The organism is Streptomyces sp. NPDC104367 (assembly GCF_055583825.1).
In genome coordinates, this window is the sequence record NZ_JBVJND010000025.1 from 1 (window position 1) to 113,873 (window position 113,873).

Consider the following 113,873-nt stretch of genomic DNA (forward strand, 5'->3'; position numbering starts at 1 on the left):
GCGTTGACTTTTGGCACGCTGTTGAGTTCTCAAGGAACGGTCGCTTCCTTTGTACTCACCCTCTCGGGCTTTCCTCCGGGCTTCCCTTCGGTGTTCCAAACTCTATCAGTGTTTTTCCGGCCCCCTGACCACCGTCCCGCAGGCATGCGGAAGATGATCCCGAGTTAGGATCTGACAAGTTTGGGTGCTGCCGGGATAAGGACGCTTTACCGCGCCGCTCGGCCCCGAGCAGGAGTACGACTGTACACGGACCCTCGGAGGCCGTGCAAATCGATTACGCTGGTGGTCTAGACCATTAGCTGGTACCTTCCATGCGGAACCGCCACTTCATATGACATACGCTGCTGCTCAGTGCGCCGTCCGGGACAGGTAGTGACGGCCTGTAAGCAGCTCCACCCCTGGGAGGCTTCCCATGACCACCGTGACGTCCCCTATCGCAGGACGTGCCATCGGACTGGCCGGCGTGCCGGATCCGGTCTTCTCCGGGGCCATGGTCGGCCCGGGTACCGCGATCGATCCCGCGCGTGAGCCCTCCGAGGTCGTCGCGCCCGTGGACGGGGTCATCGTCTCTCTGCACCCGCACGCGTTCGTGGTGGTCGACGAGAGCGGCCACGGCGTGCTCACCCACCTCGGCATCGACACGGTGCAGCTCAACGGCCAGGGCTTCGAGTTGCTCGTCAACAAGGGCGACACCGTGACCCGTGGCCAGGGCATCGTGCGCTGGAACCCGGCCGAGGTCGAGGCCGCCGGCAAGTCCCCGGTGTGCCCGGTCGTGGCCCTGGAGGCCACCGCGGACTCCCTCTCCGACCTTCGTGACGACGGCGACGTGAAGGCCGGCGACAGTCTCTTCCTCTGGAAGTGACGAACCCGCCGGAGTGCCGTCGTACGACGGACAGGACGGCGGCCACGACAAACCATCGCGGCGGCGGGACCCGCCGCACTATCGGAGACGGGTGAGATGGAGACAACGCTGCGAGGCGTCGGCGTGAGCCACGGTGTGGCGATCGGCGAGGTTCGGCACATGGGGACGGCGGTGCTGGAGCCGCCTGCCAAGCAGATCCCGGCGGAAGAGGCGGAGCGCGAGCAGGGGCGTGCCCGGCAGGCCGTGGAGGCCGTCGCGGCCGACCTCATGGCACGCGGCAACCTGGCCGGCGGCGAGGCCCAGGCAGTGCTCGAAGCGCAGGCCATGATGGCCCAGGACCCCGAGCTGATGGCTGACGTGGAGCGACGGATCGCCGTCGGCAGCACCGCCGAGCGGGCCGTGTACGACGCGTTCGCCGCGTACCGGGAGCTGCTGGCGGGCGCCGGTGAGTACCTCGCCGGCCGGGTGGCCGACCTCGACGATGTGCGGAATCGAATCGTCGCCCGTCTGCTGGGCGTTCCGATGCCGGGTGTCCCGGACAGCGACGAGCCCTACGTGCTGGTGGCGCGGGACCTGGCACCGGCGGACACGGCGCTGCTGGACCCGACCCTGGTGCTCGGTTTCGTGACCGAGGAGGGTGGCCCGACCAGTCACAGCGCGATCCTGGCGCGGGCGCTCGGGGTGCCGGCCGTGGTGGCGCTGCCGGGTGCCGGTGAGCTCGCGGAGGGCACGGTGATCGCCGTCGACGGCAGCACCGGCGACATCTTCGTGAACCCGAGCGCGGAGAAGAAGGCGGAACTGGAGTCGGCCGCCGCCGCGCGCAAGGCCGCGCTGGCCGCGTCGACGGGTCCGGGTGTCACGGCGGACGGGCACAAGGTGCCGCTGCTGGCCAACGTGGGCGGACCTGCGGACGTGCCGGCGGCCGTGGCGGCCGGTGCCGAGGGCGTCGGTCTGTTCCGTACCGAGTTCCTGTTCCTCGACGACAGCAAGAACGCTCCTTCCGAGGAGAAGCAGGTCGAGGCCTACCGTCAGGTGCTGGAGGCGTTCCCGGAGGGCCGGGTCGTCGTACGGGTGCTGGACGCGGGCGCGGACAAGCCGCTGGACTTCCTGACCCCGGCGGACGAGCCGAACCCGGCGTTGGGTGTGCGCGGTCTGCGGACGCTGCTGGACCACCCCGATGTACTGCGCACCCAGCTGACGGCGCTGGCGAAGGCTGCCGAGGGGCTTCCCGTCCACCTTGAGGTCATGGCGCCCATGGTGGCCGACCGCGCGGATGCCAAGGCGTTCGCCGATGCCTGCCGTGAGGCGGGGCTGCGGGCGAAGTTCGGGGCGATGGTGGAAATCCCGTCCGCCGCGCTGCGGGCGCGCTCGATCCTCCAGGAGGTCGAGTTCCTGTCGCTGGGCACGAACGATCTGGCGCAGTACACGTTCGCCGCGGACCGTCAGGTCGGTGCGGTGTCCCGGCTCCAGGACCCGTGGCAGCCCGCGCTGCTCGACCTGGTCGCGCTGTCCGCCGAGGCGGCCCGGGCCGAGGGCAGGAGCTGCGGTGTGTGCGGCGAGGCGGCGTCGGATCCGCTGCTGGCCTGTGTGCTGGCGGGTCTGGGTGTCACCTCCCTGTCCATGGGCGCGGCGTCGATTCCTTATGTGCGGGCGACGCTGGCGAAGTACACGCTGGCTCAGTGCGAGCGGGCCGCGTCGGCCGCGCGTGCGGCCGACAGCGCGGACGAGGCGCGTGCGGCGGTTCAGGCGGTGCTGTCCGGCGAGTAGCCGGGGCGGCCGCGGCCGTCGGTTCGTCCAGGGGCGCTCCACCTGCGGGTGGGGCGCCCCTGGTGTGTTCAGTGGTGGTGGCCGGGTGCCGTGTCCTGGTCGTCGAGGTCGGGTGGTGCGCAGTAGTCGACGTCGGATTCCGGGGAGATGAGGTCGCCGGTCTCGACGTCGGTGCAGTAGGCGTCGAAGACCTCGCCCGCGGTGAGGGGTGTGAGGCCGCCCGCGCGCAGCCGCCAGCCGTAGACGCGGTCGGGGGCTCCGGGGCTGCTGCTGCGGATGACGAGTCCGCCGGGGCTGCGGGTGGCGAGGCCGAGGGCCAGGACGCTGGTGAATTCGAGGGCCTCTGCCTCGTCGAGGTGGGTGGTGCCCTCGCCGTCCTCGTCGGCGTGGAGGACGGTGACGAGTGTTTCGGGTGGTCCGGAGACGCTGCACACGAGGTGCCGGTCGCCGGGTGGGGCGGTGTCGAGGATGCGGGTGAGGAGGCGGGAGGCGCGGGTGAAGGCGGCGCGTCCGATGTCCTCGCCGCAGGTGGGGCAGGGGCCGAGGCGGGCGAGGAGGGTGCCGGCGTACTCCCGGGTGGCCTGGCGTACGGCCTCGTCGACGAGGGCGGGGACGAGGTCGGTGAGGGGGCGGCCGTCGTAGGGGACGGTGGGGCCGGTGGCCGCGAGTTCGGCGGTGAAGCGGGTGCGGCTCGCGGGTTCGTCGGGTTCGAGTCCGGTGTCGGTGCAGAAGTCGGCGTATTCCTCGGGGTCGAAGAGGGCGAGTGTGGTGTGGGTGCCTTCCGCGGCGCGGGTCCTGAGGAGGGCTTCGACCTGTCGGAGGTAGGTGGGGTGGTCGTCGAAGGTGAAGGTGCGGTAGCGCCGCATGGCGCGGAAGTCGTGTTCGTCGGTGAGCAGGCCGATGGTGCCGGCGATTTCGCGGCGCAGGACGCGTCGCATGATCCGGTGGTCGGTGTGCGCCATGTTTCTTTCCCCCTGTGCGCGGTCGATCAATGCTCACTCACAGTAACCGGCGCCACTGACAGTGGGGGGTGGAAGGTCAGCCGCGTTCGCGGGCCAGGTTCTCGTAGAAGCCCAGCAGGTCGAGGTTGTCGATGGAGCCGGGGTTGACGGCCTTCTCCAGGGGTGCGCCCTGGAGAAGGCGCTTGACCGGGACCTCGATGCGCTTTCCGGTGAGGGTGTGCGGGACGCCGGGCACCTCGATGATCTCGTCGGGGACGTGCCGTGGCGAGAGCTGTTCGCGGATGGTCCGTTTGATGCGGTCCAGCAGGGTCTCGTCGAGCACGGCGCCCGGGGCCAGGTGGACGAAGAGGGGCATCCAGTAGCCGCCGTCGGGCTGTTCGATGCCGATGACGAGGGACTCCCTGATCTCGGGGAGGCGTTCGACGACCTCGTAGATGTCGGCGGAGCCCATCCGCACGCCCTGGCGGTTGAGCGTGGAGTCGGAGCGGCCGTGGATGACCACCGTGCCGCGTGAGGTGAGGGTGATCCAGTCGCCGTGCCGCCAGACGCCGGGGTACACGTCGAAGTAGCTGTCGTGGTAGCGGCTGCCGTCGGGGTCGTTCCAGAAGTGGATCGGCATGGAGGGCATGGGGTTGGTGACGACCAGTTCGCCGACCTCGTCGACCAGGGGTCTGCCGCTGGGGTCCCAGGACTGGAGGTCGGTGCCGAGTCCGGCCGCCTGCAGTTCGCCCGTGTACACGGGGAGGGTGGGTACGGCGCCCGCGAAGCAGGAGCACACGTCGGTGCCGCCGCTGACGGAGGCGATCCAGAGGTCGTCGCGGACCTCGTCGTGCAGCCAGCGGAAGCCGTCGGGGGGCAGCGGCGAGCCGGTGGTGGCGACGCACTGCACCTTGGCGAGGTCGAAGTCGCGGGAGGGGTGTGCGCCGGCCTTGCGGCAGGCCATGACGTAGGCGGCCGAGGTGCCGTAGAGGGTGGCTCCGGTGCGTTCGGCGACGCGCCACTGGGCGCTGATGTCGGGGTAGCCGGGGCTGCCGTCGTACAGGACGATCGTGGTGCCGGTGAGGAGGCCGGAGACGAGGAAGTTCCACATCATCCAGCCGGTCGAGGTGTACCAGAAGAAGCGGTCCTCGGGGCCCAGGTCGCAGTGCAGGCCGAGCTGTTTGAGGTGTTCGACGAGGATGCCGCCCTGGGACTGGACGATGGCCTTGGGCAGGCCGGTGGTGCCGGAGGAGTACAGCACCCAGAGCGGGTGGCCGAACGGCACCTGTTCGAATACGGGCTCGGTGTCGGCGGAGGTCAGTGCCGACCACTCCAGGGCGCCTTCGGGCGCGGGGGTGCCGAGCAGCGGGATGTGGACGACGGCGCGCAGGGTGGGGAGTTCGCCGCGGAGTTCGGCGACGGTCTCGCGGCGGTCGTGCTCCTTGCCGCCGTAGCGGTAGCCGTCGACGGTGAACAGGACGACGGGTTCGACCTGCTGGAAGCGGTCCAGGACGCCGCGGGCGCCGAAGTCGGGGGCGCAGGAGGTCCAGACGGCTCCGACGGCGGCCGTGGCGAGGAGTGCGACCACGGCCTGCGGGACGTTCGGGAGGTAGCCGCTGACGCGGTCGCCGGGGCGCACGCCGAGCGCGCGGAGTTCGGCGGCCAGTGAGCCCACCTGGCGGCGCAGTTCGGACCAGGTGACCGGGCGCGGTTCGTGGGTCTCGTCGACATACAGGAGCGCGGGTTCGTCCGCCCGGGTGTCCGCGGCGCGCAGGGCGTGCTCCGCGTAGTTCAGCCGTGCGCCGGGGAACCAGTCGGCGCCGGGCATGGCGCGGTCGCCGAGCACGCGCGCGTAGGGCGTCGAGAAGCGCACGTCGAACCACTCGGTGACGGCCTGCCAGAAGGTGTCCGGATGGTCGACGGACCAGCGGTGCAGGGCCGGGTACCCGCCCTCGGCGGGGGCTCCGTGGTGTTCCGCCGCCCAGGACTGGAACCTGGTGATGCGTGCCTGGGCGATCCGTTCCGGATCGGGCTGCCAGAGCGGCTGGGGGTTCGCGGTCGGCATGGGGCGGCTCCCGGGCTTCTGCGCTGGTGTGCGTCGGTCGCGCACGGGCTGGGGTGTGCGCGTGACGCGGCTGACAGGGACGATGCCATGTGATCGACTTCTGCACCAGGGCGCGCTCCGCACGGTCCGTGTCGTGAAGATGTGGTCCCGGCACGGGTGAACGGCAGTTGAACGGCACGCGCGTGTGGAGCGCTGAGTGGCAGGGTGAGCAGCATGGACGGTCGTGACCTGGTGCGTTCGGTGAGAGTGGTCGGTTCGATGAAGGCGGCTCAGGGGTTGCGTACTGTGCGGGCGGCGTGGCGCAGGCGGCGGATCGACGCCGTCGGGCTGCCCGCGCGGGGGGCGGAGCGTGCCCGGGTGCCGGGGCCGGTGCAGGGTGTGGAGCCGGGGCCCGGGGGTGGTGTGATCCGCTTCGCCCGGTCCGAGCTGAGGATCACGGTGGCCGTGAACGGGGCCGTCTTCTGGGGCTGGGACGGGGCCGGTCCCGAGCCGTCGTACGCGCTCGTGGGCAGTTGTCCGGAGCCGGATCCGCGTGCGGTGCTGGAGCCGGACACGGACGGCGGCTGGCGGGTCGTGGCGGAGCGGGTGACGGTCGGTGTCTCGCGGCACGGCGCGGTGGAGGTGTGCACGCCCGGTGGCGTGATGCTGCGGCGGGACCAGCCGCCCCGGTGGTGGGAGCCGGTGGGCGGGGGTACGGCGCGCTGGGTGCAGCGCTCGGAGGTGGCGGCGGACGCGCGGTTCTTCGGGCTCGGGGGGCGTGCCTCGGGGCCGCGGCTGAGGGACGGCACGTACCGGCTGTGGAACACCGATCCGGGGCGTGGGTTCGGGCCCGGTGACGATCCGCTGTACGTGACGATGCCCGTGCAGCTGGTGGTGGCGGACGCGGCCGCGCATCTGGTGTTCCACGACACCTCGTGGGACGGGACGGTGACGCTGCGGGAGGGCGAGGAGGGCGCCGGTTCGGGCCATGACCGGACCGGGCGGTGCGAGCTGCGGATGGACGGGGGGCCGTTGCGCTGCTGGGTGATGGTGGGCGCCCCCGCGCGCGTGCTGCACACCTGGGCCTCGCTGACCGGGGCGCCCGCGCTGCCGCCGGCGTGGGCGCTGGGCCATCACCACGCGCGCTGGGGTTTCGGCAGCGAGCAGGAGGTACGGCGGATCGTCGCGGGTTACCAGGAGCGCGGTCTGCCGCTGGACGCCGTCCACCTGGACATCGACCACTACGACGCCCATCAGGTGTTCACGGTGGACCATGAGCGCTTCCCGAAGCTGCCGACGCTGGCGGAGGAGCTGCGGCGGGACGGGATCCGGCTGGTGTCGATCGTGGACCCGGCGGTGCGGGCCGAGCCGGGCAACGCGGTCTACGACGCCGGGACGGCCGTCGACGCCTTCGTGCGGGATCCGTCGGGGCGTGCGGTGGAGGGTGTGGTGTGGGCGGGTGAGTCCGTCTACCCGGACTTCACGCACGCGCGCGTGCGTGAGTGGTGGGGCGGCCTGTACGGGGAGCGGCTGGACGAGGGGTTCGCGGGCTTCTGGCACGACATGAACGAGCCGACGTCCTTCACCGCGTTCGGTGAGTCGACGCTGCCGCGTTCGGCGCGGCATGCCCTGGAGGGGCGTGGCGGCGACCACCGGGAGGCGCACAACGTCTACGCGCTGTGCATGGCCCGGGCGGCTTACGAGGGGCTGCGGGAACTGGCGCCCAAGGAGCGGCCGTTCCTGTTCTCGCGCGCGGGGTGGGCCGGTATGCAGCGTTACGGCGGTACGTGGTCGGGTGACGTCGCCACGGGCTGGCCGGGGCTGCGGGCGTCGTTGTCGCTGGTGCTGGGGCTCGGTCTGTGCGGGGTCCCGTACTCGGGTCCGGACGTGGGCGGTTTCGACGGGAGTCCGTCGCCCGAGCTGTTCCTGCGCTGGTTCCAGCTGGGTGCGTACCTGCCGTTGTTCCGGACGCACGCGAGCATGCGGGCGGGGCGTCGGGAGCCGTGGGAGTTCGGGTCCGAGGTGCTGGAGCACGCGCGCGTGGCGCTGCTCGAACGGCGGCGTCTGCTGCCGTACTTCGTGACGCTGGCGCATCTGGCCCGGCGGACCGGGGCGCCCTATGTGCGGCCGTTGTGGTGGGGCGCGCCGGAGGACCGGGCGCTGCGCGACTGCGAGGACGCGTTCCTGCTGGGCGACGGGCTGCTGGTGGCGCCGGTGCTCGGTCCGGGTGCCGATCGGCGGGCGGTCCAGCTGCCCCGGGGGCGTTGGTACGACACGGCGACGGAGCGGGTGTACGAGGGGCCCGGGCAGGTGCTGGTGGACGCCCCGTTGTCGCGGATCCCGGTGCTCGCGCGCGCGGGTGCGGTGCTTCCGGTGCGGGGCGAGGACGGCGGGACGCTGCTGGAGGTGTGGGCCCCCGTCCGTGGGCGGACCGGGGGCGGGCTGTTCGTGCCGGACGCGGGCGACGGCTGGGACGAGCCGGAGGTCGAGCGTTACGTCGCCCGTTGGGAGGGCCGGCGCGTGGTGGTCGGGCGGGTGGGCGAGAGCGGGGTGAGCGCGCCCGCCCACCCCGTGCGGGTCAGGGGGCTGGGGTGAGCCGGGCGGCTCAGTAGCGGCCCTCGAACCAGGCGCGGACGGCCACGCTGTGCAGCGGGAAGGCGAGTTCCTCGGGCCTGCGCAGCAGGTGCCAGCCCTCCGTCTCGTCCGTCGCGCCGGAGGGCGGGAGTCCTTCGGCCGGGCGTTCCGGGAGGAGTCCGAACAGCAGCAGGTGCCCGTCGGGTGAGCTCATGGCGTCGACGAGGCGTACCTCGCGGCCGACGGCGTCGATGCCCGTCTCCTCCTTGAGTTCCCGGACGACGGCCTGCTTCCAGTCCTCGCGGTCGTCGACGTAGCCGCCGGGGAGCGCGACGCCGCCGCGCGCGGGGGCGACGGTTCGGGTGATGACGACCAGGGCGGTGCCCTTCGTGTCGTACACGGGCTGGAGGGCGATCGCCACCGGAAGCGGGTTGCGGTAGGCGATGTGGCCGCAGGCCGGGCAGGTGCGGGGCCAGTCGGAGATTCCCTCTCCGTAGGCCGCTCCGCAGCTCGAACAGTGCGAGCCCGGAGCGGAGTTGGCAATTGGGTGCTGATTTTCGGACACGCGCGGACTTTATCCGATCACGGGAACGCCGTCTCGCGGTCGGAGGAGCGTCTCCTTCCGGAAGTGAACCGACCGCTTCGTCACCGAAGCGAACCGCCGCCGGACCGGACGGGATCCGGCCGATGCGTTCCGGCCCGCGGGCGCGCCCTGCCCAACGGCGGCGGTACGTGGCACACTTCTGACGTTCCGTCAGATCCGCTGCCCTGGAGGAGCTTTGTCGCGTACACGCACACCCGCGGTCGACGGCTGGTTCACTGGCGAGGGGCAGGACTTCCGGCTGCTGGGCACCCGCTGCGCGGCCTGCGCCTCGGTCTTCTTCCCGCGCGAGGACGTCCACTGCCGCAACCCCGGGTGCGCGGGCGGTGATCTGGAGGAGGTCCCGCTGTCCCGGCACGGGCGGATCTGGTCGTACACCGACGGCAGGTACCGACCGCCGTCACCCTATGTGAGCGATCCGGAACTTCCGTGGGAGCCGTACGCGTTGATCGCTGTGGAGCTGGCGTCCGAGCGGATCGTGGTGCTGGGGCAGGCGGTTCCCGGGATCACCGCCGCCGATCTGGCGGTGGGCATGGAGGTCGAGATCGTCCCCGGAGTGCTCAGCGAGGACGCGCAGACGACCTGGACGACCTGGCACTGGCGGCCGACGGGGGTGACGGCATGACGGCGGACGTGGCGGTGCTCGGTGTGGGCATGCACCCCTGGGGCAAGTGGGGGCGCGGCTTCGTCGAGTACGGGACGGCGGCGGCCCGCGCGGCCCTCGCGGACGCCGGGCTGCAGTGGCGGGACGTCGGCTCGATCGTGGGCGCGGACACGGTGCGTGGCGGGTACCCCGGATACGTCTCCGGCGCGACCTTCGCCAAGGCGCTGGGCTGGCAGGGAGCCCGGGTCGCGAGCGTGTACGCGGCGTGCGCGTCCGGGGCACAGGCGGTCGCCGCGGCACGGGCGCAGATCCTCGCGGGGCTCGCGGACGTGGTGCTCGTGGTGGGCGCGGACGCGGCGCCCAAGGGCTTCTTCCGGCCCGCCGGCGGCGACCGCCCCGACGATCCCGACTGGCTGCGCTTCCGGCTGCTCGGGGCGACGAACCCGACGTACTTCGGGCTGTACGCGCGCCGGCGGATGGCGCTGTTCGGTGACACCCCGGAGGACTTCGCGCTGGTCAAGGTGAAGAACGCGGCACTGGGCGCGCTGAACCCGTACGCCCGCTACCGCAAGCGGGTGACCGCGGAGGAGGTGGCCGCCTCCGCGGTGGTCGCCGATCCGCTGCGGCTGCTCGACATCTGCGCGACCTCGGACGGCGGGGCGGCGCTGGTCCTCTCCAGCCTGGAGTTCGCCCGCCGGCACGGCGCGGCCCGGCCGGTGCGGATCCGCGCGGTGTCCACGGTCACACCGCGCTATCCGAGCACGGTGCTGGACCTGCCGGACATCGCCACGGACTCCGCGGCGGCGGTGGAGCCGTCCGGGGAGACCTTCCGGGCGTCCATCGCGCGGGCCGCCTACGAGGAGGCGGGCATCGGCCCCGAGGAGCTGTCCCTCGCGGAGGTGTACGACCTGTCCACCGCGCTGGAGCTGCAGTGGTACGAGGACCTGGGGCTGTGCGCCGAGGGCGGGGCGGCGAAGCTGCTGCGCGAGGGCGCGACGGCCCCCGGCGGCCGGATACCCGTCAACGCCAGCGGTGGGCTCGCCTCGTTCGGTGAGGCGGTGCCGGCCCAGGCGATCGCCCAGGTCTGCGAGCTGACCTGGCAGTTGAGGGAGGCGGCGGGCGACCGTCAGGTGGCGGACGCGCGCGTGGGGATCACGGCCAACCAGGGGCTGTTCGGGCACGGCTCGTCCGTGATCGCGGTGCGCTAGCGGGACGCGGTCGGCAGCGAGGGGCGCACACCGCGCGTGATCACCCCGGAATGGTGTGCGTGTACGTCTCGTGAACCCGCCTCGCTCCTGCCAGCCGGTGGTGCGGCGGTCCCGAACTCGACGGCAGGCTGGCCGTGGTGGCCTTCCGCGAGGCGCCCGTCATAGTTGCCGTCGGCGACCTTGACGCTCCCAGGGCGCCGGTGAAAACTTCCGGTGTCGGTCGACATCGCCGTACATTCTCGGCGTAATCAGGCACTGTGCCATGGGCCGCTCCTGTCTCGAGTCCCGGTCCCCCATGGGCGATTCGGCCGCCACTGCACGCTCGTCACTGACGCCGGGCGGGGCGCGGGGCCTTCCCTGCCTTCGGCTGACGTCGGCAAGGGAACCGTTCCTGCTCGGAGCGCCGGGTTCGATCCCCGGCCAGCGTCCTGGGAGCCGCCATGAGCAACGGAGACATATTCGTCGGCGAAGTCATCGGCACGGCCGTCCTGATCCTGTTCGGTGCCGGTGTCTGCGCCGCGGTCACCCTCAGACACTCCAAGGCCCGGGCCTCGGGGTGGGTGGTGATCGCGTTCGGCTGGGGGTTCGGCGTCCTCGCCGGCGCCTACACCGCCGCGCCGCTGTCGGGAGGCCAGCTCAACCCCGCCGTCACCATCGGGATCGCCGTGGACACCGGAGAGTGGGGCAAGGTCTGGGTCTATCTGCTCGGCCAGTCCGTCGGCGCGATGCTGGGCGCCGTCCTGACGTATCTGGTCTACCTCGCCCAGTTCCGGGCCAACGTGCGCGACGAGGAGTCGGCGGAGGAGCCGGTCCCGACCCTCGGCATCTTCTCGACCATCCCGGAGATCCGGAACCCGGTCGCCAACCTGATCACCGAGATCATCGCGACGATCGCGCTGGTCCTGCCCGTCCTCGCGTTCGGACTGACCAAGGGGCTCGGCGAGTCCGGCACCACCGTGCTGATCGTCTCGCTGCTCGTCGTCGGCATCGGACTGTCGCTCGGCGGGCCCACGGGCTACGCCATCAACCCCACGCGCGACCTCGGCCCCCGGATCGTGCACACCTTCCTGCCGATCCCCAACAAGGGCACCTCCGACTGGGGCTACGCCTGGATCCCGGTCGTCGGCCCGCTGATCGGCGGGGCGCTCGCGGGTCTCCTCTACCACGCGGCCTTCTGACCCGCCGCGGCCCCGGGACGCACCGCGGCCGCTCATCCACGCAGCCTTCCGACCCAGCGACCTAGGGGTAGCCATGACGGACACCGCCGAGAAGTACGTCGCCGCAATCGACCAGGGCACCACGTCGAGCCGCTGCATCATCTTCGACCACGGCGGCGCGATCGTCGCCGTCGACCAGCGCGAGCACCGGCAGATCTTCCCCAAGCCGGGCTGGGTGGAGCACGACGCCACCGAGATCTGGTCCAAGGTGCAGGCCGTGGTCGCCGGGGCGCTCGCCAACGCCGGGCTGCGCGCGGACCAGCTGAGCGCGCTCGGCATCACCAACCAGCGCGAGACGACGGTCCTGTGGGACCGGGCCACGGGCAAGCCCGTGCACAACGCGATCGTCTGGCAGGACACCCGCACCGCGGCCCTGTGCAACGAACTCGGCGGCAGCGACGGCCAGGACCGCTTCCGCGACCGGACCGGGCTGCCCCTGGCGAGCTACTTCTCCGGGCCCAAGGCGGCCTGGCTGCTGGACAGCGTACCCGGGCTGCGGGACCGGGCCGAGCGCGGCGAGATCGCCTTCGGGACCATCGACTCCTGGCTGATCTGGAACCTCACCGGCGGCACCGAGGGCGGCCGGCACGTCACCGACGTCACCAACGCCGGGCGCACCATGCTGATGAACCTGGAGACCCTCCAGTGGGACACCTCCATCCTGGCCGCGATGAACGTCCCCGCGGCGGTCCTGCCCGAGATCAGGTCCTCCGCCGAGGTGTACGGAACCGCCGTCGGCCAGCTCGCCGGCGTACCGGTGGCGTCCGCCCTCGGCGACCAGCAGGCGGCGGTGTTCGGGCAGGCCTGCTACGACGTCGGGACGGCCAAGAACACCTACGGCACGGGCAGTTTCCTGCTGCTCAACACCGGCGACCGGCCGGTGCCGTCCAAAAACGGGCTGCTGACGACGATGGGCTACAAGATCGGCGGGGAGGCGCCGGTGTACTGCCTGGAGGGTTCCATCGCCATAACGGGCGCGCTCGTCCAGTGGTTCCGGGACCAGCTCGGCGTCATCCGGACAGCCGACGAGATCGAGACGCTGGCGGCGAGCGTGGACGACAACGGGGGCGCCTACATCGTGCCCGCCTTCTCCGGCCTCTTCGCGCCCTACTGGCGCTCGGACGCGCGCGGGGTCGTCACCGGTCTCACCCGCTACGTCACGAAGGCACACCTGGCCCGCGCGGTGCTGGAGGCGACGAGCTGGCAGACGCGCGAGGTCGTGGACGCCATGCGCCAGGACTCCGGGGTGCAGATCACGACCCTGAAGGTGGACGGCGGCATGACGAAGAACAATCTCCTGATGCAGCACCAGGCCGACGTCCTCGGGGTGCCGGTCGTCCGGCCCCGGGTCTCCGAGACGACCTGCCTGGGCGCCGCCTACGCGGCCGGTCTGGCGACCGGCGTCTGGAACGACCTCGACGAACTCAAGTCGCACTGGCAGCGGGACGCCGAGTGGACGCCCGCCATGGCGGCCCCGGTGCGCGACCGGGAGTACGCGAACTGGCGCAGGGCGGTGGAGAAGAGCCTCGGCTGGCTGGAGGACGGCGAGTAACCCCCTGGGACCACGGCCCGTACCCCGGTCGGCGGGGGTACGGGCCGTGCCGGGGCGTCAGGTGGTGACGGCGGCGCGGTGGTTCGCGGCGTACGCCATCGCGTGCTGCACGACGCCGATGAGGACCTCCTTGACCGACTCGCGGTCCCTGGCGTCGCAGAGCACGACCGGTACGTCCGGATCGAGGTCGAGGGCCTGCCTGACGTCGTCCACCGGGTACCGGTCCGAGCCCTCGAAGCAGTTGACGCCCATGACGAACGGAATCGACCGCCGTTCGAAGTAGTCGACGGCCGCGAAGCAGTCCTCCAGGCGGCGGGTGTCGGCGAGCACCACCGCGCCCAGCGAGCCCTCGGACAGCTCGTCCCACATGAACCAGAACCGCTCCTGCCCGGGCGTGCCGAACAGGTACAGCACCAGGTCCTCGCGCAGGGTGATACGCCCGAAGTCCATGGCCACGGTGGTGGTGTGCTTGCCCTCGACACCGGCGGTGTCGTCGATCGGCCGCCCGGCCTCGGTGAGCAGCTCCTCGGTGCGCAGCGGCCTGATCTCGCTGACCGCGCCGACGAGGGTCGTCTTGCCCACGCCGAAGCCGCCGGCCACGAGGATCTTGAGCGTGACGGGCTCGACCGGTGGCTTGCCACGCTCAGATCGCCCGAAGATCATCGATCTCTTCTCCTGCCAGATGGGTGTCGGATGACGGGCGTCCGTAGCCGCCGCCACCCGGGGTTTCGATGACGAGTACATCGTCGGGGCCGACGTCGGCGGCATCGCTGCCGCCGAGCCGGGTGATCGTGCCGTCGGCCCGCTCGACCCGGTTCGCGCCGAGCGCGCCGGGTTCGCCCCCGGCCATACCGTACGGCGGGACACGGCGGTGCTGGGAGAGGGTGGAGACGGTCATGGGTTCCAGGAAGCGGATACGGCGGACCGCGCCGTCCCCGCCCGGCCAGCGGCCCGCGCCGCCGCTGCCCCGCCGGACGGCGAACTCGTCGAGCCGGACGGGCAGCCGCCACTCCAGGACCTCCGGGTCGGTGAGCCTGGAGTTGGTCATGTGGGTCTGTACGACGCTCGCGCCGGGGAAGCCGTCGCCCGCTCCGGATCCGGAGGCCACCGTCTCGTAGTACTGGTGGCGTTCGTTGCCGAAGGTGACGTTGTTCATGGTCCCGGAGCCCTCGGCCTGGACGCCGAGCGCCGCGTAGAGGGCGCCGGTGATGGCCTGGGAGGTCTCCACGTTGCCCGCGACCACGGCGGCCGGCGGCTCGGGGGCGAGCATCGAGCCGGGCGGTACAACGATGTCGAGCGGGCGCAGACAGCCGTCGTTGAGCGGGATGTCGTCGGCGACCAGGGTGCGGAAGACGTACAGGACGGCCGCGTTGACGACCGAGAACGGGGCGTTGAAGTTGGAGGCGAGCTGTGCCGAGGTGCCGGTGAAGTCGATGGTGGCGCGCCGGTTTCCGCGGTCCACGCGCACGCGTACCCGGATGACGGCGCCGGAGTCGGTCTCGTAGGCGTACTCACCGTCGTCGAGGGCGTCGACGACCCGGCGGACGGCCTCTTCGGCGTTGTCCTGGACGTGCCGCATGTAGGCCTGGACGACGTCGAGGCCGAACTCCTCGATCATGCGGCCGACCTCGTCGACGCCCTTGCGGTTGGCGGCGATCTGGGCGCGCAGGTCGGCGAGGTTGGTCGGGATGTTGCGGGAGGGATGGGTGGCCTCGGCGAGCAGCCGGTGGGTCTCGGACTCGCGGAACCGGCCGTTCTCGGCGAGCAGCCAGTTGTCGAAGAGGACGCCCTCCTCCTCGATGGTGCGGCTGTCGGCGGGCATGGAGCCGGGCGCGATGCCGCCGATCTCGGCGTGGTGGCCGCGGGAGGCGACGTAGAAGAGGATCTCCGGAGCCGGGGAGGCGTTACTCTCCGTGTCGGCGGTGCGGTCGGTGTCGAAGACCGGGGTGATCACGGTGACGTCGGGCAGGTGGGTGCCGCCGTGGTAGGGGTCGTTGACGGCGTAGGTGTCGCCCGGGCGCATCGAGGTGCCCCGGCGGCGGATGACCTCTTTGACGCTGGTGCCCATGGAGCCCAGGTGGACGGGGATGTGGGGGGCGTTGGCCACCAGGTTGCCGTCCGGGTCGAACAGGGCGCAGGAGAAGTCGAGGCGTTCCTTGATGTTGACGGACTGGGCGGTCGACTCCAGCCGGGCGCCCATCTGTTCGGCGATGGACATGAACAGGTTGTTGAAGACCTCCAGCAGGACCGGATCGACTTCCGTGCCGAGATCGGAACTCTCCGTGACCGCCGCCCGTTCCATGACCAGATGCCCGTCGTCGGTCGCCGCGGCCCGCCAGCCGTCGTCGACGACGGTCGTGGCGCCGGCCTCGGTGATGATCGCGGGGCCGGTGACGGATTCGCCGGGGGGCAGATTCTCGCGGCGGTGCAGGGGGACGTCGCGCCAGGCGCCGCCGGTGTGGAGGCGGACGGTCTCCGGTGCGGCGGGGCGGCCCTCGTACGGGGCGAGGGCGGAGAGATCGGGGGGACGGGTGATGCCGGTGGCTTCCACGGAGAGGGCTTCGACGACGACCGGGCGGTCGAGCGTGAAGGAGTACGTGGCGCGATGACGTTCTTCGAAGGCGTGTCTCATCGCGTCGGGCTCGGTCAGTTCGACGGTGAGGGTGGTGTCGGTGCCGTCGTAGCGGAGCTGGGCGCGCCGGGTGACCTCGACGCTGTCCCGGGGGACGTCCTCGGCGAGGAGTTCGGCGCGGGCCGCGGCCTCCAGGTCGTCGGCGGTCCGGCGGACACCGGGCATGGCGGCGGGCTCCAGCGGGGCCTCGACGGACTGTTCGCGCATGGCGGTGGTGTCGGCGAGGCCGATGCCGAGCGCGGACAGGAGACCGGCCATGGGCGGGACCAGGACGGTGCGGATGCCGAGCGAGTCGGCGACCCTGCACGCGTGCTGCCCGCCGGCCCCGCCGAAGGTGGTGAGGGCGTAGCGGGTGACGTCGTGGCCCTTCTGGACGGAGATCCGCTTCACGGCGCCCGCGATGTTGGCCACGGCGATGCTCAGGTAGCCCTCGGCGACCTGTTCGGGGCTGCGGTCGTCGCCGGTGCGTTCGCGGATCTCGTGTGCGAGGGCGGTGAAGCGGTCGCGGACGAGGCCGGCGTCCAGCGGCTGGTTCCCGTCGGGTCCGAACACCTGGGGGAAGTGGGCGGGCTGGATCCGGCCGAGCATCACGTTGGCGTCGGTGACGGCGAGCGGGCCGCCGCCCCGGTAGCAGGCAGGGCCGGGGTCGGCGCCGGCCGAGTCGGGTCCGACGCGGTAGCGGGAGCCGTCGAAGTGCAGCACCGAGCCGCCGCCCGCGGCGACGGTGTGGATGTCCAGCATGGGGGCGCGCAGCCGGACGCCCGCGATCCGGGTGGTGAAGACCCGTTCGTACGCGCCGGCGAAGTGGGAGACGTCGGTGGAGGTGCCGCCCATGTCGAAGCCGATGACGCGGTCGAAGCCGGCGAGCCGCGACATCCGGGCCATGCCGACGATCCCGCCGGCCGGTCCGGAGAGGACGGCGTCCTTGCCGCGGAACCGCCCGGCCTCGGTGAGCCCGCCGTTGGACTGCATGAACAGCAGCCGCACGTCTTCGAGCTGGTCGGCCACGCGCCGTACGTAGCGGCGCAGCACGGGCGACAGGTAGGCGTCGACGACGGCGGTGTCCCCGCGCGGGACGAGCTTCATCAGCGGGCTGACCTCGCTGGACAGCGAGATCTGCGGGAAGCCGGTGCGGGCGGCCAGCTCGCCGATGGCCTGCTCGTGGGCGGGGTACAGGTGGCTGTGCATGCAGACGACGGCGACGGCGCGGATCCCGTCGTCGTACGCCTCCTGGAGCGGGCCCGCGAGCGCGGCCAGGTCGGGTGCGCGCAGCACGGTGCCGTCGGCGGCCACGCGCTCGTCGGCCTCGACGACCCGTTCGTGGAGCAGTTCGGGGAGTTCGATGCGGCGGGCGAAGATGGCGGGGCGGTTCTGGTAGGCGATGCGCAGGGCGTCGCGGAAGCCGCGGGTGACGACCAGGAGGGTGCGCTCGCCCTTGCGTTCCAGGAGCGCGTTGGTGGCGACCGTGGTGCCCATGCGGACGGTGTCGACGGGGTCACCGGAGCCGTCGAGGAGTTCGCGCACGCCGGCCACGGCCGCGTCGGCGTACCGCGCGGGGTTGTCGGAGAGCAGTTTGTGGGTGAGCAGCCGGCCGTCCGGGCGCCGCGCGACGACGTCGGTGAACGTACCGCCACGGTCGACCCAGAACTGCCAGCCTGTCACGTCGTTACTCCGCTTCCGCGCCGGTCACAGGGCCCGGAGGCCGTTGATCACGTCGCGCAGAATACTCTCGTCCACCAGCTCGGCCGGGGGAACCGGACGGTTGACGTGGACGAGTTCACCGTCGACGAGGTCGCCGATCAGGACCCGGACCACTCCGATCGGCAGATCGAGTTCCGAGGCCAGCTCGGCGACCGACTGCGGGGTGTCCCGGCACAGCTCGACGATGTCCACGTGTTCCGGGGACAGCATCCGGTCGTCCTCGGGGTCGTCCGCGTGGGGCTCCGTGACGACCACCGCGATCAGGTCGAGGCGGTGCTGGGCCGCACTGGTGGTGCGGCCGCGCGTCATGGCGTAGGGACGGACGACCGGTCCGGCCTCGTCGTCGAACCAGTGACTTCTTCCCTGACCGTCTGCGCTCATGTCACTCCACTACCCGCCCGCGGACAGATCGGTGCGCGGAGCGGACCCCAGATGTACGCCGACCCGCTTGACCAGGAGGGTCATCTCGTACGCGACCTGGCCGACGTCGGAGTCGGCGTCGGAGAGGACGGCGAGGCAGCTGCCGTCACCGGCGGCCGTGACGAACAGGAAGGCGTCGTCGAGTTCGACGACGGTCTGCCGGACGCTGCCCGCCTCGAAGTGCCGGCCCACGCCCTTGGCCAGGCTGTGGAAGCCGGAGGCCACGGCCGCCAGGTGCTCGCCGTCCTCCCTGGTGAGGTCCTTGGAGACACCGGTGGCCAGGCCGTCGCCGGAGAGGACGACGGCCTTGCGGATGCTGGCGACCCGGTCCACGAGGTCGTCCAGGAGCCAGTTCAGCTCGCCCTTGATGGTCGCCGTGCGGTCGGTCGCCTTCGGATCGGTCATCGGCCGTCCCCCTTAGTCGTTCCTTGTGCTGTGCCGTTCCGGGACCCGTCGCCCGCGGCGTTCTCCTCACGGCCGCGCTGCCAGCCGCGCTGGAGCGAGGCCATACGGCTGCGGACCTCGTCGGCGTCGCGCTCGACGGGCTCCGTCGGGTGCGCGGCACGTCGTGCGGTGTCCTGTCGCAGCTGTGGGGCCAGATTGGCCTGCCGTACCCGCTTGGGCAGCGGCCGGGTGCCGGGCTCGGCCTCCGGTGCTATGCCGCCCAGGGACGGGACGGAGTCTTGGGTGCCGCCGCCGGAGGGGTTCTCGGAGCGGCGGGTGCGCCGCGGCAGGGCGGCGGGCCCGGCGGGTTCGCCGGAGCCGCCCGTCCGGGGCGTCGTGCGGACCTCGGCTCGGTCGGCCGGACCGATGGTCCGCTGCGCGGACGGTTCGGTGCGACGGCGCGAGGGCAGCGGGGCGAGTCCGCCCGGTTCGGGGCGGGCCGGGCCGGCCGGGTCCCGGTCGTCGGGCTCGGGGCGGCGCGAGCGCTGCTCGGTGACGGGCTTGCCGTGCGAGCTGACCAGCTTGGGCGTCCGCCGTCTGGGCAGCGCGGCGGGGCCGCCGGGACGGTCGTCGACGTGGCCGTCGGACGGCGCGGGGGTCTGCTGCTGCGGCTCGCTCGTGCCGGAGGCGGTGTCGTCGGCGCGGGCGAGGGAGCGGCGGTGGCGGAACAGGCCGCCGCGCTCGCTGTCCTCGTCGGCGAGGGCGCCGGGGAAGCCGTCCAGCGCGTCCAGACCGACGGGCGCCTCCAGTTCGACCGCTCCGCCGAGCAGCGCGGCAGACGGCCCGGACCGCTGCGCCGCCACCGGGGAGAGGGCGCCGGCCCGGCCCTCCTCGGGCCGGCCCTTCGCGGGGCGGTCCCGGTCGAGGCGGAAGCCGAGGCCGTTGGTGTCCGGGACGTCGTCGGTCAGCAGTACGTCGGGGATGAAGACGACGGCGGTGGTGCCGCCGTAGGGCGACGGCTGGAGCGAGACGCGGACGTTCTGGCGCTGGGCGAGGCGGCTGACCACGAACAGGCCCAGCCGGTCGGTGTCGGAGAGTTCGAACTCGGGCGTCTCGGCGAGCCGCAGGTTGGCGTCCAGCAGCGCTTCGGCTGCCATGCCCAGGCCCCGGTCGTGGATCTCCAGGGTGAATCCGTTGGCGACGCGATCGCCGAGGACCTGGACGGCGGTGTGCGGGGGCGAGAACACCGTGGCGTTCTCCAGGAGTTCGGCCACGAGGTGGGTGAGGTCGGCGACGGCGGGGCCGGTGACGGCGACTCGGGGCAGCCGGCGGACCTCGATGCGCTCGTAGTCCTCGACCTCGGCCACGGCGGCCCGTACCACGTCCATCAGCTGGACGGGCCGGCGCCACTGCCGCGAGGGGGCGGCGCCGGAGAGGATCACCAGGCCCTCGGCGTGCCGGCGCATGCGGGTGGTGAGGTGGTCGAGGCGGAACAGGTCGGCGAGTTCGTCGGTGTCCTCGGTCCGGCGTTCCATGGTGTCGAGCAGGGTGAGCTGCTTGTGCAGCAGGACCTGGCTGCGGCGGGCGAGGTTGACGAAGACCTCGGAGACGCCGGCGCGCAGTTCGGCCTGCTTCACGGCGGCCTCGACGGCGGCGCGCTGGAGGGTGTTGAGGGCGTGGCCGACCTCGCCCATCTCGTTCTTGTCGTACTCCAGGAGCGGGACCTCGGTCTCCACGTCGACCTGTTCGCCCGCGGACAGCCGGCGCATCACGCTCGGCAGCCGGACGTCGGAGGCCTCGTGCGCCTCCTGGCGCAGCAGCCGCAGGTCGCGGATGAGGGAGCGGCCCACCCGGACCGACAGGACGAGCGAGACCAGTACGGCGGCCAGGCCGAGGACGCCGACGACGGCGGCCTGGGCGATCACGGTGATCGCCACGGGCCGGATGCGGTCCTGATAGCGGTCGCCGACCTGGTCGTCGAGGGTGCGCAGGCCGTCGAGGACGTGCGCGGCGGCCGTGTCCCAGCTCTTCGCGGTGACGTCGTCGGGCACTCCGGAGCCGGCGGCGACGACGGACTTCTCGGCGGCCCGCAGCGGTGCGGTGTCGGCGTTCTGCCAGAAGCGGTCGAAGCGGTCGCGTTCGGCGGACGGCAGCAGCGGGAGGCTGATGTCGTACAGCAGGGTGCGCTGGGCGGCGAGGTCGGAGATCTGGCGGGTCTCCGTGCGGGAGATCTCGCCGACCACCAGGGCGGAGCCCAGCAGGGCGTCCTCGCGGGCGAGGTACTCCCGGGCGCGGGTGATGTTGACGAGGGCGCGGGCCTGCTTGTCCATCTCCACGTCGTCGACGCCGTCGAGGACGGCCAGCAGCGCGTAGCAGGGGTCGACGACGTCGTTGTAGAGGCCGAGGGCCTGGGCGCGGTCCACGGTGCCGTCCTCGACGCTGCGGCGCAGGGAGCCGATGCCGCCGAGGGCGTCGAGTTCGGCGGTGAGACGCTCGCTGTCGTCGTCGTCCATGCCGTTGCGTACGTGGTCTTGCCCGGCGTTCTTCCGCAGTCCGGCCACGATCTCGTCGGTGGCGGCGCGGGTGCGGTTCAGCGCGGTGAGCGCGTCGGCGGCCCGCGGGTCGGCGAGGTAGACCAGGGTCTGCCGGCGTTCCTGCTGGAGCGCGCGGACCACGTCCTCGGTGGGGTAGCCGATGTCCTCGACGACGGAGGACACGTGGAACAGCGCGGTCACCTCGCGTCCGGTGAGCACGGTCGCGAAGCCCCAGACGGCCGTCAGGGACACCAGCGGCACAAGAAGGAGCGCCACGATCTTCCGGCGGATGGACTTCCCGCGAAAGCGCATGGCCTCCCCCAGCTTGTCCCCCGACGATCGGGGGTACACATGTGCGTCAACAAACGGCGCGAGCCTACTACCGTCACATGGATAACTCGAAGACGCGTCCGGAGGATGAACTTCCGTGCCGGTGTCGACACATGACGGACGGGCAGGGAGAGTTGTCCGGGCATTGCGGGAGATTGCCACCGCGATCGCACCGTCTTTGCGCGAGTGGGGCGGGAACGGCACGAAGGATCAGTTGGCCGAAATTTTTCGCCGGTCGGGAATCTTCGGGCGACTTCGTTCGTCCTTATGCTTGGGCATTGGGTGCGGAATCGGCCACAGGAGCCGCAAGCCGCATCCTGGCGGCGTAAAACAGCGCAAGCCGGGCAGCCACTGGGGAGCCGGGGTCATGGGACTCCGGTGCGAGGGGTCTGCCGGCGGTGGGGAGTGACACGTTGATGGGGACGGCTCAGCGGCGCCTGGCGCACGACGACGGCGCGGCGACGCGCCCGGCGGTGCGGCAGGAGCCGATGCGCACACAACAGCAGGCGCGGTACCGGCCGTTGTGGGTCGAGGAACCGGCCAAGCGGTACCGGATGCCGGACCCGGTGCGTACGTCGGTGGTGCGGGCGGTGATCATCATCGCCGTCACGCTGATCCAGGCCATGGTGGCCTTCCTGTGCACGCTCGCGGACTCCTGGCTGGCGTTCCCCATGGTGATCAGCAGCGTGGTGAGCACCGTGGTGGCGACCTGGAGCACGGTCGACGTCCTGGTGACCCGCCAGGTGTGGAACCAGCGCAACGGCGTGGTCTCGCAGCCCAGCAGCACGGCCCGCGCGCTCCGTCGCGAACGGCGTGCGGCCCGGCGGCTGGAGCGGGCCGCCGAGCGTGAGCAGGAGCGGATACGGCGCTCCTCGGGTGCCGTCAGGCCGAGGGCTTCCTGAACATCCGGGTGGCGGTGATCTCGCTGTGCACGGCCTCCTCGGCCTGCGGCTGCTGCGGCAGCCCGGGCCGGAGGTGCTCCTCCACGCTGATGTACTTGAGACCGGCCCGTAGGTCGGCGTCGTTGCGCAAGCGAATGACCAGGGGGAACTCCGCCAGGGCGGTCGTGTCGAACAGCCCGGTCGTGTAGAGCAGTTGCACGCCCAGCGCGTCCGACACGGCCCGCTGGAGTTCCAGCAGGTAGGTCGCGTTGGCGCGCCCGATGGGGTTGTCGAGGAACAGCGTCCCGGCGTGCCGGTGCTTGTCCCGTCCGCGGTCGTTGCTGCGCAGCGCGGCCATGGTGCAGTAGAGCGCGATGGCGGCCGTGAGCAGCTGGCCGCCGGAGAACACGTCGCCCATCTGCCCCACCGGTACCCGCTCCGCGCGCAGCACCGCGTCGGGCTTGAGGATCTCGACGGCGATCCCCTTCGGCTGGAGGGCCGCCCCGACTCCCCTCAGCAGCAGGGACATTCCGTCCCGTCGCAGGTCGGAGTTCTTCTTGACGGCCGCCCGGGTCGCTTCGTCGACGACCTCGCCGAGCCGCTCGGTGAGCGTGGCCTGGTCGGGTTCCTCGAAGCGGATGCGGAGGAACTCCTGGCCCGACCACTCCCCGAGTCCCTCGGGCAGCCGGGACAGCCGCTGGGCGGAGCGCAGGGTGGCGAGCGCGGACTCGACCAGGCCCCGCAGCCGGTCCACGATCGAGTCCCGGTTCCGCTCCAGCTGGGCCAGCTCGTCGGTCAGCACCCGCAGGCGGGGGGCGAAGGCGTCGGCCCACTTCTGGGCGTGCTCGGGCAGGGCGGAGGCCGGCAGCTCACGGATCTGCTGCCGCGCGGGGGTCCGTACCGCCTCGTACCGCGTGGAGTTGGCGTGCCGCACGAGGATGTCGCTCGCCTCGCGCACGGCGGACTCGGCGGCGGAGAGGTCGCCGGCGCAGCCGCGCAGCGACCGGCGGGCCTCGGCGGCGGACTGCCGGGCCTCCTCCGGGCTGCCGGGATAGGGCTCGGGCTCCTCCTGGTCCTCCTCGGAGGTGTGTTCGCGCAGCAGGTCGCGGAGCATGGCGGCGATCTCGTCGAAGCCGCTCGCCGCGTCCTCGGCCGCGCGGTGCGCGTCCAGCAGTTCGGTGTGGGCCTCGCGGGCCTGGGCCAGTGCCTCGGTGCGGGAGGCGAGTTCGGCGGTGGCGGTGCGCAGGAGGGCCTGCGCGTGCTCGGCGTCGCGCGGCTGGAGTTCCTCGGGCAGTTCGGTGTGGGCCTCGCGGTCCTCGGGGGCGTGCCGTTCGGCCTCGCCGCGCAGCCGTCCGAGCTGCTCGCTCGCGGTGGACATGCGGGTCTCCAGGAGCTGCACCAGCTCCTCCGCGCGGGCGGCGGCGGCCTGCCGGGAGGGGCCGTCCGAGCCGTCGGGTGACTGGAGCAGCTGCTCGGCGCGGGTGCGGACCTTGTTGCTGAGCCGGTCCAGCTCCGCGAGCGCGGCGCTCTCGTCGCTCTCCGAACGGGCCTGTTCGGCACGGAGGTCGGCGCCGACCCCGACCTTCTCGTAGACCTGGGAGGCGGCCCGGTAGGCCTCGCGCAGGGCGGGCAGCGAGGACCTGGGGGCGTCCTCGTCCGCCTCGGGCACGTCGTCGGGGGCGCCGGCGATCTCGGAGCGCTCGGCGCGCAGCGCGCGGGCGGTGCGGCGGGCGTCGTCGGCGGCGCGCTGGGCGCCGCGCCGGTCCTCGTCGGCGGCGCGGGCCCGCTCCAGGCAGGACTGTGCGCGGGCCTCCGACTCGGTCGCGTCGTCGGCGAGTTCGCGCAGCTTCACCTGCCATCCGGCCCGCTCGCGCAGCCGGAACGCGAGCCCGGCCAGGGCGTCGGCGGCGCGCCGGGCCTTCTGCGCGGCCTCCTGCCGTTCGTCGCGCGCCTGCGCGGCCTCGGCGGCGGCCTCCTCGGCCTCGGCCCGCAGGGTCCGGGCCTCGGCCAGCTCGGCCTCGGCCTCCTCGGCGAAGGCGCGTGCGTCCCCGGCGGCCCGTGCCAGTTCCACGAGCCGGCCGGCGGGGCAGCCGGTGCGCCAGGAGGCGAGCCGCGCGGCCAGTTCGCGGTCCTTGCCGAGCCGGGCGGCGAGGGTCCGGATCTCCTCGTCGCGCTCGGTGGCCCGCGCGCGCAGGGTCTGCCGTTCCTCGTCGGCGGCGTGTTCGTCGTGCATGGCCGGGTTCGGCGGCACGAGGAACACGTCGCCCGGGGTGTCGTCGGCCGGTGGGGTGGGAGCCAGCAGGGCGGCGGCCGTGCCGACGGCGACGGCGGAGCGCGGCAGCAGCGCGGCCTCGCCCAGCACCTCGCGGGCCCGTGCGTGGGTGTCGGGGTCGGTGATGACGACGCCGTCGACGAGTTCGGGGCGGGCGGCGAGCACGCGCGCGTGGTCGGCGGGGTCGACGGCCTGCGCGAGGTAGCGCCAGCCGGGCAGCGCGGGGATGCCGTGCTCGCCGAGGTACTCGACCGTGGCCAGCACGTCGGGGCCGGGCGGCAGCAGTCCGCCGTCGCCCAGGGCGCCCAGGATCCGGGAGTCGTCGGCGGCGGCCGTACGCAGTTCGAACAGGTGGCGCTCGGCGGAGCCGACGGCGTCGTCGAGGAGTTCGCGCAGTTCGTCGGCGAACCGGTCGAGTTCCTCGGCGGTGAGACCGCCGTCGCTCTCCTCGCCCCGGGGCCGCGGAATGGCCGGGCGGGAGCCGGTGAGGCCCAGCAGTTCGGTGAGCCGCTCCTCCGCCGCGAGGGCCTCGGCGAGCCGCTTCTCGGCGTCGTGGGTGCGCTCGGCGGCCGTCGCCGCGTCGGCCGCGCGGGCGGCCGTGAGTTCGGCGCGGGATTCGGCGGAGGCCACCTCGCGCGCGTGCTCGGCCGTCTTGCGGGAGGCCTCGCGGGCGGTGTCCCAGGCGGCCACGGCGGTCTTCTCGGCGTCGCTGGCCGCGAGGGCGGCCCGGGCCGGGTCGGCGTCCGGCGCGCTGTCGTCGAGCCAGCCCGCGCGGACGGCCTCGGCGGTCTCCTGCTCGACCTCGGTGAGGCGCTGGCGCAGGTGCCCGGCCTCGCTGCGGGCGCGCTGTGCCTCGGTGGCGGCGGAGGTGGAGTCCCGGTACGCGGCGTCGCTGACCTCCTGGAGCGCGGCGGACCGCTCCTCCTCCTCGTTGGCGAGGTGCTCGGCGCTCTCGGCGGCCGCGTGCAGGGCGCGTACGAGGTCGACGGCGGCCCTGGCCCGGGCGGCGAGGGCGGGGGCCGCGTCCCGCTCGGCCTCCTGGATGACGGCGGCCACGCGCGCGACGCGGTCGGCGGCGGCGCGGTGGCGCAGCACGGACTCGGCGGCCTGCCAGGCGGAGTGCAGGGTGCGGGCGTCGGCCAGTTCGCGTTTCTGCGCGGCGGCGGACTTCTCGCCGACGGCCAGTGCCAGCGAGGCGTGCCGGTAGGCGAGTTCGCTGGCGATCAGGGCGCTGCGCTCGCGGGCGCCCTCGGAGTGGGTGACGGCGTAGGCGGCGGCCGTGACGCGCTGCGCGAGGTCGGCGGCGCGCACCCGTTCCCGCACGCCCCGCGCGGACAACCGGCGCGCCAGCGTGCGGGTGCGGCGCTCGGCGCCCGCGTGGACGTCCCGCGCGCGGGACCGGCTCTCGGCGGCGTCGACGATGCGCCCGAGCAGGTCCACCGACCCGGCGGTGAAGTCCCGCTCGGCGATCAGTTCGGCGCGCCGGCCCAGCTTGTTGCCGAACCCGCCGACCAGGTCGGCGAGCCCGTCGGTGTCCCGGGTGTCGGTGACGGCGCGCAGCAGCAGGTCGGTGAAGTCGGAGTCCTTCTTGACCGCGAAGAGGCCGGCGGCCTCGCCCTCGTCGGCGTTCATCTCGCGCTGGTAGCGGAAGAGCTCGGGGTCCAGGCCGAGTTCTCCGAGGTGCTCGATCCAGCGGTCGTGGATCTCCTCCCAGTGCACCTCCAGATGCGGGTAGAACTTGCCCGCCTCGGTGATGGCGTCCCGGAAGCCCTTCATGGTGCGCCGCCGCCCCTGCGCGCCGGAGGCGCCCTCCACGGGCGGCCGTACGGCGGTGGCCTCGGCGACCGGCAGGCTGTCCAGGGAGAGCCCCGGGCCGGGCCGGAACGAGTACCAGGCCTCGGCGAACTTCCGCGGGTCGCTGGAGACCTGCCGCCCCCGCCACTCGCTGACCTTGCCGACGACCACGCACTCGCCGGTGAGGGTGTGCTGCCACTCCAGGGCGACGTGCCCGCAGTCGTCGGCCAGCAGGAACTTGCGCAGCACGCCGGAGCTGGCGCCGCCCAGGGTGTTGCGGTGTCCCGGCAGCATCACCGAGAAGATCAGCTTGAGCAGGACCGACTTGCCGCCGCCGTTCTCCAGGAAGAGCACGCCCGCGGGCGCGGGCCGGCGGGGCGGGCCGACCGGTTCCTCCTCGAAGAACTCCGCCTGGGTGGGCGCGGGGTCGGGCACGGGCTCGCCGACACCCCGCAGGTCCAGCACGGTGTCGGCGTAGCGCGCACCGGCCGGCCCGATGGAGTAGAGGCGGATCCGGGACAGCTCGTACATGGCGGACTCTCGTAAGTCTGGGGAAGAAGAGGGTGGTTCTGGCGGCTCAGGAGTGGAACGGCAGCCCGGCGTCGGCGACCAGGTCCAGGTCCTCGGTGTCGTCGGCGGGCATCAGGCTGGCGGTGCCGTCGGTGACCGGGACGACGCCGAGTTCCAGCAGTTCGGCCATGGCGGCGCTGCCGGCCGTGTCGCGTACCTGGAGCTGGTAGCGGGCGGTCGTGCGGTAGGTGCCGCCCTGCTCGTCCCCCGTGCGCTGGAGGAACCCTGAGTCGGTCAGGAAGGCGACCGCCTTGCCGATGATGCCGGTGGTGGAACCGGCCAGCCGGCGGGCGTCCTTGGTGGCGCCGGTCGCGCTGCGTCTGGCCCAGATCCGCCAGGCGGCCTCCAGGCCGGGCGCGTCGGTGGCCGGGTCGGTGTTCTCCCCCAGCTCCTCGGCCCGCTCCTCCAGGCGGCGGCAGGCCTGCCGTACGAAGGCGTCGACGCCGTTGACCGTGATGCGCCCGATGTACCCGTCGTCGGCCAGGTCCTCGGGACGCGGGAACGCCAGTGCGGCGACGGCGAGATGGGCGAGCCCGTGCAGGAAGCGGTCGCTGCCGTCCGCCGACGTACGACGCGCGTAGTCGCCCATGCGAACGGCGAACACCGAGTCCTCGGCGGCGGTGACGGCCATGCCCGCGCGGGGCGACACCTCCAGCACCACCAGTCCGAGCCCGGCGGCCACGGCGTCGGCGAGCCGCGCGAACGCCGGGTCCTCCCGGTAACGCCGCAGCAGCTCGGTGTACTCCTGATCACGCGCGGGCTGCAGCTTGGGCTGCAGTCCGAAGGCGACGAGCCGCGCGGCATCGGCGGCGTCCGCGGGCGTGACGGCGGCCTGCGCCGCCACCCCGGCGGGCGCCTCGGCCTCGGCGTACTCGCTCACGACGACAACTCCTCGAACTCAGGAACAGGGATGTGCTGGCGCGCCCTGCGGGGGACGCGGGACCGTGGTGCGTCCGCGGCTGCCGCCGCGTGGACGCGGCCGGCCGGGGCGGACGCGCACCGGGCACCGGGCACACGGCGTGCGGACGCGCACCGGGCACACGGCATCACGCGGCCTCGGTCCGGTCCGCGGCCATCCCCGCCGCGTCGAGCAGAGCGGTCCCCACGATCAGATCCGCCCCGCCGAACTCGGGATCGTCCAGCTCGATCCCGTCGTCCACGGCGAACAGCAGCTTCTCCTCGCCCTGGCGGTACGCCGTGCCGACGGCCGGGCTGGCCGCGTGCACCGCCAGCAGGGCGACGAGATAGGGCAGGTCGGGATCGGACCGCCGGGCCTGGGCCAGCAGTCCGGACAGGCGCCGCGGCGCGTCGGCCGGAAGGTCCAGCAGTTCCTTCGCCGCCGCCAGCTGCTCCTCGCTGAACCGGCTGTCGTCGGGCGTGGCGATGAGGTCCGGCTCCGGCATCTCCGCGCCCAGGTGCTCCCGCTCCACGGGGGGCGTCAGCAGGATGTCGACGAGGTCGTTCAGGCGCACGGACACCGGCGTCCGCAGCCCGGTGCCGTGGGCGAAGAACGCGCTCGTGACCCGGCTCGCCTCGGCGAGCGGCAGGGGCAGCACCGGTGCGAAGAGGTGTCCGTACAGGTCCGTCCCCGACGTGGTCATCGGCGTGGCGAACGCCTGCCGGTCCTGTTCCGCGCGGAACAGCGGTCCGGCCTCCAGCAGTCGCGACTGCAACTGGGTGTGCCGTCGGATGCAGTCCTTGACGATGTCGACGAGCTCGGCGGCGCGCCGCTTGTTCTCGGCGTCCTCGGTCTCGTCGCGGGCCTTGCGGATGTTGGTGAGGATCGCGTTCTCGTGCCGGTAGCGGTCGGCGACGTGGTCCAGCGCCTCGGCGATCATGTCGGGCACGGCGTTGAGCCAGTCGACCGCGCGGACGTTGCGCCGGGTGGCGTCCAGGGCGCGGCGCAGGCTCTCCGAGTACTGCACGGTGCGGTAGCGGGCCTGCTCGGCGGCGAGCTGGGCGTCGGCGAGCCGACCGCGGTTGATCAGCACCTCCAGCTTCACCTCGGCGGCGATCTGGGCGCTGGTGACGTCCGTGTCGAGGGCGCCCACCAGGACGTTGACGGCCTCGTCGGTGGTGCGCAGGTACACCGTGCCGCCGGGGCCCGGGACCTCTTCGAGCAGCTTGAAGTCGTAGTCGCGGCGGACGTAGGAGCCGTCGGACGCGAAAGTGCCGTACACCGCGCGGAAGCCGCGGTCGACGCTGCCGACGTTGATCAGGTTCTCCAGGACCCAGCGGGCCACGCGCTCGTGCTCGGCGACGGGACGGTGCGGGGTCTGCGCGGAGATGCGCGGGATCAGCCGGGCGACGATCTGCTCGTGGTCGGCGCCGGTGTCGAAGTCCATGTTCAGCGTGACCAGGTCGATGGCGGAGAGGGCCACCTCCGCCATGCCGTAGACCGAGTACTCGCCGGCCAGGTTCGCCTTGCGCGCGTCGAGGTCGTGCAGCGGCGCGGTGCACGCGAGCGCGCGCAGCCGCCGCGCCAGCCCCTCGTCGGCGGCCGGGCCCGGTGCCGGGCGCGGCCCCGCGCCGAGCTGGGGCGGAACGCTGTCCGTCGATGCAGGCGAAGTCACGGTGCACAGACTAGGTCCTAGGTCTGACATCGGCCCAAACGGCGCGGATGGCTCCGGCGGCGGGCGGCGCCCCTCAGGGCGCGCCGTCCACGCGGCGCCGGTAGACCTCGACCACCCTCTCCAGGGAGTCCGTGAGATAGGTCTCCAGCAGGCGTTCGGCCGTCCGTCCGTCGCCGTTCTCGAGGGTCCGCAGGATCTCCCGGTTGCGGGCCAGGTACGGCTCGTGGAGGGCGTGCGGGTCGTCGACGACGTGGAACGCGAGGCGGAGTTCGGCGAAGACACTGCGCATCAGTTCGTCGGTGCGCTCGCTGCCGGCCAGGGCGACGAGTTCCCGGTGGAAGTGGATATTGGCCGTACCCACCACTTTCCAGTCATTCGCGGCGGCGGCCCGCTGCCCTTCGGCGACCGCCGCGGACAGCGCGTGGAGGGCGTACGGCGGCTCGCCGAGGCCGCGTACGACGGCGCACTCGACGAGGGTCCGGGTGCGGTAGATGTCCTCGACGTCCTCCACGGTCAGGACCCGGACGAAGACGCCCCGGTTGAGCTCGTGGACGAGCAGGCGCTCGTGGGTGAGCAGCCGGAACGCCTCACGCAGGGTGTTGCGGGAGACCCCGAGCGCGCCGCCGATGCCGTCCTCCGACAGGCGGGTGCCTGGCGGGAAGTAACCGTCGGCGATACGGCTCCTGAGGATGTCGGAGACCCGTTCGGCGGTGCTGGTGCGCCCGAGGAGCGCGCGGTCGTCGGCCAGTCCCGTCAGCTGCTCTGCCATGCCCGGAATTCAACCGCAGACGCAAGGACGAAACAACGTGGGTATTGAAGGATCGTTGAACGATCCTCTACGGTGCTCAGCACGCTCCCTCGGCACGCCTCCTCGGGAGCGGCCTCAGGAACAGCCTCAGGAACGGCACCGCACTGCTCAGTCCCGCACCCTCCGTCCCCTCATCTGTGAGGTGCACATGAGCACGACTCCTCCACCGCAGGCCCGGTCCGACACCCGCCCCGACACGGGCGAACACCCCGCCGAGGACGGCGCGTTCGGCTGGCTGCGCGCCCTCGGTCCGCGCGGCAGGCGCGCGTTCGCCGGAGCTTTCGGCGGCTATGCCCTGGATTCGTACGACTACTTCACCCTGCCGCTGAGCATGGTCGCGCTGGCGGCCTACTTCGGTCTGGACAGCGGCCAGACGGGCCTGTTCACCACCGTCACCCTGGTGGTCTCGGCGATCGGCGGCGCCGTGGCGGGCGTGGTCGCGGACCGGGTCGGCCGGGTCCGCGCCCTGATGATCACGGTGAGCACCTACGCGGTCTTCACCGTGGCGTGCGGCTTCGCGCCGAACTACGAGACGCTGCTGCTGTTCCGCGCCCTCCAGGGCCTCGGTTTCGGCGGTGAGTGGGCGGTCGGCGCGATCCTGGTCGCCGAGTACGCGAGCGCCCGGCACCGGGGCCGCACGCTCGGTGCGGTCCAGAGCTCCTGGGCCGTGGGCTGGGCGCTCGCGGCGGTCGTCTACACGCTGGTCTTCTCGTTCGTCGGCGCCGACCTGGCCTGGCGGGTGATGTTCTGGACCGGCGCGCTGCCCGCGCTGCTCGTGGTGTGGCTGCGGCGCCGGGTGCACGACGCCCCGCAGGCGGTCGCGGCGCGTGAACGGAGCCCGCGGCGCGGCTCGTTCGCCGAGATCTTCCGGCCGGGCTCGGCCGACGCGCCCGGTCTGCTGCGGATCACGCTCTTCGCCGGCCTGCTGTCCACCGGTGTGCAGGGCGGCTACTACACGCTGGCGACCTGGATCCCGACGTACCTGAAGACCGAGCGCGGTCTGTCGGTCGTCGGCACCGGCGGCTATCTGACCTTCCTGATCTCCGGCGCCTTCCTCGGCTACCTGACCGGCGGCCACCTCACCGACCGGCTGGGACGGCGCCGCAACATCTGGCTGTTCGCCCTGCTGTCGGCGGTCTGCGTGCTGGCGTACGCGAACATCCCGAACGGCGCCGACACGCTGCTCCTGGTGCTCGGTTTCCCGCTCGGGTTCTGCATGTCGGCGATCTTCAGCGGCTTCGGTTCGTACCTGAGCGAGCTGTACCCGACGGCGGTGCGCGGCACCGGGCAGGGCTTCACCTACAACACGGGCCGCGCGGTGGGCGCCGTCTTCCCGACCCTGGTCGGCTTCCTGGCCGACAGCTGGGGCGTGGGCGGCGCGCTGGTCTTCGGCGCGGCCGGATACGCGCTGGCCGCGGTGGCGCTGCTCGGGCTGCCGGAGACGCGCGGGAAGGAACTGGCGTGAACCGTACGGAGGACTGCGCCCTCACCGCCGTCGCGGACGACCGTCCCGTCGCCCTCGTCGAGAAGCACGCGCACGCGTGGAGCCCGAAAACCGCCCGGGACCGCTTCCGGCACGGCCTCACGGGCGCCACGGCCGGGGTCGCGGCCGGTCACACCCAGGCCAACCTGATCTCGGTGCCCGCCGACTGGGCGTACGACATGCTGCTGTTCTGCCAGCGCAACCCCAAGCCCTGTCCGGTGCTCGACGTCACCGACGCCGGCGCCACCGGCACCGTCCTCGCGGACGGCGCGGACCTGCGCACCGACCTGCCGCGCTACCGGGTCTGGCGGGACGGGGAGCTGGCCGACGAGCCGACGGACGTGCGCGCCTACTGGCGGGACGACCTGGTGTCGTTCCTGCTCGGGTGCAGCTTCACGTTCGAGTGGGCGCTGGCCGCGGCGGGCGTGCCGATCCGCCATGTCGAACAGGGCCGGAACGTGCCGATGTTCGTGACCGGACGGCAGTGCCGTCCGGCGGGGCGGCTGCGCGGGCCGATGGTGGTCTCGATGCGCCCGGTGCCGCCGCGGCACCTGTCGGCGGCGATCCGGGAGAGCAGCCTGCTCCCGGCGGTGCACGGCGGCCCCGTACACTGCGGCGATCCCGCGGCGCTCGGCATCGGCGACCTCGGCCGGCCCGACTACGGCGACCCCGTCGACCTCGGTCCGGACGACATCCCGGTGTTCTGGGCGTGCGGGGTGACCCCGCAGGCGGCGGTGACGGCCTCGCGGCCGCCGTTCGCCATCACCCACGCGCCGGGCCAGATGTTCATCAGCGACGCCCGCGACGAGCAGTTCCGCGTGGCCTGAGACGAGAGACAGCAGATGACCTCGATCGACCTGAACGCCGACCTCGGCGAGGGCTTCGGCCGCTGGCGGCTCACCGACGACGAGCAGCTGCTGTCCGTCGTCACGAGCGCCAACGTGGCCTGCGGCTTCCACGCCGGGGACGCGGCCACCATGCGGCGGGTGTGCGAGCTGGCGGCCGAGCGCGGGGTGACGATCGGCGCCCAGGTGTCCTACCGGGACCTGGCCGGGTTCGGGCGGCGCGCGATGGACGTGCCGCCCGCCGAGCTGGCGGCCGAGGTGGCCTACCAGATCGGCGCCCTGGAGGTCTTCGCACGCGCGGCCGGCGCGCGCGTGGCGTACGTGAAACCGCACGGCGCGCTCTACAACCGGGTCGTGCACGACGAGGAGCAGGCCGCCGCGGTGGTCGACGGCGTGCTCCTCGCGGACGCCTCGCTGCCGGTCCTGGGGCTGCCCGGTTCCCGGGTGCTGGAGCTGGCGGCCGAGTCGGGGCTGCCGGCCGTCCCGGAGGCGTTCGCGGACCGCGCCTACACGGACGAGGGCACACTCGTCCCGCGCGGGCGCGAGGGCGCGGTGGTGAGCGACCCGGAGGCGGTCGTGGAGCGCTCTGTGGAACTGGCGCGCTCCGGCGCGGTCACCGCGCACTCCGGCGCGCGCATCGCCGTGCGCGCCCGCTCACTCTGTCTGCACGGCGACACCCCGGGCGCCGTGGAGCTGGCCCGCAGGGTGCGTGCGCGGCTCGTGGCGGCGGGCGTGACCGTGGCGGCCTTCGCGTGAGCGGTCACCTGCCGGACGGAACCACCATGCCTATGACAACCCACCTGGTCGGTGACGACGCCCTGCTCGTCGAGGTGGGCTCCGGCGCCGAGGCGCAGGCCCTGCACGCCGAGTTGCTGCGGCGCCGCGCGGAGGGTTCGCTGACGGTCCGCGACATCGTGCCGGCCGCCCGCACGGTCCTCCTCGACGGCCTGGACGACCCGGCGCGCGAGGCAGCCGAACTGGCCGCCGCCCGGATCCCGGCCACTCCCCCGCGCGCGCGTGCCGCGATCGAGCTGCCGGTGCGCTACGACGGACCCGACCTCGCCGAGGTCGCCGCGCACTGGGGGGTGTCGGAGCGGGAGGTCGCCCGTGTCCACGCGGGGACCGAGTTCACCGTCGCCTTCTGCGGCTTCGCGCCGGGCTTCGGCTACCTGACCGGTCTCCCCGCGCGGTACGACGTGCCGCGCCGGGCCACCCCGCGCACGGCCGTGCCCGTGGGCGCGGTGGCACTGGCCGGTCCGTACACCGGGGTGTACCCGCGCTCCTCGCCGGGCGGCTGGCAGCTGATCGGGACGACGGAGGCGGTGCTGTGGGACCACGCGCGCGTACCGGCCGCACTGCTCACACCGGGGACGCGCGTACGGTTCGTGCCGACGGAACCGGTGCGACCGACGGAGCCAGTGCGACCGACGGGACCGGTAGGGCCGACGAAAGCGGTGGGACCGGTGGGGCCGACGGGACCGGTGGCGCCGGTCGGGCCGGTGGGGGGCGTATGACGGACCGGGCGCTCGTCGTCGTACGGGCCGGGGCGCTGACCACGGTGCAGGACCGGGGGCGGCCCGGTCACGCGCATCTCGGGGTGCCCCGCTCCGGGGCGCTGGACGGACCCGCCGCGGCGCTCGTCAACCGGCTGGTGGGCAACCCGCCCGACGCGGCGGTCCTGGAGACGACGCTGAACGGCTGTGCCGTACGGCCGCGTTCGACGGTGGTCGTCGCGGTCGGGGGCGCGCCGTGTCCGGTCACGGTCGGCGGGCGTCCGGCCGCGTGGGGGGCGCCCGTCGTGGTGCCGGCCGGGGAACTGCTCGACGTGGGGGCGGCGCTGTCAGGCGTACGGAGCTATGTCGCCGTCCGCGGCGGTGTCGCCGTCGAGCCGGTGCTGGGCAGCCGGGCCACGGATCTCCTCTCCGGGCTCGGTCCCGCTCCGCTGGCGGACGGCGCGGTGCTGCCGCTGGGCGCTCCGGCGGGGCCGCCCGCGCGCGTGGACGTCGTACCGCAGCCCGCTCCGCCTGCCGAACTGGTGCTGCGGGTGACGCCCGGCCCGCGCGCCGACTGGTTCACCCCACAGGCGGTGCGGACGCTCACCTCGCGCGCGTACCGCGTGTCGTCGGCGAGCAACCGCATCGGGCTGCGTACGGAGGGGCCCGCACTGGAGCGGGTCCGTGCCGGTGAACTGCCCAGCGAGGGCATGGTCCTCGGCGCCGTCCAGGTGCCCCCGGACGGGCGCCCGGTGGTGTTCCTGGCGGACCATCCGACCACCGGCGGCTATCCGGTGATCGCCGTGGTCCGCGCGGCCGACCTCCCGGCGGCGGCCCAGGCGGTCCCGGGCACCCCGCTCCGCTTCGTGGCCGTACGCCGACGCTGACCCACGAGCGCCGACCCGCGGGCCCTGACCCATGAGCACCGGCCCGCGGGCCCTGACCCACGAGCGCTGAACCGCCGACGCGGAACCTCCGCCGGCAAACCGCAGGCACCGAATCCCGGACACCGAACCCCAGGCGCCACGCTCCCGCAGCCACCGTCCGTAAACGCCACCGTCCGCCGCCGTCCGCACCGTTCACAGCCACCGCCGTCCGCAGATGGCGCGCCCCCTGGGCGCCGCCCGCAGACGCGCCGTCGTCGGCTCAGGCCGCGTCCGCGGGGCGTTCGGGTGGCTGGAGGGCGGCCAGCGCGGCGGAGACGGCGGCGGACGCGCTCAGGTCCAGGCGGGCGCTGGTGCCCTTGCGGCGGTGCCGCATCTCGTCGACGGCCAGGCTCAGCAGTTGCGGCAGGAGGTCGCGGCAGCGCCTGATCACCCACGCGGTGCCGGCCGTGGCCAGCCAGAACAGGCTCGCCTTCCTGGTCGGCGGCGGGAACTCGGGGTCGGGCGACGGCGCCCTGCCCGTCGCCTTGCCCAGCGGGGCGAGCAGGGCGTGGAAGCGGACGGCGAGCTGCCGGTGGCCGCGCTCGCCGGGGTGCAGCCGGTCCGCGCTCCACATCGCGCGGTCGGTGAGCCAGGCGCCCTCCGCCGCGTGCAGGTGGACGGCCCCGTACCGCTCGGACAGGGCGTGCACCACCATGTTGACCGCCCGCTGCCGGCGGGCCAGCGGGCGGGCCAGGGCGCCGGGGAGGCCGAGCATCGAGCCCGGGTCGGGCAGGCAGGCCGTGAGCAGGGTGGCGCCCGAGGCGGTGAAGGCCGCGTAGACCCTGTCGAGCCGTTCGGCCACCGCGTGGATGTCGAAGGTGCAGCGCAGGGTGTCGTTGACGCCTATGACGACGGCGACGATGTCGGGGCGCAGCGCCAGCGCGGCCGGAGTCTGGCGTTCCAGCACGTCCCGGGTCTGCGCCCCGCTGACCGCGAGGTTGGTGAAGTCCACCTCCCGCGCGGCGAGTCCGCCGGCCAGCAGCGCGGCCCAGCCGCGCCACCCCTCGCCGGCGGGATCGCCCACGCCCTCGGTCAGCGAGTCCCCGAGCGCCACGAACCGGACGGCTCTCATGCCACGCCCTCCGGCACGACACGACGGATCGGTGCCGTCGCTCCGCCCTCGTCGCGACGACACGGCAGCGGCGCGTCGTGCGCGGCGAGGAAGGCCTCCACGGCCGTCCCCCAGCCGAAGCACTCCGCACGCGCGCGTGCCGCCGCCCGGCGCTCGGCGCCCGGCCGCTCCAGGAGCGTCTCCACGGCGTCGGCGAACGCCTCCCCGCGGTCGGCCGCGGTGGCTCCCGCGGACCCGATGACCTCGGGCAGCGCGGAGGAGGCGCTGGCGACCACGGGCGTCCCGCAGGCCATGGCCTCCAGGGCGGCGAGCCCGAAGGTCTCGGCGGGCCCGGGCGCCAGGGCGACGTCGGCGGACGCCTGGAGCGCGCCCAGGGTGTCCCGGTCGGAGACGTGACCCAGGAAGGTCACCGGCAGCCGGCGTTCCCGCGCGCGTTGTTCCAGCCGCGCCCGCAGCGGCCCGTCACCGGCGACGACGAGGATCACGCGCCGTCCGCGCCGCACCATCGCCTCCACGGCGTCGAGGGCGGTGCCGGGCCGCTTCTCGACGGACAGCCGCGAGCACATGACGAGCAGCGTCTCGTCCGCGCGCGCGTGGCGTGCCCGCAGGCCGAGGTCGCGCAGGGCGGGGTGGCGGCCCGTCAGGTCGACGCCCAGGGGGGCGCGTACGACGTTGCGCGCGCCGATGCGGATGAACTCGCGCTCGGCGAACTCGGTGGTGCACACCACGCGCGCGTAGGTGTGCGCGGTGCGGATGTTGAGGGCGTCGGCGGTGCGCCGGGAGAGGTTCTCGGACATGCCCCAGGTGCGCAGGACGCCGTCGGCGGTCTCGTGGGAGACCATCACGGCGGGGACCCGGGCGCGCCGGGCCCAGCGGCCGGTCCAGCGCAGGGTGGTGCGGTCGGAGACCTCCAGGCGGTCCGGGGCGAGGTCCTCCAGGAGGGTCTGGACCCGGCGTCTGTCGGTGAGGACGCGGTAGCCGCCGGTGCCGGGCAGCAGCGGGCCGGGCAGGGTGACGACCCGGCCCTGCTCCTCGCACCGGTCCGAGAAGCGCTCGCCCGGCACGATCAGCACCGCCTCGTGTCCGGCCGCCACGAAGCCCTTGCCGAGTTCGCGCAGGGCGGTGCGCAGACCGCCGGAGGACGGGGCGACGAAGTTGGCCAGCCGGACGATGCGCAGCGGCGCGGGCGGGGCGGACGCGGGGGTGTTCATGCCGCCATCACCGGCCGGCGTGCCGCGAGCACGTCCTCGTAGTGGCCGATCAGCTGGTCGCCGACCGCGGCCCAGGTGCGGCCCTCGACGGTGGCCCGCGCGGTGGCGCCGAACCGGGCCCGCAGACCGGCGTCGGCGACGAGGGAGGCGACGGCCTCCCGGACCGCGCCGGCGTCGCGCGGCGGGACCAGGAAGCCGGTGCGGCCGTGGTCGACCAGGTCGATCGGGCCGCCGGCGGCGGGCGCGACGACCGGGACGCCGCTGGCCATGGCCTCCTGGACGGTCTGGCAGAACGTCTCGAAGGGGCCGGTGTGGGCGAAGACGTCGAACGAGGCGAAGACGCGGGCGAGGTCGTGGCCGGTGCGGCGGCCGAGGAAGACCGCGCCGGGCAGGGCCTCGGTGAGGTGGGCCTGGCTGGGCCCGTCCCCCACGATCACGACCTTGACGCCCTCCAGCCCGCAGGCTCCGGCGAGGAGTTCGACCTGCTTCTCGGGGGCGAGGCGGCCGACGTAGCCGACGATGACCTCGCCGTTCGGGGCGAGTTCGCGGCGCAGGGCCTCGTCGCGGAACCCGGGGCAAAAGCGGACGGTGTCCACGCCGCGCTGCCACAGCTGGATCCGGGGCACCCCGTGCGCCTCCAGGTCGCCGATCGAGGCGGTGGACGGGGCGAGGGTGCGGTCGGCGGCGCCGTGCACGGACCGGATCCGCCGCCAGGCGGCCGCCTCCCCGGCGCCCACGTAGGTGCGGGCGTATCCGGCCAGGTCGGTCTGGTAGACGGCGACGGCCGGGATGCCGAGCCGGGCGGCGGCTGCCATGCCGCGGACGCCGAGGATGAAGGGGCTGGCCAGGTGGACCACGTCGGGACGGTGGTCGATCAGCGCGGCGGCGAGTTTGCGGCTGGGGAGAGCCACGCGGACCTGGGGATAGCCCGGGAGCGGGAGGGAGGGGACGTGGACGACAGGGCAGGGCGCGGCGGCCGCGGCGAGCCTGTTTCCGGGGGCGGGGGCGGGAGCGACGACCAGGGGAGCGTGACCGCGGTCGACGAGGTGTCGGGCGGTCTGGAGCGCGCAGTGGGCCACGCCGTTCACATCGGGGGGAAAGGATTCGGTCACGATGACGACACGCATACCGGTGTTGTCGCCGCGCCGGACGTGGCCGCGTCAAAGTGGATCTTTCCGAAGGTTAAACGTCCCATGAGCGTTGGCCCGCGCACCCGAGCGGGCCAGACGCCGTCCATGCCCGGCCGCCCCGCCGGTCACCGGCCGTTCACCTGACGGGCGGTCTTCCGCTCACGCAACGTGCGGGGGATCCCCCGTGGTTCCCGTGTCCCTGACGGTGGTGCCGTGTGCGCGCGGTGGTGCCGTGTTCCCCCGTGGTGATGTGTCACACGGCGGGTGTGTCCGGTCCGATGCGGCTGCGTACGGCCGTCTGGACCTCGGCCTCCTCGGCGGGGTCGGCGGCGAGCCGGCGGAGCTGTTCGACGACCCGGGCGTCACCGGTCTCGGCGTGCCGGGCGGCGATCTCGCGGGTGGTCTCCTCGCAGTCCCACAGGCATTCGACGGCGAATCCGGCGGCGAAGGAGGGGTCGGTGGCGGCCAGGGCGCGGGCGGCGCGGCCGCGGAGATGGGACGAGGCGGTCTCGCGGTAGACATGGCGCAGGACGGGGGCGGCGCAGACGATGCCGAGCCGTCCGGTGCCGTCGACGAGGGTCCAGAGCGTGGGCGCGTCGGGGCCTTCGCCGCGGACGGCTTCCCGCAGGGCCGCGAGGACCAGTTCGCTGTCGGCGGTTCCGCCGCGGCAGGCGAGCATCCGTCCGGCGGCGGCGCCCAGGGCGTCGGGCCGGCGGGCCCAGCCGCGGGCGCGGTCGACGGCGGCGATGCTGCGCATGCGTTCGAAGGCGTCGACGGCGGCCTCCACGACGGCGGACGTGCCGTCGGCCACCGCGGCCTCGATGAGGTTCAGCGCGTCGGGGTCGTTGCTGTCGGCCAGGTAGCGCAGGGCCGTGCAGCGGGCGCCGTCGGTGCCGTCCTTGGCGGCCTGGAGGATCTCCGGCCGGTCCTCGGGTCCGGCGACGGCGGCCAGGCAGCGGGCGGCCGGCACATGGAGGGCCGCGCCCCGCTCGACGCCCTGCTGGGCCCAGTCGAAGACGGCCTGCACGCTCCACCCGGGGCGGGGCCCGGTGGGCCGCATCTGCCGCTGCCAGCGGTCGAAGCAGCCGGCCTCCTGAGCGGCACGCACGCGCGTGGCGATCGGTTCGCGGGGGTCCTCGGCCCACAGCCGCCAGGGCCGCGGCTCGAAGGCGTCCCGTACGGCGGTGGCCAGTTCGGCCTCGCCCTCGGCGTCCGTGGCGAAGCGTGCGAGCACCGGGGCGGCGAGGGCGCGCAGGCCCGCGTCGTCGTCGCGCAGCGCGAGCTCGTCCAGGGCCCAGGCCCAGTTGGAGCCGGCGGCGGCGTACCTGCGCAGCAGTGCGAGCGCGTCCCGCCTGCCGTAGGAGGCGAGGTGCCCGAGCACGGCCAGCGCGAGGCCGGTGCGGGACTCCTCGGTGTCGAGGATGTCCTCGGTGTCGAAGAGGTGTGCCTCGATGGCGTCCAGCTCGCCGCTCAGGTCGAGGTAGAGGCGTGCGTAGTAGAGGGAGCGGTTCTCCACCTGCCAGTCGTGGCGTGGGTCGCGCAGCACACAGTGGTTCAGCGCCGCGAGCGCTTCGGCGCGCGGGGCGGTGAGCGCGTGCAGCGTGCCGTCGCCGCGGCCCCGCTGAAGCAGGCCGAGCAACGTACCGCTGGGCGCTATGACCGGATCGAACATGGGAAACAGCCTCACATCAAGCGTCGACGCAACCGGAGAACACGCACTACCTGGCCGCGTGACACAACGTCGGGGCGCCCGCCGTCTCTTGCTTGCTGTAGACCATCTCTCTCTGCCTCTCGTCCGTGGCCCATGCGGGCCGCATCACGGCCCGCGCGGTGCGGCAACACCTGCCCAGCCATCGCGTCCGTGAATCACGACGTCATGATGACCCGGCACTTCGACCTGCCGCGACCGAAATTTCGGCGGCCCTGTACCGCCTCCCCCGTTTTGTGTGTTTTAGCTGGTCAGAACAGATGGTTCAGTTGGTGCCGAACAGTTCCAGAAGTTCCGTCTTGCCGAACATCCGCGCGGTGTCGACGGCCGACGGGGTGCCCGCGGCCGGGTCGGCCCCGGCATCCACGAGCGCTTTGATCACGTCCGTCTCGCCCTTGAAGACCGCCCCGGCGAGCGGGGTCTGGCCCCGGTCGTTGACGCGGTCGGCCTCGGCGCCCCGGGCGAGCAGCTCGCGCACCGCCTCGGCGTGGCCGTGGTAGGCGGCGAGCATCACCAGGGAGTCGCCGCGGTCGTTGGTGAGGTTGGCCGGAACGCCCGCGTCGAGGTACGCCACGAGTGCCTCGGTCCGCCCCTGCCGGGCCAGATCGAAGATCTTGGTCGCCAGCTCCACGACCTCGGGGTCGGGGGCTTCGCTCATCGTCCGGACCGCCTCTCTGTGTGCCGCGGGGACTTCCGTGGACTCGGGGAGCGTACGGCAACGGGCGGGCCGCGGGACCGTACGAGTGAATCGTCAGCGTACTGGCTCGGGGGTGCACATGACCGGATCCGCCCGAGGTAAAGATCACCGCAGTCCCGATCGAAGATCACCCCGACCCTGCCGAACGGCCGCCGACCTGGCCGTACGGGGTCCGGAATGATCCACCAACCGAGTGAAATCTTCCGAATTTCACTCAGTTGCACCTTTTATCGTATGGATACATGCTGTGATGCTGGAACCACTCATGGTGACTGTCCCCCTTCGACACCAGGAGACCTCAAATGATTCTCTCCATGTCAGGCGTCGTCCTGCTCGGCATCATCGTCTTCCTCTTCTTCCGCAAGGACGGGCTGAAGGCGTCCCACGCCACCGTCTCGGCGCTCTTCGGCTTCTACCTCGCCAGTACGGCCATCGCGCCGAGCATCAAGGCGGGCGGCGAGAGCCTCGCCAGCCTGCTCGGCGGCATCAAGTTCTGACGCCCCTCCCGCCCGTACGCACCGTCAGGAGACAGCAGTGGCCCGGCGCCCTCTCCCTCTCATTCTGAGCAACGGCAGCGCGCAGCTCGCCCGGAGCCGGGAGCTGGCCCGGACGGCTGCCGACAGCGCCACCGACGTCCTGCATCCGCTCATCACCGTCTCGCGCGGGCTGCGCCTGCTGGCCTCGGCCGGCCGGCGCAGATGGGCGGAGACCCCCAAGGACAAACGTGGGCCGCTGTTGTTCCTGGTGGCCTCGATCGTCCTGGTCGTGGCCCTGGTGCCGTACGGGCCGCTGCTCGCCGTCATCACCCTGATGGCGGCGGCGGCCTGGCACGGCCGCGAGCACACCCCACCCCCGCCGGAGGGCCCCGACGAGTCGCAGACCCAGCGGCTCCAGTCCCTGTACGAGGCCCTGGTGCCGTACTTCTCGGCCGCCGAGGACCCGGCGCCGCTGTACGCACACGGCGGGGAGTGGGACAAGGTGTTCCTCGCCCACGAGTTCGACGACGCGGGCCGCGTCGGACAGCTCGCGCTCCGCTACCCCGCCTACTTCCCGGACGGCGAGCCCGAGGCCCGGGCCCGCATCGAGCAGCTGCTCACCGCGAAGTCGGGCCGGGGCCGCGAGTACCACTTCGCCTGGGACGAGGAGGGGAACCAGCTCACGGTGACCGTCCTCGCCCCGCTCCCCACCGACATCGCCGCCCAGCGCTTCGTCACCGCGCCGGGCGAGACGGTCCTCGGCTTCACCGATCCCACCGAGGTCCAGCGCACGCTCCCCCTCGCGTACGGCGAGGAGCGGCGTGACGTACCGCCGGTCGTCTGGCGCACCGGCATCCGCTCCACCGAGCCGCACCTGCTGGTCATGGGCCGCCCGGGCAGCGGCACCTCGACCCTGCTGCGCTCCGTCGCCCTCCAGTCCCTCCAGTACGGCGACGTCCTGGTCGTCGAGGGCGGCGGCACCGGCGAGTACGCGTGCCTCTCCGGCCGGGACGGGGTCCTGGCCGTGGAGTGCGGGCTCACCGGGGCGCTGGCCAGCCTGGAGTGGGCGGCCCACGAGACGGAACGGCGGCTCGTCGCCCTCAGCCGGGCCCGGCAGGCGGGCCACCCGCCGCCGGACGACACCAGGCGCCCGCTGTGGATCCTGCTGGACCGCCCGAGCGCCCTCGCCCACCTGGCCGCGGCCGACGGCCACCGGGACCCGCAGTCCCACCTCCAGATCCCCCTGCGGCACGGCCGCGCGGCGAACGTCACCGTGGTGGTCGCCGAACACCTCGACAGCGCGGACGCGCTGAGCGAGGCCGTGCTCCAGCACACCCGCGCGCGGGTCGTGCTCGGGCCGGCGCTGCCGCAGGAGCTGGAGGCCGTGCTGGGGGCCCCGCCGCACACGAGTCCGCCGGGCCTGCTGCCGCCCGGGCGCGGGTACGCCCGGCTCGGTCACGGGCCGGTCCTGCGGCTCCAGGTCCCGGCCACGCCGGATCCCTACGACGAGGCGGCGAGCGACGCGGACCGACAGGCGGTGCTGGAACTGCTGCCGCCGAGCAGCCGACCGGTGGAGGCGGTACCGGTCGAGGCCGCCGTGGCGGAGGGCTGAGCGGAGGGCCGAGACGACGGGCGGGCGCCACCACTCCCGCCCACGGCCGTAGGACCGCGGCCATAGGACCGCGGCCGGACGATCGCGGCCGGACGGCCGCGGTCCTACGCCACGAAGGTCCGCGGTGACTCGCCGCCCCCTGCGGACGCCCCCGACTCCACCAGCCGCGCCGCCGCGGCCAGCCGCACCGCGGCCTCCTGCGCCACCGCTCCCCCCACGGTGAACGGCAGCCGTACGTACCCCTCGAAGGCTCCGTCGACGCCGAACCGCGGACCGGACGGGACCCGGACCCCCACCCGCTCCCCCACCTCCGCCAGCCGCGACCCGGACAGGCCCCCGGCGCGCACCCACAGCGTCAGGCCGCCCTTCGGCACCTCGAACTCCCACTCCGGCAGCTCCCGCCGTACCGCCGCCAGCAGGTCGTCACGGTTCTCGCGGGCCTGCGCCCGGCGCAGTTCGACGGCCTGTTCCCAGCCGCCGGTGCTGAACAGCCAGTTCACCGCGAGCTGCTCCAGCACCGGCGTCCCCAGGTCCGCGTAGGCCCGCGCGGCGACCAGGCTGCGGATCACGTCGGGAGCCGCCCGCACCCAGCCGATGCGCATGCCCGCCCAGAAGGCCTTGCTGGCCGAGCCGACGGTGACGACGGTCGAGCCCGCCGGGTCGAAGCCGCACACCGGGCGCGGCATCTCCACGTCGTCGTCCAGCCACAGCTCGCTCATCGTCTCGTCGGCGACCAGCACCGTGCCGGCCGAGCGGGCCGCGTCCACCAGCCGGCGCCGCTGGTCCTCGTCGGCGAGCGCCCCGGTGGGGTTGTGGAAGTCGGCGACGACGTAGGCGATCCGGGGAGCGGCCTCCCGCAGGACCTGGCGCCAGCGGTCCATGTCCCAGCCCGACAGCCCCTCGGCCATCGCGACGGGCACGAGCCGGGCGCCGGCCTCCCGCATCAGCTGGAGGATGTTGGCGTACGAGGGCGACTCGACGGCGATGCGCTCGCCGCGTCCGCCGAACAGGTGGCAGATCGCGTCGATCGCGCCCATCGCCCCCGTGGTGACCATGATCTGCTCGGGCATGGTGGGGATCCCGCGCGCGGTGTAGCGCTCCGCGATCATCGTGCGCAGCACCGGGAGACCGGCCGGGTAGTCCCCGTGGGTGTGGGCGTACGGCGCCAGTTCCTCCAGGGCGCCCTGCACCGCGCGGGTCAGCCACGGCTCGGGGGCGGGCAGGGCCGCGCAGCCCAGGTCGATCAGCGAGCCGAGGGCCTCGGGCGGCAGCGGTTCGAGTCCGCGGGCGGGGAGCGGGTTGCCCGCCGGGACGGCCGTCCAGGAGCCGGCGCCCCGCCGGGACTCCAGGAACCCCTCCGCGCGCAGCGCCTCGTACGCCGCCGCCACGGTCGTACGGCTGACGGACAGGGCGAGCGCCAGTTCGCGTTCGGCGGGCAGCCGGGCGGCGACCGGGACGCGGCCCTCCAGGACCAGCAGCCGGACGCCGTCGGCGAGGGCACGGTAGGCGGGCGGACGCCGGGTGCCGGGGCCGGCCGGGCGGTCCTGCTGCGAGCTGAGCAGCCGGGCGAGCTGTGCGGCACCCACTGCCGAGGTCCACTGCGCCATGAGAATCAGTCCACCTTCCCCGAATTGGCCATGGATGGCTTTTCCTCTCAAGCCACAGAGTGGCACGAGTCAGGCCACTTTCTCCACCAGGGGGGTACCTCTTGTCCACGCAAGGCCGTCTCGGGCGACGGTTGGTCCAGCTCTACGCGGGGCTCGCGCTGTACGGCGCGAGTTCCGGTCTGCTCATCGGGGCGGGCCTCGGCCTGGAGCCCTGGAACGTGCTGAACCAGGGCCTCGCCGAGCTCACCGGGTTCAGCATCGGCACGGTGTCGATCGTCGTCGGCGCCGCCGTACTGCTGTTCTGGATCCCGCTGCGCCAGCGTCCGGGCCTCGGGACGGTGTCCAACGTCTTCGCCGTCGGCCTCGCCATGGACGGCACGCTCGCCCTGCTGCCCGAGACGGACGCGCTCGCCGTCCGGATCCCGCTGATGGTGGCGGGCGTCGTGCTCAACGGGGCGGCGACCGGCCTGTACATAGCGGCGAGCTTCGGGCCGGGGCCCCGGGACGGGCTGATGACGGGGCTGCACCGCCGTACCGGCCGGTCGATCCGGCTGATCCGGACGGCGATCGAGGTCGCGGTGGTCGTCACCGGATGCGCGCTCGGCGGCACCATCGGCGTCGGCACCCTGCTCTACGCGGTGGCCATCGGGCCGCTCGCGCAGCTGTTCCTCCGGGTGTTCGCCGTCCCGTCGGCATCCGACGGCAGCACGGTCGTTGCCAAGGGGTCATCGGCGCGGGCCATACTGCGTTCGTGAGCACGCCGACACGCCACCCGTACCTGGACCACCCCGGCCCCATCGCCTTCGCCCACCGCGGCGGGGCCGCGGACGGCCTGGAGAACACCGTGGCGCAGTTCCGCCGCGCGGTCGCACTCGGCTACCGGTACATCGAGACCGATGTGCACGCGACGGCGGACGGCCGGCTCGTCGCCTTCCACGACGACACCCTGGACCGGGTCACCGACGGCGCTGGCCGGATCGGCGACCTGCCGTGGGACGACATACGGCACGCGCGCGTGGCGGGCCGGGAGCCGCTGCCCCTCTTCGAGGAGCTGCTGGAGGAGTTCCCGGACGTCCGCTGGAACGTGGACGCCAAGGCGGAACCGGCACTGCGGCCGCTGCTGGACCTGATCGACCGGACGGACTCCTACGACCGGGTGTGCGTGGGGTCGTTCTCGGAGGCCCGGGTGCTGCGGGCGCAGCGCATCGCGGGGCCGCGCCTGGCGACCTCGTTCGGCACCCGCGGGGTGGTCGGGCTGCGGCTGCGCTCCTGGGGGCTGCCCGCCTCGGTGCGCCGGTCGGCGGTCGCCGCCCAGGTGCCCGAGTCCCAGTCGGGGGTCCCGGTGGTGGACCGGCGCTTCGTGCGCGCCGCCCACGCGCGCGGGCTGCACGTGCACGTGTGGACCGTCAACGAACCGGATCGGATGCACCGGCTCCTGGACCTGGGTGTCGATGGCATCATGACCGATCACATCGACACGTTGCGCGAGGTCATGACGGACCGGGGCGTCTGGGTCTGAGACCTCCACGGCCGCGCCCGCGCGCACGGCACTTCTGCGGGAAGGCGAGGGCACGGGGTGGGCACCGAGACCGTGCGGACGGAGGCCTTGGACGAGGCCGCCGGGCTGCGGCGCGAACAGCGCGGCTGGTACTTCTACGACTGGGCGTGCTCGGTCTACTCGACGAGCGTCCTCACCGTGTTCCTGGGGCCCTATCTGACCTCGGTCGCCGACAACGCGGCCGACGCGGGCGGCTATGTGCACCCGCTCGGCATACCGGTCCGCGCGGGCTCCTTCTTCGCCTACTCGGTCTCCCTGTCGGTGATCGTGGCGGTCGTGCTGATGCCCCTGGTGGGCAGCGCGGCCGACCGCACCGGGCGCAAGAAGCCCCTGCTCGCGGTGGCCGCGTACGTCGGGGCCCTGGCGACCACGGGCATGTTCTTCCTGGACGGCGACCGCTATCTGCTCGGCGGGCTGCTGCTGATCGTGGCGAACGCCGCGCAGTCGGTCGGCATGATGCTCTACAACTCCTACCTCCCGCAGATCGCCCCGCCCGAGGAGCGCGACGCGGTCTCCTCCCGGGGCTGGGCCTTCGGCTACGCGGCCGGCTCCACGGTGCTGGTGGCGAACCTGGTCCTCTACTCGGCCCACGACTCCTTCGGCCTCTCGGAGACGGAGGCGATCCGCGTCTGCCTGGCCGCGGCGGGGCTGTGGTGGGGCGCATTCACCCTCGTACCGCTGCGGCGGCTGCGCGACCGGGGCGGCCGGACCGGCGAGGCGACGGCACCGGGGCTGCGTCAGCTCATGGCGACCGTGCGGGACATGCGCCGGCATCCGCTGACGCTCTCGTTCCTGCTGGCGTACCTGATCTACAACGACGGCATCCAGACCGTGATCTCCCAGGCCTCCGTCTACGGCTCCGAGGAGCTCGGGCTCGGCCAGTCGACGCTCATCGGGGCGGTCCTGCTGGTGCAGGTGCTGGCCGTGGCGGGCGCCCTGGGGATGGGGCGGCTGGCGAGGACGTACGGGGCGAAGCGGACGATCCTGGGGTCGCTGGTGGCGTGGACGGTGACGCTGGCGGCGGGGTACTTCCTGCCGGCCGGGGCGCCGGTGTGGTTCTTCGTGCTCGCCTCCGGTATCGGTCTCGTCCTCGGCGGCAGCCAGGCGCTGTCCCGCTCCCTGTTCTCGCACCTGGTGCCGCCGGGGAAAGAAGCCGAGTACTTCTCCGCGTACGAGATGAGCGATCGGGGGATGAGCTGGCTGGGACCGTTGCTGTTCGGCGTGACCTACCAGCTGACCGGAAGTTATCGATCCGCGATCATCTCGCTGGTGGTGTTCTTCGTCATCGGGTTCGTGCTGCTCGCACGGGTACCGGTGCGGCGGGCGATCGACGCGGCGGGCAACCCGGTCCCGCGGAAGATCTAGCCAGAAGATTTAGCGTTCAACGCGAAAGGGCGGTAGTGTACGCGTTTGGCCTGCCAGGCGTACCGTTACTGCGCGTCAAAGATGCCGAAACGCTGGGTGACATCTGCTAGCAGATGTGACAAACCGGGCGCCGGTGGGTACAACAAGGGGCGGCTACGACGGCGACGCATGACCCGGAACGGGAATCTTTACCGCCGACCGGACGTTGACCGGATGACGACGACAGCGACACCTGTCCTGTGGGCGACAAGCCCGGGAGGCACGATTCATGAGTGAGCGAGCTCTTCGCGGTACGCGCCTCGTGGTGACCAGCTACGAGACGGACCGCGGTATCGACCTGGCTCCGCGCCAGGCCGTGGAGTACGCATGCGAGAAGGGGCATCGCTTTGAGATGCCCTTCTCGGTCGAGGCGGAGATCCCGCCGGAGTGGGAGTGCAAGGTCTGCGGGGCCCAGGCACTCCTCGTGGACGGCGACGGCCCTGAAGAGAAGAAGGCCAAGCCCGCGCGTACGCACTGGGACATGCTGATGGAACGACGCACCCGCGAGGAGCTCGAAGAGGTCCTCGAGGAGCGTCTGGCGGTTCTGCGATCCGGAGCGATGAACATCGCGATTCATCCCCGGGACAGCCGTAAGTCCGCGTAGTTCCGCACCGCGGGAAGTCGGCACAAATAACCGAGGGCGCCGTACGTCTCCACGTACGGCGCCCTCGGTTCTGCGCTGTCCGCTCGCGCGGTCGGCGTGCGGCGGTCACCGCGTGAGCGGCGGCCGCTCCCCGGTCGGCTCCTCGCCCGGTCGCGGGCCCTCGTCCCGGATCACCTGGCCCTGGACCACCTTGCCGTCGGGCCGGTGCATGCGGGCCTGCTGGAAGGCGTTGCCCAGGGTGCCGGGGGCGGCGGTGCGGAGCTTGCGGTCGAGGGTGCGCTCGGCGAGCCGGGAGACCGCCTTCTGGACCGGCGGCAGCAGGAGCAGCAGTCCCAGGGCGTCGGAGACCAGCCCGGGGATCATCAGGAGCAGGCCGCCCAGCATCATCAGGCCGTTGCCGCCGCCGCTCTCCGGGGAGCCGCCGCGCTGGATCGCCTCGTTGAGGCTCCTGAAGGCACGGCGCCCGGCCCGCTTGATGACCACGGCACCGGCGACGAAGCCCGCCACCAGCAGCAGGAACACGGTCACGCCCCCGGCCGCACCCGCGACCACCGTCAGCAGCCAGATCTCCAGCACCAGCCAGAGGGCGACGCCCAGCGGCAGGTATCTGGCGAGCCGGGAGCGCCGGGGCCGGGTGGTGTACGGAGGGGTCTGCGCGCCAGTCGTCATGCACCCAGTGTGCCTGGGCCCGGCTCAGTGCGGGATAAGGGGATGATCAACCGGATCTGTGGGTTCTCCGGGCGCCGCCTGTGACGGCTGTGCGCGCCGTGAGCCCGGCTCCGCTAGGACGACGGCCTGTCCTTGCCGGTGATCTTGCCCACCCGCTCGGTGACGCCCCACGAGGCGACCCGCCAGAACGCCTCCACCACGATGCCACGGTTCATCTTGGACTCACCGAACTCACGCTCCACGAACGTGATGGGCACCTCGACGACATGGAAGCCGGCCTTGATCGCGCGGCGGGCCAGGTCGACCTGGAAGCAGTAGCCCTGCGAGGCGACCTCGTCGAGGCCGAGGCCCTCCAGGGTCTCGCGGCGGAAGGCGCGGTAGCCGCCGGTGATGTCGCGGAGCGGGAGGTCCAGGGCGAGCCGGGAGTACAGGGAACCGCCGCGGGAGATGAACTCACGGGACTTCGGCCAGTTGACGACCCGGCCGCCGGGCACCCAGCGGGAGCCGAGCACCAGGTCGGCGCCCTTGAGCGCGGTCAGCAGGCGGGGCAGTTCCTCGGGCTGGTGGGAGCCGTCGGCGTCCATCTCGATGAGCACGCCGTAGCCGTTGTCGATGCCCCAGCGGAAGCCTGCGAGGTAGGCGGCCCCGAGGCCCTCCTTGCCCTTGCGGTGCAGCACCTGGACGTGGTCGTCCTCGACGGCCAGTTCGTCGGCGAGCTTGCCCGTGCCGTCGGGGCTGTTGTCGTCCGCCACCAGAACGTGCGCCTCGGGGACGGCCTGGCGCACCCGGCCGACGATGGACTTGATGTTCTCCGCCTCGTTGTAGGTCGGAATGATCACCAAGGCCGTGCCGAGCGGGCCGAACCGCCTCCCCTGGGCTTTTGCCGCGAGGGTACCGTCGCCGTCGTTCACTGCTGCCCCTTCATGTCGTACGCAGGGGACCACCATAGTGGCCGCGGCCTGCGCTGACGTGACAGCTCATTCGTATGGTGGTGTCGATTCCGCAAGAACGGGGTAAGGATGCCCGTTTCGGGTGGCCGCCATCCGTGCTTTCGCCACCGTGTTCCCCCGATCCGCTCCCCCGTTCTACGGATGGGGGCCCGGCGCCCTTCGGGCCGACCTGGGACCCGCCGGCTGCGGGTCGACCGAAAGGCCGTTGTCTACTGAGCGTCCGGGCCCCACCCGGGTCACACCTCCCGACCGGCCGGAACGTTCCCTCGTCGGCGCGGGCGCTGAGCCTGGCTCCCAGTGGCGGTGCCCCGGTGCGGCACACCGTCCCTGACCCAGCGGCGCTGCGACGAGTGCGCGAACTGCTCCCCGGTCGGGCGTCCGGTGGTGGACTCCGCCGAACCTACCGGCCCGCTGCCGCTGGCTGTCAACAGCCGTTTGACCTGCGGAAACAGACTCTAACCGCTGGTCAGCCCGGAGGATGCGCAGGTCGCGCGACGGAACGGCGGCCGACGATCACGGCCGCGCCACCCCCGGAGATCACTCGCCCGGCCGTACGAATCAGGTCCGGTCACTCGCCCGGCCGTACGAAGACCGTTCGGCCGCCCACCACCGTGCGCAGACAGACCGGCAGGTCGCGGCCGGGGGTCAGGTCGGGCAGGCCCGGGGTGCCGGAGCGGGGGTCGGTGGACCAGCGGGCCACCCGGTCGTCGGGGGCCTGCACGACGAGTTCCTCGGTGCGCCAGACGGCGTAGTCGGCGGGCGCGCCGGGCACCAGGACACCGGCGTCGTCCCGGCCGATCGCCCGCCAGCCGCCGCGGGTGTGCGCGGTGAAGGCGGCGCGGACCGAGATCCGGTGCCCGGGCGTGCGGTGGAAGGCGGCGGCGCGCACGGTCCCCCAGGGGTCGAGCGGGGTGACCGGGCTGTCCGAGCCGAAGGCGAGCGGGACGCCTGCCTTGAGGAGGGCCGCGTAGGGGTTGAGGGTGCGGGCCCGCGCGGCGCCGAGCCGCTGGGCGTACATGCCGTCCTCGCCGCCCCACAGCGCGTCGAAGGCGGGCTGCACGGAGGCGATCAGGCCGAGTTCGGCGAAGGCGGCGATGTGCTCGGGGGTGAGCATCTCGGCGTGCTCGACGCGGTGCCGGGCGGCGCGGACGCGGGCGAGTCCGACCTTCTCGGCGGCGGTGCGCACGCCCTCGACCACGGCGGTCACGGCCGCGTCGCCGATGGCGTGGAAGCCCGCCTGGATCCCGGCCTCGGTGCAGGAGGTGACATGGGCGGCGACGGCGTCCGCGTCCAGGTAGGCGGCGCCGGTGTGGACCGCGTCGGCGTAGGGCTCGTGCAGGCAGGCGGTGTGGGAGCCGAGGGCGCCGTCCACGAAGAGGTCGCCGGCGGCGCCGAGCGCGCCCAGCTCACGTGCCTTGCCGGCGTCCTCCTGCGCCCAGTAGCCGACCACCCGGGGGCCCGTGGCGTCGGCCGCGAGCCGCAGCAGTGCGGTGAAGTCGTCCTCGGAGGAGATCTTCGGGCCGCCGCACTCGTGCACGGTGCCGATGCCGAGGGAGGCCGCGTGCGCGAGGGCGGTGCGCTGGGCCTCGGTGCGCTGGGCCGGCGTCACGGCCGCGAACGCGGCGGCGCGCACGGCGTGGTGCGCGTCGCCGGTGAGCGGCGCGTCCGGCGCGTCCGGCTTGTCCGTCCGGGGCACCGCGCCCGGGGCCAGGTCCAGCAGGGCCGTGGTGACCACCGCCGAGTGGACGTCGATGCGGGAGAGGTAGAGGGGGCGGCCGCCGGTGGCCGCGTCCAGCTCGGCCCGGTTCGGCGGGCGGTCGCCGGGCCAGCGGGAGGCGTCCCAGCCGTGCCCGAGCAGGACCCGGTCCCCGGGCCGGGCGGCGGCGAAGTCCCGGACCAGCGCGAGGGCCGCGTCCAGCGAGGTCGCCGCCGACAGGTCGAGGCCGGTCAGCGCGAGCCCGGTGGACGTGGTGTGGACATGGGCGTCCGTGAACGCGGGGGTGACCAGGGCGCCGTCCAGGTCGACGACCTCGTCGACGCCGTCCGCGAACGCGTCGGCGGCACCCTCGGACCCGACCCAGGCGACCTGGCCCCGCTCCACGACCATCGCGGTCGCGAACGGGTCGGCGGGGCTGTGCACCTCCCCGCGGCGGAGGAGGACGGTCCTGGGCTGGTCGGTGCGCTCACTCATGGGCACCAGTCTGGCGCCTCGCGCCCCTCGCTCCGCACGAGGGGCACCCCGAACGCGCCCCCGAGGGGCGCGGCGGTCAGATCCTCGGCGGCCGGGCCTCGTACGGCGTGGACAGCACCACCGTGGTCCGCGTCGAGACCCCCGCCAGCGTGCGCAGCCGCGCCAGCAGCTCCTCCAGCTCGTGCGGGGTCGCCACCCGCACCTTGAGGATGTAGTTCTCGTCACCGGCCACGCTGTGACAGGCCTCGATCTCGGGGACGCCGGCCAGGCGGTCCGCGATGTCGTCGGGGGCGCTGGGGTCGAACGGTTTCACCGAGATGAACGCCGTCATGGGCAGCCCGACTGCCTCGGGGTCGACGACCGCGGCATAGCCGCGGATGACACCACGCTGTTCCAGCCGGCGCACCCGCTGGTGCACGGCCGACGTGGAAAGACCCGTGGCCTTGCCCAGGTCCGTGTAGCTCATCCGCCCGTCCTTGACGAGCAGCTGCACGATTTGACGGTCCAGCTCCTCCATGGCGCAAAAACTACAGTGCGCTTGATCTCCTGGGATACCTCGGCGGCGCAGGTCATGGCCGGTTCGTGATGTGGCGCCGGGCGAGCCGTGCGCCACCTGGGGGACAAATCGACCGCACCGGGCACCTGCGGGCGGCATGTGACGAACGCCACACCCTCCGGACAGGGTCCGTGATGCGCTCGTGATTACCGCCGAGACCGGACGGGAAGTGCTTGCTGTGGTCGAGGCCGCAGCGCCTTACGGCCCAGCCCGAGGGGGAGTTACCCATGCAGAGTCTCAAGCGCCCTGGTCGTACCGTGCCCAAGCGCCCGCAGCTGGTCGTCGAGCCCGAGCCGGAGGGCGTCGAACCCGACCTCTACGAGGCCGAGGAACTGGACGCGTACGACACCTTCGAGATGTTCCGGGTGAACTGCCCGGACTGCTCCCAGTCCATCGCCCTGCTGGCGGACGAGGAGTTCCTGCCGGAGCACGCGCTGTGCGCCTCGCCGTGGAACCCGTTCGGCCTCACGGTCTGCGCGGGCACCGGCCTCGCGGCGGCCGACATCCGCGCCGCGGAGGAGGCGGAGGAGCCGCAGGAGCAGGAGATCGCCGTCGTGCTCACCCTGCCGCAGAGCCTGGACTGGCGGACCCAGCCCTTCTCGCACGTCGGCGGCCCGGGCTCACGCCCGATGCGCGTACCGGCGATGCGCCGCGGCGGCTATACCGCCGACCGCCAGGCCGCCTGAGTCACCGCACCGCGTCCCGGTAACCGCCCTGCACCATGGCGCGCAGACTGCCGTGGTGCAGGATCAGCGTGTCCGGGTCCGCCGGGACGGCGGCCTCACCGAAGTAGACCTGCCGGTAGGCGACGCGCAGCATGACGATCGCCTGCCGCAGGGCGGCGTACAGGATGTAGAAGTCCATGTCCCGCGGGGTGTGGCCGGTGAGGCGGGCGTAGCGTGCCTCGACGCGGTCGCGGCGCAGGAAGCCGGGCAGCCCCGGCTGTCCGCCGGCGGCCGTCAGGTCCTGGAAGAAGCGGTGCAGGTAGACGGTCCAGCCGAGGTCCACCTCGCGCGGGGCCGGTGCGGCCATCTCCCAGTCGAGGACGGCGACGGGGTCGAACCCGTCGTAGACGACGTTCCCGATGCGCGCGTCGCCCCAGTTGAGGACCGGGGCGCCGGGTTCACTGGGCCACAGTTGTCCGAGCCGGTCGAACGCGGCCTCGATGAGGGGCGAGCGGGCGAGTCCGTCCACCACCCATGCGTAGTAGGCGCGTTGGGACTCGACGTGCCGGCTCAGGGCGTCCCCGTTCCCGGGCAGCGCGAGGAACCCGGCTTCGGCCAGGGGGGCTTGGTCGTGCAGCCGGGCCAACAGGCCTACCGAGGCGGCTTCGAGGTGCTCGCGCTCGGCGTCGCCGGCCGCGTGCAGCCAGTTCCCCTCGTAGGTGTAGGGCATGACGTCGGGCGGGACGCGTCCCGCGACGCGCTCCATGACGAAGAAGGGCGCGCCGAGCGGTCCGGGGTCCTCCTCCAGCCACACCGCGCGGGGCACCGGCAGGTCCGTGTGCTCGGCGACGAGCCGCATGGTGCGGTACTGGCGGGTGAGGTCGTACGACGGGAAGACCGTGTACGCCGACGGGTCCGCCGCCAGTCTCAACACGCACTCCCGCAAAGGCGGTTCGGGATGCTCGATGTCGAACAGCAGGGTCTCGCTGGACATGCCGTTGGAGGCGGGGACCGTGACGTTCACGGCTCTCGCGCCGGGCAGCCGGGCGTCCAGCCAGGCGGTCAGCCGGCGGGTGAGGTCCTCCGGGTCGCGGGTGGTGGTGCGCGGGCGCGGTTTCGTGGTCATCCCGGTCTCCTTCAGGGCGCCACCGAGCCGAAGCCGGTGAAGCCGCTCGGATCGTGCCTGCCGAACGAGCCGTGCTCGAAGACGCCGTGCCCGACCTGCCCGCCGAGCCGGAACCGGGCCGCGTGGTCGGTGACTCCGTAGGCCGCCCGGGGGTGCGGCTCGCTCATGTCGTAGGTACGGCGGTCCACCCAGCCCCGGCCCTGCCAGGTGCCGTGCTGCCAGTCGTCCGCGGGCGGATAGCCGGCGCCGACCGCGAGGGGCGAGGAGGCGAGGATCTCCACCTCCAGCTCCTGGGGTTCGCGCGGGTCGCCCAGGTGGACGACGGCGCGGTCGGGGTGGCGGGTGCCGGAGCGGTAGCTGATCTCGGTCCGCGGCCAGCCGAGCTGGCGGTCGCGCCGGCCGGGGCGGACCAGGGTGGCGTCGTTCAGGGTGCGGTGGCCGTCGGCGTCCTCCTGGACGACGACCATCAGGAAGCGGTCCTCGAAGCGGACCGGGGACCAGATCCAGTGGAAGCCCTCCGTCGGGTGCGCCTCGGCGAGCCGTCCGCCCTCCTCCCCCGGGATCGGCCGCACACCCCAGCTGCGGTCCCGGGTGCCGGTCCAGCCGGCGGGGTCGACGCGGAACTCCTCGCCGCCGGCCCGGATCACCCCGGACACCCCGCCGGCCTGCACGAACCTGCGGCCCTCCAGGGTGAGCCGGTCGCCCCGGCGCTGGAGGTGGTGCGGCTCCCACAGGGCGGGGAAGCAGGCGGTCCAGGTCAGGTCGTAGGAGACCGAGTCGTCGCAGGTCAGGCGGAAGCGGCGGAGGGGTTCCTGGACCTCGATGCGCAGCGGGCCGACCGCGAGCCGCATCCGGTCCTCGCCCAGGGCGTCCGAGGCCCGGACCGCGTGCAGGGTGTCCCCGGTGCGCAGGGTGGCGTACGCGTCGATCACACCGGCGTTCGGGTAGACGCCGAGGCCGAGGATGAGCAGCGCGCGTCCGCCGTGGTCGAGGACGTGGAAGATGCAGCGGTCGTAGGCGTTGCGGTCCCCGGTGGCGACGTGCCGCATGGAGAGCGGGACCTGGTGCACGGGGTACTCGTCGAGCGGTACGGGACGGTCGTCGGCCACGGCAGGCCTCCCCGGAGGCTGGAGACGGTCCGGGTGACGGTACGTCAGATGGCGGGGAGAGGCCAGATCCCGGACCGGACGTCCACGAACTCACGCGCGATTGCGGCGATCGGTGACCAGGGCGGCCGCGCTCGCGTTGGCCAGGCATGACGACCACGTACACGACCCTCGGCCGTCAGCGCCGGATCTTCGTCCCCCTGCCCGCGGAACCGGTTCCGCCGCCCGTGCCGCACGATCCGCCCATCTACCGCGACCTGATGCGGGCCTGGGCCGACCGGGGCCGCACCCTGCCGGGCCGCCACGACCCGGAGTGGGTCAGGCTGGCGGCGCCGACGGTCTCCCGGGGGCAGTTCAGCGGCTTTCAGGCCCCGCCACATGACGGGCGATGACCATGCGCTGGATCTGGTTGGTGCCCTCGACGATCTGCAGGACCTTGGCCTCGCGCATGTAGCGCTCGGCCGGGAAGTCGGCGGTGTAGCCGTAGCCGCCGAGGATCTGGACGGCGTCGGTGGTCACCTTCATCGCGGTGTCGGTGCAGTGCAGCTTGGCCATGGCGGCCTGCTTGGCGAACGGCCGCCCGGCGTCCCGCAGCCGGGCCGCCGCCAGGTACAGGGCACGGCCGGCCTCGATCTGGGTGGCCATGTCGGCGATCATGAAGCGCAGGCCCTGGAAGTCGGAGACGGGGTGCCCGAACTGCCGGCGCCCGGCGGCGTAGGCGACGGCCTCGTCCAGGGCCGCCTGGGCGAGGCCGACCGCGCAGGCGGCGATGCCGAGCCGGCCGGAGTCCAGCGCGGACAGGGCGATGGCGAAGCCCTGGCCCTCCTCGCCGAGGCGCCGCCCGTCGGGGACCCGCACGCCGTCGAAGTGGACCTGCGCGGTGGGCGAGCCCTTCATCCCCATCTTCTTCTCGGGCACCGCGCCGCTCAGTCCGGCCGCGTCGCCCGGGACCAGGAAGGCGGTGATGCCGTGCGAGCCCTGGGCGCCGGTGCGGGCCATGACCGTGTAGAAGTCGGCGATGCCGCCGTGGGTGATCCACGCCTTGGTGCCGTCGATCACCCAGTCGTCGCCGTCGCGGACGGCCTTCGTGCGGAGCGAGGCCGCGTCGGAGCCGGAGGACGGCTCGGAGAGGCAGTAGGCGCCGAGCAGACCGCCGCCGAGCATCGCGGGCAGGTACTCGACCTGCTGTTCCTTGGTGCCGTAGGCGGCGAGCGCGTAGCTGGCGAGGGTGTGCACGCTGACGCCGAGGCCGACGGTGAGGCGGGCCGCGGCCAGTTCCTCCAGGACCTGGAGGTAGACCTCGTAGGGCTGGTCGCCACCGCCGTACTCGGCGTCGTAGGGCAGGCCGAGCAGGCCTGACGCGGACAGCAGCCTGAAGACCTCGCGCGGGAAGTGCCCGGCGTCCTCCTCCTCGGCCGCTTTCGGCGCGATCTCGCGCTGGGCGATGTCCCGGACGAGCGAGAGCAGCTCCCTCGCCTCGTCCGTGGGCAGTTGACGCTCCACCGGCTGCGGGGCGCGGTCGGACATGGCGTCGGTCTCCTCCCTGTCGGGCACCGGCGGTCGCGGCCCGTCGGGTGGGGGCGGCTCCGCCTTCGTTCGAGTGCGGCCGAGGTGGGCGACTCCGGGTCTCGGAAGCGGCTGACCTGCGGCTGCGCAGTGAGTATGCCCGATCAGGGACCTTCCGTCACCAGTTAACGACCGCTTACTTCGCTAATTCCAGGACAACATTCCGGCAGCGCGGAATCGGCCCGATCCGTTGACCCGACCGGCCCAGCCCTTTCAGGGCGCATGACCAACGCTTTACCGCGCCCATGCCGACCAGGGCCGTCGGACAGCCCCGGCGGGGGGCCTGGGGCGGGGTGCCACCAGACCGCCGCCCCTCGCGCGTCAGGTGTCGCGGCGGGCCGGGGCCGGGGCCGGATAGGAGGGGTCGAGTTCCTCGATGGCACGCATCGTGCCGCCGAGCGTCTTGACCAGCAGTTCGCGCATGACGTCGCGGGAGAGCCCGGGGCGGTCGATCCAGTCGAGGGTCGCGCCCTCGACGCTGCACAGCCAGGAGAGCAGCCCCATCCTGGCGAGCGGGGCGATGTCGGTACGGCCGTAGGCGCCCTCGGCGATGGTCGCGACGATCGCCTCGCGCACCCCGTCCCGGATGGCGTGCACCTCGGTGTCGAAGCCGACGCCGCCGCTGACGATGGTGCGGTAGGCGGCCTGGTGGTGCTCGGCGTAGCGCAGATAGCTGTCGATGGTGCGGTGGACCCGGTCGACCTGGGGCAGCTCCAGACCGCTCGCCGCGAAGGTGACCAGGTCGGCGACGGAGTCCTGGATGATCGCCAGGTAGTAGCCGCGCTTCGACTGGAAGTAGTAGTAGATCAGCCCTTTGGCGACATGCGCCTGCCTGGCGATGTCGTCCATGGAGAGCGCGTCGTACGAGGTGTCGGCGAACAACTTCCGCCCGATGGCGATGAGTTCGGCACGACGGGCCACGGAGCGCTCGGTGCCGCGCGCCCGGGGACGGGCAGCGGCACCTTGTTGACTACTATTCAAATCGGACCCTGGTCTCAACGGGCTGCGGGACATCCGCAGTATGTCAGCTCGGGTCGTGGGTCAGGTCACAGCAGCCCGAGTTGGGTGACCAGCATGGCGACGACCACGACAAGGGTCCAGCCCATGACGTGCTCCAGGACCTTCGGGCCGTCTTCCCGGGGGCCGCCGGTGCGGGCGCGGGCGGCGGTGGCGGAGTGTGCGGTCATGACGTCCACCATGCCATCGATTGCGGCTTTTGCGGCGGAGAGCTTGGTCACAGGACGGCGGCCCCGGGAGCGCCCCGGGGCCGCCGTCGTGCCCGGTCAGCGGATGCCGACCGCCGCGAGCGCCTTGGTCTGGCCCGGCGTCGGACCCGCCGGGAAGTACAGGTAGCAGACCCCGCCGGTGCCGGAGACGACCTTGCCGCTGGCGTTGTACCGCTTGGTGCGCAGCCAGATGTTCTCGAACTCCCGCCGCAGGTACACCCGCCGGACCGCGTCGTCGCTCGCCGAGAACGGGTCGTTGGCGATCACGTCGCCGTCCGCGGTGAAGCCGATGACGGTCATCAGGTGTCCGGAGGTGCCGTATCCGGCGCCGGTCAGCTCCGAGGCCAGGAACGACTGTGACGTTATGGCCGGGATGCCGGCCGCGATCAGGGTCTCCAGGTCGGTGAGCGAGGACAGCCGCGTCACCACGCCCTGCAGGTCCTTGTAGGTGGCCGCGTAGGCGGCGTTGAACGGCCAGTTGCCGCAGCCCGCGTACTGGTTGTCGTAGGTGTACCGGGCCGCGTGGCAGACCTGGGGGTCGGCGTACGTCGGGTCGACCCAGGCCAGCTGCGCGGGGGTGAGCCGGCCGCCCCAGTACTCGATGATCATCTGCGAGGAGGTGGGGCTGCACCAGGCCTCGCCGCCGTTGTCGTACTCGGGGTACTGGCCCTTGTGGATCTCCTGGGAGTAGCGCGGGACCTTCAGCTCCTGCGCCAGGCCCGGGGTGGAGGCGGGCACGGTGAAGCGGTCCGGGACGTCCGAGCCCATGGCGCCGAGCCGCCAGACGGTGGGGGTGAGCTTGGTGCCGGGCTTGCGGTAGAGGGTCAGCCGCAGCCGGTACGAGGCGAGGCGCAGGCCGGTGGAGGCGTCGTCGACGGCGAAGGTGTCCGTCCAGATGCTGCTCCTGCCGTCCGCCTGGCCGTCCACCGAGGTCCGCCTGATGTCCTGGTCGCCGGCCGCCCAGCGGCCCATCACGTACCAGGGGGTGTCGGTGCCGTCGGAGTAGGTGCCGAGCAGTTCGACCTGGATCCAGGTGCCGGCCGGGGTGTCCGCGTTCCAGGAGGCGACGAGTTCGGTGGCGGGGACGGCGGGCCGGTGCACCGGGCCGGTCCAGGTCGCGTACTCCCACTTGGCGGTGGTGCCGGTGCGGGGGTCGGTGTAGGAGGTGGTGCCGGCCGGGGTGCCGATCACCACACCGGGGCGGTCACCGGCGACGGCACCGGCCCCCTTGACGGTGCCGGTCCGCCAGTCGCTGTACGTGGTCCAGGAGCGGTAGTCGACCGGGCGGGCCTCCGCCCGGCCGGTCTCCTCGGCGGCGCTCTCCGGCGCCGCGGCCGCGGGCGCCGCGGGGACCACTCCCCCGGCGACGGCTGCGGCCGCGACGGAGGCGGCGGCGGCCAGAACGGTTCTGCGGGACGGCTGTTCGGCTCTGCTCATCGGCGGGGAACCCCCAGGGGTACGAGTCGGAGCTGGTCCGGTGCGAGGCTGTGCGCCAACTATGGATCAGGGGCCATGCCCCTGCCAGCACTTCCGCCCATGCCACGCCCGGCAATATCGGCCTCGTCCGCTGAAAGGACCCCGGCCCGGCGGCCGGGCCGCCGGCGGGTCCGCCGGGAGCCCCGCGGCACCGGGCGGGAACCGGGACGTCCGGGCCGGGAACTAGGATGTCCGGGGAGAACACGCCCACCTCGTCGCATTCGAGCACACCCCGGGAACAGCCATTCACGAACTCGCCGCCGGGCTGCGCGGTCTGCCGCCCTCCTGCGGCCCGGTCCGTCTCGTCGGGGTCGACGGACACGCCGGCTCCGGGAAGAGCACGTTCGCCGGACGGCTGGCCGCCGCGCTGGGCGGGGCGCCCGTGCTCCACCTCGACGACATCGCCAGCCACGAGGAGCTCTTCGGCTGGACCGGCCGCCTGATGGACCAGGTGATCGAGCCGCTCGGCCGCGGCCGGACCGCGCACTACGCGCCCTACGACTGGCGCACCCGCGCCTTCGGCCCGCCCCGCCCGCTGCCGCCCGCCCCCGTGGTCCTCGTCGAGGGCGTCGGCGCCGGCCGCCGGGCCCTGCGCCCGTTCCTGGCGCGGCTGCTGTGGATGGAGATGCCGCGCGAGGAGTCCTGGGCCCGCGGCCGGCTGCGGGACGGCGCGGGACAACGGGACTTCTGGGACGAATGGGTAAGAGCCGAACGCGAACATTTCTCCGAGGACCCGTCGAGACCGTTCGCCGACCTCCTGGTGACGCAGTCACAAATGGGGTACGAGGTGCACAAGGGGCCCGTGACGGCCACTGGACCGGACCAGACGGTCACCCACCGTGAGGGACCGTCGGCAGTGTGCTGAACTCGTGAAGAGCGGCTCCGGACAAGTTGCCCGAGTACCTCAACTCGGCTTGACCCGGGGGCCGTACAGGTCCTACGTTCTGAATGTGCGGCCGTTCGAGCCGCCCCGCAGACGCGAAGCCCCCGGTTGTTCCCCCGTGATCGGGGGCTTCGTTCTGCCCTTTACCCCTTTTGTGTGCGGCGCGTACGCTCCCCCGCTCACCCACGGTCACCGGCCGGTGTGCGCCCCGTCTGCTCCCACCTCGCCAAACGGCCTGTGCGGCACCCTTCGAAGGGTGGTGGAAGCGCAGGTACGATGCCCTCGGTGCGACCTTCGAACGGCTGCTTCGCGCACCTGCAACTCCGGTCCGCGGCACAGCGGTTCGACCAACGGCGGCCATCGGGGGGAGCCCGGGGGCCAACCACGGGGGCACGGTTTGTGGGGGACGTGATGGATTTCGGCACGCAGGGCTTCGAGGCCCCGGCCGACCTCGCCTGGCTGCGAGGCGTGGACGCCTACACGATGGGCGCCTATCCGCAGGCGGAGGAGGAGTTCCGCACCGCGGTGCGGATGGATCCCGGGATGGCCGACGGCTGGCTCGGGCTGCACGCGCTGCGCGTGGACACGACGACGGCGCTGCTGCGGATGTTCCGGCACCGGGACCGCTTCGGCGAACAGCGCGCCCGGCACCGGCGCTCGCTCAACTCCTGGTACTGGCTCGGCTGGTGGGTGCAGCCGGTGCTGGAGAGCCCGCGCGATCTGCTGCTCGCCCACGCCTCGCACTGGCTGGACGGCCGGCACGTCCCGGAGCTGGACCGGGCGCTCGCCGGGCTGCCGCCCGTGGACGCCGACCCGCAGGTCCGCTTCCTGCACGCCTGCCGGTCCTACCTGGTCAAGGACTGGGAGCAGCTGGTGCGGCACACCGACCCGCTGATCGACGACGCCGTGCTCGGCATCGAGGCGGGCCTGTTCGGCGGGATGGCCCGGGTCCGCCTGGAGATGTACGGCCAGGGGGAACCGCTGCTCGCCGCCGCGCTGATGCGCTGCCGCAGCGAGCAGCCGCAGCGCAAGGAGCTGCGCTACTGGCTGGCGCGGGCGCACGAGGGCACCGGCCGCAGCGCCGCGGCGCTCCCCCTGTACCGGGCCGTGCACCGGGTCGACCCCGCCTTCATGGACACCTCCGCACGGCTCGCCGCGATCGCCGAGGGCGACGGGTACGACGACGCGGCCGACCTCGCGGCGATCACGCTCACCGGTGCCGGGCAGGACGTCGTCGACGGACCCGACATGCTCGACCCTCTCTACGGTACGGAGGGCCGTGACCTGCGGTTCGGCGATCCGGAGCCGCCGGCCGGGGCGATGCCCTCGGTGATCGATCCGGCGGTGCGCGAGAAGGTCGTGCCCTCGCCCCCGCTGCCGGCCGGGCCGACCGATCCCGCGTTACTGGAGGAGGCACTCGCCGAACTGGAGCGCATGGTCGGCCTGGAGCCGGTGAAGCGGCAGGTCAAGGCGTTGTCCGCGCAGTTGAACATGGCCCGGCTGCGGGCCGGGCAGGGGCTGCCGGTGCAGCCGCCCAAGCGCCACTTCGTCTTCTCCGGGCCGTCCGGCACCGGGAAGACCACGGTCGCCCGCATCCTCGGCCGGGTGTTCTACGCCCTGGGGCTGCTCGGCGGCGACCACCTGGTGGAGGCGCAGCGGGCCGATCTCGTCGGCGAGTACCTCGGCCAGACCGCCGTGAAGGCGAACGAGCTGATCGACTCCGCGATCGGCGGGGTGCTCTTCGTCGACGAGGCCTACTCGCTCTCCAACACCGGCTACGGCAAGGGCGACGCGTACGGCGACGAGGCGCTTCAGGTGCTGCTCAAGCGGGCCGAGGACAACCGGGACCATCTGGTGGTGATCCTGGCCGGCTACCCGGAGGGCATGGACCGACTGCTGGCCGCCAACCCTGGCCTGTCCTCGCGCTTCACGACCCGCGTGGACTTCCCCTCCTACCGCCCCCTCGAACTGACCTCGATCGGCGAGGTGCTGGCCGCCGAGAACGGTGACGTGTGGGACGAGGAGGCGCTGGAGGAGCTGCGGTCCATCGCCGGGCACGTGGTCGACCAGGGGTGGATCGACGAGCTGGGCAACGGACGGTTCCTGCGGACGCTGTACGAGAAGAGCTGCGCGTACCGGGATCTGCGGCTGTCCTCGTACCCCGGGGCGCTGTCGAGGAACGACCTGGCGACGCTGCGGCTGCCGGATCTGATGCAGGCGTACGGAGAGGTGCTCTCGGGCCGGGGCCCGCAGGACCCGTCGGCGATGTAGGCGGGGGCGGGCGAACCCCGGAGGGAGCGCGGGGAACTGCGCGGCCGGCCTCCGCCGGCCGGCAGCTCCCCCACGGCCTCAGCCCACGGTCACTTCCTCCGGCTCCCCGCTGGAGCGCGGCTCCGGAGTCCTCGGCGACGTCGGCCTCTCCCGGTGCGCCGGGTCCGTGACCTCGCCGACCAGCAGCTCCAGTACGTCCTCCAGCGCGGCCAGGCCGAGCACCTTGCCCTTCCCGTCGGCCACCTGGGCCAGGTGGGTGGCGGCCCGGCGCATCACCGTCAGCGCGTCGTCCAGCGGAAGCTCCGCGCGCAGGGTGGTCATCGGGCGCCACACCTGCTGCGGGACCGCCCGGTCGGAGTCCTCCAGATCGAGCACGTCCTTCACGTGGACGTACCCCATGAAGGCGCCCGACTCGGTGGCGACCGGGAAGCGGGAGTAGCCGGTACGGGCCGTGAGTTCGACGATCTGGCCGGGCGTGACCGACGGCGGGACCGTGATCAGCGACTCGCGGCGCAGCAGGACGTCCGTCACCGGGCGGGAGCCCAGTTCCAGCGCGTCCTCCAGGCGCTCCTGCTCCTCGGGGCCGAGGAGACCGGCCTGGCCGGAGTCCTCCAGCAGGCGGTTGAGCTGCTCGCTGGTGACGACCGCCTCGACCTCGTCCTTCGGCTCCACCCGGAAGAGCTTCAGGATGCCCTGGGCGCAGGCGCCGAGGGCGACCGTGATCGGCCGGCACACGCGGGCGAAGGCGACCAGGCCGGGGCTCAGCCACAGCGCCGCCTTCTCCGGCGCCGCCATCGCCAGGTTCTTCGGCACCATCTCGCCGATGACCAGGTGGAAGAAGACCACGGCGGCCAGCGCGATGACATAGCCCAGGGGGTGGATCATGCCCTCGGGCAGGTGCACCGCCTCGAACAGCGGTTCCAGCAGGTGCGCCACCGTCGGTTCGGCCACCGCGCCCAGGGTGAGGGAGCACACGGTGATGCCGAACTGGGCCGCGGCCATCATCTGCGGAAGGCGTTCCAGGCCGTGCAGGACCTGGCGGGCCCGGGCCGTGCCCAGCGGTTCGATCTGGCTGCGGCGGACCGAGACGAGGGCGAACTCCGCGCCCACGAAGAAGCCGTTGGCGAGCACCAGGAGCCCCGCGAAGACCAGTTGGAGGAGGCTCATCGGACGGCCTCCGTCACGGCCGGGGCGGTGCGGACGAGGCGGACGCGCTCGGCGCGGTAGTGGCCGACCCGGCGGACCGAGAGCCGCCAGCCGGGCAGTTCCGCGCGGTCGCCCGGCGCCGGGATGCGGCCGAGCAGGTCGGCGACCAGGCCGGCGACGGTCTCGTACGGGCCCTCGGGCACGTCGAGGCCTATCCGCTGGAGGATGTCGACGCGGACACTGCCGTCGACGTCCCAGGCGGGCTTGCCGTCCTGTGCCGGAGCGGCCGCGAGTTCCGGCGCGTCCGGGCTGTCGTGCTCGTCGCGGACCTCGCCGACGAGTTCCTCGACGATGTCCTCCAGGGTGACCACGCCCGCCGTGCCGCCGTACTCGTCGACGACGACGGCGATGGGCTGCTCGGAGCGCAGCCTGGCCAGCAGGGGCTGGACCGGGAGGGTCTCGGGGACGAGGAGGGCCTGGCGGGCGATGCGGCCGACGGGGGTGTGCAGCCGGTCGTGCGCCGGCACCGCGAGGGCGTCCTTGAGGTGGGCCATGCCGACGATCTCGTCGATCTTCTCCCGGTAGACCGGGAAGCGGGACAGGCCGGTGGCCCGAGTGAGGTTGACGACGTCCTCGGCGGTCGCCGAGTCCTGGAGCGCGCTGACCTTCACCCGTGGGGTCATCACGTGCTGTGCGGTCAGCTCGCCCAGGGACAGGGTGCGCACGAACAGGTCGGCCGTGTCCTGCTCCAGCGCGCCGGCCTGGGCGGAGTGCCGGGCCAGCGAGACGAGTTCGCCGGGGGTGCGGGCGGAGGCCAGCTCCTCGGCGGGTTCGACGCCGAGGGCCCGGACGAGCCGGTTGGCGACGGTGTTCAGCGCGGCGATGACCGGGCGGAACAGGCGGGAGAAGCGGGCCTGCGGGCCGGCGACGAAGCGCGCGACCTGGAGGGGCTTGGAGACGGCCCAGTTCTTGGGCACGAGCTCGCCGATCACCATCTGGATCGCCGAGGCGAGCAGCATGCCGACGACGACGGCGACACCGGAGACCGCGCCCTCGGGGAGGCCGGTCGCGGTGAGCGGGCCGCGCAGCAGATCGGCCAGTGCCGGTTCGGCGAGCATGCCGACGACGAGCGAGGTGATGGTGATGCCGAGCTGGGTGCCGGAGAGCTGGAAGGACAGCTCCTTGAGGGATTCGACGACCGTACGGGCGCGCTTGTCGCCCTCGGCGGCGGCCTTCTCGGCCTCCGGTCGCTCCACGGTCACCAGGCCGAACTCGGCGGCCACGAAGAAGCCGTTGGCCAGGATGAGCACGAGCGCGGCCGCCAGGAGCAGCAGGGGGGTGGTCATGATGCCGCCGCCTCCGAAGCCTCGCGGACTTCGACCAGGCGGTCCGCGGTATGTCGGGAGGGGGCGGCGCAGGTACTACAGGACGATCCGTCCATCGCCGGAGGGGGTCACTCCTCGGGTAGCAGGAACCCCTGTGCGCGGGGCGCGCGACAGGGGTGGAGGCGGGACGTGGAATGCCTCCGCCAACAGATTAATCAAGACATGGGCCGATGCGGCAGGGCCGACGGCCCGGAGACGGCCCCGAAGTTGCGTGATTTCAGCCCTGATGCCTGTCGGGGTCGTGGAGGGCGTGGGCCTCGGCGAGGGCGCGCAGGGCCTTGGCGTCGGCGATGGCGCGCTGCTTCGCGATGCCCGGCTGGATGCCGAGCGCGGGCAGGCTGGTGCCGTCGCTGAGGTTCAGGAACACCCACGGGTCACCCGGGCGGAGGTTCACCTGGAGGATCTCCGCCCACTCCAGGCGCCGCTTGCTGGCGATGTTCACGACGGTGACGCCGGACTCGTCGGCGACCACCTTCACCCGGGCCAGCTGGGCCAGCACCCAGAAGATCAGCGCGCCGGTCACGACGAAGCTGAGCTGCTCCCCCGGGCCGAGCTGTTCGAGGAGCAGCGCGACCCCGGAGATGGTGGCGAAGATGGCGACGCCGGCGGTGAGCAGGATCACGCGGGTGTGGCCCGGCCGGAAGGTGACGGGCAGGGCGGGGAGCTCGGACATCTCTCGCGGGACCTCAGAGGCGGCAGGCGTGGATGGCCGTGGTCAGGATGGCGCGGGCGCCGAGGTCGTAGAGGTCGTCCATGATGCGCTGGGCGTCCTTGGTGGGGACCATGGCGCGCACGGCGACCCAGCCCTCGTTGTGCAGCGGGGAGACGGTGGGCGACTCCAGGCCGGGGGTGAGGGCGACGGCCTTCTCCAGCTGCTCGACGCGGCAGTCGTAGTCCATCATCACGTAGGTCCGGGCGACCAGGACGCCCTGGAGGCGGCGCAGGAACTGCTGGACCTTGGGCTCCTCGGTGTCGGCGCCGGTGCGGCGCACGACGATCGCCTCGGACTTCATGATGGGCTCGCCGAAGACCTCCAGGCCGGCGTTGCGCAGGCTGGTGCCGGTCTCGACGACGTCGGCGATGACCCCGGCGACGCCCAGTTCGATGGCGGTCTCGACGGCGCCGTCGAGGTGCACGACGGAGGCGTCGACGCCGCTGTCGGCGAGGTGCCGGGCGACGATGCCCTCGTAGGAGGTGGCGACGGTCTTGCCCTTGAGGTCCGCCAGGTTCTCGGCCTCGCCGGGCCTGGCGGCGAAGCGGAAGGTGGAGCGGGCGAAGCCGAGCGGCAGGATCTCCTCGGCGTTGGCGCCGGAGTCGACGAGCAGGTCGCGTCCGGTGATGCCGATGTCGAGGCGGCCGGAGGAGACGTAGATCGCGATGTCGCGGGGGCGGAGGTAGAAGAACTCGACGTCGTTGACCGGGTCGACGATGCGCAGTTCCTTGGACTCCCGCCGCTGCCGGTAGCCGGCCTCATGCAGCATGTCCGCCGCAGGGCCTGAGAGGGAACCCTTGTTGGGGACGGCGATGCGCAGCATGAGGTCGGCTTCCTTTGCTCGGTCGGGTGGTGGTGCGGCGGATGGTGTTTACAGGTGGGCGTAGACGTCGTCCAGCGAGATGCCGCGGGCGACCATCATCACCTGGACGTGGTAGAGCAGCTGCGAGATCTCCTCGGCGGCTGCCTCCTTGCCCTCGTACTCGGCGGCCATCCAGACCTCGGCGGCCTCTTCGACGACCTTCTTGCCGATGGCATGGACGCCCTTGGCGACCAGCTCGGCGGTGCGGGAAGTGGCGGGGTCGCCGTTGACGGCCTTGTGCTGGAGCTCGGTGAAGAGCTCCTCGAAAGTCTTGTTGGACATGGTGAGCGCCAGACTACGCCAAACGCGGCTTCGCTCAGTGCCAGGGTTCAGATACTGAGCGGAGGGTGGCCGCCGTCGCCACCGCCGCCGTCACCGCCTCGTGGCCCTTGTCCTCGTGGGAGCCCGCGAGGCCCGCACGGTCCAGGGCCTGCTCCTCGTCGTCGCAGGTGAGCACGCCGAAACCGACGGGGACACCGGTCTCGACGGAGACCTGGGTGAGGCCCTGGGTGACGCCCTGGCACACGTAGTCGAAGTGCGGGGTGCCGCCGCGGATGACGACACCGAGGGCGACCACCGCGTCGTAGCCGCGGCCTGCGAGGGCCTTGGCGGCGACCGGGAGCTCCCAGCTGCCGGGGACCCGGAGCAGGGTCGGCTCGTCGATCCCCAGGTCGGTCAGGGCGCGCAGGGCGCCGTCCACCAGTCCGTCCATCACCTTCTCGTGCCACTGGGCCGCGATGACGGCGACCCGCAGGTCGCTGACATCGCGTACGGACAGTTCCGGTGCACCCTTGCCGCTCACGTCTCTCCTCAGTGCTGTTTCTCTACTGGTTTGCGCAGGTGGCCACGGCCGGTGTGTCCAGCCAGGGCAGGTCGTGGCCCATCCGGTCCCGCTTGGTGCGCAGGTAGCGGAGGTTGTGCTCGCCCGCCTGGACGGGCATCGGCTCCCGGCCGCTGACCTTGAGGCCGTGGCTGAGCAGCGCGTCCGTCTTGTCGGGGTTGTTGGTCATGAGGCGGACGCTGCGCACGCCGAGGTCGGCCAGGATCTGGGCGCCTGCGCCGTAGTCCCGGGCGTCGGCGGGCAGGCCGAGTTCGAGGTTGGCGTCGAGGGTGTCGCGGCCGCGCTCCTGGAGTTCGTAGGCGCGCAGCTTGGACAGCAGCCCGATGCCGCGGCCCTCGTGTCCGCGCAGGTAGACGACGACTCCCCGGCCCTCCTCCTGGATGCGGTCCAGGGCGGCGTCGAGCTGGGGGCCGCAGTCGCAGCGGGAGGAGCCGAAGACGTCCCCGGTGAGGCACTCGGAGTGGACGCGGACCAGGACGTCCTCGCCGTCGCCGATCTCGCCGTGGACGAGGGCGACGTGCTCGACGCCGTCGGTGGTGGCGCGGTAGCCGTACGCCGTGAAGGCGCCGTGCCCGGTGGGGAGGCTGACCTCGGCCTCGCGGCGCACGGTGGGCTCGGCGGCCCGGCGGTAGGCGATCAGGTCCTCGATGGAGATGATCGTCAGGCCGTGCTTGCGGGCGAAGGGGACCAGTTCGGGCAGGCGGAGCATCCGGCCGTCCTCGCCGGCGATCTCGACGATGGCGCCGGCCGGGCGCAGGCCCGCGAGCCGGGCGAGGTCGACGGCGGCCTCGGTGTGGCCGTTGCGGGTCAGCACCCCGCCGGGCCGGGCGCGGAGCGGGAAGACGTGGCCGGGGCGGACGAAGTCCGCCGGGCCCGCCTCGCCGCCGGCCAGCAGCCGGAGGGTGGTGGCGCGGTCGGCGGCGGAGATGCCGGTGGTGACGCCGTGCGCGGCGGAGGCGTCCACGGAGACGGTGAAGGCGGTCTTCATGGACTCGGTGTTGTCGTCGACCATCTGCGGCAGCCGGAGCCGGTCGAGTTCGTCGCCCTCCATGGGGGCGCAGATCAGGCCGCGGCACTCGCTCATCATGAAGGCGATGATCTCGGGGGTGGCCTTCTCGGCCGCGATGACGAGGTCGCCCTCGTTCTCGCGGTCCTCGTCGTCGACGACCACGATCGGGCGGCCGGCCGCGATGTCGGCGACGGCCCGCTCGACGGGGTCGAGGGTGAGGTCGTCCAGGGCGTCGGTGAGGTGGAGGGCGGTTGCCGCGGTCATGCGGGTGCTCCTTCCAGAGCGGGCCGCGTGCCCTGGCGGGAGCGCAGCCACCAGTCGCGCATGCCCCACAGGACGAGCGCGCCGTAGATGACGTAGACGAAGCCGGAGAAGGCGTAGCCGTTGGAGAAGTTCAGCGGGACGCCGACCAGGTCGACGAGGAGCCAGGCGATCCAGAACTCGACCATGCCGCGGGCCTGGGCGTACATGGCGACCACGGTGCCGACGAAGATGTAGGCGTCGGGCCAGGGGTCCCAGGACAGGTTCGGGTAGGCCTCGAAGAACAGGGCGACGGCGACCGTGCCGACGGCCGCGGCGGCGGCCATCGCGCCGCGCTCGCGCCAGGTGGCGAACCGCGGGGCGATGTGGCCGTCGCCGCCGTCCTCGGCGCGGCCCCTGTTGCGGTTCCACTGCCACCAGCCGTACAGCGCGACGGCCATGACGACGGCCTGCTTGCCGGCGCTGCCGGTGAGGTGGCCGAAGAAGGCGCCGAAGAGGATCAGGCCGGAGGCGAACTGGACGGGCCAGCTCCACAGGTTGCGGCGCCAGCCGAGGGCCAGGCCGATCAGGCCGAGGATGTTGCCGGTCATGTCCGACCAGAGGATGTGCTGGCCGAACAGGGCGAAGGCCTCGGAGTTGAGCCAGTTCACCTGCCCGCCCCCTGACCGGCCGCGAGCAGCCGCTCGACGTACTTGGCGACGACGTCGACCTCGAGGTTGACCGGGTCGCCGGGCTGCTTGAGGCCGAGCGTGGTCAGGGCGAGGGTGGTGGGGATGAGGCTGACGGTGAAGTGGTCCGCGCCCGCCTCCACGACCGTGAGACTGATGCCGTCGACGGTGATGGAGCCCTTCTCGACCACGTAGCGGGCGAGGTTCCCGGGGAGGGAGACCTTGACGATCTCCCAGTGCTCGGAGGGCGTGCGGGCCAGGACCTGGCCGGTGCCGTCGACGTGGCCCTGCACGATGTGGCCGCCGAGGCGGGAGCCGACGGCGGTGGGGCGCTCCAGGTTGACGCGGGAGCCGACGCCCAGGGCGCCGAGGGAGGAGCGCTGGAGGGTCTCCGCCATGACGTCGGCGGTGAACTCGTCGCCCTCGTGCTCCACGACGGTCAGACAGACCCCGTTCACGGCGATGGAGTCGCCGTGCTGTGCGCCCTCGGTCACCACGGGGCCACGGAGCCGGAAACGAGAGGCGTCGCCGAGATTCTCGACGGCGGTGACCTCACCCAGCTCTTCGACGATTCCGGTGAACACTTCCCGGGTCCTCCTGCCTCAACGGGGCACGGACTCCGGGGCTGTCGACGGGCGACAGATTCTACGGACGAACACACCGGGAGCGACGCCGACGAGGTCCCGCCCGTGACGGACGAGACCAGATACGGCAGCGCGCACAGGTACATGCTCGCCCGCCGCGCACTGCCTCCCATCCGGACTTTAACCGTCGGTCCAGGAATTTCACCTGGTCAACCGGCCGCTGGAAGCGGACGGGTCGCGGACTGTAACCGCCGGTTCGGACTTTCACCGACCCCGGAGTGCGCTGCTTCTGGTACATCGCCAGTGTGCCACGCCCGATGGGGGTCGATACAGGGGAATTATGTGGGGTGGCTCACAACCCCTGCCGCTGGACTTCCCTGACGGTCCGTCATGTGCCCAACCGGGGCCCAGGCCGGGGACCTTGGCTTTGGTCCGGACCTATTGACCTGCTGGTCTAGTCCTTTTAGGGTGCCGTCGGGCCCGGTGGCGGTGACGGCGGCCCTTGCCCGCCGCCGGGTCGCTCACCCCCGGCCGGGGGGTGCGAACAGCTCGTCCTGGGCGCGTTCCCGCGCGGTCAGCAGGGCGCCCCGCAGCACGGCCGCGCCGCCGAGCACGCTCGCCCGGACCTCGGTCGCGAGCGGGGACATCCGGCGCAGCCGCTCCTCGACGCGGGCGGCCAGCCCGGGGCCGCCGGCGAGGCCGATCTCGCCGCCGAGGACCACCAGGCCGGGGTCCAGGACCGCGACGACGGCGGCGAGGCCTACGGCGACGCGGTCGGCGAAGGCGTCGAGGAAACGGGCGGACCGGGCCGGGACCCGCGGTCCGCCGCCCGCGGGTGACTCGCCGGTCGCGCGGTTGCCCGCACCCCTCGGGGGCGCTCCGTGCGCGCCTTCTTCGACGAGCCGCACCACCTCCCCCACCAGCCCGTGTTCCGCCGCCAGTTCGGCGATCGCCGCCGCGCCCACCAGGGAGTGGTAACCGCCGGAGCAGTCCGTCGCCGAGGGGAGTGCGACGGTGCCCGGCACCGGCAGGAAGCCGATCTCGCCCGCGCCGCCGGAGGCGCCCCGGCGCAGACGGCCGTCCAGGACGACGGCGGCGCCGCAGCTGTGGCCCAGCCAGAGCAGTACGAAGGTGTCCCGGTCCCGGGCGGCGCCCTCGCGCAGCTCGGCCAGGGCCGCCAGGTTGGTCTCGTTCTCGACGCTGACCCGGGCCCGCGGGAAGCGTTCCTGGAGGGCGGCGACCAGCCTGCGGTGCCAGACCGGCAGGCCCGCCGAGTTGCGCAGTTCGCCGGTGGCCGGGTCGACGAGACCGGGCGCGCCGATCCCGACGGTGTGCAACCGGGCGTCGCCGGTGGCCTGGGCCTCCTTCGCCGCCCGCTCGACCAGCCCCACCGCCCGCTCGACCGCGGCCGCCGTCCCGGCCTCCGGGCGCACCGGCACCGACCCCTCGGCCAGCACCTTCCCCACCAGGTCGGACACCAGTACCGAGACGCTCTCCGTGCGCACGTCCAGGGCGGCGAGACAGGCCTGGTCGGCGACGATGCCGTAGAGCCGGGCGTTCGGCCCCCGGCGCTGCTCGCCGGACTCGCCGACGACGGTGATCAGACCGGAGACGGTGAGCCGCTCGACGAGGTCGGCGACGGTCGGCCGGGACAGTCCGGTCAGCTGCTTCAACTGCCCCGCCGTCAGCGGGCCTTCCTGCTGGAGCAGGCTGAGGGCGAGCCGGTCGTTGATGGCCCGGGCGGTGCTCGGTGATGCGGGCATGGCGGGCATCCTCCCAGATCGGCGCGGGCCGGGACGGCCACATGTCCATCTATCTATCAGGCAGGGTCCCTGATAGTTTACGGCGGTGCAGCGGGGCGGCAGTGACCCGGGGAGGGGCAGGAAAATGAAGTACGTGACCCACGAGGAGCGTGAGGTGAAGCGCGCCCGGTACGCCGTGGCGGCCGTGTTCACCGTGCACGGTGCGGTCACCGGCTCGTTCGCGACCCGGGTGCCCTGGATCCAGGACCATGCCGGGCTGGGCACGGGCCAGCTCGGCTTCGCGCTCGCGTTCACCGCGTTCGGCGCCTCGTGCTCGATGCCGCTGGCGGGCCGGATCAGCCACCGTTTCGGCAGCCGTGCGGCGCTGCGCGGGCTGATCGCGATGTGGACGCTGTCCCTGGTCCTGCCGGCCCTCGCGACGAACCTCTGGACACTGTGCCTGGCGATGTTCGTGTACGGCGCGAGCGCGGGCATGGCGGACGTGGTGATGAACGCGCTCGGCGTGGAGATCGAGCGGCTGATCGACCGGTCGATCATGTCCGGGCTGCACGGCATGTGGAGCGCGGGCACCCTGGTCGGCTCGGCGGCGGGCACCCTCGCCGCGCACCTGGGCACGGACGCCCGGGTGCACTTCGCGCTGTCGGCGGCCGTCCTGACCGTGCTCGGCATCACGGCCGCCGGCTGGGTCCTGGACATCCAGCCCGGCGAGGACGAGGAACCGCCGCCGCGGTTCGCCCTGCCGCCCCGCTCGGCGCTGCTGATCGGCACGGTGGGCTTCTGCGCGGTGTTCGCGGAGGGCGCGAGCCTGGACTGGTCGGCGGTGTTCCTGCGGGACCGGATGGGCGGTTCGGCCGGGCTCGCGGCGGCCACCACCACGGGGTTCATGCTGGCCATGGCGGTGGCCCGGATCAGCGGGGACGCGGTGGTGAACCGCTTCGGCGCGGTGCGCACCGTGCGCGCCGGGGGCGTGCTGGCCGCGCTCGGCGGTCTGCTGGTCGTCGTCGCCGGGAGCCCGGCGGTGGCGATGACCGGGTTCGGGCTGATGGGCCTCGGTATCGCGGTCGTCGTACCGCTGTGCTTCGCGGCGGCCGGGCATGCGGGGCCGAACCCCAGCCAGGCGATCGCGGGTGTGGCGACGATCACCTACACCTCGGGCCTGATCGCGCCCAGCCTGATCGGCGGGGTGGCCCAGGCGACCAGCCTGGTGGTGTCCTTCTGCCTGGTCACGGCGCTGGCGCTGGGCCTGGTGGTGTTCGCGGGCGTACTGCGCGCCGGGGACCGGAGCGGCCGGGCACAGGTCAGTCCGCAGGCCGCAGCAGTTCCCGACCCACGGCCCTGAAGCGGTCGCTCCACGGCGCGGGGCGCAGGGTGGCCGCGTCCGTCCGGACCAGGACCCGGGTGCCCCGCGCGTAGGTCACCGCGCCGTCCCGCGAACAGAACCGGAAGCCGTAGGTGAGGCCGGTGGTGCCGAGCCGTTCCAGCCAGAGGTGGACGGCGTAGGTGCCCGTCCTGGTGACCGGGGCCTCGTAGCCGATCCGCAGTTCCCTGACCACGTTGCAGGCGTCCCCGGCGGCGGCCCAGTCGCCGTCGAAGCGGACGCCGTGCTCCTGCCACAGCTCGGTCCAGGCCCGCTCGACCAGCAGCGGGTAGCGGGCGTTGTGCAGCATCCCGAGCGCGTCGAGGTCGTCGAAGTGGACGCTCACGGGGAGCAGCCGGCCGTAGGCGGGGTCGGAGGCAGAGGCGGGGGCGGGCACGGCTTCGGCGGTCACGGGTGGGGCTCCTGAGCTTCGGGTACACCACCATCCTAAGCGAGCGCTCAGGAACCTCCCCGGGGGTCTCCCCCCGCGACCGGGCACGGGCAGCCGTGACAATGGTGCGGACCGACTTCACGTACGAGGAAAGCGAAGCCCCACCATGGATCTCGGCGTCCGCTGGAAACTGCACGGCGACGGGCGCACGCCCGCGCCCGGAGCGGTGGTGCGCCCCGACGAACGGCTCTCCTGGCCCCGCACGGTCGGACTCGGCGCCCAGCACGTGGTCGCGATGTTCGGCGCGTCCTTCGTCGCCCCGGTCCTGATGGGCCTGAACCCCAACCTCGCGATCATGATGTCCGGCATCGCGACGGTGATCTTCCTGCTCGCGACCCGCGGCCGGGTGCCCAGCTACCTGGGCTGTTCGCTGTCCTTCGTCGGCGTGGCCGCCGTCATCCGGGCGCAGGGCGGCACCAGTGCCACGGTGACCGGCGCGGTCTTCGTGGTCGGCGCCGTGCTCTTCCTGATCGGACTGGCCGTCCAGCGCTTCGGCGCCCGGATCATCCACGCCACGATGCCGCCGATCGTCACCGGCGCGGTCGTGATGCTGATCGGCTTCAACCTCGCGCCCGTCACCGCCTCCACCTACTGGCCGCAGGACCAGTGGACCGCGCTGCTGACGATGCTGTTCACCGGTCTGGCCGTCGTCTGTCTGCGTGGTTTCTGGTCTCGCATCGCGATCTTCCTGGGCCTGATCTTCGGATACGCCCTCTCCTGGGTCCTCGACCTGGTCTTCGGCAAGATCCACTCGATGAGCCCCGGCGGCAAGGTCACCGACCACTGGCGGCTGGACCTCTCCGGTGTCGGCAAGGCCGACTGGATCGGCCTGCCCTCCTTCCACGGCCCGTCCTTCCAGTGGTCGGCGATCCTGGTCGCGCTGCCCGTCGTCATCGCGCTGGTCGCCGAGAACACCGGGCACATCAAGGCCGTCGCGCAGATGACCGGCGCCCCGCTCGACGACAAACTGGGCACGGCGATCTCGGCCGACGGCGTCGCCTCGATGCTCTCCACCGCCCTGGGCGGCCCGCCCAACACCACGTACTCCGAGAACATCGGCGTCATGGCCGCGACCCGCGTCTACTCCACCGCCGCCTACTGGGCCGCCGCCGGCTTCGCGCTGCTCTTCGGCGTCTGCCCCAAGTTCGGCGCGGTGGTGGCGGCGATCCCGGGCGGGGTCCTCGGCGGCATCACCGTCATCCTGTACGGCATGATCGGCCTGCTCGGCGCCCAGATCTGGCTGCACGCCGGGGTCGATCTGCGCAACCCGCTCAACCTGGTGCCGGCCGCGGCGGGCATCATCATCGGTGTCGGCAACGTCAGCATGCAGTTCACCGACAACTTCTCGCTGAGCGGCATCGCGCTCGGCACGCTGGTCGTCATCACCGGCTACCACGCCCTGCGCGCGATGGCCCCGGCCCACCTCAAGGCGCAGGAACCACTGCTCGACGAGGGCACCAGCTCCTACGACGACACCAGGCCGTAGGCGCACGGGGCACCGCCCGGCGGGTCCGTTCCCCCGTTCCGGGGAAGCGACGGGCCCGTCGGCACGCGCGCCGGCCCGGGGCTGGGACCCTTCCCCCATGGCGCAGTCGGAACACCTCACCGCTCCGGTCGGCACCGTGCTCTCCCGGATGCGCGCCCTGGACGCGGCCCTGCCCGGGCGGGACGGTCTCGCGGTCTTCAACCGTGTCTACCTCGCCGTCACGGAGGAGGTCGAACGGCGCCTGGACGGGGGGCGGTTGGGCGACCCGAGAGCGGCGGCGACGCTGGACGTGCGGTTCGCGGAGCGCTATCTGGCCGCCGTCGACGCGGCGTTCGGCGACCGCAGGCCGCCGGCCTGCTGGCGGCCGCTGTTCCAGTTCCGCCACCATCCCGGCGTACGGCCGCTCCAGTTCGCGCTGGCTGGCATCAACGCGCACATCGGGCACGACCTGGCGCTGGCCGTGGTGGACAGCTGTCACACGCTCGACTGCGAACCGGCCGATCTGGAGGGCGAGTTCGACCGCGTGGGCGACCTCCTCGTCGCGCTGGAGGAGCGCATCCGCGAGGATCTGATGCCGGGCCCCGACCTGCTCCAGATCGCCGACCCGCTGACCCATCTGCTCGGTTCCTGGAGCCTGGAGCGGGCGCGGGACGCGACCTGGTCGGCGGCGCGGGCGCTGTGGGCGCTGCGCAGGTTCGAGGACCTGGTCGAGGAGTTCACCGAGCGGCTGGACGCGGCGGTCGGGCTCGCGGGACGGATGCTCCTGACCCCGCTGCCCGGCTGATCCGGCTCCCTCCGGCCTGATCCGGTCGCCCCGCGAGGTGCTGCCGGAATGCCCGTGCCACCGCCCTACGTTGACGGAAGCCACCCGATCGCAAAGGAGCACCGGTCATGACCACCAGGCTGGGCCTCGGCCTTCCCCAGATGCGGCAGTACTCCATCGGCACGGACGTCGCCGACGTGGCGCGCGCCGCCGAACGGATCGGCTACGACAGCCTGTGGGTCTTCGAGCGGGCCCTGTTCCCCGAGCCCGCCACCCAGGGCCTCTACGGCGTGGCGGGTCTCCCCTGGCCCGACCATTACCGGAACGTGGCCGAGCCCCTGGTCACGCTGACCCTCGCCGCCGCGGCCACCGAGCGGGCGCGGCTGGGCTCCAGCGTGCTGGTGGCGCCGCTGCACCTCCCCTTCCAGCTGGCCAAGTCGCTGGCCACGCTGGACGCGGCGAGCGGCGGCCGGGTGATCGCGGGCCTGGGCACCGGCTGGTCGCTGGACGAGTACGCGGCCGCCGGTGTCCGGCCGTTCGCGGAGCGCGGCAAGGTGCTGGACGAGGTGATCGAGGTGTGCCGGGCGGTGTGGGGCGCCGACCCGGTGCGGTACGACGGGCGGGTGACGAGCATCGCCTCCGCCGTGGTCGGCCCCAAGCCCGCCCGGCCGATCCCGATCATGCTGGCCGCGGCCGGGCGCAAGGCCCGGCGCAGGCTGGTCGACCACGCCGACGGCTGGCTGCCGGTGGGCATGGGGGTCGGGCAACTCGCCACCCAGTGGAAGGAGTTGCAGGACCTCGCCGCCGAACGCGGCCGCACCGAGCCGATCCGGACGGTCGTGCGCGTCAACTCCGTGGTCACTCCCAAGCCCTACGACGGCCCCGACCGCCGCCCCTTCCAGGGCAGCACCGACCAGATCGTCGAGGACCTGGTGGCCCACGCGGCCCTCGGCCTGGAGGAGATCCTCGTCGACCTCCAGACCACCCCGCGCGACGCCCAGGAACTCAAGGCCGTGGCGGCCGAGGTCTACGAGAAGGCCAGGGCGGCCGGGGTCTAGTTCAGTCCTCGGGGAGTTCGACCGGCGCGATCTCGTCGTAGACGTCGCCGGGGCCCGGGTTGGCGGGGTCGCTCTCGCCTCCGAAGTGGTGCATGACGCCCCAGACCGCGTTCAGCGCGGTCTGGACGGCGCCCTCGGCCCAGCCTGCCGTCCAGGAGATGTCGTCGCCGGCGAGGAAGACGCCCCGCTCGCCGGCGGGCAGCGAGTCCTGCATGAAGTGCGTGAACAGGCGCCGCTGGTAGCGGTAGTGGCCGGGCAGGTTGGCCTTGAACGCGCCCATGAAATAGGGCTCGTTCTCCCAGGACACGGTCACCGGGTTGCCGATGACGTGCTTCCTGATGTCGACCTTCGGGTAGATCTCGCCGAGCGACTTCAGCATGACCTCCATCCGCTCGTGCGCGGACAGCGGCAGCCACTTCAGGCTGTCGTCGCACCAGGTGTACGAGAGGCAGATGACGGCGGGCCTGTCCGGGCCGTCGTCGAGGAGGTAGGTCCCGCGGGTCATGCGGTCGGTGAGCGTCATCGACATGACGTCCCGGCCGGTCGGAACTCCCCGGTCGTCGACGGCCTTGTCGAGCCAGAAGGGCCGGTCGACCGGCACGAAGAGCTTGCTGGACTCCATGTAGTGGGTGCGCTCGATCGCCGTCCAGTGGTCGATCGGGAAGAGCGAGTCGTCGCAGGCGATCTTGGAGAGCAGCATCCAGGACTGGGCGGTGAAGACAACCGCCCGGTAGGTGCGGATGTCGCCGTGGGCGTCGGTCACGGTGATCCGGTTGCCGCCGGTGCGGTGCAGCCGGGTCACCGCGGGGCGCGGCTCGCCGTTCTCGTGCAGCTGTGCGAGCGAGGTCCCGTACGCCCAGTGCACGATCTTCTCCGGCTCGTGCTCCCAGAGCCGGACCGGGAGCTGCTGGCTGCCGCCGACGATGCCGCGGTGGTGGTCGTCGGCCTCGGTGTAGACGACCCGCAGGATCTCCAGGATGGAGTTGGGGAAGTCGGTGTCCCAGCCGCCCGTGCCGAAGCCGACCTGGCCGAAGATCTCGCGGTGCCGGAAGGACTTGAAGGCCTCGGAGTCGCAGAGGAAGCCGTAGAAGGTCTGGTTGTCGAGCTTCTCGACCAGCCGCGACCAGATCTCGCGGATGCGCGGCACGTCCCGCTCGCGCAGGGCGCGGTTCATGTCGGAGAAGTCGGCGCCCTCCTCCAGGCACCGGTTCCAGGCGTCCGCGACGTCCCGGTAGACCTGCGGCAGGTCGTCGGCGGTCTCCGCGTAGTGCGACTCGCCCTTGAGGTCGACCACCGTCGAAGGGGTGGTCTCCGCGAGGGGGTTGGGGAACGGCCGGGTCTCCAGTCCCACCAGGTCGATGTAGTGCTGGAGGGCGGTGGAGGACGGCGGGAAGCGCATCGCGCCCATCTCGGCGGTGAGCGAGGGGTCGCAGCCCTCGAAGCCGACGGTCCGCAGCCGTCCGCCGATCCGGTCGGCCTCGTGGACGACCGGCTTCAGGCCCATCTTCATCAGCTCGTAGGCGGCCACGATGCCGGACAGTCCGCCGCCGATCACCGCGACCTCGGTGCCGTGCTCGGTGGCCGGGATCCGGCCCAGGCCCGCCGGGTGGGCGAGGAAGTCGTCGTAGGCGTAGGGGAAGTCCGGGCCGAACATGGTGATCGGCGGCAGCTGCGGCTCGCCTGCGTGCTCGACGGCGTTGGGCACGGTGGACGTCATGGGGTACGGACTCCTGGCGGCATGTGTGAAGTGGAGCTGGGGGGAGGCGGAAGGTCAGGCCAGGGACCCGTAGAGGCCGGGGCGGCGGTCCCTCAGATACGGGTTGGCCGCGCGGGAGGCGGCGAGCAGGGCCGGGTCGGCGTCGGCGAGGACGAGTTCCTCCGCGCGGCCGGCGCGGGCACGGGCGACCCCGTCGGGTCCGGCCAGCGCGGAGAGACCGAAGAACTCGAACTCCCCTTCCTGGCCGACCCGGTTGGCGTAGGCCACGTACATCTGGTTCTCCCAGGCCCGCACCGGTACCAGGGCCTCGGCGACGAACTCGAAGGGGTGCATGTTCGCCGTCGGGACGAGGAGCAGGTCGGTGCCGGCCAGCGCGTGGGCGCGGACGGGCTCCGGGAACTCGACGTCGTAGCAGATCATGATCCCGACGGTGAGGCCGTTCAGTTCGGCCTGGACGACCGGCCGCTCGCCCGGGGTGAAGTGGTCGTGCTCGAAGCCGCCGAAGAGGTGGGTCTTGCGGTAGTTCGCGAGCCGGGTGCCGTCGGCGGAGATCAGCTGGGCGGAGTTGTGGACGGCGGCGCCGTCGCGCTCCGGGTAGCCGTAGACGATCGCCAGGCCGTGTCGGCGGGCCAGCCGGGCGACGGCGTCCGCGCTGTCGCCGTCGGCGGGCTCGGCGAGGCGGGCGATGTCGTCGCCGATCGCGTAGCCGGTCAGGAACATCTCCGGTGCGACGAGGAGCGCGGCGCCCGCGGCGGCGGCCCGGCCGGCGGCCTCGTCGAGCACCTTGAGGTTCTCGACGGTCGAGCCGGGGCGGCCGGAGCTCTGGAGCAGGGCGGTGCGCATGCGGGGTCCTCACCGGTACGGAGGGGGTCTGGGTGCCTTTAGACCGTAAGGTCGCCGGGCCGGGCCGGACAAGGAGGAGCCGTTGCGCGCCGGTGGGCGGTTCGTTGCGTCCGCCGGGGGCCGGGCGGCGATTCGTTGCGCGGGGTCACAGCTCCCGCAGCCGCTCCACGATCTCCCTGAGCAGCCCGGGGTCGGCGGCCGCCCCGGCCGGCACCGCCCGCACCCGCACCCGCACCCGCACCCGCTCGATGACGACCTGGGCCTCCCGGGCCAGTTGTCCGGTCTGGAGGCCGGTGAGGGCGGACTCGACGTCGAAGCCGGGTTCGACGAGCGCGCTGTAGGCGGTGACCGCGCCGTCCCGGGAGATCCGCCGGGACAGCACCCGCTCGCGCAGTGCGGCCAGCCCGTCGGCGGCGGTCACCATCGCGTCCGGCGAACGGCGCTGCCGGCCGCTGAGCCGGCCCCGGCCCCGGTCGCCGTTCCGGACGGCCGCGCGCACGGCGGCCACCGCCCGGTCGGTGCGCCGCCGCTGGGCGAGCAGGCGGCCGGCGGTCGCCATGCCCGGACGGTGGCCCAGGTAGGCCGCCGACAGCCGCCGTTCGATCTGGATCTGCCCGACGGCGGTGTCGACGGGGGTGCCGAAGTCGTCGTACACGTCCTGGACCCGGAGCAGGGCGCGCAGTTCGGCCGTCACCGACACCATGGCGAAGCTCCACAGGACCGTCAGGGCGAGGACCGGGGCGAGCGCGAGCGTCACGATGCGCGTGCGGACGGTGGCGGGACGGCCGAGGGGCCAGCGCATGGTTACCTGCCGGTGTTACCAGTCAGTACGGAGCCCGGCACAAACTACGGGATCGCTACCGGGCCCGCAATGGTTGCCCGCGGTAACCCCTGCTCAAGGCTGGACGGCGAACGTGGTGACGACGGCCGCGTGGTCGGAGGGCCAGTCGTTGTCCGCCACCTCGGGCCAGGGCGCCGGATCGCCGAGCACGAAGGTCCGCGAGTCGAGCACGCGCAGGCCCCGCTGGAGCACGTAGTCGATCCGGTCCTGCGGCTCGGCCCGCCCGCCGCCGTCCTCGTGGACGGGGTGGATCGGCGACCAGGTGTGTCCGGGCCCGGCGAGCGGGTCCGGGTGGGCCTCGCGGTAGGAGTCCCGGAAGCCGGCCGCCTCGGCCGCCCGGGTCACCGGCCAGGCGACGTCCGGCCAGTCCAGGTGGGACGGGCAGTTGAAGTCCCCGACCAGCACCACCGGCACGGGGGTGTCCCCGATCCGGCGCAGGGCCTCCCGCATCTGCCCGAGCCGCACCTCCTCGTGGGCGACCAGCTCGTCCGCGCCGAGCCCGTCGAAGTGGAACTCGTAGGGCCCGTACGGCGTGTAGTGCAGGTGCGCGGTCCAGATCTCGACCTCGACGCCGGGGCGTACGGCGATCCGCACCCCGGCGGCCCCGTAGAAGCCGACGTCCGGGTCGCCGAGGCGGGCGGTGACCGGGTGGCGGCTGATGATCCCGAGGTTCTCGCCGGCCGTGTGGTGGTGCCAGCCGAGCGCCTCGGCGAGTTCGGCGGCCGAGGTGCCGCCGGTCTCCTGGAGGCCGACGACGTCCGCGCCCGCGTCGAGGATCGCCTTGACCTGCTTGGCCCGGTGGCCGTCGACCCGGCTGCCGCCGAGCCACAGGTTCCAGGACATGACCCGGAGTTCGGGCGCGACCATCGCGCTCAGCTCCCGCACGGTGACCCCGACCAGGGTGTCCCGCACGGTCCGGCCGGGCGCGCCGCCGATCGGGGCGAGGGAGGGCACGGCCAGCACCGCGCAGCCGGCCGCCTCGGCGGAGGCGACACCGGTCTCGGTGTCCTCGACGGCGACGCAGGACGCGGGGTCGACACCGAGGGCGCGGCAGGCGGCGAGGTAGGGGTCGGGGGCGGGCTTGGTGCGGCCGGTGTCGTCGGCGGTGACGGAGACGGCGAAGCGGCCGGGGCCGAGGGCGTCGAGCACGAGGTCGGCGACCGCGCGGGGGGAGGCGGTGACCAGGGCGGTGGGGACGCCGGCCGCGGCCAGCGCGTCCAGCAGGTCGAGGGCGCCGGGGCGGGGCACGATGCCGGTGCGGACGCGGTCCGCGAACCCCCGGTGCAGCAGGGCCGCGAGTTCGGCGGCCGGGCGGTCCGTGGCGGCGGCGAGCCACTCGGCGGTGTGTTCCACCGGGCGGCCCAGCACCTCGGGTTCGTCCGCCTCGGCGAGCGGACGCCCGGCGACCTGCTCCACCGCCTCCCACCACAGCCGCTCGGTGTCGACGAGCGTTCCGTCCATGTCGAAGAGCACGGCGCTGGGCGGCCGGACGGGAGCGGAGGAGGGCGGGAGCGGGTGTGGGGGGCGGGGCGTCACGTTGTCGTCGTTCCTCACGTCGGGGCTTCGGTGCGTCGGGGTGTGGGGGGGAGGGCTACTTGGGGGCGCGCTCCGCGACGAGAACGGGCCGCTCGGGCAGCGAGAGGGTCACTGCGGTTCCGGCGCCCAGCGCGGCGGCGTCGTGGGCGGGCAGGTCGGCCTTGGCCTCGGTGCCGTCGGCGAGCCGTACGGTGACCCGGACGACCGCGCCCAGGAAGGCGGTGGCGACGACGGTGGCCGTACCGGCGGCGTCCGCGCGCACCCGGACCGCCTCCGGCCGTACGAGCACGTCGGCCTCGGCCGTGTCCGGTGCCGGTCCGTCGACCGGCAGCCGCTGCCCGAGCACCTCGACCGAGCCGTCCTTGACCGTTCCCGGGATCCGGCTCATCGTGCCGACGAACTCGGCGACGAAGGCGGTGGCGGGGCGGCCGTACAACTCGGCGGGTTCGGCGCACTGTTCGAGCCGCCCGGCGCGCATCACGGCGACCCGGTCGGCGACGGACAGGGCCTCCTCCTGATCGTGGGTCACGAACAGCGCGGTGATGCCGAGTTCCTGCTGGAGCCGGCGGATCTCCTCGCGGAGCGTCAGCCGGACCTTGGCGTCCAGGGCGGACAGCGGCTCGTCGAGCAGCAGCACCCGGGGCCGCAGGGCGAGGGCACGGGCCAGCGCGATGCGCTGCTGCTGGCCGCCGGAGAGCTGGTGCGGGAACCGCTCCCCCTTGTCGGCGAGGCCGACCAGTTCCAGCAACTCGGCCGCCCGTGCCCGGCGTTCGCTCGCCCGCACCTTGCGCATCCGCAGCCCGAACGCCACGTTGTCGACGGCGTCGAGGTGCGGGAAGAGGCTGTACGACTGGAAGACCATCCCGGCGTCCCTGCGGTGCGCCGGGACATGGGTGACGTCCTCGCCGTCCACCAGCACCGCGCCGGAGTCGGGGTGCTCGAACCCGGCGAGCATGCGCAGCGCGGTGGTCTTGCCGCAGCCGGACGGGCCGAGCAGGGCCAGGAACTCCCCCGGCCGGACGGTCAGGTCGAGTCCGTCGAGCGCGACGGTGGCGCCGAACTCCCGCCGCAGCGAGCGGAATTCGACGGTGGCGGCGGTGGTGGCCTTCTCAGGCGTGCTGACGCTCATGGTTCATCCCCGGGACGAAGCGGTTCGGTCGCGGCCGCCGGCACCGGCGATCACGAGGAGCAGGGCCCAGGTCAGCAGGAGGCTGAGCACGGACACGGCGACGGACATCTGGGCCTGCGAGCCGCCGACGTCGTAGATCCACACGGCGAAGGGTTCGAAGCCCAGCAGCCGGGCGACCGTGAACTCGCCCAGTACCAGGGCGAGGGTGAGGAAGGACGCGTTGAGCAGCGCCCCGCGCAGGTTGGGCAGCACGGCCCGGACGAGGGCCTGCGGCCATGAGGCCCCGCAACTGCGGGCGGCCTCGACGAGAGTGCGCACGTCGATCGCGCGCAGTCCGGCGTCCAGCGCCCGGTAGACGAAGGGCAGCGCCATCACGACGTACGCGAGGACGAGCACGACGGGGAAGCCGGGGTTCTGGACGGCGACGAAGGTCTGGAACAGCGGGGTCCGGGACAGGTGGTCGGGGCCCCACTTGAGCACGGTGACGATGCCGGCCACGAACGCGATCGGCGGCACCACCAGCGGCAGCGAGCAGACGATCTCGACCACGGGCCGCAGCCTGGGCGCGCCGAGCCGCAGGGCGACCACGGCGGGGACCATCAGCAGCAGCACCACGGCGATGGTGGCGACGGCCAGTTCCAGCGAGAGCAGCAGGCTGGAGAGGAAGCCGTCGGCGGACAGGATCTGGGTGTAGGCGTCGAAGGTGACGCCCTGGCCGGGCACGTCCACGGTGAACAGGACGGAGGCGGCCAGCGGGATCAGGAAGTAGAGGGCGGCCAGGCCGAGGACGGCCCAGCGCCAGGGGTTCAGGCGTCGAGCCATCGGGCGCTCCGTCGTTGCAGGGGCAGGTACACGGCCATCACCAGGCCCGCCACCAGCACCATGTCCAGGCTCAGGGCGAGGGCCACGTTCTCCTGGCCGACCAGGACGTTGCCGGAGAGGGCGTCGGCGATCTGGAGGGTGACCAGCGGGACCGCGCTGCCGACCATCGCGGCGGCGGTGGCGTAGGCGGCGAAGGCGCTGCCGAAGAGCAGCACGAGTCCGCCGAGCAGCGAGGGCGCGAGCACGGGCAGCGCCACGAACCGCCAGTACTGCAGGCCGGTGGCGCCGTTGTTGAGGGCGGCCTCCCGCCACTGCGCGCGCAGCCCGTCCAGGGCCGGGGTGATGGTGAGGACCATGAGCGGGATCAGGAAGTACAGGTAGACGAGGACGAGCCCCCAGAAGCTGTACAGGTCCCAGCCGTGGTCCGCGAGCCCGAGGTGCACGGTGAGCACACCGGCGTTGCCGAGGGTGGCCACGAACGCGAACGCCAGCGGTACACCGCCGAAGTTGGCGAGCACACCGGAGGCGGTGAGCACGGCCTCGCGCAGCGCCCGGGAGCGCGAGGCGACCACGGCCTGCGCGAGCGGCAGCCCGAGCACGGCCGCGAGGACGGCGGAGATCGCGGACAGCTTCACACTGCCCACGAGGGCGGTGAGGTAGGGCCCCTGGAGCGAGTCGGTGAGGTTGCGCGCGGTGTACGAGGACACCCCGCTCGCCGGGTCCTTGACCGTGAAGGCGCCGTTCAGCATGGCCACGGCCGGCAGCCCGAAGGCGACGGCCGTGAAGGCGAGCAGCGGGACGACGGCCAGCCAGCCGGGGGCGCGGCGCCGCCGCTTGCGGGAAGCGGCGGACACCACGTCGGCCCGCGTGAGCGTGGCCGTCATCCGGAGACGGCCTTGGACCAGCCGGACGAGAGGACCGTCTTGGCCTTCTCCTGCTGGGCCTCGGTCGGGAAGGTCGGCGTGCCGGTGACCGCGGGGAGCTTGGCCGCGGCCGTCTTGTCGAGGGTGCCGGCCTTCTCCAGGGCGGACATCAGGACCGGACGCGCGTACCCCTTGAGCCACAGGTTCTGGCCCTCGGCGCTGTACAGGTACTCCTGCCACAGGCGGGCGGCCGCCGGGTGCGGGGCGTCCTTGTTGACGGCCTGGGAGTAGTACTGCGAGAACTGGCCGTCGGCCGGGACCGCCACCTTCCAGTCCACGCCCTTGGACTTGAACTCGTCGGCGTAACCCGCGTTGAGGTAGTCCCAGTCGATGGAGATGGGCGTCTCGCCCTTCTCGACGGTGGCCGGGGTGGACTCGACGGGCGTGTAGTTGCCGTTCTTCTTCAGCTCGGCGAAGAAGTCGAGGCCGGGCTGGATGTCGTCGAAGGAGCCCTTGTTCGCGAGGGCGGCCGCGTAGACGCCGCCGAACGCCGAGCCGGACTTGGTCGGGTTGCCGTTGAGGGCGACCTGGCCCTTGTACTGCGGCTTCAGCAGGTCGGCGAAGGTCGTCGGACAGGTCTTCACCCGCTTCGCGTCGCAGCCGATGGAGATGTAGCCGCCGTAGTCGTTGTACCAGCGGGCCTGCGGGTCCTTCTGGCCCTCGGGGATGTCGGCGTAGGAGGTCACCTTGTACGGCGCGAGCAGGCCCTGCTGGGCGGCGCTGAGCGCGAAGGACGACCCGAGGTCGAGCACGTCCGGCGCCCGGTCCTGGCCCTTGCGCGAGGTCACGGCGTTGATCTCGTCCTGGCTGGAGCCGTCGGGGCTCTCGTCCTCGATCTTGATGCCGTACTTCTTCTTGAAGCCGTCGATGACGGCGCCGTAGTTCGCCCAGTCGCGGGGCACGGCGATGAGGTGCAGCGTGCCCTCCTTCTTCGCCGCGGCGACCAGCTTGTCCATGCCGCCGAGGTCGGCGGCGGAGGTGGCGGTGGCGGCGTTCTTGCCGTCGGAGGTGGTGGACGACGCGTTGTCGGGAGCGGCACCGCAGCCGCTCAGGACGAGCGCGGCTATGGCGGCGAGGGAGCCGCCGAGGAGGGCGGTTCTCGGCAGGGACACGGTCACGGTCTCTCCAGGGAGTACGCACGAGGGTGGGTGGCGCTGTGATGGCACCGAGCGAACTTGTCTGAACAAGTTGGCCCTAGTACGCCCGCCGTGGGTTTCCCCTTCATGAACGGTGACGAAACTCCAGCCCCTGATTCCCTGCACAATCCTGGCCGGGCACGGGCGGACACGAATCATCGGGGAACGTCGATTAGGCTGATCACGCTGTGCACAGCGGCCTGGCCAGAGGGGGAGCATGACGGCGCGACACGAGGAGATCGCCGACGAACTGCGGCGCGCCATCGACCGCGAGGAGTACACCGTCGGCAGCCGGCTGCCCGCGGAGACGGAGCTCGCCGCGCAGTACGGCGTCTCCCGGGGCACGGTCCGCCAGGCCGTCGCCGCGCTCACCTCCGAGGGGCTGATCGGCTCCCGTCAGGGCGCCCGCCGGGTGGTGCTGGCCAGCCGCCGCAGCCAGAGCTTCGCGGAGCTGCGCAGCTTCGCGCAGTGGGCGCGGGCGATGGGCCGCGAGGCGACCGGCCACGTGATCTCCCAGGAGTACCGCCCCGCCGCCCAGGAGGACGCGGTCCGCCTCCAGCTGCCGGTCGGCACACCGGTGTTGCACGTCCTCCGGGTCCGGGGCCTGGACGGCGAACCGGTGCTGCTGGAACGCACCGTCTACGCGGACTGGATCTCCCCGGCGGTACAGGCGATAGAACCCGGATGCCCGTCGGTCACCCAACGCCTCTACGAGGAGAAGGGCCTGGTCTTCGCGTACGGCGAGCACGTGATCGACGCGGTGGCGGCCGGGGCGCAGGACGCGGAACTGCTGCGGGTGCGGCGGACGAGTCCGCTGCTGCGGGTGCGCCGGGTGACGACGACGCGGGAGGGCCGGCCGGTGGAGTGGTCGGACGACCGCTACCGCTCGGACGCGGTCAGCTTCAGCGTCCACAACTCCATCGGCAGCAACGCGCTGTCGCGGAAGACCGCGGAGTAGGGGGCGGGGGTGCGGGCCGAGCACCGGGTGCGGATGCGTGGGGGCTGGTCGCGCAGTTCCCCGCGCCCCTTCAGGTGGGACCGGTTGAGCTGTTTTCAGGGGCGCGGGGAACTGCGCGGGCAACCACGCACCATCCGCACCCGGCGCTCGGCCCGCACTCCCCGAGCCCTACCCCGTTCTCACCCCGGCGCCCCTGACGAGAACCGTCGCAGCAACGGCGAGAGCACCAGGACCGACTTGGTGCGCTCCACGAACGGTTCCCCCGCGATCCGCTCCAGGACGCGTTCGAAGTGACGCATGTCCGACGCGAAGACCTGCACGACCGCGTCCGCGTCACCGGTGACCGTCGACGCGGCCACCACCTCCTGGTACCGCTCCAGCCCCCGCTGGATCGTCTCCGGCGACGTGTTGCTCCGGCAGAAGATCTCGACGAACCCCTCGGTCTCCCAGCCGAGGGCCGCCGGGTCGACCCGTACCGTGAATCCGGTGATGGCTCCGGTCGCGCGCAGCCGGTCCACGCGCCGTTTCACGGCGGGCGCGGACAGGCCGACCAGTTGCCCGATGTCCGCGTAGGAGCGGCGGGCGTCCTCGGCGAGGGCGTGCACGATGCGTTCGTCGAGATCGTTCAGCAAGGGGTCGTTCAGCTCTCAGATGGTGCAAGACGGGACCGGCAAAAGCCGTACCCGAAGTAGAACACGAGCCCGACGGCCATCCGGACACCGAAGACCACCCGGGTCACGGACGAGAGGCTGCCCATCGTCCAGACGCAGAACCCGAAGCCCAGCGCGGGCAGCAGCGGGGACAGCGGCACCCGGAACGTACGGGGCATGTCCGGACGCGTCCGGCGCAGCACGACGACGGCGATGTTGACCAGGCCGACGGCGAACAGCGTGCCGATGCTGGTGGCGTCGGCCAGCCGGCCCAGCGGGACCGCGGCCGCGAGCACACCGCAGAACACGGAGACGATGACGGTGTTGGCACGCGGCGCCCCGGTCCTCGGGTGCACCCGGGCGAACACCTTCGGCACCAGGACGTACAGCGCGGGCAGGTCTCGGTTCGTGGGGGTGCGCCTCGGTCAAGCACGCCCGGCTCCCTCGTCGCCGCGGGACCGTCCGGGCGGGCGGGGAGCGACGGCACCCCGTCCCGCCGGGGCCCGTCCCGCCGGGGCCCGTCGAGCGGGGTCCCGGCCACGCCGCGTACAGCGCATGACCCTACGAGCCCGCGCTTCACGGACGTAACGCGGCAACCTTGCCCATACCCGCAAGATCGCTGCGTTCGTGGCGCGGGCGCGGGCTTTTGTTGCGCCTAGCTCCAGCTCGCGTGCAGCGGCTTGCCCTCGGCGTAGCCCGCGGCGCTCTGGACGCCCACGATCGCCTTCTCGGCGAACTCCTCCAGGGAGCCCGCGCCCGCGTACGTGCAGGAGGACCGGACACCCGCGATGATCGAGTCGATCAGGTCCTCCACGCCCGGCCGGGTCGGGTCGAGGTACATCCGGGAGGTCGAGATGCCCTCCTCGAACAGCGCCTTGCGGGCCCGGTCGTAGGCCGACTCCTCGGAGGTGCGGTTGCGCACCGCCCGCGCCGACGCCATGCCGAACGACTCCTTGTACAGCTGCCCGTCGGCGTCCTGCTGGAGGTCGCCGGGCGACTCGTACGTGCCCGCGAACCAGGAGCCGACCATCACGTTGGACGCGCCGGCGGCCAGCGCCATGGCGACGTCGCGGGGGTGCCGCACGCCGCCGTCGGCCCACACGTGCTTGCCGTACTTGCGCGCCTCGGCGGCGCACTCCAGGACCGCCGAGAACTGCGGCCTGCCGACGCCGGTCATCATCCGGGTGGTGCACATCGCGCCGGGGCCCACCCCGACCTTGATGATGTCGGCGCCCGCCTCGACGAGGTCCTTGACGCCCTCGGCGGAGACGATGTTGCCGGCCACGATCGGCACCCGCGGGTCCAGGTCGCGGACCAGCTTGATCGCGCTGAGCATCGACTCCTGGTGGCCGTGCGCGGTGTCGATGACGAGCGTGTCGACGCCCGCTTCGAGCAGCAGCCGGGCCTTGTCCACGAAGTCGCCGTTGATGCCGACGGCGGCGGCGACGCGCAGCCTGCCGTCCGCGTCGGTCGCGGGCGTGTACAGGGTGGCGCGCAGGGCGCCCTTGCGGGTGAGGATGCCGGCGAGCTTGCCGTCCCTGTCGACGGCCGGGGCGTAGCGGCGGTTGGCGGCGTCCAGCCTGTTGAACGCCTCGCGGGGGTCGATGTCCGCGTCGATCAGCAGCAGGTCGCGGGACATGACCTCGGCGAGCTGGGTGAAGCGGTCGACGCCGCTGAGGTCGCGGTCGGTGACGACACCGACGGGACGGCCGTCCTCGTCGACGACGACACCGGCGTCGTGCGCGCGCTTGGGCAGCAGGGCCAGCGCGTCGGCGACGGTCTGGTGCGGGGCCAGCACGATCGGGGTGTCCAGCACGAGGTGACGGCTCTTCACCCAGGTGATGACATCGGTGACCACGTCGATCGGGATGTCCTGCGGGATCACGACGAGTCCGCCGCGCCGGGCCACCGTCTCGGCCATCCGGCGGCCCGCGATGGCGGTCATGTTGGCGACGACCAGCGGGACCGTGGTGCCGGTGCCGTCCGGCGAACCGAGGTCCACGGCCTGCCGCGAGCCGACCGAGGAACGGCTCGGCACCATGAAGACGTCGTCGTACGTCAGGTCGTACGCGGGCTGGATGTCATTGAGGAAACGCACGTGCCGCACATCCCAGTCGATCAGAGGTGACCCCCGGACCGGCCGGCCAGGGGGAAGAGCACGTACTTCATTGTCCCATGGGGGCCGGTATGTGATGCCCGGGACGAACGTCCAGGCAGGTCAGCGACGGTTCGGAGGAACGTCCAAGCTGTCAGCCGAGGGCCAGCGCCACGGTGAGGGACGGTTCGCCGAGCGCCGCGTGGGTGAAGACGTCCTGGGCGACCCGCCACTCCTCCGGCCGGGTCCGCGCGTACCCCTGCCAGCCGGTGACGACGACGAGGAGCCCGGGGCCGACGGCCTGCGGCGGCCAGACGGAGGGATCGCGCAGACTGTCGGCGAGGGCGTCCCAGTTGCGGCCGAACCAGTCGGGCAGGCCCAGGGCGGCGACCGCCCGGTCCATCAGGCCGGCCTTGTCGGCGACCCCGCCGAGGTCCAGCGTGACCAGATACGGACTCGTCGTCATCTCAGCACCGTCCAGAAGGAGTTGTGGGGGTCACCGGCCGGCCGCGGGAAGCGGCGGCAGGTCGTCGAGGAAGTCGTCGGAGGGCACGTGGAAGAGGGTGCCCGTGACCGCCGTGGAGAAGTCGAGGATCCGGTCGTGGGTGGCGTCCGAGGTGCCGAGGAACATGTTGCGCAGCATCCGCTCGATGACGTCCGGCGTCCGCGCGTACCCGATGAAGTAGGTGCCGAACTCGCCCTGGCCGGGGCTGCCGAAGGGCATGTTGTCGCGGAGGATCCGCTGCTCCTCGCCGTCCGGTCCGTCGACGGTGTTGAGGTCGACGTGGGAGGCCGGCTCGCCCAGTTCGATGTTGGTGGCCTTGGTGCGGCCGACGATCCGCTCCTGCGCCTCGACCGGCAGCTTGTTCCAGGCGTCCAGGTCGTGCAGGTACTTCTGCACGATCACGTAGCTGCCGCCGGCGTGCCCGGGGTCCTCCGCGCCGATCAGCACGGCGTCGCGGGCGGCCCGGCCGACCGGGTTCTCGGTGCCGTCGACGAAGCCCAGCAGGTCGCGGGCGTCCAGGTACCTGAAGCCCTGCACCTCGTCCTCGACGGTCACCGCGTCCCGCAGCCGGTGCATGATCTCGGCGGCGAGCCCGAAGCAGAGGTCGAACCGGGTGGCCCGGATGTGGAAGAGCAGGTCGCCCGGGGTGGCGACGGCGCGGTGCCGGGCCCCCTCCAGCGGCCTGAAAGGGTGCAGCCCGGCCGGGCGGGGGTGGTCGAACAGCCGGTCCCAGGCCGCGGAACCGATGCCGGCCACACAGCTCAGGGCACCCTCCGGCGCGCCGAACCCGAAGCTGCGCTGGAGCCCGCGGACCTCGCCGAGCACGTCCCGGGCCGTCTCCTCGCTTCCGGGGTGGACGCTGACCACCAGGAAGATCGCGGCGGTGGTGAGCGGGCCGAGCACGGGCTGCGGTTCCGCTTCGGGCACGGGCTGGGTTCCAGTGGTCAAGGCGCTCTCCTGATCCGTCGGTGCCGATGAGTGCCGATGAGTGCCGGCCGGCGTCCATCGGCGCTCGGCCTGTCGTACACATCCTCGGGGGCCCTCGTCCTTCCGTCGACGAGGACACCGGCCGAAGATTTTCCGTTCCACCGGAATAGACAGACCTGTCTACGAGGTTGACCAGCGTACCTAGACAGACCGGTCTACCCATTCAGGACCCGTCACCGCACGAGATCTTCGGCACCGTCCCCGCGAAGGATCCCCGATGAACCACCCCGCACCGCACGAGCGGACCGAGCGCGCCACGGCGTCGGGCAGGCCGATACCGCCCCGCGCCGCCTTCTACGTGCTCGCCTCCGTCGTCGTCTCCTTCCTCTCCGCCTCCAGCGCGCCCACCCCGCTCTACGCGACCTACCAGGCCGAATGGGGCTTCACCCCGATCACCACCACCGTCGTCTTCGGCATCTACGCGATCGCCGTGCTGTCCGGCCTGCTGGTCCTCGGCAAGCTGTCCGACCACGTCGGCCGCCGCCCGGTCCTGATCGCCTCGATCGCCGCGCAGGCCGCCGCGATGCTGCTGTTCACCACCGCCGGGGGCGTAGGCGAACTGCTCGTCGCGCGCGTGGTGCAGGGCCTGTCCACGGGCGCCGCGCTGGGCGCGGTCGGCGCCGCGATGATGGACATCGACCGCTCGCGCGGCACGGTCGCCAACGCCCTGGCCCCCGGCCTGGGCACCGCGACCGGCGCCCTGGTCAGCGGCTTCGTCGTGCAGTACCTGCCGGCCCCGACCCACACGGTCTACCTCGGTCTGCTGGCCGTGTTCACGGTCCAGGCCGTCGCCATCACGCTGATCGACGAGACCGTCACCAGGGAGCCGGGCGCCCTGGCCACCCTGGTCCCCGAGATCAGGCTCCCGCGCGCGGTCCGCGGCCCGGTCCTGGCGGCCGCCCCCGTGATCTTCGCGGTCTGGGCACTCGCCGGGTTCTACGGCTCGCTCGGCCCCGCGCTGGTGCGCACCCTGGTGGGCTCCACCTCCGCCGTCTACGGCGGCCTGGGCCTGTTCGTCCTCGCCTTCGTCGCGGCCTCGGCCGTGGTCGCGCTGCGCAACAGGCGGGCCACGACCGTGATGTACACCGGCATCGGCGCGCTCGTCGCCGGCGTGGCGCTCAGCCTGGTCGCGGTCGCCCAGAGCCTGCCCGCGCTGTTCTTCGTCGGTACGGCGGTGGCCGGCTTCGGCTTCGGCAGCGGCTTCCAGGGCGGTATCCGCACCGTGCTGCCGCTGACCAGGGCCCACGAGAGCTCGGGCGTGCTGTCCCTGCTGTTCGTCGTCGCCTACCTCGGCATGGGCGTGCCCTCGGTGGTCGCCGGCGTGCTGGTGGTGCACGGCGGCGGCCTGGTCCCCACCTCGGAGGAGTACGGCGCGGTGGTCATCGGCCTGGCGCTGCTGGCCCTGGCGGCGCTGCTGCTGCGCGGAACGCCGCGGAGCGCGCCCGGCGTGCTGGTGGCGTCCGGGGGCGCACCGGCGGCCGAGGCCGAACGCGCCGACGTCTCGCGTTGACGTCGGCGCGCTGACGTCTCGCGTTGACGTCGGCGCGCTGACGTCTCGCGTTGACCGAGTAGACCGGTCTGTTCGTTCGTAGACTGGAGACGGCGGGAAGGTGAGCGGCATGACGAAGGCGTTGAGCGCCAAGGTCCCCACTGCCCGCGAGCGGCTGCTCGCGGCGGCGAACGAGCTGTTCTACGCGGAGGGCGTGCAGTCGGTCGGCATCGACCGGATCATCGAGCACGCCGGGGTCGCCAAGGCCTCGCTGTACAACACCTTCGGCGGCAAGGAACAGCTCATCCGCGCCTACCTCGACTCCCGGCACGCCCGGATGGCCGAGCGGCTGCGGCGCGGTGTCGAGCGCGCGGACACCCCCCGGGACCGCCTGCTGGCGGTCTTCGACGCGCAGGCCGAGCTGTTCGGCGAGCGGAGCTACCACGGCTGCGCCTTCGTGGCGGCCAGCGCCGAGGCGAAGCCCGGCGGCGCCATCGAGGAGGCCTCCGACGCCTACCGCGCCTCGGTGCGCGCCCTGCTCACCGGCCTCGCCCGGGAGGCGGGCGCCCCGGACCCCGAGGCGCTCGGCCGCCGACTCCACCTGCTCTACGACGGGGCCTCCCTGTCCGCGCGCATGGACCGCGACCCGGAGGCCGCCACCGCCGCCCGCTCGGCGGCCGCCGTGCTCGTCGACGCGGCGCTGGCCACCGCGGGGTGACGTCCCGCCCCCGGCACCCGCGCACCCGGGGGTGCCCGACGGACCGGCGGAGGCCCACACGGTCCGCGAACGGCGACGGGACGGCTCGGGGCAGCTGATCGGTGCTGCCACGGCCGTCCCGTGCTAAGAGGGCGCCACGGTGCCGTTCAGGGACCGTCCGGGTCCGCGCGGTTCAGCGCGGGCTTCGGGGTGGTACCGGCCGTCATCAGGTAGTCGGCGGCCGAGGTGTCCGTGACGAGGCTGGTGACCAGCCCCGACCGCAGCACCGCGTCGATCGCCGCCGCCTTGCGCTGCCCGCCCGCGATGGCCACCACCTCGGGAACGCGGCGCAGCTGGTCGGCCTTGACCGTGATGCACCGCTCCCCCAGATCCCGGCCGACCCGGCGGCCGTCGGAGTCGAAGAGGTGCGCGGCCATCTCCGCGGCGACACCGAGCGAGGCGTAGTGCCCGCGCTCCTCGTCGCTGAGCATGTCGTGCACCGTGGAGATGCCGGGCTCCCACGAGCCGATGGAGACACAGGCGACCGTGACCTTGTCGAAGTACTCGAAGGCCCGGGCGATCCCGGTCTGGTTGCGCAGCGCGGCCGCGGTGGCCGCGTCCGGCAGCAGCATCGGCGCGTAGATCGGGTGGGCGTCGCCGCCGGACACCTGTGCGGCGCGCCGGACGGCCTCCACCGAACCGCGCTCCGAGGTCCCGGCGTCGTACACGCCCGTCAGCTGCACCACCGTGCAGGGCGGCAGCCGGTCGAGCGCCGCCGCCATGTGGATGGTGGACCGGCCCCAGGCGAGGCCCAGGACGTCCCCCTCGTTGACGAGCTCGCCGAGCAGGTCGGCGGCGACCTCGCCGAGGTTCTCCGGATCCGGGGTCTCCTCCGCCTCGGCCGGGGACTCGACCACGACTGCGTGCCGCAGGCCGTACCGGGCGCGGAGCGCGTCGGAGCGCTCGGCGTCCAGCTCGGCCGGCACACGGATCTCGATGCGTACGAGATCCCTTTCGAGGGCGGTCTCCAGTACCCGGGCCACCTTGAAGCGGCTGACGCCGAACTCCTCGGCGATCTGGATCTTGGACTTGCCCTCGAGATAGAAGCGGCGGGCCATGGCCGCCGCCTGCACCAGCTCAGCGGGTCCCATCCGCATGGCTGACCGGCCCGCCGACATACCCGACACGGCCATCTCCTCACTGCTGTTCACACTCTGGATACGCCGTTCATCCTCGCAGATCCGGCGCACTTGATCAGCCCTGATCGGAGCCGTTCACGTTCCCGTACCTCAGTGGTCGCACGCCCACGAGGCGTTCGCGGTGGCCGACTCCGCCTGGGTGCGCAGTGCGCGCACCGCCTCTGCGGGGTCGTTTGCCCCGTACACCGCCGAGCCCGCCACGAAAACGTCGGCTCCCGCGTCCGCGCAGCGCTCGATCGTCGACGCCGAGACCCCGCCGTCGACCTGGAGCCACAGTTCCAGTCCGTGCTTGCCGATCAGCTCCCGCGTGCGGCGGATCTTCGGCAGCATGATGTCGAGGAACGCCTGACCACCGAACCCGGGCTCCACCGTCATGATCAGCAGCATGTCCAGCTCCGGGAGCAGGTCCTCGTACGGCTCGATCGGCGTGGCCGGCCTGAGCGCCATGGAGGCCCGGGCGCCCTTCGCGCGGATCTCGCGGGCGAGCCGCACCGGGGCGGCCGCCGCCTCCACGTGGAAGGTGACGGAGGAAGCACCCGCTTCGACGTACTGGGGTGCCCACCGGTCGGGGGCCTCGATCATCAGATGGCAGTCCAGCGGGGTGTCCGTAGCACGGGCCAGGGACTCTACGACCGGCACGCCGAGCGTGAGGTTCGGGACGAAGTGGTTGTCCATGACGTCGACGTGGAGCCAGTCGGCGCCTTGGACCGCCTTCGCCTCGTCCGCGAGGCGGGCGAAGTCGGCGGACAGGATGCTGGGGTTGATCTGCACGGCCATGCCCCAAGCGTGCCATGCCCTGCCGGGGTGAGCCGAGTCAGGTCGGTGGGTGGTCGAGGTTGTGGGGTCGGTACGGGCTCGGTGGGGGCTCGGTGGGGGGTCGGTGGGGGGTCGGTGGGGGGTCGGTACGGGCTCGGTGGGGGGTTGTCGCGCGGTTCCCCGCGCCTCTGACGGGGCGCCCACGGTCACCGGCGGTGGTTGAGTCTGGCCGCCTGGCGGGTCAGGTGGTCGCGTTCCGCGAGGTTGGGGGCCTTGTGGGCCGCCTCCGCGTACAGGCGCGCCGCCGTGCTCACGTCTCCGGCGGCTTCGTGGAGGTGGGCCGCCACCGCGGTGTGGCGGGGCAGGGAGTCGTCGAGTTCGGCGAGTGCGGCCAGGCCGGCCCGCGGGCCGTCCGCCTCGCCGACGGCGACCGCGCGGTTGAGGCGGACGATCGGGCTGTCGGTCAGGCGCGCCAGTTCGTCGTACCACTCGACGATCTGGACCCAGTCGGTCTCCTCGGCGGTGGGGGCGTCGGCGTGGAGGGCGGCGATGGCGGCCTGGGCCTGGAACTCGCCCAGGCGGTCGCGGGCGAGGGCCGCCTGGAGGATCCCGACGCCCTCGGCGATCGCCGCGGTGTCCCAGCGGCCGCGGTCCTGCCGGGCGAGCGGTACGAGGCTGCCGTCGGGCCCGGTACGGGCGGCCCGCCGGGCGTGGTGGAGCAGCATGAGGGCGAGCAGGCCCGCCACCTCGGGGTGGTCGATCGCGGCGGCGAGCTGCCGGGTGAGCCGGACGGCCTCGGCGGCGAGGTCGACGTCGCCGGAGTAGCCCTCGTTGAAGACCAGGTAGAGGACGCGGAGCACGGTGGCGACATCGCCGGGCCGGTCCAGGCGGACGCCGGAGACCGTGCGCTTGGCCCGGCTGATGCGCTGGGCCATGGTCGCCTCGGGCACCAGGTAGGCCCGGGCGATCTGGCGGGTGGTCAGGCCGCCGACGGCGCGCAGGGTGAGCGCGACCGCGGAGGAGGGGGTGAGGGAGGGGTGGGCGCACAGGAAGTAGAGCTGGAGGGTGTCGTCCGCGGCGGCCGCGGGGCCGGACGGCGGCTCCTCCTCGACGCGCTCCTCGCGCCGGCGGCGGGCCGCGTCCGCCCGCCTCGCGTCGAGGAACCTGCGCCAGGCCGCGGTGACCAGCCAGCCCTTCGGATCCCTCGGCGGGTCGGCCGGCCAGACCCGGACGGCCTCGACGAGAGCCTCCTGCACGGCGTCCTCGGCCGCCGCGAAGTCGGCTCCGCGGCGGACGAGGACGGTGAGCACGCCGGGCGTGAGGCTCCTGAGGAGAGCCTCATCCATGGGCGAGGCACTCCGTGACGGTGGGCGGCGCGGCCAGGAACGGGCGCACCTCCAGCCACTCATGGATCGGCCTGCCGCCGGCGCCGGGGGCGGCGGACAGCTCGCCGGCGAGTTCGACCGCGCGCTCGTGGCTGTCGACGTCGATCACCATCCAGCCGGCGATGAGGTCCTTGGTCTCGGCGAACGGGCCGTCGGTGACCGGCGGGCGGCCCTCACCGTCGTACCGGACCCACTGCCCCTCCGGGGCGAGCGCCTGGCCGTCGACGAACTCACCGGTCTTCTCCAGCCGGGCCGCGAAGTCGTTCATGTACTGGATGTGGGCCGTGATCTCCTGCGGCGTCCACTGGTCCATGGGCACGTCGTTGACCGCGGCCGGGGCGCCCCGGTAGTGCTTCAGCAGCAGGTACTTGGCCATGATGGTTCTCCTCGGTGCCGGTGCGACCCATTGTGGCCGCCTCCGCCCCGGGGACGGAGCGGCCCACCGGTTCTCGACATCACCGCCGAATTTTTTCTCCGACTTTTTTCTGCCGTCCCTCAGCCGGTCCGGCGGATCAGGGCCAGGTACATCGCGTCCGTCCCGTGCAGGTGCGGCCACAGCTGCACGTCCGGGCCCTCGCCCAGGTCGGGCACCCCCGGCAGCAGCGGACGCGCGTCCACCAGCTCCGTGTCCGGACGCTGCTTGAGGACGTCCTGGACCACCGCGCGGGTCTCGGCGAGGTGCGGGGAGCAGGTGGCGTAGCCGACGATCCCGCCGACCCGCACCGAGTCGAGGGCCGTGCGCAGCAGGGCGCGCTGGAGCGGGGCGAAGCTGTCGAGGTCCTCGGGGCGGCGGCGCCACCGGGCCTCGGGACGGCGGCGCAGCGCGCCGAGCCCGGTGCACGGGACGTCCATCAGGACCCGGTCGAAGGTACCGGGGCGCCACGGCGGCCGGGTCCCGTCGGCGGCGATGACCTGGTACGGCCCGGGGTTGCCGTGCAGGGCCTTCGCGACCAGCCCGGCCCGGTGCGGCTGCTTCTCGGAGGCCAGGAGCACGGCCCCCCGCTCGGCGGCCAGCGCGGCCAGCAGCGCGGCCTTGCCGCCGGGTCCGGCGCAGCCGTCGAGCCACTTCTCGTCCGGGCCGTCGATCGGCGCGGCCGCGAGCGCGAGGGCGACCAGCTGGCTGCCCTCGTCCTGCACACCCGCCCGGCCCTCCCGCACGGCCTCGACGGCCCCGGGCTCCCCGCCCTCGGTGAGCCGCACCGCGTACGGCGACCAGCGTCCCGGTACCGCGGCCTCCTCGCCGAGCAGCTCCCCGGCGGTGGCCCGCCCCGGCCGGGCGACCAGGGTCACCTCGGGCCGCTCGTTGTCGGCGGCCAGGAGCTCCTCGATGCCCGCGCGGCCGCCGCCCAGCGAGTCCCAGAGCGCGGAGACGACCCACCGCGGATGCGAGTGGACGACGGCGAGGTGGTCCTCGGGGTCCGCGTCGTAGGGGGGCGCGACCTTGGCGAGCCAGCCGTCGAGGTCGTCCTGCGCGACCTTGCGCAGCACGGCGTTGACGAACTTGGCCCGTCCGTCGCCCAGCACCACCCGGGCGAGTTCGACGGAGGCGGAGACGGCGGCGTGGGTGGGGATGCGGGTCCCGAGCAGCTGGTGCACACCGAGGCTGAGCACGTCCAGCACCGGCGGGTCGACCTCGCGCAGCGGCCGGTCGACGCACTCGGCGATGATCGCGTCGTACGTGCCCTGCCGGCGCAGCGTCCCGTAGACCAGCTCGGTGGCGAGCGCCGCGTCCCGGCCGTCGAACTTCTCGGGTCCTTCCTTCTCCCGCGCCTTGCGCAGCAGCGGCGGCAGGACGAGGTTGGCGTACGCGTCCCGCTCGTCCACGGCGCGCAGCGCCTCGAAGGCGAGGATGCGGACGGGGTCCTTCTGGGGACGGCGGTAGGGCTTGGCCGGCCTGCGCGGCCGCCGGGACTGCTCGCTCACGTAAAAGGTGCTCCGGGTACGGGTTCGATACGGCCTCCAGCGTACGCCGGGCGCCGCGGGAGGCCGCCGCCGAGAAGGGCGCTCAGGCGCCGAGGGTCTCGCCGGCCGCGATGCGGGTGCCGCGGGCCCAGTCGGCGGCCCGCATCGGCTTCTTGCCCTGGGCCTGCACCCAGAGCAGTTCCACGGCGTAGGACCCCGTCCCCACGTGCACGCTGTTCTTGCCGACGGCGACCTGGGCCGGCGCCAGATCGGTCCGCTCGGGCACCGGGGTGACCTGGATCAGCTTGAGCCGCTCGCCGCGGAACGTGGTCCAGGCGCCGGGCGCGGGGGTGCAGCCGCGCACCACCCGGTCGACCCGCAGGGCGGGCACCGCCCAGTCGACCTTCGCGTCCTCGACGGTGATCTTCGGCGCGAGGGTGATGCCCTCGCCCGGCTGCGGTACGGCCTTGAGGGTGCCGTCCTCGATCCCGTCCATGGTGGCGGCGAGCAGCCCGGCCCCGGCGAAGGCGAGCCGGGTCAGCAGGTCGCCGCTGGTGTCGGTGGGCCGGACCTCCTCGGTGACGGTGCCGTAGACGGGCCCGGAGTCGAGCCCCTCCTCGATGAGGAAGGTGGAGGCCCCGGTGATCTCGTCGCCCGCCATGACCGAGTGCTGCACGGGCGCCGCGCCGCGCCAGGCGGGGAGCAGCGAGAAGTGCAGGTTGACCCATCCGTTGGCCGGGATGTCCAGGGCGACGCGCGGCAGGAGCGCCCCGTAGGCCACCACCGGACAGCAGTCCGGGCCGATGGCCGTGAGCCGCTCCAGGAACTCCGGGTCGCGCGGCCGGTGCGGCCGCAGCACCTCGATCCCGGCCTCCGCCGCCCGCTCGGCCACGGGAGAGGCGACCAGCCTGCGCCCCCGTCCGGCCGGCGCGTCGGGCCGCGTGACGACGGCGGCCACCTCGTGCCGCCCCGAGGCGATGAGAGCGTCCAGAGCGGGAACGGCGACTTCGGGAGTACCGGCGAAGACGAGCTTCATGGGCGGCGCAGAGCCTCTCGAACGGGGTCACTTACGGGCGACGCACCAGTCTATGCCGCGGTGCGAAACCGACACCCGCAGGTGGCCGGCGCACCCGGCCCGCACGGAAGACCGGCCGGGTGGTGCGCGGCGGCCGGCACGGCGTACGCATATGCCCATACGCCCCCACACCGTGACCAGCGGCGCGCCCACGCGTTGGTCAAGAAAGAGTTGACCACAAAGGGCCGCATGCGTGGCCCGTTCCTTTCAACGCCGGTTCGAGAGGCTTGTTCATGGCCGACCACGCAACCCACGACGCCCAGGCCCGGGCCAGCCTGCACTTGTTGGTGCGGGACATCGAGCGGGTCCGCCGGCAGGTGGACGCACTGCGCACGCTCACCGCCCAGTTGGGCAACGTCTACCGCCCGCGCCGCTCCGGCCCGTCCACGGGCTTCGTCGTCTACGGACGTGCCCCCGCTCCGACGGTCCGTCTCGCCCAGGAGCTCCGGGACAGTGTCGAGACCCTGGTCACGGCCGCCGTGGACTTCGACCGCTCGCTCGGCTTCTCGTGGGACGCGGTGGGCTCCGCGCTCGGGGTCACCAAGCAGGCGGTGCACCGCCGTTACGGTGCCCGTCGCGCCGCCGCCCAGGCAGCGGCGGCCCCCGAGGCCGAGCTGACGACGGAGCCGTCCGGCACCCGCACGCTCAACGTGGGCGGCGGGCTGCCCGCCGTGCCGACGGTTCCGGCCGCCCGCTCCATGCCGACCCAGCCGACCGCCGGCAGCCCCACCCTCCGCGACGAGGTGCGGCCGACGGCCTTCCCCGGCCCGCGCAACGGCTGACGTACCCGACGGCCGAGTCGTCCGACGGCTGCCCCGCTCCCCTGCCCTCCCGGCACGTCACGGGAGGGCAGCCGTGCCCGCGGCCACCGCCGTCTCAGCCGATGTCCGGCGGATCGATCCGCACCCGTACCGCCTCCCCGCTCCCCCGCGCCATCCGCGCGGCCTGGGCGGACTTCAGCGCGGCGGCCAGCGCCGCACCGCTTCCCGGCGGCACCCGCACCAGCGCCCGCTCCCACTGCTCCCCCGGCGGCGGCGCGCCCACCCGGCGGGGTGCCTCGGCCCGCACCACGGGCAGCGGCACCGGCCCCAGCACCTGGGCGTCCCGCGGCAGTTCGGCCGCACCGAGGAACTCGGTGAGCGCCTGAGCCGTTCCCGAGACCGCCGCCATCCGGGACACCGGCGGAAACCCCAGCTCCGCCCGCTCGGCCAGCTCGCGCACCGCGTGCCCGACCGGGTCCCAGCGGACCAGTGCCTGCACGGGCCGCAGGGTCGGTTCCGCGACGACGACCACGGTCCCGCCGTCCCCCTGCGGCCGCACCAGCGCACCGGCCGCGATCCACCGCCGCAGCGCGTCCTCCCCGGCCCGCAGGTCCGGCCGGCCGAGCATGGCCCAGCCGTCCAGCAGCAGGGCCGCCGCGTAGCCGCCCTCGGCGACCGGTTCGGCGCCCGGGGTGCTCACCACCAGCGCGGGCGTCCCCGGCACGGTGTCCAGGACGTGCTCGCGCCCCGAGGTCCGCACGGGCACGGCCGGGAAGGCCCGCCCCAGTTCCTCGGCGGTCCGCCGGGCGCCGACCACCTGGGCGCGCAGCCGGAAGCCGCCGCACTCGGGGCAGTGCCAGTCGCTCTCCTCGCGCCCGCACCAGCCGCAGGCCGGCGCCCCGGCGTCGCGTGCCTCCAGCGGTCCGGCGCAGTGCCGGCAGCGGGCCGGTTCCCGGCACCGGTCGCAGGCCAGCCGGGGCACATAGCCCCGCCGGGGCACCTGCACCAGCACCGGCCCGTGCCGCAGTCCGTCCCGCACGGCCTGCCAGGCCAGGGTCGGCAGCCGGGCGGCGCGCGCGGCCTCGTCACGGGCGAGGTCGCCGTCGCCCACGGTCCGGACCAGCGGCGCTGACCGCCGCACCTGTTCCCGCCCGGCCACCAGGGGCCGGGCCCAGCCGTTCTCCACGAGCTGGGCGGCCTCCACCGTGCAGCTCCAGCCGCCCAGCAGGAAGCCGCACCCGTCCAGCGTGGCGCGCAGCAGCAGCACGTCCCGGGCGTGCGGCTGCGGGGCGTGCGGCTCACTGTGGCTGTCGTCGCCGTCGTCCCAGACGGCGACCAGCCCGAGGTCCCGCACGGGCGCGAACATGGCCGCCCGGGTCCCCACCACCGCCCGCACCGATCCGCGGCTGACGGCGAGCCACTGCGCGTACCGCTTCTCGGGCCCGGCATCCGCCGTGAGCAGCGCGTGCCGTCCCGGGCCGAGGACCTCGGTCAGCGCGGCGTCGACCCGCGCGGCGGCCCGTCCGTCCGGTACGACGACGAGCGCGCCGCGTCCCGAGGCGAGCGTGGCGGCGACGGCGCGGGCGATCTCCTCGCTCCAGCCGGGTCCGGGCAGCGTGTTCCACACCGCGCGCGGTGTGCCGCCGGCGGCCAGCGACTCGACGAAGGCGGGCCCGTGCTCGTACCGCGTCCAGGTCCCGGGGCCGGGCGCGGGCGGCGGGGGCAGCGGTTCGGGGGACGGACGCTTCTCGGCCCGCGCGCTGCGGGGCGGCACCGCCAGTTGGAGCACGTCGGCGAGGCTGCCCGCGTACCGGTCGGCGACGGCCCGGGCCAGCCGCAGCAGTTCCCCGCCGAGCACCGGTTCGGGCGAGACCACCTGGGCCAGCGCGGCCAGCGGACCCGCGTAGTCGGACTCGTCGAGCCGCTCGACCAGGAACCCGTCGATCAGCCCCCCGCCCTCGCGGCGGCCGTCCCGCACCCGGTGCCGCCCGGCCCCGAACCGGACCCGCACCCGCACCCCGGGCTGCGCGTCCGCGTCCAGTTCGGCGGGCACGGCGTAGTCGAAGTACCGGTCGAGGTGGAGCACGCCCTTGTCCACGAGCACGCGCGCGACCGGCAGCCGCTCGGCCAGCGCGGCGCCCCGCCAGGTCCGCGGCTTGGCCCGGGGCACCTTGGCTCCGCGCACGCTCTCCCTGATGAGCGCGAGCTGCTCCGGCGGCGCCCCCGAGGCGTCCCCGCTCCCCTGCCCGTTCTCGCTGCTCACGCTTGCATTCTTACCAAACGCGACTGACAACGGCCGCGCCGTGGACCGGTGTTCCGCCACCACCCCTCAGCGTTCACATACATGTTCCCAGGTTCAAGTCATTGACCCGGAAGATCCGCTTCCCTAATCTGCCCATCTGCGTGACTGAGATTCATGTACATGTACGGAAGCGGGAGACAACGATGTCAGACGTGGCTGTGGCAGGTGCCGAGCAGCGGGCGGTGGGGAAGTTCCTCCGCCGGATGATGCCGATCCTGGTCCTGATGTTGCTGGTCAACAATCTGGACCGGACGAACGTGGGGTTCATCCAGGACGAGCTGCGGGCGGACGTCGGGGTCAGCGCGACCGCCTACGGACTCGGGGCCGGTCTGTTCTTCATCGGGTACGCGCTGTTCGAGGTGCCCAGCAACATGCTCCTGGAGCGCTTCGGAGCCCGGGTCTGGCTGACCCGGATCATGATCACCTGGGGTCTGGTGATCGTGGCGATGTGCTTCATCCACAACGTCACCACGTTCTACGTGCTGCGCTTCCTGCTCGGTGTCGCCGAGGCGGGCTTCTTCCCGGGCGCGATGCTCTACATCACCCAGTGGCTGCCGGACTCCAGCCGGGGCCGGGCGACCGCGATCTTCCTGGGCGGCTCGGCCGCCGCCGGCATCATCACCGGGCCGGTCACCGGCGCCCTGCTCGAACTGCACGGAGCGGGCGGCATCGCGGGCTGGCGCTGGATGTTCGGCCTGGAGGGCACCTTCTCGGTCGTCGTCGGCATCATCGCCGGCTTCTTCCTGGTCTCCCGGATCGAGGACGCGCGCTGGCTGTCCGCCGAGGAGAAGGACTCCCTGCGCACGGCCGTGAGCAGGGACGAGGCCCAGCGGGAGCGGGCGCCCAAGGTCTCGCGGCTGCGGCTGATGATCCACCCTCAGGTCGCCCTGCTGACGGGCGCGTTCTTCGCGATGACGCTCACCGGGTACGCGATCACCTTCTGGCTGCCCAGCCTGATCGAGGAGATCAAGGGGCTGTCGTCCTTCCAGGTCGGCCTGCTCTCCGCGATACCGGCGGTGGCCTCCATGATCGCGATGTACTCGATGAGCCACTTCACCGACCGCGCCCCCGACCGGCGCCCCTACCTCGCGGTGACCCTGCTGCTGTCCGCCATCGGCACCTACCTCGCCACGCTGGGCTCGCCGTGGTTCGGACTCGCCGCGATCACCCTCGCCGGGGTCGGCTCCAAGTGCGCGGCGACCCTGTTCTGGCCCATGGCGCAGACCGGCCTCGACCTGCGGATCGCGGCGCCCGGCCTGGCACTGGTCAACTCGATCGGCAACCTCGGCGGCTTCGTCTCCCCGTTCCTCTTCGGGTACCTCAAGGACACGACCGGCAGCACCAACGGCGGCCTCTACACCCTCTCCGCCGCCTCCCTGCTCGCCATCCTCGCGGCCCGCCACATCCGCGGAACCCGCCCGGCCGGCACCCCGCAGCCCGCGACCGCGCCGGACGCCGACAAGGAACAGCCCCGCGTGGCCTAGCCACCGCCCCCCGGAGCGACCGGCGCGGGCACCTGGCAGACACGACGACGGCGGCTGTGGTCACCACCGCTCGGTGGTGACCACAGCCGCCGTCAGTCGTCCTACCGGCCTCCTCAGAGACCCGCGGCCTTGCGCAGGGCGTCCACGCGGTCCGTGCGCTCCCACGTGAAGTCGGGCAGCTCACGGCCGAAGTGACCGTACGCGGCGGTCTGGCCGTAGATCGGGCGGAGCAGGTCGAGGTCGCGGATGATCGCGGCCGGACGCAGGTCGAAGACCTCGTCGATCGCCTTCTCGATCTTCTCCGCGTCGACCTTGGCGGTGCCGAAGGTCTCGACGAACAGACCCACCGGCTCGGCCTTGCCGATCGCGTACGCGACCTGGACCTCGCAGCGGGCGGCCAGACCGGCCGCGACCACGTTCTTCGCGACCCAGCGCATCGCGTACGCGGCGGAGCGGTCGACCTTGGACGGGTCCTTGCCCGAGAAGGCACCGCCGCCGTGGCGGGCCATGCCGCCGTAGGTGTCGATGATGATCTTGCGGCCGGTCAGACCGGCGTCGCCCATCGGGCCGCCGATCTCGAAGCGGCCGGTCGGGTTGACCAGCAGGCGGTAGCCCTCGGTGTCGAGCTTGATGCCCTCGTCCAGCAGCGCCTTCAGCTCCGGCTCCACGACGAACTCGCGGATGTCGGGGGCGAGCAGCGACTCCAGGTCGATGTCCGAGGCGTGCTGGCTGGAGACCACGACCGTGTCGAGACGGACGGCCTTGTCGCCGTCGTACTCGATGGTGACCTGCGTCTTGCCGTCGGGGCGCAGGTAGGGGATGGTGCCGTTCTTGCGGACGTCCGAGAGCCGCTTCGACAGGCGGTGCGCCAGGAAGATCGGCAGCGGCATCAGCGTGGGCGTCTCGTCGGTCGCGTAACCGAACATCAGGCCCTGGTCGCCCGCGCCCTGCTTGTCGAGCTCGTCCCCCTCGTCCTTTCGGGAGGCACCCTCGACCCGGGACTCGTAGGCGGTGTCGACGCCCTGCGCGATGTCGGGGGACTGCGAGCCGATGGACACCGAGACACCGCAGGAGGCGCCGTCGAAGCCCTTCTTGGACGAGTCGTACCCGATCTCCAGGATCGTGTTGCGGACCAGGGACGCGATGTCCGCGTAGGTCTTGGTCGTGACCTCGCCGGCCACGTGCACGAGTCCGGTGGTGATCAGGGTCTCGACGGCGACGCGGGAGGACGGGTCCTCGCGCAGCAGCGCGTCGAGAATGGCGTCGCTGATCTGGTCAGCGATCTTGTCGGGGTGACCCTCGGTCACGGACTCCGAGGTGAACAGGCGACGGGACACAACGCTCCCTGGGGTTGCAGCGGCTGCTGTCTGATCATTGGCGGACGACACGGGGGCTGCACCCTGGCGTCGTCCGAGAACAGTTTATCGGTCGCACTCTGCCGCCGGCCCACCTGTCTCGACACTCGGAAGTGCTGTGACCTGCGGCACGCGCATTCTGCCCCGTGGCCGACGACGTTGGCCAGAGCCGCCACGCGGCAAAGTGGCGTCCGGGAAAATTGACAAACAGCTGAAACAAGTTAATCCAAACGGGCCGCCACCAGGTCCCAGACGATGTCGGCGAGGGCCTCCTTGGGCCCGTGCGGTACGGGCGTCTCGGTGCCGTCGGCACCGAGCACGACGGCCTCGTTCTCCTCGGAGCCGAAGGTCTTGCGCTCTCCCACCTCGTTCACCACGAGGAGGTCGCAGCCCTTGCGCGCCAGCTTGGTCCGGCCGTTGGCGAGGACGTCGTCGGTCTCGGCGGCGAAGCCGACGATCACCTGTCCGGAGCGCGCCCGGTCGGCCGAGATCTCCGCGAGGATGTCCGGATTACGCACCAGGGCGACCGGCTCGGGTTCCTGGCCGTCCTTCTTCTTGATCTTCCCGGACGCGTAGACGGCGGGGCGGAAGTCGGCGACGGCGGCGGCCATCACCACGGCGTCGGCGTCGGCCGCCGCCTTCAGCACCGCCTCGCGCAGTTGGACGGCCGTTCCGACCGGGACCAGGTCCACGCCGGCCGGGTCGGGCAGACCGCTGGTGTTCGCGGCGACCAGCGTCACCCGGGCACCGCGTGCGGCGGCGGTGCGCGCGAGGGCGTAGCCCTGCTTGCCGGAGGAGCGGTTGCCGAGGAAGCGGACGGGGTCGAGGGGCTCGCGGGTACCGCCCGCGGAGACGACGACATGGCGCCCCGACAGGTCGGGGGCGGTGACGCCCCGGGCCAGCACCCGGCGGCAGACCTCGAAGATCTCCGCCGGGTCGGGCAGCCGGCCCTTGCCGGTGTCGACGCCGGTGAGCCGGCCGACCGCGGGCTCGATCACCAGGGCGCCGCGGCGGCGCAGGGTGGCCACGTTCTCCCGGGTGGCCGGGTGCTCCCACATCTCGGTGTGCATCGCGGGGGCGAAGACGACCGGGCAGCGGGCGGTGAGCAGGGTGTTGGTGAGCAGGTCGTCGGCGAGGCCGTGGGCCGCCCTGGCGAGCGTGTCGGCGGTGGCGGGGGCGACGACGACGAGGTCGGCGTGCTGGCCGATCCGCACGTGCGGGACCTCCTCGACGTGGTCCCAGACCTCGGTGGAGACGGGGTGGCCGGAGAGCGCGGACCAGGTGGCGGCGCCGACGAAGTGCAGCGCGGAGGCGGTGGGCACGACCCGGACGTCGTGCCCCGACTCCGTGAACCTGCGCAGCAGCTCACAGGCCTTGTAGGCGGCGATGCCACCGCTGACCCCCAGCACGACCTTCGGCTTGTCCACCGTGACTCCCCGGACTCGACTACGTACGACTCAATGACACACCACAGGCCCGGCAGCGTGACTGCCGGGCCTGTGGATAAGTCAACCGCGATCGGACAATACGACCGCGAGCTGCGTTACTGCGTGTGTACCGCGTGCGTTACTGGGCCGGGCCCTCGATGGCCTCGGAGGTCAGCAGACCCGCGTTGATCTCACGCAGGGCGATGGAGAGCGGCTTCTCGTGGACGTGGGTGTCGACGAGCGGACCGACGTACTCGAGGAGGCCCTCGCCGAGCTGCGAGTAGTACGCGTTGATCTGACGGGCGCGCTTGGCCGCGTAGATCACCAGGCTGTACTTCGAGTCGGTGGCCTCGAGAAGCTCGTCGATCGGAGGGTTGATGATGCCCTCGGGCGCGGTGATGGAAGAGGACACGCTCTGCCTTCCGATGGATGGGAAAGATTCAGTCTGAATGATCAGTGACGATCACACAACGTCCATCAAGGCTAGCAGCTCGCGTGCCACGTCCTCGACGGAGGTGTTGACCAGTGTCTCGTCGAACTCCGGCTCGGCCGCGAGTTCGATCTTGGCCGCGTCCAGGCGGCGCTCGATCACCTCGGGCGGCTCGGTGCCGCGTCCGGTGAGCCTGCGCACCAGCTCCTCCCAGGAGGGCGGAGCGAGGAACACCAGCCGGCCCTCCGGCATGGAGTCGCGGACCTGCCGGGCGCCCTGGAGGTCGATCTCCAGCAGCACCGGGACGCCGGACTCCAGGTGCTCCAGCACCGCCTGGCGCGGGGTGCCGTAGCGGTTGCCGGCGAACTCGGCCCACTCCAGCAGCTCGCCGTTGGCGATCAGCTTGTCCATCTCCTCGTCGGAGACGAAGAAGTAGTGGACTCCGTGCTTCTCACCCGGGCGGGGCTTGCGGGTGGTCGCCGAGACCGAGAGCCAGACCTCGGGGTGTTCCTTGCGCATATGAGCGACGACCGTGCTCTTGCCGACCCCGGAGGGGCCGGAGAGCACGGTCAGCCGCGGACGTACGTCCGGGGGCTCGGGGGTCGTCCCCCGGAATGTTGCAGCCATGCAGCGATTATTCCAGCAATCGCGGGCTGCCCGGGACGGCAGTCCCGGACGGCCCGACGATCAGGAGCCGGTGCTGCCGAACTCGCGCTCCAGGGAGGCGATCTGGTTGGAACCGAGGCCACGCACGCGGCGGCTCTCGGAGATCCCGAGTCGCTCCATGATCTGCTTGGCGCGGACCTTGCCCACGCCCGGCAGGGACTCGAGCAGGGCGGAGACCTTCATCTTGCCGATGACGTCGTTTTCCTGACCCTGCTTGATGACCTCGTGGAGAGAGGCGCCGGAGTGCTTGAGTCGATTCTTGACCTCGGCCCGCTCCCGGCGAGCCGCGGCGGCCTTTTCGAGCGCGGCTGCGCGCTGTTCAGGGGTAAGGGGCGGAAGAGCCACGCCTACGTCACCTCGGATGTCGAACTGTCGGATACGGACCGGTGAGGAACCTAGTCGCCCCACACCAGGGGAGCTACGAGCAACACGCTTGCCCGTTGACTCTGCTCGGAGACTAGCGGGCAAGTCCGCCAGAGTCAGCGAGAACAGCGGAAAAGTCCTGGTCAGCCTGCGCCAGGCCAGACATTTCAGACATACTGCCCTGGATTTGAGGATGTATTCACGCCCGGGCCGCCACCGCGGCGCCCGCCGGAACACTCCCCGGACGCGTCACCGACCTGCGAAGACGTCCCGGATCTCACCCGCGAACCGGTCCGCGGCCGTCCGCAATGCCCCTAGATCGGGACCGTGACGCAAAACACCTCGGCTCACGTTTGGAATCACGTTGCGTACCGCGGCCCCGAACACCGCGGGGAGGTCGGCCGCCGTCGCGCCCTGCGCGCCGACGCCCGGAGCGAGCAGCGGACCGTTGATGTCGAGGTCGTACGACGACAGGTCGCCGACCGTGGCACCGACCACCGCGCCGAAGGAGCCCAGCGGCTCCTCCCCCGCGTTCTCGGCGGCGAGGTGGGCCAGCACGGTCGCGCCGACCGTACGGCCGTCGGCACGGACCGCGTGCTGCACCTCGGGGCCCTCCGGGTTCGAGGTGAGCGCCAGCACGAACAGGCCTGCGCCGCTCTCCCGGGCCAGCGCGACGGCCGGGCTGAGCGAGCCGTAGCCGAGGTACGGCGAGACGGTCAGGGCGTCCGAGAACAGCGGCGCGTCCTTGCTCAGGAAGGCCTCCGCGTACCCGGCCATGGTCGAGCCGATGTCACCGCGCTTGGCGTCCATCACGACCAGCGTCCCGGCCGCACGCGCCTCCGCCACCACCCGCTCCAGCACCGCGACCCCGCGCGAGCCGAACCGCTCGAAGAACGCGCTCTGCGGCTTCATGACCGCGACCCGGTCGGCCACCGCCTCGACGACCGTGCGGCTGAACCGTTCGAGGCCCGCCACGTCGTCGTCCAGACCCCACTCGGCGAGCAGCGAGGCGTGCGGGTCGATGCCGACGCACAGCGGGCCGCGCTCGTCCATCACACGGCGCAGGCGCACGCCGAAGGGCTCCAGGGGGCTCATACGGTCTTCCTCACATCGGCGCCGACCGCGTCGGCGAGGGTGGCGTACGGGCTGGTGCGCAGGCGCGCCGCGAGGCCCTTGTGGACGGCACGGCCCCAGAAGGGGCCCTCGTAGATGAAGGCGCTGTAGCCCTGGACCAGCGTGGCACCGGCCAGGATGCGCTGCCAGGCGTCCTCGGCGCTCTCCACGCCCCCGACGCCCACCAGGGTGATCCGGTCGCCCACACGCGCGTACAGCCGCCGCAGCACCTCCAGGGAGCGCGCCTTGAGGGGTGCCCCGGAGAGTCCTCCGGTCTCCCGCACCAGCGCGGCGTCCGAACGCAGCCCCAGGCCCTCCCGGGCGATGGTGGTGTTGGTCGCGATGATCCCGTCGAGTCCCAGTTCGACGGCCAGGTCCGCGACGGCGTCCACGTCCTCGTCGGCGAGGTCCGGCGCGATCTTCACCAGGAGCGGGACCCGGCGGTGGGCCACCACGCGGTCGGCGGCCTCGCGCACGGCCGTCAGCAGCGGCCGCAGCGCCTCGGTGGCCTGGAGGTTGCGCAGCCCCGGCGTGTTGGGCGACGACACGTTCACGACCAGGTAGTCGGCGTACGGCGCGAGCCGCTCGGCGGACTTCACGTAGTCGCCGACGGCCTCCGCCTCCGGGACGGTCTTGGTCTTGCCGATGTTGACGCCCACGACGGTCCTGAAGACCGGCTCACGGGTCGCGAGCCGGGCGGCGACGGCGAGCGAGCCGTCGTTGTTGAAGCCCATGCGGTTGATCAGCGCCCGGTCCGCGACGAGCCGGAACAGCCGCTTCGGGGGATTGCCGGGCTGTGCCTCGCCCGTCACGGTCCCGATCTCGACGTGGTCGAACCCGAGCATCGACATCCCGTCGATCGCGACGGCGTTCTTGTCGAAGCCGGCGGCGAGCCCGAAGGGCCCGTGCATCCGCAGCCCGAAGGCCTCGGTGCGCAGTTCCTTGTGGCGGGGCGCGAGCGCGGCCGCGACGAAGGTGCGCAGCACCGGAACCCTGGCGGCGAGCCGGATCCACCGGAAGGCGAGGTGGTGGGCGGCCTCGGGATCCATCCGCCGGAAGACGAGCTGGAAGAAGATCTTGTACATGGAGTCCTCATGCCGAGGGGGACACCGATCTCCGGTGCCCCCCAAAAGACAGCTGGGCAGAGCGCCCCGTCAGGGGCGCGGGAAACTGCGCGGCCGGCCCCCTCCGGCCCGCAGCCTCACTACGACCTGTCAGTCCCGAGCCGCGGTCAGCCGCTCCGCGTGCTCCTGGAGCGACCGCACCCCGACATCCCCGTGGTTCAGCGCGTCGATGCCCTGCACGGCCGCCGCCAGCGCCTGCACGGTCGTCAGGCACGGCACCGAGCGGGCCACCGCGGCGGTCCGGATCTCGTACCCGTCCAGGCGACCCCCCGTGCCGTACGGGGTGTTGACGATGAGGTCCACCTCGCCGTCGTGGATGAGCTGGACGATGGTCCGCTCCCCGTTCGGCCCGGTGCCCTCCGACTGCTTGCGCACGATCGTCGCGTTGATGCCGTTGCGCTTGAGCACCTCGGCGGTGCCGGACGTGGCGAGCAGCTCGAAGCCGTGGGCGACCAGTTCCCGCGCCGGGAAGATCATCGACCGCTTGTCGCGGTTGGCGACGGAGATGAACGCGCGGCCCTTGGTGGGCAGCGGCCCGTACGCGCCGGCCTGCGACTTGGCGTACGCCGTGCCGAAGACGGAGTCGATGCCCATGACCTCGCCGGTGGAGCGCATCTCCGGGCCGAGGACGGTGTCCACACCGCGGCCGCGGATGTCGCGGAACCGCGACCACGGCATGACGGCCTCCTTGACGGAGATCGGCGCGTCGAAGGGCAGCTCGCCGCCGTCGCCCCGGGCCGGCAGCAGGCCCTCGGCGCGCAGTTCGGCGACGGTCGCGCCCAGCGAGATCCGCGCGGCGGCCTTCGCCAGCGGCACCGCGGTCGCCTTCGAGGTGAAGGGGACGGTACGGGACGCGCGCGGGTTGGCCTCCAGGACGTAGAGGATGTCCCCGGCCATCGCGAACTGGATGTTGATCAGGCCGCGGACGCCGACGCCCTTGGCGATGGCCTCCGTGGAGGCGCGCAGGCGCTTGATGTCGAAGCCGCCCAGGGTGATCGGGGGCAGGGCGCACGCCGAGTCGCCGGAGTGGATGCCGGCCTCCTCGATGTGCTCCATGACGCCGCCGAGGTACAGCTCCTCGCCGTCGTAGAGGGCGTCGACGTCGATCTCGATCGCGTCGTCCAGGAAGCGGTCGACGAGGACCGGCCGGGTGGGGCTGATCTCGGTCGACTCGGCGATGTAGGACTCCAGCCGGGTCTCGTCGTAGACGATCTCCATGCCGCGTCCGCCGAGCACGTAGGACGGCCGCACCAGGACCGGGTAGCCGATCTCGTCGGCGATGGCCTTGGCCTCGGCGAAGGTGGTGGCGGTGCCGTGCTTGGGGGCCGGGAGGCCCGCCTCGGCGAGCACCCGTCCGAAGGCGCCCCGGTCCTCGGCCGCGTGGATCGCCTCCGGGGAGGTGCCGACGATCGGCACGCCGTTGTCCTTCAGCGCCTGCGACAGGCCCAGCGGGGTCTGTCCGCCCAGCTGGACCACCACGCCGGCGACCGGGCCGGCCTGCTGCTCGGCGTGGACGATCTCCAGGACGTCCTCCAGGGTGAGCGGCTCGAAGTACAGCCGGTCGGAGGTGTCGTAGTCGGTGGAGACGGTCTCGGGGTTGCAGTTGACCATCACGGTCTCGTAGCCCGCGTCGCTCAGCGCGAAGGAGGCGTGCACGCACGAGTAGTCGAACTCGATGCCCTGGCCGATGCGGTTGGGGCCGGAGCCGAGGATGATGACGGCCGGCTTCTCGCGCCGCGCGACCTCGGTCTCCTCGTCGTAGGAGGAGTAGAAGTACGGCGTCTTCGCGGCGAACTCGGCGGCGCAGGTGTCGACCGTCTTGTAGACCGGGCGCACGCCCAGCGCGTGCCGGACCTCGCGGACGACGTCCTCGCGCAGCCCGCGGATCTCACCGATCTGCTGGTCGGAGAAGCCGTGCCGCTTGGCCTCGGCGAGCAGGCCGGCGCTCAGCTCCGGCGCGCCGGCCAGTTCGTCGGCGATCTCCTTGATGAGGAAGAGCTGGTCGACGAACCAGGGGTCGATCTTCGTGTAGTCGAAGACCTCCTCGGGGGTGGCGCCCGCGCGGATGGCCTGCATGACGGTGTTGATCCGGCCGTCGGTGGGGCGCACCGCCTCGCGCAGCAGCTCGTCCTTGGCGCCGGGCTCGCCGACGAAGGTGAACTGGCTGCCCTTCTTCTCCAGCGAGCGCAGCGCCTTCTGGAAGGCCTCGGTGAAGTTGCGGCCGATGGCCATGGCCTCGCCGACCGACTTCATGGTGGTGGTCAGCGTGGAGTCGGCGGAGGGGAACTTCTCGAACGCGAAGCGCGGGGCCTTGACGACCACGTAGTCGAGCGTGGGCTCGAAGGAGGCCGGGGTCTCCTGCGTGATGTCGTTGGGGATCTCGTCCAGCGTGTAGCCGACGGCGAGCTTGGCGGCGATCTTCGCGATGGGGAAGCCGGTGGCCTTGGAAGCGAGCGCCGAGGACCGGGACACGCGCGGGTTCATCTCGATGACGATGACCCGGCCGTCCTCGGGGTTCACCGCGAACTGGATGTTGCAGCCGCCGGTGTCGACGCCGACCTCGCGGATCACGGCGATGCCGATGTCGCGCAGGATCTGGTACTCGCGGTCGGTGAGGGTCATCGCCGGGGCGACGGTGATGGAGTCACCGGTGTGCACGCCCATGGGGTCGAAGTTCTCGATGGAGCAGACGACCACGACGTTGTCGTGCTTGTCGCGCATCAGCTCCAGCTCGTACTCCTTCCAGCCGAGGATGGACTCCTCCAGGAGCACCTCGGTGGTCGGCGAGAGGGTCAGACCCTGGCCGGCGATGCGGCGCAGCTCCTCCTCGTCGTGGGCGAAGCCGGAGCCGGCGCCGCCCATGGTGAAGGAGGGGCGGACGACGACCGGGTAGCCGCCGCCGAGCGTCTCGACGCCGGCGACGACCTCGTCCATGGTGTGGCAGATGACCGAGCGGGCGGACTCGCCGTGCCCGATCTTGCGGCGGACCTCCTCCACGACCTCCTTGAACAGGTCGCGGTCCTCGCCCTTGTTGATGGCCTCGACATTGGCGCCGATCAGCTCGACGCCGTACTTGG

98 protein-coding genes, 1 pseudogene and 1 riboswitch (1 of these 100 running past the window's edge) are annotated in these 113,873 nt (G+C 72.8%); of the genes and pseudogenes, 32 read left to right on the plus strand and 67 right to left on the minus strand.

Translation table 11 applies throughout. The annotated features are described in order from the left end of the window. The first annotated feature begins 412 nt into the window (after positions 1 to 412). Both ACZ619_RS31500 and ptsP read left to right on the plus strand, forming a co-directional pair. The gene (locus tag ACZ619_RS31500) at positions 413 to 862 is read left to right on the plus strand and encodes a PTS sugar transporter subunit IIA (RefSeq protein ID WP_469606125.1); all 450 of its coding nucleotides are present in this window, start codon (positions 413 to 415) and stop codon (positions 860 to 862) included. 96 nt (positions 863 to 958) lie between these two features. Then, positions 959 to 2,629, plus strand: a complete 1,671-nt coding sequence (ptsP, locus tag ACZ619_RS31505; protein ID WP_469606128.1) for a phosphoenolpyruvate--protein phosphotransferase — start codon at positions 959 to 961, stop codon at positions 2,627 to 2,629. 68 nt (positions 2,630 to 2,697) lie between these two features. Here the strand turns inward: ptsP and ACZ619_RS31510 are convergent, their stop codons facing one another. Further along, entirely contained in the window at positions 2,698 to 3,591 is an 894-nt protein-coding gene (locus tag ACZ619_RS31510; protein ID WP_469606130.1) for a hypothetical protein, read from the minus strand. A 76-nt stretch (positions 3,592 to 3,667) separates the two neighbouring features. Continuing rightward, positions 3,668 to 5,635 carry an acetoacetate--CoA ligase gene (locus tag ACZ619_RS31515; protein WP_469606133.1) on the minus strand — a complete coding sequence of 656 codons (1,968 nt, stop codon included), beginning with the start codon at positions 5,633 to 5,635 and terminating at the stop codon, positions 3,668 to 3,670. Positions 5,636 to 5,848: 213 nt separating this feature from the next. Between ACZ619_RS31515 and ACZ619_RS31520 the strand changes: the two genes are divergently transcribed. Next, on the plus strand, positions 5,849 to 8,209 hold the full coding sequence (locus ACZ619_RS31520; RefSeq protein ID WP_469606135.1) for a glycoside hydrolase family 31 protein: 2,361 nt from the start codon (positions 5,849 to 5,851) through the stop codon (positions 8,207 to 8,209). A 10-nt stretch (positions 8,210 to 8,219) separates the two neighbouring features. On the opposite strand, the gene ACZ619_RS31525 is transcribed toward ACZ619_RS31520, so the two are convergent. Then, positions 8,220 to 8,753 carry an NUDIX domain-containing protein gene (locus ACZ619_RS31525; protein ID WP_469606138.1) on the minus strand — a complete coding sequence of 178 codons (534 nt, stop codon included), beginning with the start codon at positions 8,751 to 8,753 and terminating at the stop codon, positions 8,220 to 8,222. A 214-nt stretch (positions 8,754 to 8,967) separates the two neighbouring features. Between ACZ619_RS31525 and ACZ619_RS31530 the strand changes: the two genes are divergently transcribed. From ACZ619_RS31530 to glpK, 4 genes are all read left to right on the plus strand, one after another. Next, positions 8,968 to 9,414 (plus strand): Zn-ribbon domain-containing OB-fold protein, encoded by a 447-nt coding sequence (locus ACZ619_RS31530; protein WP_469606141.1) that lies wholly within the window; start codon positions 8,968 to 8,970, stop codon positions 9,412 to 9,414. After that, positions 9,411 to 10,601, plus strand: coding sequence for a lipid-transfer protein (locus tag ACZ619_RS31535; RefSeq protein WP_469606144.1), 1,191 nt, complete (start codon positions 9,411 to 9,413; stop codon positions 10,599 to 10,601). Before ACZ619_RS31530 ends, ACZ619_RS31535 begins: the two co-directional genes overlap by 4 nt. Positions 10,602 to 11,041: 440 nt before the next feature. Continuing rightward, the gene (locus tag ACZ619_RS31540) at positions 11,042 to 11,779 is read left to right on the plus strand and encodes an MIP/aquaporin family protein (protein ID WP_469606146.1); all 738 of its coding nucleotides are present in this window, start codon (positions 11,042 to 11,044) and stop codon (positions 11,777 to 11,779) included. Positions 11,780 to 11,852: 73 nt separating this feature from the next. Then, positions 11,853 to 13,370 (plus strand): glycerol kinase GlpK, encoded by a 1,518-nt coding sequence (gene glpK, locus ACZ619_RS31545; protein WP_469606149.1) that lies wholly within the window; start codon positions 11,853 to 11,855, stop codon positions 13,368 to 13,370. A gap of 57 nt (positions 13,371 to 13,427) precedes the next feature. Here glpK and ACZ619_RS31550 read toward each other — a convergent pair whose 3' ends face one another. From ACZ619_RS31550 to ACZ619_RS31570, 5 genes are read right to left on the minus strand one after another with little or no spacing between them, the layout of a single operon-like run. Further along, positions 13,428 to 14,033 carry a GTP-binding protein gene (locus tag ACZ619_RS31550; protein ID WP_469606151.1) on the minus strand — a complete coding sequence of 202 codons (606 nt, stop codon included), beginning with the start codon at positions 14,031 to 14,033 and terminating at the stop codon, positions 13,428 to 13,430. Then, complete coding sequence (locus ACZ619_RS31555; RefSeq protein ID WP_469606153.1) at positions 14,014 to 17,664, minus strand: hydantoinase B/oxoprolinase family protein; 3,651 nt, start codon at positions 17,662 to 17,664, stop codon at positions 14,014 to 14,016. Before ACZ619_RS31555 ends, ACZ619_RS31550 begins: the two co-directional genes overlap by 20 nt. A gap of 24 nt (positions 17,665 to 17,688) precedes the next feature. Next, positions 17,689 to 18,084 (minus strand): DUF742 domain-containing protein, encoded by a 396-nt coding sequence (locus tag ACZ619_RS31560; protein WP_469606155.1) that lies wholly within the window; start codon positions 18,082 to 18,084, stop codon positions 17,689 to 17,691. Between the two features lie 9 nt (positions 18,085 to 18,093). Next, positions 18,094 to 18,528 carry a roadblock/LC7 domain-containing protein gene (locus tag ACZ619_RS31565; protein WP_469606158.1) on the minus strand — a complete coding sequence of 145 codons (435 nt, stop codon included), beginning with the start codon at positions 18,526 to 18,528 and terminating at the stop codon, positions 18,094 to 18,096. Continuing rightward, complete coding sequence (locus ACZ619_RS31570; protein ID WP_469606160.1) at positions 18,525 to 21,353, minus strand: sensor histidine kinase; 2,829 nt, start codon at positions 21,351 to 21,353, stop codon at positions 18,525 to 18,527. The genes ACZ619_RS31565 and ACZ619_RS31570 overlap by 4 nt, the downstream gene beginning before the upstream one ends. A gap of 434 nt (positions 21,354 to 21,787) precedes the next feature. Here ACZ619_RS31570 and ACZ619_RS31575 point away from each other — a divergent pair, with 434 nt between their 5' ends. Then, a complete protein-coding gene (locus tag ACZ619_RS31575) occupies positions 21,788 to 22,273 on the plus strand; it encodes a hypothetical protein (RefSeq protein ID WP_469606163.1) in 486 nt (161 codons plus the stop codon). Here the strand turns inward: ACZ619_RS31575 and ACZ619_RS31580 are convergent. The 4 genes from ACZ619_RS31580 to ACZ619_RS31595 form a co-directional block, all read right to left on the minus strand. Further along, the gene (locus ACZ619_RS31580; RefSeq protein WP_469606164.1) at positions 22,254 to 26,849 is read right to left on the minus strand and encodes a hypothetical protein; all 4,596 of its coding nucleotides are present in this window, start codon (positions 26,847 to 26,849) and stop codon (positions 22,254 to 22,256) included. The genes ACZ619_RS31575 and ACZ619_RS31580 overlap by 20 nt on opposite strands. 46 nt (positions 26,850 to 26,895) lie before the next feature. After that, positions 26,896 to 27,768, minus strand: coding sequence for a hypothetical protein (locus ACZ619_RS31585; RefSeq protein WP_469606167.1), 873 nt, complete (start codon positions 27,766 to 27,768; stop codon positions 26,896 to 26,898). Positions 27,769 to 27,934: 166 nt separating this feature from the next. Continuing rightward, positions 27,935 to 29,461 carry a hypothetical protein gene (locus tag ACZ619_RS31590; protein WP_469606169.1) on the minus strand — a complete coding sequence of 509 codons (1,527 nt, stop codon included), beginning with the start codon at positions 29,459 to 29,461 and terminating at the stop codon, positions 27,935 to 27,937. Between the two features lie 73 nt (positions 29,462 to 29,534). Beyond that, positions 29,535 to 30,230 (minus strand): GntR family transcriptional regulator, encoded by a 696-nt coding sequence (locus ACZ619_RS31595; RefSeq protein ID WP_469606171.1) that lies wholly within the window; start codon positions 30,228 to 30,230, stop codon positions 29,535 to 29,537. 187 nt (positions 30,231 to 30,417) lie between these two features. On the opposite strand from ACZ619_RS31595, the gene ACZ619_RS31600 reads away from it, so the two are divergent. From ACZ619_RS31600 to ACZ619_RS31620, 5 genes are read left to right on the plus strand one after another with little or no spacing between them, the layout of a single operon-like run. After that, positions 30,418 to 31,734 (plus strand): MFS transporter, encoded by a 1,317-nt coding sequence (locus ACZ619_RS31600; RefSeq protein WP_469606174.1) that lies wholly within the window; start codon positions 30,418 to 30,420, stop codon positions 31,732 to 31,734. Beyond that, a complete protein-coding gene (locus ACZ619_RS31605) occupies positions 31,731 to 32,579 on the plus strand; it encodes a putative hydro-lyase (RefSeq protein ID WP_469606176.1) in 849 nt (282 codons plus the stop codon). Before ACZ619_RS31600 ends, ACZ619_RS31605 begins: the two co-directional genes overlap by 4 nt. 15 nt (positions 32,580 to 32,594) lie before the next feature. Next, positions 32,595 to 33,353, plus strand: a complete 759-nt coding sequence (locus tag ACZ619_RS31610) for a LamB/YcsF family protein (protein WP_469606179.1) — start codon at positions 32,595 to 32,597, stop codon at positions 33,351 to 33,353. Positions 33,354 to 33,385: 32 nt separating this feature from the next. Continuing rightward, positions 33,386 to 34,111: a 5-oxoprolinase subunit B family protein gene (locus tag ACZ619_RS31615; RefSeq protein ID WP_469606399.1), complete on the plus strand. Its 726-nt coding sequence runs from the start codon at positions 33,386 to 33,388 to the stop codon at positions 34,109 to 34,111. Then, complete coding sequence (locus ACZ619_RS31620; protein WP_469606182.1) at positions 34,108 to 34,977, plus strand: 5-oxoprolinase subunit C family protein; 870 nt, start codon at positions 34,108 to 34,110, stop codon at positions 34,975 to 34,977. Before ACZ619_RS31615 ends, ACZ619_RS31620 begins: the two co-directional genes overlap by 4 nt. A gap of 259 nt (positions 34,978 to 35,236) precedes the next feature. On the opposite strand, the gene ACZ619_RS31625 is transcribed toward ACZ619_RS31620, so the two are convergent. From ACZ619_RS31625 to ACZ619_RS31645, 5 genes are all read right to left on the minus strand, one after another. Beyond that, a complete protein-coding gene (locus ACZ619_RS31625; protein ID WP_469606185.1) occupies positions 35,237 to 36,088 on the minus strand; it encodes an SGNH/GDSL hydrolase family protein in 852 nt (283 codons plus the stop codon). After that, a complete protein-coding gene (locus ACZ619_RS31630; RefSeq protein WP_469606187.1) occupies positions 36,085 to 37,299 on the minus strand; it encodes a glycosyltransferase in 1,215 nt (404 codons plus the stop codon). The genes ACZ619_RS31625 and ACZ619_RS31630 overlap by 4 nt, the downstream gene beginning before the upstream one ends. Further along, positions 37,296 to 38,426, minus strand: a complete 1,131-nt coding sequence (locus tag ACZ619_RS31635) for a glycosyltransferase family 4 protein (RefSeq protein WP_469606189.1) — start codon at positions 38,424 to 38,426, stop codon at positions 37,296 to 37,298. Before ACZ619_RS31635 ends, ACZ619_RS31630 begins: the two co-directional genes overlap by 4 nt. Before the next feature lie 256 nt (positions 38,427 to 38,682). Beyond that, positions 38,683 to 40,101, minus strand: a complete 1,419-nt coding sequence (locus ACZ619_RS31640; protein WP_469606192.1) for a HEAT repeat domain-containing protein — start codon at positions 40,099 to 40,101, stop codon at positions 38,683 to 38,685. A 301-nt stretch (positions 40,102 to 40,402) separates the two neighbouring features. Continuing rightward, positions 40,403 to 40,795: an ankyrin repeat domain-containing protein gene (locus tag ACZ619_RS31645; protein ID WP_469606194.1), complete on the minus strand. Its 393-nt coding sequence runs from the start codon at positions 40,793 to 40,795 to the stop codon at positions 40,403 to 40,405. 341 nt (positions 40,796 to 41,136) lie between these two features. Here ACZ619_RS31645 and ACZ619_RS31650 point away from each other — a divergent pair, with 341 nt between their 5' ends. Next, positions 41,137 to 41,331 carry a hypothetical protein gene (locus tag ACZ619_RS31650; RefSeq protein WP_469606195.1) on the plus strand — a complete coding sequence of 65 codons (195 nt, stop codon included), beginning with the start codon at positions 41,137 to 41,139 and terminating at the stop codon, positions 41,329 to 41,331. A 37-nt stretch (positions 41,332 to 41,368) separates the two neighbouring features. After that, complete coding sequence (locus ACZ619_RS31655; protein ID WP_469606197.1) at positions 41,369 to 42,922, plus strand: hypothetical protein; 1,554 nt, start codon at positions 41,369 to 41,371, stop codon at positions 42,920 to 42,922. A gap of 104 nt (positions 42,923 to 43,026) precedes the next feature. Here ACZ619_RS31655 and ACZ619_RS31660 read toward each other — a convergent pair whose 3' ends face one another. After that, positions 43,027 to 44,529: an SCO1417 family PLP biosynthesis transcription factor gene (locus tag ACZ619_RS31660; protein WP_469606199.1), complete on the minus strand. Its 1,503-nt coding sequence runs from the start codon at positions 44,527 to 44,529 to the stop codon at positions 43,027 to 43,029. 101 nt (positions 44,530 to 44,630) lie between these two features. Here ACZ619_RS31660 and yczE point away from each other — a divergent pair, with 101 nt between their 5' ends. The 4 genes from yczE (at position 44,631) to ACZ619_RS31680 (ending at position 48,095) form a co-directional block, all read left to right on the plus strand. Beyond that, complete coding sequence (gene yczE, locus ACZ619_RS31665) at positions 44,631 to 45,284, plus strand: membrane protein YczE (protein ID WP_469606202.1); 654 nt, start codon at positions 44,631 to 44,633, stop codon at positions 45,282 to 45,284. Beyond that, complete coding sequence (locus ACZ619_RS31670) at positions 45,281 to 46,048, plus strand: glycerophosphodiester phosphodiesterase (protein WP_469606204.1); 768 nt, start codon at positions 45,281 to 45,283, stop codon at positions 46,046 to 46,048. The genes yczE and ACZ619_RS31670 overlap by 4 nt, the downstream gene beginning before the upstream one ends. Positions 46,049 to 46,105: 57 nt before the next feature. Further along, complete coding sequence (locus ACZ619_RS31675) at positions 46,106 to 47,452, plus strand: MFS transporter (RefSeq protein WP_469606205.1); 1,347 nt, start codon at positions 46,106 to 46,108, stop codon at positions 47,450 to 47,452. A 268-nt stretch (positions 47,453 to 47,720) separates the two neighbouring features. Further along, positions 47,721 to 48,095 (plus strand): RNA polymerase-binding protein RbpA, encoded by a 375-nt coding sequence (locus ACZ619_RS31680; RefSeq protein WP_010046329.1) that lies wholly within the window; start codon positions 47,721 to 47,723, stop codon positions 48,093 to 48,095. A 105-nt stretch (positions 48,096 to 48,200) separates the two neighbouring features. Here ACZ619_RS31680 and fxsA read toward each other — a convergent pair whose 3' ends face one another. The 4 genes from fxsA to ACZ619_RS31700 all read right to left on the minus strand — a co-directional run bounded on the left by fxsA (position 48,201) and on the right by ACZ619_RS31700 (position 52,422). Continuing rightward, on the minus strand, positions 48,201 to 48,764 hold the full coding sequence (gene fxsA, locus ACZ619_RS31685) for an FxsA family membrane protein (protein WP_469606208.1): 564 nt from the start codon (positions 48,762 to 48,764) through the stop codon (positions 48,201 to 48,203). 113 nt (positions 48,765 to 48,877) lie between these two features. Continuing rightward, positions 48,878 to 49,675 carry a polyprenol monophosphomannose synthase gene (locus ACZ619_RS31690; protein ID WP_469606211.1) on the minus strand — a complete coding sequence of 266 codons (798 nt, stop codon included), beginning with the start codon at positions 49,673 to 49,675 and terminating at the stop codon, positions 48,878 to 48,880. Positions 49,676 to 50,282: 607 nt separating this feature from the next. Next, a complete protein-coding gene (locus ACZ619_RS31695; protein WP_469606213.1) occupies positions 50,283 to 51,905 on the minus strand; it encodes an amidohydrolase in 1,623 nt (540 codons plus the stop codon). A gap of 76 nt (positions 51,906 to 51,981) precedes the next feature. Continuing rightward, complete coding sequence (locus ACZ619_RS31700; RefSeq protein ID WP_121888443.1) at positions 51,982 to 52,422, minus strand: Lrp/AsnC family transcriptional regulator; 441 nt, start codon at positions 52,420 to 52,422, stop codon at positions 51,982 to 51,984. A 266-nt stretch (positions 52,423 to 52,688) separates the two neighbouring features. Here ACZ619_RS31700 and ACZ619_RS31705 point away from each other — a divergent pair, with 266 nt between their 5' ends. Further along, a complete protein-coding gene (locus tag ACZ619_RS31705) occupies positions 52,689 to 53,147 on the plus strand; it encodes a hypothetical protein (protein ID WP_469606216.1) in 459 nt (152 codons plus the stop codon). Position 53,148: 1 nt separating this feature from the next. Here ACZ619_RS31705 and ACZ619_RS31710 read toward each other — a convergent pair whose 3' ends face one another. Both ACZ619_RS31710 and ACZ619_RS31715 read right to left on the minus strand, forming a co-directional pair. Then, positions 53,149 to 54,252, minus strand: a complete 1,104-nt coding sequence (locus tag ACZ619_RS31710; RefSeq protein ID WP_469606219.1) for a phosphotransferase family protein — start codon at positions 54,250 to 54,252, stop codon at positions 53,149 to 53,151. Positions 54,253 to 54,263: 11 nt separating this feature from the next. Beyond that, complete coding sequence (locus ACZ619_RS31715; protein ID WP_469606221.1) at positions 54,264 to 55,361, minus strand: Rv3169 family protein; 1,098 nt, start codon at positions 55,359 to 55,361, stop codon at positions 54,264 to 54,266. A gap of 146 nt (positions 55,362 to 55,507) precedes the next feature. Between ACZ619_RS31715 and ACZ619_RS31720 the strand changes: the two genes are divergently transcribed. Then, positions 55,508 to 55,750: a hypothetical protein gene (locus tag ACZ619_RS31720; RefSeq protein ID WP_469606223.1), complete on the plus strand. Its 243-nt coding sequence runs from the start codon at positions 55,508 to 55,510 to the stop codon at positions 55,748 to 55,750. On the opposite strand, the gene ACZ619_RS31725 is transcribed toward ACZ619_RS31720, so the two are convergent. The 4 genes from ACZ619_RS31725 to ACZ619_RS31740 form a co-directional block, all read right to left on the minus strand. After that, positions 55,713 to 56,885 (minus strand): acyl-CoA dehydrogenase family protein, encoded by a 1,173-nt coding sequence (locus ACZ619_RS31725; protein WP_469606225.1) that lies wholly within the window; start codon positions 56,883 to 56,885, stop codon positions 55,713 to 55,715. The genes ACZ619_RS31720 and ACZ619_RS31725 overlap by 38 nt on opposite strands. A 360-nt stretch (positions 56,886 to 57,245) precedes the next feature. Further along, a complete protein-coding gene (locus ACZ619_RS31730) occupies positions 57,246 to 57,905 on the minus strand; it encodes a TetR/AcrR family transcriptional regulator (RefSeq protein WP_469606227.1) in 660 nt (219 codons plus the stop codon). A 65-nt stretch (positions 57,906 to 57,970) separates the two neighbouring features. After that, a complete protein-coding gene (locus ACZ619_RS31735) occupies positions 57,971 to 58,111 on the minus strand; it encodes an SCO1431 family membrane protein (RefSeq protein ID WP_469606229.1) in 141 nt (46 codons plus the stop codon). A gap of 96 nt (positions 58,112 to 58,207) precedes the next feature. After that, a complete protein-coding gene (locus ACZ619_RS31740) occupies positions 58,208 to 59,587 on the minus strand; it encodes a peptidase C39 family protein (RefSeq protein ID WP_469606231.1) in 1,380 nt (459 codons plus the stop codon). Between the two features lie 283 nt (positions 59,588 to 59,870). On the opposite strand from ACZ619_RS31740, the gene ACZ619_RS31745 reads away from it, so the two are divergent. Both ACZ619_RS31745 and ACZ619_RS31750 read left to right on the plus strand, forming a co-directional pair. Next, positions 59,871 to 60,491 carry a uridine kinase family protein gene (locus ACZ619_RS31745; protein ID WP_469606401.1) on the plus strand — a complete coding sequence of 207 codons (621 nt, stop codon included), beginning with the start codon at positions 59,871 to 59,873 and terminating at the stop codon, positions 60,489 to 60,491. A gap of 429 nt (positions 60,492 to 60,920) precedes the next feature. Beyond that, on the plus strand, positions 60,921 to 62,780 hold the full coding sequence (locus ACZ619_RS31750) for an AAA family ATPase (RefSeq protein WP_469606234.1): 1,860 nt from the start codon (positions 60,921 to 60,923) through the stop codon (positions 62,778 to 62,780). 78 nt (positions 62,781 to 62,858) lie between these two features. Here ACZ619_RS31750 and ACZ619_RS31755 read toward each other — a convergent pair whose 3' ends face one another. From ACZ619_RS31755 to ACZ619_RS31800, 10 genes are all read right to left on the minus strand, one after another. Beyond that, the gene (locus ACZ619_RS31755; RefSeq protein WP_469606237.1) at positions 62,859 to 63,947 is read right to left on the minus strand and encodes a hemolysin family protein; all 1,089 of its coding nucleotides are present in this window, start codon (positions 63,945 to 63,947) and stop codon (positions 62,859 to 62,861) included. Next, complete coding sequence (locus ACZ619_RS31760) at positions 63,944 to 65,272, minus strand: hemolysin family protein (RefSeq protein WP_469606239.1); 1,329 nt, start codon at positions 65,270 to 65,272, stop codon at positions 63,944 to 63,946. Before ACZ619_RS31760 ends, ACZ619_RS31755 begins: the two co-directional genes overlap by 4 nt. 256 nt (positions 65,273 to 65,528) lie before the next feature. Beyond that, the gene (locus ACZ619_RS31765; protein ID WP_469606241.1) at positions 65,529 to 65,984 is read right to left on the minus strand and encodes a PH domain-containing protein; all 456 of its coding nucleotides are present in this window, start codon (positions 65,982 to 65,984) and stop codon (positions 65,529 to 65,531) included. Positions 65,985 to 65,997: 13 nt separating this feature from the next. Beyond that, positions 65,998 to 66,846, minus strand: a complete 849-nt coding sequence (gene hisG / locus ACZ619_RS31770) for an ATP phosphoribosyltransferase (protein WP_469606243.1) — start codon at positions 66,844 to 66,846, stop codon at positions 65,998 to 66,000. A 48-nt stretch (positions 66,847 to 66,894) separates the two neighbouring features. Further along, entirely contained in the window at positions 66,895 to 67,167 is a 273-nt protein-coding gene (locus tag ACZ619_RS31775; protein WP_469606245.1) for a phosphoribosyl-ATP diphosphatase, read from the minus strand. Between the two features lie 34 nt (positions 67,168 to 67,201). Next, positions 67,202 to 67,687, minus strand: coding sequence for a 6,7-dimethyl-8-ribityllumazine synthase (gene ribH / locus ACZ619_RS31780; protein WP_469606248.1), 486 nt, complete (start codon positions 67,685 to 67,687; stop codon positions 67,202 to 67,204). Positions 67,688 to 67,709: 22 nt separating this feature from the next. Then, the gene (locus ACZ619_RS31785; protein WP_469606251.1) at positions 67,710 to 68,999 is read right to left on the minus strand and encodes a bifunctional 3,4-dihydroxy-2-butanone-4-phosphate synthase/GTP cyclohydrolase II; all 1,290 of its coding nucleotides are present in this window, start codon (positions 68,997 to 68,999) and stop codon (positions 67,710 to 67,712) included. Beyond that, positions 68,996 to 69,646 carry a nicotinamide mononucleotide transporter family protein gene (locus tag ACZ619_RS31790; protein WP_469606254.1) on the minus strand — a complete coding sequence of 217 codons (651 nt, stop codon included), beginning with the start codon at positions 69,644 to 69,646 and terminating at the stop codon, positions 68,996 to 68,998. Before ACZ619_RS31790 ends, ACZ619_RS31785 begins: the two co-directional genes overlap by 4 nt. Next, complete coding sequence (locus ACZ619_RS31795; protein WP_469606256.1) at positions 69,643 to 70,248, minus strand: riboflavin synthase; 606 nt, start codon at positions 70,246 to 70,248, stop codon at positions 69,643 to 69,645. The genes ACZ619_RS31790 and ACZ619_RS31795 overlap by 4 nt, the downstream gene beginning before the upstream one ends. Before the next feature lie 155 nt (positions 70,249 to 70,403). After that, positions 70,404 to 70,534: riboswitch (FMN riboswitch) on the minus strand. Between the two features lie 235 nt (positions 70,535 to 70,769). Then, positions 70,770 to 72,011 (minus strand): ROK family transcriptional regulator, encoded by a 1,242-nt coding sequence (locus tag ACZ619_RS31800; protein WP_469606258.1) that lies wholly within the window; start codon positions 72,009 to 72,011, stop codon positions 70,770 to 70,772. A gap of 124 nt (positions 72,012 to 72,135) precedes the next feature. Between ACZ619_RS31800 and ACZ619_RS31805 the strand changes: the two genes are divergently transcribed. Continuing rightward, positions 72,136 to 73,350 (plus strand): MFS transporter, encoded by a 1,215-nt coding sequence (locus tag ACZ619_RS31805; protein ID WP_469606260.1) that lies wholly within the window; start codon positions 72,136 to 72,138, stop codon positions 73,348 to 73,350. On the opposite strand, the gene ACZ619_RS31810 is transcribed toward ACZ619_RS31805, so the two are convergent. Further along, the gene (locus ACZ619_RS31810; protein WP_469606263.1) at positions 73,310 to 73,780 is read right to left on the minus strand and encodes an acyl-CoA thioesterase; all 471 of its coding nucleotides are present in this window, start codon (positions 73,778 to 73,780) and stop codon (positions 73,310 to 73,312) included. The genes ACZ619_RS31805 and ACZ619_RS31810 overlap by 41 nt on opposite strands. A 145-nt stretch (positions 73,781 to 73,925) precedes the next feature. Here ACZ619_RS31810 and ACZ619_RS31815 point away from each other — a divergent pair, with 145 nt between their 5' ends. The 3 genes from ACZ619_RS31815 (at position 73,926) to ACZ619_RS31825 (ending at position 77,126) form a co-directional block, all read left to right on the plus strand. Then, entirely contained in the window at positions 73,926 to 75,305 is a 1,380-nt protein-coding gene (locus ACZ619_RS31815) for a uracil-xanthine permease family protein (protein ID WP_469606266.1), read from the plus strand. A 97-nt stretch (positions 75,306 to 75,402) separates the two neighbouring features. Further along, positions 75,403 to 76,089: a DUF5995 family protein gene (locus ACZ619_RS31820; RefSeq protein WP_469606268.1), complete on the plus strand. Its 687-nt coding sequence runs from the start codon at positions 75,403 to 75,405 to the stop codon at positions 76,087 to 76,089. A gap of 107 nt (positions 76,090 to 76,196) precedes the next feature. Then, the gene (locus ACZ619_RS31825; protein ID WP_469606270.1) at positions 76,197 to 77,126 is read left to right on the plus strand and encodes an LLM class F420-dependent oxidoreductase; all 930 of its coding nucleotides are present in this window, start codon (positions 76,197 to 76,199) and stop codon (positions 77,124 to 77,126) included. A 1-nt stretch (position 77,127) separates the two neighbouring features. Here the strand turns inward: ACZ619_RS31825 and ACZ619_RS31830 are convergent, their stop codons facing one another. From ACZ619_RS31830 to ACZ619_RS31865, 8 genes are all read right to left on the minus strand, one after another. Beyond that, positions 77,128 to 78,843, minus strand: a complete 1,716-nt coding sequence (locus ACZ619_RS31830) for a flavin monoamine oxidase family protein (protein ID WP_469606273.1) — start codon at positions 78,841 to 78,843, stop codon at positions 77,128 to 77,130. A gap of 54 nt (positions 78,844 to 78,897) precedes the next feature. Further along, positions 78,898 to 79,686 (minus strand): carbon-nitrogen hydrolase family protein, encoded by a 789-nt coding sequence (locus tag ACZ619_RS31835; RefSeq protein WP_469606275.1) that lies wholly within the window; start codon positions 79,684 to 79,686, stop codon positions 78,898 to 78,900. Between the two features lie 145 nt (positions 79,687 to 79,831). After that, complete coding sequence (locus ACZ619_RS31840; RefSeq protein ID WP_469606278.1) at positions 79,832 to 80,488, minus strand: nitrate- and nitrite sensing domain-containing protein; 657 nt, start codon at positions 80,486 to 80,488, stop codon at positions 79,832 to 79,834. 93 nt (positions 80,489 to 80,581) lie between these two features. After that, complete coding sequence (locus ACZ619_RS31845) at positions 80,582 to 82,063, minus strand: HAD-IA family hydrolase (RefSeq protein WP_469606404.1); 1,482 nt, start codon at positions 82,061 to 82,063, stop codon at positions 80,582 to 80,584. Positions 82,064 to 82,118: 55 nt separating this feature from the next. Continuing rightward, entirely contained in the window at positions 82,119 to 83,192 is a 1,074-nt protein-coding gene (locus ACZ619_RS31850) for an ABC transporter ATP-binding protein (protein WP_469606280.1), read from the minus strand. Between the two features lie 3 nt (positions 83,193 to 83,195). Further along, entirely contained in the window at positions 83,196 to 84,014 is an 819-nt protein-coding gene (locus ACZ619_RS31855) for an ABC transporter permease (protein ID WP_469606282.1), read from the minus strand. Then, entirely contained in the window at positions 83,999 to 84,898 is a 900-nt protein-coding gene (locus ACZ619_RS31860) for an ABC transporter permease (RefSeq protein WP_469606285.1), read from the minus strand. Before ACZ619_RS31860 ends, ACZ619_RS31855 begins: the two co-directional genes overlap by 16 nt. Next, positions 84,895 to 86,055, minus strand: coding sequence for an ABC transporter substrate-binding protein (locus ACZ619_RS31865; RefSeq protein ID WP_469606288.1), 1,161 nt, complete (start codon positions 86,053 to 86,055; stop codon positions 84,895 to 84,897). Before ACZ619_RS31865 ends, ACZ619_RS31860 begins: the two co-directional genes overlap by 4 nt. A gap of 235 nt (positions 86,056 to 86,290) precedes the next feature. Between ACZ619_RS31865 and ACZ619_RS31870 the strand changes: the two genes are divergently transcribed. Beyond that, positions 86,291 to 87,031, plus strand: coding sequence for a GntR family transcriptional regulator (locus ACZ619_RS31870; protein ID WP_469606290.1), 741 nt, complete (start codon positions 86,291 to 86,293; stop codon positions 87,029 to 87,031). A 179-nt stretch (positions 87,032 to 87,210) separates the two neighbouring features. Here ACZ619_RS31870 and ACZ619_RS31875 read toward each other — a convergent pair whose 3' ends face one another. From ACZ619_RS31875 to ACZ619_RS31895, 5 genes and pseudogenes are all read right to left on the minus strand, one after another. Further along, positions 87,211 to 87,663 (minus strand): Lrp/AsnC family transcriptional regulator, encoded by a 453-nt coding sequence (locus ACZ619_RS31875; protein WP_469606292.1) that lies wholly within the window; start codon positions 87,661 to 87,663, stop codon positions 87,211 to 87,213. An 8-nt stretch (positions 87,664 to 87,671) separates the two neighbouring features. Continuing rightward, positions 87,672 to 88,061, minus strand: a pseudogene (locus ACZ619_RS31880) (amino acid permease); the annotation flags it as partial. A gap of 275 nt (positions 88,062 to 88,336) precedes the next feature. Continuing rightward, on the minus strand, positions 88,337 to 89,779 hold the full coding sequence (locus tag ACZ619_RS31885; protein ID WP_469606294.1) for a GuaB1 family IMP dehydrogenase-related protein: 1,443 nt from the start codon (positions 89,777 to 89,779) through the stop codon (positions 88,337 to 88,339). Positions 89,780 to 89,930: 151 nt separating this feature from the next. Beyond that, positions 89,931 to 90,242 (minus strand): barstar family protein, encoded by a 312-nt coding sequence (locus ACZ619_RS31890; RefSeq protein ID WP_469606297.1) that lies wholly within the window; start codon positions 90,240 to 90,242, stop codon positions 89,931 to 89,933. A gap of 30 nt (positions 90,243 to 90,272) precedes the next feature. Beyond that, entirely contained in the window at positions 90,273 to 91,229 is a 957-nt protein-coding gene (locus tag ACZ619_RS31895; protein WP_469606300.1) for a Dyp-type peroxidase, read from the minus strand. 256 nt (positions 91,230 to 91,485) lie between these two features. On the opposite strand from ACZ619_RS31895, the gene ACZ619_RS31900 reads away from it, so the two are divergent. Together ACZ619_RS31900 and ACZ619_RS31905 are read left to right on the plus strand one after the other, a co-directional pair. Beyond that, complete coding sequence (locus ACZ619_RS31900) at positions 91,486 to 92,778, plus strand: MFS transporter (protein ID WP_469606302.1); 1,293 nt, start codon at positions 91,486 to 91,488, stop codon at positions 92,776 to 92,778. A gap of 109 nt (positions 92,779 to 92,887) precedes the next feature. Then, positions 92,888 to 93,475 carry a TetR/AcrR family transcriptional regulator gene (locus ACZ619_RS31905; RefSeq protein WP_469606305.1) on the plus strand — a complete coding sequence of 196 codons (588 nt, stop codon included), beginning with the start codon at positions 92,888 to 92,890 and terminating at the stop codon, positions 93,473 to 93,475. 146 nt (positions 93,476 to 93,621) lie between these two features. On the opposite strand, the gene ACZ619_RS31910 is transcribed toward ACZ619_RS31905, so the two are convergent. The 6 genes from ACZ619_RS31910 to fmt form a co-directional block, all read right to left on the minus strand. Then, positions 93,622 to 94,665 carry a sugar-binding transcriptional regulator gene (locus tag ACZ619_RS31910; protein WP_469606307.1) on the minus strand — a complete coding sequence of 348 codons (1,044 nt, stop codon included), beginning with the start codon at positions 94,663 to 94,665 and terminating at the stop codon, positions 93,622 to 93,624. A 78-nt stretch (positions 94,666 to 94,743) separates the two neighbouring features. Continuing rightward, positions 94,744 to 95,430 (minus strand): ribulose-phosphate 3-epimerase, encoded by a 687-nt coding sequence (gene rpe, locus ACZ619_RS31915; RefSeq protein WP_469606310.1) that lies wholly within the window; start codon positions 95,428 to 95,430, stop codon positions 94,744 to 94,746. Between the two features lie 185 nt (positions 95,431 to 95,615). Continuing rightward, positions 95,616 to 96,755, minus strand: coding sequence for an RNA polymerase sigma factor (locus ACZ619_RS31920; RefSeq protein ID WP_469606312.1), 1,140 nt, complete (start codon positions 96,753 to 96,755; stop codon positions 95,616 to 95,618). Continuing rightward, positions 96,748 to 97,170, minus strand: a complete 423-nt coding sequence (locus ACZ619_RS31925) for a YciI family protein (RefSeq protein WP_469606315.1) — start codon at positions 97,168 to 97,170, stop codon at positions 96,748 to 96,750. Before ACZ619_RS31925 ends, ACZ619_RS31920 begins: the two co-directional genes overlap by 8 nt. Before the next feature lie 119 nt (positions 97,171 to 97,289). After that, entirely contained in the window at positions 97,290 to 98,717 is a 1,428-nt protein-coding gene (locus tag ACZ619_RS31930) for an RsmB/NOP family class I SAM-dependent RNA methyltransferase (RefSeq protein WP_469606317.1), read from the minus strand. An 82-nt stretch (positions 98,718 to 98,799) separates the two neighbouring features. Then, a complete protein-coding gene (gene fmt, locus ACZ619_RS31935) occupies positions 98,800 to 99,732 on the minus strand; it encodes a methionyl-tRNA formyltransferase (RefSeq protein ID WP_469606319.1) in 933 nt (310 codons plus the stop codon). 272 nt (positions 99,733 to 100,004) lie between these two features. On the opposite strand from fmt, the gene ACZ619_RS31940 reads away from it, so the two are divergent. After that, the gene (locus tag ACZ619_RS31940; protein WP_469606321.1) at positions 100,005 to 100,553 is read left to right on the plus strand and encodes a hypothetical protein; all 549 of its coding nucleotides are present in this window, start codon (positions 100,005 to 100,007) and stop codon (positions 100,551 to 100,553) included. Positions 100,554 to 100,647: 94 nt separating this feature from the next. On the opposite strand, the gene ACZ619_RS31945 is transcribed toward ACZ619_RS31940, so the two are convergent. Beyond that, on the minus strand, positions 100,648 to 102,795 hold the full coding sequence (locus ACZ619_RS31945; RefSeq protein ID WP_469606323.1) for a primosomal protein N': 2,148 nt from the start codon (positions 102,793 to 102,795) through the stop codon (positions 100,648 to 100,650). Between the two features lie 191 nt (positions 102,796 to 102,986). On the opposite strand from ACZ619_RS31945, the gene ACZ619_RS31950 reads away from it, so the two are divergent. Then, positions 102,987 to 104,318 carry an MFS transporter gene (locus tag ACZ619_RS31950; protein WP_469606326.1) on the plus strand — a complete coding sequence of 444 codons (1,332 nt, stop codon included), beginning with the start codon at positions 102,987 to 102,989 and terminating at the stop codon, positions 104,316 to 104,318. A 113-nt stretch (positions 104,319 to 104,431) separates the two neighbouring features. Here ACZ619_RS31950 and metK read toward each other — a convergent pair whose 3' ends face one another. The 8 genes from metK to carB form a co-directional block, all read right to left on the minus strand. After that, positions 104,432 to 105,655, minus strand: coding sequence for a methionine adenosyltransferase (gene metK / locus ACZ619_RS31955; RefSeq protein WP_469606328.1), 1,224 nt, complete (start codon positions 105,653 to 105,655; stop codon positions 104,432 to 104,434). 239 nt (positions 105,656 to 105,894) lie between these two features. Then, a complete protein-coding gene (coaBC, locus tag ACZ619_RS31960; protein ID WP_469606330.1) occupies positions 105,895 to 107,100 on the minus strand; it encodes a bifunctional phosphopantothenoylcysteine decarboxylase/phosphopantothenate--cysteine ligase CoaBC in 1,206 nt (401 codons plus the stop codon). Positions 107,101 to 107,239: 139 nt separating this feature from the next. Further along, positions 107,240 to 107,512: a DNA-directed RNA polymerase subunit omega gene (gene rpoZ, locus ACZ619_RS31965; RefSeq protein WP_005319902.1), complete on the minus strand. Its 273-nt coding sequence runs from the start codon at positions 107,510 to 107,512 to the stop codon at positions 107,240 to 107,242. Positions 107,513 to 107,563: 51 nt separating this feature from the next. Continuing rightward, positions 107,564 to 108,157 (minus strand): guanylate kinase, encoded by a 594-nt coding sequence (gmk, locus tag ACZ619_RS31970; protein WP_469606333.1) that lies wholly within the window; start codon positions 108,155 to 108,157, stop codon positions 107,564 to 107,566. Between the two features lie 60 nt (positions 108,158 to 108,217). Beyond that, positions 108,218 to 108,541, minus strand: coding sequence for an integration host factor (locus ACZ619_RS31975; RefSeq protein WP_003977346.1), 324 nt, complete (start codon positions 108,539 to 108,541; stop codon positions 108,218 to 108,220). A 267-nt stretch (positions 108,542 to 108,808) separates the two neighbouring features. Continuing rightward, complete coding sequence (gene pyrF / locus ACZ619_RS31980; protein ID WP_469606336.1) at positions 108,809 to 109,654, minus strand: orotidine-5'-phosphate decarboxylase; 846 nt, start codon at positions 109,652 to 109,654, stop codon at positions 108,809 to 108,811. Beyond that, a complete protein-coding gene (locus tag ACZ619_RS31985; protein ID WP_469606339.1) occupies positions 109,651 to 110,757 on the minus strand; it encodes a quinone-dependent dihydroorotate dehydrogenase in 1,107 nt (368 codons plus the stop codon). Before ACZ619_RS31985 ends, pyrF begins: the two co-directional genes overlap by 4 nt. 129 nt (positions 110,758 to 110,886) lie before the next feature. After that, positions 110,887 to 113,873, minus strand: partial view of a carbamoyl-phosphate synthase large subunit gene (gene carB, locus ACZ619_RS31990; protein ID WP_469606341.1) — the 3' portion only. 325 nt of this gene lie beyond the right edge of the window; 2,987 of the gene's 3,312 nt are visible here — the last part of the coding sequence; its start codon lies beyond the right edge, outside the window; it ends in the stop codon at positions 110,887 to 110,889.

Coding starts and splice junctions, on each gene's coding strand:
- ACZ619_RS31500 (WP_469606125.1), top strand. CDS start 413: ATGACCACCGTGACGTCCCCTATCGCAGGACGTGCCATCGGACTGGCC.
- ptsP (WP_469606128.1), top strand. CDS start 959: ATGGAGACAACGCTGCGAGGCGTCGGCGTGAGCCACGGTGTGGCGATC.
- ACZ619_RS31510 (WP_469606130.1), bottom strand. CDS start 3,591: ATGGCGCACACCGACCACCGGATCATGCGACGCGTCCTGCGCCGCGAA.
- ACZ619_RS31515 (WP_469606133.1), bottom strand. CDS start 5,635: ATGCCGACCGCGAACCCCCAGCCGCTCTGGCAGCCCGATCCGGAACGG.
- ACZ619_RS31520 (WP_469606135.1), top strand. CDS start 5,849: ATGGACGGTCGTGACCTGGTGCGTTCGGTGAGAGTGGTCGGTTCGATG.
- ACZ619_RS31535 (WP_469606144.1), top strand. CDS start 9,411: ATGACGGCGGACGTGGCGGTGCTCGGTGTGGGCATGCACCCCTGGGGC.
- ACZ619_RS31540 (WP_469606146.1), top strand. CDS start 11,042: ATGAGCAACGGAGACATATTCGTCGGCGAAGTCATCGGCACGGCCGTC.
- glpK (WP_469606149.1), top strand. CDS start 11,853: ATGACGGACACCGCCGAGAAGTACGTCGCCGCAATCGACCAGGGCACC.
- ACZ619_RS31550 (WP_469606151.1), bottom strand. CDS start 14,033: ATGATCTTCGGGCGATCTGAGCGTGGCAAGCCACCGGTCGAGCCCGTC.
- ACZ619_RS31560 (WP_469606155.1), bottom strand. CDS start 18,084: ATGAGCGCAGACGGTCAGGGAAGAAGTCACTGGTTCGACGACGAGGCC.
- ACZ619_RS31565 (WP_469606158.1), bottom strand. CDS start 18,528: ATGACCGATCCGAAGGCGACCGACCGCACGGCGACCATCAAGGGCGAG.
- ACZ619_RS31570 (WP_469606160.1), bottom strand. CDS start 21,353: ATGCGCTTTCGCGGGAAGTCCATCCGCCGGAAGATCGTGGCGCTCCTT.
- ACZ619_RS31575 (WP_469606163.1), top strand. CDS start 21,788: ATGGGGACGGCTCAGCGGCGCCTGGCGCACGACGACGGCGCGGCGACG.
- ACZ619_RS31580 (WP_469606164.1), bottom strand. CDS start 26,849: ATGTACGAGCTGTCCCGGATCCGCCTCTACTCCATCGGGCCGGCCGGT.
- ACZ619_RS31595 (WP_469606171.1), bottom strand. CDS start 30,230: ATGGCAGAGCAGCTGACGGGACTGGCCGACGACCGCGCGCTCCTCGGG.
- ACZ619_RS31600 (WP_469606174.1), top strand. CDS start 30,418: ATGAGCACGACTCCTCCACCGCAGGCCCGGTCCGACACCCGCCCCGAC.
- ACZ619_RS31610 (WP_469606179.1), top strand. CDS start 32,595: ATGACCTCGATCGACCTGAACGCCGACCTCGGCGAGGGCTTCGGCCGC.
- ACZ619_RS31615 (WP_469606399.1), top strand. CDS start 33,386: ATGACAACCCACCTGGTCGGTGACGACGCCCTGCTCGTCGAGGTGGGC.
- ACZ619_RS31620 (WP_469606182.1), top strand. CDS start 34,108: ATGACGGACCGGGCGCTCGTCGTCGTACGGGCCGGGGCGCTGACCACG.
- ACZ619_RS31625 (WP_469606185.1), bottom strand. CDS start 36,088: ATGAGAGCCGTCCGGTTCGTGGCGCTCGGGGACTCGCTGACCGAGGGC.
- ACZ619_RS31630 (WP_469606187.1), bottom strand. CDS start 37,299: ATGAACACCCCCGCGTCCGCCCCGCCCGCGCCGCTGCGCATCGTCCGG.
- ACZ619_RS31635 (WP_469606189.1), bottom strand. CDS start 38,426: ATGCGTGTCGTCATCGTGACCGAATCCTTTCCCCCCGATGTGAACGGC.
- ACZ619_RS31640 (WP_469606192.1), bottom strand. CDS start 40,101: ATGTTCGATCCGGTCATAGCGCCCAGCGGTACGTTGCTCGGCCTGCTT.
- ACZ619_RS31645 (WP_469606194.1), bottom strand. CDS start 40,795: ATGAGCGAAGCCCCCGACCCCGAGGTCGTGGAGCTGGCGACCAAGATC.
- ACZ619_RS31650 (WP_469606195.1), top strand. CDS start 41,137: ATGATTCTCTCCATGTCAGGCGTCGTCCTGCTCGGCATCATCGTCTTC.
- ACZ619_RS31660 (WP_469606199.1), bottom strand. CDS start 44,529: ATGGCGCAGTGGACCTCGGCAGTGGGTGCCGCACAGCTCGCCCGGCTG.
- ACZ619_RS31680 (WP_010046329.1), top strand. CDS start 47,721: ATGAGTGAGCGAGCTCTTCGCGGTACGCGCCTCGTGGTGACCAGCTAC.
- fxsA (WP_469606208.1), bottom strand. CDS start 48,764: ATGACGACTGGCGCGCAGACCCCTCCGTACACCACCCGGCCCCGGCGC.
- ACZ619_RS31695 (WP_469606213.1), bottom strand. CDS start 51,905: ATGAGTGAGCGCACCGACCAGCCCAGGACCGTCCTCCTCCGCCGCGGG.
- ACZ619_RS31700 (WP_121888443.1), bottom strand. CDS start 52,422: ATGGAGGAGCTGGACCGTCAAATCGTGCAGCTGCTCGTCAAGGACGGG.
- ACZ619_RS31705 (WP_469606216.1), top strand. CDS start 52,689: ATGCAGAGTCTCAAGCGCCCTGGTCGTACCGTGCCCAAGCGCCCGCAG.
- ACZ619_RS31710 (WP_469606219.1), bottom strand. CDS start 54,252: ATGACCACGAAACCGCGCCCGCGCACCACCACCCGCGACCCGGAGGAC.
- ACZ619_RS31720 (WP_469606223.1), top strand. CDS start 55,508: ATGACGACCACGTACACGACCCTCGGCCGTCAGCGCCGGATCTTCGTC.
- ACZ619_RS31725 (WP_469606225.1), bottom strand. CDS start 56,885: ATGTCCGACCGCGCCCCGCAGCCGGTGGAGCGTCAACTGCCCACGGAC.
- ACZ619_RS31735 (WP_469606229.1), bottom strand. CDS start 58,111: ATGACCGCACACTCCGCCACCGCCGCCCGCGCCCGCACCGGCGGCCCC.
- ACZ619_RS31740 (WP_469606231.1), bottom strand. CDS start 59,587: ATGAGCAGAGCCGAACAGCCGTCCCGCAGAACCGTTCTGGCCGCCGCC.
- ACZ619_RS31750 (WP_469606234.1), top strand. CDS start 60,921: ATGGATTTCGGCACGCAGGGCTTCGAGGCCCCGGCCGACCTCGCCTGG.
- ACZ619_RS31755 (WP_469606237.1), bottom strand. CDS start 63,947: ATGAGCCTCCTCCAACTGGTCTTCGCGGGGCTCCTGGTGCTCGCCAAC.
- ACZ619_RS31760 (WP_469606239.1), bottom strand. CDS start 65,272: ATGACCACCCCCCTGCTGCTCCTGGCGGCCGCGCTCGTGCTCATCCTG.
- ACZ619_RS31765 (WP_469606241.1), bottom strand. CDS start 65,984: ATGTCCGAGCTCCCCGCCCTGCCCGTCACCTTCCGGCCGGGCCACACC.
- hisG (WP_469606243.1), bottom strand. CDS start 66,846: ATGCTGCGCATCGCCGTCCCCAACAAGGGTTCCCTCTCAGGCCCTGCG.
- ACZ619_RS31775 (WP_469606245.1), bottom strand. CDS start 67,167: ATGTCCAACAAGACTTTCGAGGAGCTCTTCACCGAGCTCCAGCACAAG.
- ACZ619_RS31785 (WP_469606251.1), bottom strand. CDS start 68,999: ATGACCGCGGCAACCGCCCTCCACCTCACCGACGCCCTGGACGACCTC.
- ACZ619_RS31800 (WP_469606258.1), bottom strand. CDS start 72,011: ATGCCCGCATCACCGAGCACCGCCCGGGCCATCAACGACCGGCTCGCC.
- ACZ619_RS31805 (WP_469606260.1), top strand. CDS start 72,136: ATGAAGTACGTGACCCACGAGGAGCGTGAGGTGAAGCGCGCCCGGTAC.
- ACZ619_RS31815 (WP_469606266.1), top strand. CDS start 73,926: ATGGATCTCGGCGTCCGCTGGAAACTGCACGGCGACGGGCGCACGCCC.
- ACZ619_RS31820 (WP_469606268.1), top strand. CDS start 75,403: ATGGCGCAGTCGGAACACCTCACCGCTCCGGTCGGCACCGTGCTCTCC.
- ACZ619_RS31825 (WP_469606270.1), top strand. CDS start 76,197: ATGACCACCAGGCTGGGCCTCGGCCTTCCCCAGATGCGGCAGTACTCC.
- ACZ619_RS31830 (WP_469606273.1), bottom strand. CDS start 78,843: ATGACGTCCACCGTGCCCAACGCCGTCGAGCACGCAGGCGAGCCGCAG.
- ACZ619_RS31835 (WP_469606275.1), bottom strand. CDS start 79,686: ATGCGCACCGCCCTGCTCCAGAGCTCCGGCCGCCCCGGCTCGACCGTC.
- ACZ619_RS31840 (WP_469606278.1), bottom strand. CDS start 80,488: ATGCGCTGGCCCCTCGGCCGTCCCGCCACCGTCCGCACGCGCATCGTG.
- ACZ619_RS31850 (WP_469606280.1), bottom strand. CDS start 83,192: ATGAGCGTCAGCACGCCTGAGAAGGCCACCACCGCCGCCACCGTCGAA.
- ACZ619_RS31855 (WP_469606282.1), bottom strand. CDS start 84,014: ATGGCTCGACGCCTGAACCCCTGGCGCTGGGCCGTCCTCGGCCTGGCC.
- ACZ619_RS31860 (WP_469606285.1), bottom strand. CDS start 84,898: ATGACGGCCACGCTCACGCGGGCCGACGTGGTGTCCGCCGCTTCCCGC.
- ACZ619_RS31870 (WP_469606290.1), top strand. CDS start 86,291: ATGACGGCGCGACACGAGGAGATCGCCGACGAACTGCGGCGCGCCATC.
- ACZ619_RS31890 (WP_469606297.1), bottom strand. CDS start 90,242: ATGACGACGAGTCCGTATCTGGTCACGCTGGACCTCGGCGGGGTCGCC.
- ACZ619_RS31900 (WP_469606302.1), top strand. CDS start 91,486: ATGAACCACCCCGCACCGCACGAGCGGACCGAGCGCGCCACGGCGTCG.
- ACZ619_RS31905 (WP_469606305.1), top strand. CDS start 92,888: ATGACGAAGGCGTTGAGCGCCAAGGTCCCCACTGCCCGCGAGCGGCTG.
- rpe (WP_469606310.1), bottom strand. CDS start 95,430: ATGGCCGTGCAGATCAACCCCAGCATCCTGTCCGCCGACTTCGCCCGC.
- ACZ619_RS31920 (WP_469606312.1), bottom strand. CDS start 96,755: ATGGATGAGGCTCTCCTCAGGAGCCTCACGCCCGGCGTGCTCACCGTC.
- ACZ619_RS31925 (WP_469606315.1), bottom strand. CDS start 97,170: ATGGCCAAGTACCTGCTGCTGAAGCACTACCGGGGCGCCCCGGCCGCG.
- fmt (WP_469606319.1), bottom strand. CDS start 99,732: ATGAAGCTCGTCTTCGCCGGTACTCCCGAAGTCGCCGTTCCCGCTCTG.
- ACZ619_RS31940 (WP_469606321.1), top strand. CDS start 100,005: ATGGCCGACCACGCAACCCACGACGCCCAGGCCCGGGCCAGCCTGCAC.
- gmk (WP_469606333.1), bottom strand. CDS start 108,157: ATGGCTGCAACATTCCGGGGGACGACCCCCGAGCCCCCGGACGTACGT.
- pyrF (WP_469606336.1), bottom strand. CDS start 109,654: ATGAGCCCCCTGGAGCCCTTCGGCGTGCGCCTGCGCCGTGTGATGGAC.
- ACZ619_RS31985 (WP_469606339.1), bottom strand. CDS start 110,757: ATGTACAAGATCTTCTTCCAGCTCGTCTTCCGGCGGATGGATCCCGAG.